At 62.6% G+C, this 114334-nt stretch carries 106 protein-coding genes and 4 tRNA genes (2 of these 110 only partly in view); 72 read left to right on the top strand and 38 right to left on the bottom strand.

Annotation, left to right across the window (positions count from 1 at the left end):
• Positions 1-384, top strand: the 3' end of a protein-coding gene (locus JOE60_RS11530) for a helix-turn-helix domain-containing protein (protein WP_167263032.1). 585 nt of this gene lie to the left of the window's left edge; the window shows 384 of its 969 coding nt (coding positions 586-969); the start codon falls outside the window, past its left edge; its stop codon occupies positions 382-384.
• 2 nt (positions 385-386) lie between these two features.
• On the opposite strand, the gene JOE60_RS11525 is transcribed toward JOE60_RS11530, so the two are convergent.
• From JOE60_RS11525 to JOE60_RS11490, 8 genes are all read right to left on the bottom strand, one after another.
• Positions 387-692 carry a protealysin inhibitor emfourin gene (locus tag JOE60_RS11525; protein WP_167263030.1) on the bottom strand — a complete coding sequence of 102 codons (306 nt, stop codon included), beginning with the start codon at positions 690-692 and terminating at the stop codon, positions 387-389.
• 77 nt (positions 693-769) lie between these two features.
• Positions 770-1786 (bottom strand): M4 family metallopeptidase, encoded by a 1017-nt coding sequence (locus JOE60_RS11520; protein WP_167264152.1) that lies wholly within the window; start codon positions 1784-1786, stop codon positions 770-772.
• Positions 1787-1969: 183 nt separating this feature from the next.
• Positions 1970-2042: transfer RNA gene (locus JOE60_RS11515), tRNA-Arg, on the bottom strand.
• A 120-nt stretch (positions 2043-2162) separates the two neighbouring features.
• On the bottom strand, positions 2163-3668 hold the full coding sequence (locus tag JOE60_RS11510; protein WP_167263028.1) for a ferredoxin--NADP reductase: 1506 nt from the start codon (positions 3666-3668) through the stop codon (positions 2163-2165).
• Positions 3665-4537 carry an FAD:protein FMN transferase gene (locus tag JOE60_RS11505; protein ID WP_167263026.1) on the bottom strand — a complete coding sequence of 291 codons (873 nt, stop codon included), beginning with the start codon at positions 4535-4537 and terminating at the stop codon, positions 3665-3667. The genes JOE60_RS11510 and JOE60_RS11505 overlap by 4 nt, the downstream gene beginning before the upstream one ends.
• 5 nt (positions 4538-4542) lie before the next feature.
• Entirely contained in the window at positions 4543-5016 is a 474-nt protein-coding gene (locus JOE60_RS11500) for an FMN-binding protein (protein WP_167263024.1), read from the bottom strand.
• A gap of 191 nt (positions 5017-5207) precedes the next feature.
• Positions 5208-5648 carry a DUF6188 family protein gene (locus JOE60_RS11495; protein ID WP_167263022.1) on the bottom strand — a complete coding sequence of 147 codons (441 nt, stop codon included), beginning with the start codon at positions 5646-5648 and terminating at the stop codon, positions 5208-5210.
• A 114-nt stretch (positions 5649-5762) separates the two neighbouring features.
• Positions 5763-6104 carry a DUF7674 family protein gene (locus JOE60_RS11490; RefSeq protein WP_167263020.1) on the bottom strand — a complete coding sequence of 114 codons (342 nt, stop codon included), beginning with the start codon at positions 6102-6104 and terminating at the stop codon, positions 5763-5765.
• 2988 nt (positions 6105-9092) lie between these two features.
• Between JOE60_RS11490 and argS the strand changes: the two genes are divergently transcribed.
• The 25 genes from argS to JOE60_RS11365 all read left to right on the top strand — a co-directional run bounded on the left by argS (position 9093) and on the right by JOE60_RS11365 (position 36526).
• A complete protein-coding gene (gene argS, locus JOE60_RS11485) occupies positions 9093-10742 on the top strand; it encodes an arginine--tRNA ligase (protein WP_167263018.1) in 1650 nt (549 codons plus the stop codon).
• 4 nt (positions 10743-10746) lie between these two features.
• Positions 10747-12219 carry a diaminopimelate decarboxylase gene (gene lysA / locus JOE60_RS11480; protein WP_167263016.1) on the top strand — a complete coding sequence of 491 codons (1473 nt, stop codon included), beginning with the start codon at positions 10747-10749 and terminating at the stop codon, positions 12217-12219.
• Positions 12212-13528 carry a homoserine dehydrogenase gene (locus JOE60_RS11475; RefSeq protein ID WP_167263014.1) on the top strand — a complete coding sequence of 439 codons (1317 nt, stop codon included), beginning with the start codon at positions 12212-12214 and terminating at the stop codon, positions 13526-13528. The genes lysA and JOE60_RS11475 overlap by 8 nt, the downstream gene beginning before the upstream one ends.
• Complete coding sequence (thrC, locus tag JOE60_RS11470) at positions 13529-14632, top strand: threonine synthase (protein WP_167263012.1); 1104 nt, start codon at positions 13529-13531, stop codon at positions 14630-14632.
• Between the two features lie 2 nt (positions 14633-14634).
• The gene (gene thrB, locus JOE60_RS11465) at positions 14635-15609 is read left to right on the top strand and encodes a homoserine kinase (RefSeq protein ID WP_167263010.1); all 975 of its coding nucleotides are present in this window, start codon (positions 14635-14637) and stop codon (positions 15607-15609) included.
• 301 nt (positions 15610-15910) lie between these two features.
• The gene (rho, locus tag JOE60_RS11460) at positions 15911-18097 is read left to right on the top strand and encodes a transcription termination factor Rho (protein ID WP_167263008.1); all 2187 of its coding nucleotides are present in this window, start codon (positions 15911-15913) and stop codon (positions 18095-18097) included.
• 174 nt (positions 18098-18271) lie between these two features.
• Positions 18272-19345 (top strand): peptide chain release factor 1, encoded by a 1074-nt coding sequence (gene prfA, locus JOE60_RS11455; protein WP_167263006.1) that lies wholly within the window; start codon positions 18272-18274, stop codon positions 19343-19345.
• A 31-nt stretch (positions 19346-19376) separates the two neighbouring features.
• Entirely contained in the window at positions 19377-20267 is an 891-nt protein-coding gene (gene prmC, locus JOE60_RS11450) for a peptide chain release factor N(5)-glutamine methyltransferase (RefSeq protein ID WP_167263004.1), read from the top strand.
• A 12-nt stretch (positions 20268-20279) separates the two neighbouring features.
• Entirely contained in the window at positions 20280-21077 is a 798-nt protein-coding gene (locus tag JOE60_RS11445; RefSeq protein ID WP_167263002.1) for an L-threonylcarbamoyladenylate synthase, read from the top strand.
• The gene (locus JOE60_RS11440; RefSeq protein ID WP_167263000.1) at positions 21074-21874 is read left to right on the top strand and encodes a WecB/TagA/CpsF family glycosyltransferase; all 801 of its coding nucleotides are present in this window, start codon (positions 21074-21076) and stop codon (positions 21872-21874) included. Before JOE60_RS11445 ends, JOE60_RS11440 begins: the two co-directional genes overlap by 4 nt.
• Positions 21874-22830, top strand: a complete 957-nt coding sequence (locus JOE60_RS11435; RefSeq protein WP_167262998.1) for a glycosyltransferase — start codon at positions 21874-21876, stop codon at positions 22828-22830. The genes JOE60_RS11440 and JOE60_RS11435 overlap by 1 nt, the downstream gene beginning before the upstream one ends.
• A 283-nt stretch (positions 22831-23113) precedes the next feature.
• Complete coding sequence (locus JOE60_RS11430; protein ID WP_167262996.1) at positions 23114-24229, top strand: MraY family glycosyltransferase; 1116 nt, start codon at positions 23114-23116, stop codon at positions 24227-24229.
• A 117-nt stretch (positions 24230-24346) separates the two neighbouring features.
• Positions 24347-24838 (top strand): Cg1360 family ATP-synthase-associated protein, encoded by a 492-nt coding sequence (locus tag JOE60_RS11425; RefSeq protein WP_167262994.1) that lies wholly within the window; start codon positions 24347-24349, stop codon positions 24836-24838.
• The gene (locus JOE60_RS11420) at positions 24825-25160 is read left to right on the top strand and encodes a hypothetical protein (protein ID WP_167262992.1); all 336 of its coding nucleotides are present in this window, start codon (positions 24825-24827) and stop codon (positions 25158-25160) included. The genes JOE60_RS11425 and JOE60_RS11420 overlap by 14 nt, the downstream gene beginning before the upstream one ends.
• 81 nt (positions 25161-25241) lie before the next feature.
• Complete coding sequence (atpB, locus tag JOE60_RS11415) at positions 25242-26042, top strand: F0F1 ATP synthase subunit A (RefSeq protein WP_167262990.1); 801 nt, start codon at positions 25242-25244, stop codon at positions 26040-26042.
• A 79-nt stretch (positions 26043-26121) separates the two neighbouring features.
• On the top strand, positions 26122-26340 hold the full coding sequence (atpE, locus tag JOE60_RS11410; protein WP_011775261.1) for an ATP synthase F0 subunit C: 219 nt from the start codon (positions 26122-26124) through the stop codon (positions 26338-26340).
• A 50-nt stretch (positions 26341-26390) separates the two neighbouring features.
• Complete coding sequence (locus JOE60_RS11405) at positions 26391-26948, top strand: F0F1 ATP synthase subunit B (protein ID WP_167262988.1); 558 nt, start codon at positions 26391-26393, stop codon at positions 26946-26948.
• Positions 26948-27775 (top strand): F0F1 ATP synthase subunit delta, encoded by an 828-nt coding sequence (locus JOE60_RS11400; protein ID WP_167262986.1) that lies wholly within the window; start codon positions 26948-26950, stop codon positions 27773-27775. The genes JOE60_RS11405 and JOE60_RS11400 overlap by 1 nt, the downstream gene beginning before the upstream one ends.
• An 85-nt stretch (positions 27776-27860) precedes the next feature.
• Positions 27861-29498 carry a F0F1 ATP synthase subunit alpha gene (gene atpA / locus JOE60_RS11395; protein WP_167264150.1) on the top strand — a complete coding sequence of 546 codons (1638 nt, stop codon included), beginning with the start codon at positions 27861-27863 and terminating at the stop codon, positions 29496-29498.
• 75 nt (positions 29499-29573) lie between these two features.
• Positions 29574-30464, top strand: a complete 891-nt coding sequence (locus JOE60_RS11390; RefSeq protein ID WP_167262984.1) for a F0F1 ATP synthase subunit gamma — start codon at positions 29574-29576, stop codon at positions 30462-30464.
• A gap of 83 nt (positions 30465-30547) precedes the next feature.
• The gene (gene atpD, locus JOE60_RS11385; protein ID WP_167262982.1) at positions 30548-31999 is read left to right on the top strand and encodes a F0F1 ATP synthase subunit beta; all 1452 of its coding nucleotides are present in this window, start codon (positions 30548-30550) and stop codon (positions 31997-31999) included.
• 1 nt (position 32000) lies between these two features.
• A complete protein-coding gene (locus JOE60_RS11380; RefSeq protein ID WP_167262980.1) occupies positions 32001-32285 on the top strand; it encodes a F0F1 ATP synthase subunit epsilon in 285 nt (94 codons plus the stop codon).
• A gap of 10 nt (positions 32286-32295) precedes the next feature.
• A complete protein-coding gene (locus tag JOE60_RS11375) occupies positions 32296-32727 on the top strand; it encodes a DUF2550 domain-containing protein (protein ID WP_167262978.1) in 432 nt (143 codons plus the stop codon).
• Between the two features lie 5 nt (positions 32728-32732).
• A complete protein-coding gene (locus tag JOE60_RS11370) occupies positions 32733-34031 on the top strand; it encodes an alpha/beta hydrolase (protein ID WP_167262976.1) in 1299 nt (432 codons plus the stop codon).
• Positions 34013-36526, top strand: coding sequence for a phosphatidylglycerol lysyltransferase domain-containing protein (locus tag JOE60_RS11365; protein WP_167262974.1), 2514 nt, complete (start codon positions 34013-34015; stop codon positions 36524-36526). Before JOE60_RS11370 ends, JOE60_RS11365 begins: the two co-directional genes overlap by 19 nt.
• 156 nt (positions 36527-36682) lie before the next feature.
• Here JOE60_RS11365 and JOE60_RS11360 read toward each other — a convergent pair whose 3' ends face one another.
• The 3 genes from JOE60_RS11360 to nucS form a co-directional block, all read right to left on the bottom strand.
• Positions 36683-36886: a cold-shock protein gene (locus JOE60_RS11360; protein ID WP_003804766.1), complete on the bottom strand. Its 204-nt coding sequence runs from the start codon at positions 36884-36886 to the stop codon at positions 36683-36685.
• A 273-nt stretch (positions 36887-37159) separates the two neighbouring features.
• Positions 37160-38410: an N-acetylglucosamine-6-phosphate deacetylase gene (locus JOE60_RS11355; protein ID WP_167262972.1), complete on the bottom strand. Its 1251-nt coding sequence runs from the start codon at positions 38408-38410 to the stop codon at positions 37160-37162.
• Positions 38411-38455: 45 nt separating this feature from the next.
• A complete protein-coding gene (gene nucS / locus JOE60_RS11350; RefSeq protein ID WP_167264148.1) occupies positions 38456-39151 on the bottom strand; it encodes an endonuclease NucS in 696 nt (231 codons plus the stop codon).
• 49 nt (positions 39152-39200) lie between these two features.
• Here nucS and JOE60_RS11345 point away from each other — a divergent pair, with 49 nt between their 5' ends.
• Positions 39201-39545 carry an ATP/GTP-binding protein gene (locus tag JOE60_RS11345; protein WP_167262970.1) on the top strand — a complete coding sequence of 115 codons (345 nt, stop codon included), beginning with the start codon at positions 39201-39203 and terminating at the stop codon, positions 39543-39545.
• Between the two features lie 18 nt (positions 39546-39563).
• Positions 39564-40358 carry an alpha/beta hydrolase gene (locus JOE60_RS11340; RefSeq protein WP_167262968.1) on the top strand — a complete coding sequence of 265 codons (795 nt, stop codon included), beginning with the start codon at positions 39564-39566 and terminating at the stop codon, positions 40356-40358.
• 61 nt (positions 40359-40419) lie between these two features.
• On the opposite strand, the gene JOE60_RS11335 is transcribed toward JOE60_RS11340, so the two are convergent.
• Positions 40420-41712, bottom strand: coding sequence for an AI-2E family transporter (locus JOE60_RS11335; protein ID WP_167262966.1), 1293 nt, complete (start codon positions 41710-41712; stop codon positions 40420-40422).
• Positions 41713-41914: 202 nt separating this feature from the next.
• Here JOE60_RS11335 and JOE60_RS11330 point away from each other — a divergent pair, with 202 nt between their 5' ends.
• The 8 genes from JOE60_RS11330 (at position 41915) to JOE60_RS11295 (ending at position 51333) form a co-directional block, all read left to right on the top strand.
• The gene (locus tag JOE60_RS11330) at positions 41915-43657 is read left to right on the top strand and encodes a DUF8094 domain-containing protein (RefSeq protein WP_167262964.1); all 1743 of its coding nucleotides are present in this window, start codon (positions 41915-41917) and stop codon (positions 43655-43657) included.
• A gap of 68 nt (positions 43658-43725) precedes the next feature.
• Entirely contained in the window at positions 43726-44718 is a 993-nt protein-coding gene (locus tag JOE60_RS11325) for a tetratricopeptide repeat protein (protein WP_167262961.1), read from the top strand.
• Positions 44718-45818, top strand: coding sequence for an oxidoreductase (locus JOE60_RS11320; RefSeq protein WP_167262959.1), 1101 nt, complete (start codon positions 44718-44720; stop codon positions 45816-45818). The genes JOE60_RS11325 and JOE60_RS11320 overlap by 1 nt, the downstream gene beginning before the upstream one ends.
• Before the next feature lie 41 nt (positions 45819-45859).
• Positions 45860-46684 (top strand): ABC transporter ATP-binding protein, encoded by an 825-nt coding sequence (locus tag JOE60_RS11315; protein WP_167262957.1) that lies wholly within the window; start codon positions 45860-45862, stop codon positions 46682-46684.
• Positions 46666-48237: a transporter gene (locus tag JOE60_RS11310; protein ID WP_167262955.1), complete on the top strand. Its 1572-nt coding sequence runs from the start codon at positions 46666-46668 to the stop codon at positions 48235-48237. Before JOE60_RS11315 ends, JOE60_RS11310 begins: the two co-directional genes overlap by 19 nt.
• Positions 48238-48318: 81 nt before the next feature.
• Positions 48319-49101, top strand: a complete 783-nt coding sequence (gene nagB / locus JOE60_RS11305) for a glucosamine-6-phosphate deaminase (protein WP_167262953.1) — start codon at positions 48319-48321, stop codon at positions 49099-49101.
• Positions 49102-49109: 8 nt separating this feature from the next.
• Positions 49110-49445: a DUF3039 domain-containing protein gene (locus JOE60_RS11300; protein ID WP_167262951.1), complete on the top strand. Its 336-nt coding sequence runs from the start codon at positions 49110-49112 to the stop codon at positions 49443-49445.
• 112 nt (positions 49446-49557) lie between these two features.
• Entirely contained in the window at positions 49558-51333 is a 1776-nt protein-coding gene (locus JOE60_RS11295) for a DEAD/DEAH box helicase (RefSeq protein WP_167262949.1), read from the top strand.
• An 87-nt stretch (positions 51334-51420) separates the two neighbouring features.
• Here JOE60_RS11295 and JOE60_RS11290 read toward each other — a convergent pair whose 3' ends face one another.
• Both JOE60_RS11290 and JOE60_RS11285 read right to left on the bottom strand, forming a co-directional pair.
• Positions 51421-52047, bottom strand: coding sequence for an isochorismatase family protein (locus JOE60_RS11290; protein ID WP_167262947.1), 627 nt, complete (start codon positions 52045-52047; stop codon positions 51421-51423).
• Complete coding sequence (locus tag JOE60_RS11285) at positions 52047-53384, bottom strand: nicotinate phosphoribosyltransferase (protein WP_390905065.1); 1338 nt, start codon at positions 53382-53384, stop codon at positions 52047-52049. Before JOE60_RS11285 ends, JOE60_RS11290 begins: the two co-directional genes overlap by 1 nt.
• A 29-nt stretch (positions 53385-53413) precedes the next feature.
• Here JOE60_RS11285 and clpS point away from each other — a divergent pair, with 29 nt between their 5' ends.
• From clpS to rdgB, 6 genes are all read left to right on the top strand, one after another.
• Positions 53414-53776: an ATP-dependent Clp protease adapter ClpS gene (gene clpS / locus JOE60_RS11280; RefSeq protein ID WP_167262943.1), complete on the top strand. Its 363-nt coding sequence runs from the start codon at positions 53414-53416 to the stop codon at positions 53774-53776.
• The gene (locus JOE60_RS11275; protein WP_167262941.1) at positions 53769-54335 is read left to right on the top strand and encodes a DUF2017 domain-containing protein; all 567 of its coding nucleotides are present in this window, start codon (positions 53769-53771) and stop codon (positions 54333-54335) included. The genes clpS and JOE60_RS11275 overlap by 8 nt, the downstream gene beginning before the upstream one ends.
• A 64-nt stretch (positions 54336-54399) precedes the next feature.
• On the top strand, positions 54400-55473 hold the full coding sequence (murI, locus tag JOE60_RS11270) for a glutamate racemase (protein WP_167264146.1): 1074 nt from the start codon (positions 54400-54402) through the stop codon (positions 55471-55473).
• Entirely contained in the window at positions 55470-56267 is a 798-nt protein-coding gene (locus JOE60_RS11265; protein ID WP_167262939.1) for an MBL fold metallo-hydrolase, read from the top strand. The genes murI and JOE60_RS11265 overlap by 4 nt, the downstream gene beginning before the upstream one ends.
• Before the next feature lie 30 nt (positions 56268-56297).
• Positions 56298-57056 carry a ribonuclease PH gene (gene rph, locus JOE60_RS11260; protein WP_167262937.1) on the top strand — a complete coding sequence of 253 codons (759 nt, stop codon included), beginning with the start codon at positions 56298-56300 and terminating at the stop codon, positions 57054-57056.
• Complete coding sequence (gene rdgB / locus JOE60_RS11255) at positions 57053-57715, top strand: RdgB/HAM1 family non-canonical purine NTP pyrophosphatase (RefSeq protein ID WP_167262935.1); 663 nt, start codon at positions 57053-57055, stop codon at positions 57713-57715. Before rph ends, rdgB begins: the two co-directional genes overlap by 4 nt.
• 110 nt (positions 57716-57825) lie before the next feature.
• Here the strand turns inward: rdgB and JOE60_RS11250 are convergent, their stop codons facing one another.
• Complete coding sequence (locus JOE60_RS11250) at positions 57826-58590, bottom strand: DedA family protein (RefSeq protein ID WP_167264144.1); 765 nt, start codon at positions 58588-58590, stop codon at positions 57826-57828.
• Between the two features lie 126 nt (positions 58591-58716).
• Here JOE60_RS11250 and JOE60_RS11245 point away from each other — a divergent pair, with 126 nt between their 5' ends.
• The 5 genes from JOE60_RS11245 to JOE60_RS11225 all read left to right on the top strand — a co-directional run bounded on the left by JOE60_RS11245 (position 58717) and on the right by JOE60_RS11225 (position 62522).
• Positions 58717-59118, top strand: coding sequence for a GntR family transcriptional regulator (locus JOE60_RS11245; protein WP_204815007.1), 402 nt, complete (start codon positions 58717-58719; stop codon positions 59116-59118).
• Positions 59115-60047, top strand: coding sequence for an ABC transporter ATP-binding protein (locus JOE60_RS11240; protein WP_167262931.1), 933 nt, complete (start codon positions 59115-59117; stop codon positions 60045-60047). Before JOE60_RS11245 ends, JOE60_RS11240 begins: the two co-directional genes overlap by 4 nt.
• The gene (locus JOE60_RS11235) at positions 60044-60730 is read left to right on the top strand and encodes a hypothetical protein (RefSeq protein ID WP_204814916.1); all 687 of its coding nucleotides are present in this window, start codon (positions 60044-60046) and stop codon (positions 60728-60730) included. The genes JOE60_RS11240 and JOE60_RS11235 overlap by 4 nt, the downstream gene beginning before the upstream one ends.
• A 126-nt stretch (positions 60731-60856) precedes the next feature.
• Positions 60857-61867 (top strand): 3'-5' exonuclease, encoded by a 1011-nt coding sequence (locus JOE60_RS11230; protein ID WP_167262929.1) that lies wholly within the window; start codon positions 60857-60859, stop codon positions 61865-61867.
• A 103-nt stretch (positions 61868-61970) separates the two neighbouring features.
• Positions 61971-62522, top strand: a complete 552-nt coding sequence (locus tag JOE60_RS11225) for a DUF4395 domain-containing protein (RefSeq protein ID WP_167262927.1) — start codon at positions 61971-61973, stop codon at positions 62520-62522.
• A gap of 4 nt (positions 62523-62526) precedes the next feature.
• Here JOE60_RS11225 and JOE60_RS11220 read toward each other — a convergent pair whose 3' ends face one another.
• Entirely contained in the window at positions 62527-63594 is a 1068-nt protein-coding gene (locus tag JOE60_RS11220) for an ADP-ribosylglycohydrolase family protein (protein ID WP_167262925.1), read from the bottom strand.
• An 82-nt stretch (positions 63595-63676) separates the two neighbouring features.
• On the opposite strand from JOE60_RS11220, the gene JOE60_RS11215 reads away from it, so the two are divergent.
• The 6 genes from JOE60_RS11215 to JOE60_RS11190 all read left to right on the top strand — a co-directional run bounded on the left by JOE60_RS11215 (position 63677) and on the right by JOE60_RS11190 (position 71158).
• The gene (locus JOE60_RS11215) at positions 63677-64033 is read left to right on the top strand and encodes a YidH family protein (RefSeq protein WP_167262923.1); all 357 of its coding nucleotides are present in this window, start codon (positions 63677-63679) and stop codon (positions 64031-64033) included.
• On the top strand, positions 64030-64395 hold the full coding sequence (locus tag JOE60_RS11210) for a DUF202 domain-containing protein (protein WP_314323541.1): 366 nt from the start codon (positions 64030-64032) through the stop codon (positions 64393-64395). Before JOE60_RS11215 ends, JOE60_RS11210 begins: the two co-directional genes overlap by 4 nt.
• A 100-nt stretch (positions 64396-64495) precedes the next feature.
• Positions 64496-65437, top strand: a complete 942-nt coding sequence (locus JOE60_RS11205) for an MIP/aquaporin family protein (protein ID WP_167262921.1) — start codon at positions 64496-64498, stop codon at positions 65435-65437.
• 71 nt (positions 65438-65508) lie between these two features.
• Positions 65509-66681 carry an exonuclease SbcCD subunit D gene (locus JOE60_RS11200; protein WP_167262919.1) on the top strand — a complete coding sequence of 391 codons (1173 nt, stop codon included), beginning with the start codon at positions 65509-65511 and terminating at the stop codon, positions 66679-66681.
• Positions 66678-69698, top strand: coding sequence for an AAA family ATPase (locus JOE60_RS11195; RefSeq protein ID WP_167262916.1), 3021 nt, complete (start codon positions 66678-66680; stop codon positions 69696-69698). The genes JOE60_RS11200 and JOE60_RS11195 overlap by 4 nt, the downstream gene beginning before the upstream one ends.
• Positions 69699-69784: 86 nt before the next feature.
• Complete coding sequence (locus tag JOE60_RS11190; RefSeq protein ID WP_167262914.1) at positions 69785-71158, top strand: MFS transporter; 1374 nt, start codon at positions 69785-69787, stop codon at positions 71156-71158.
• Between the two features lie 3 nt (positions 71159-71161).
• Here the strand turns inward: JOE60_RS11190 and JOE60_RS11185 are convergent, their stop codons facing one another.
• Entirely contained in the window at positions 71162-72121 is a 960-nt protein-coding gene (locus tag JOE60_RS11185; RefSeq protein ID WP_167262912.1) for an AraC-like ligand-binding domain-containing protein, read from the bottom strand.
• Between the two features lie 185 nt (positions 72122-72306).
• Here JOE60_RS11185 and JOE60_RS11180 point away from each other — a divergent pair, with 185 nt between their 5' ends.
• Positions 72307-73782: an APC family permease gene (locus JOE60_RS11180; protein ID WP_167262910.1), complete on the top strand. Its 1476-nt coding sequence runs from the start codon at positions 72307-72309 to the stop codon at positions 73780-73782.
• An 18-nt stretch (positions 73783-73800) separates the two neighbouring features.
• Here the strand turns inward: JOE60_RS11180 and JOE60_RS11175 are convergent, their stop codons facing one another.
• Positions 73801-74547, bottom strand: a complete 747-nt coding sequence (locus tag JOE60_RS11175; protein WP_390905066.1) for an IclR family transcriptional regulator — start codon at positions 74545-74547, stop codon at positions 73801-73803.
• A 145-nt stretch (positions 74548-74692) separates the two neighbouring features.
• Here JOE60_RS11175 and JOE60_RS11170 point away from each other — a divergent pair, with 145 nt between their 5' ends.
• Entirely contained in the window at positions 74693-76027 is a 1335-nt protein-coding gene (locus JOE60_RS11170) for an MFS transporter (RefSeq protein ID WP_167262906.1), read from the top strand.
• Positions 76028-76097: 70 nt separating this feature from the next.
• On the opposite strand, the gene JOE60_RS11165 is transcribed toward JOE60_RS11170, so the two are convergent.
• On the bottom strand, positions 76098-76760 hold the full coding sequence (locus JOE60_RS11165; protein ID WP_204815006.1) for a phosphoribosyltransferase: 663 nt from the start codon (positions 76758-76760) through the stop codon (positions 76098-76100).
• 86 nt (positions 76761-76846) lie between these two features.
• On the opposite strand from JOE60_RS11165, the gene JOE60_RS11160 reads away from it, so the two are divergent.
• A complete protein-coding gene (locus JOE60_RS11160) occupies positions 76847-77260 on the top strand; it encodes a MarR family transcriptional regulator (RefSeq protein ID WP_167262905.1) in 414 nt (137 codons plus the stop codon).
• 24 nt (positions 77261-77284) lie between these two features.
• Here the strand turns inward: JOE60_RS11160 and JOE60_RS11155 are convergent, their stop codons facing one another.
• From JOE60_RS11155 to JOE60_RS11135, 5 genes are all read right to left on the bottom strand, one after another.
• Positions 77285-78112 carry an alpha/beta fold hydrolase gene (locus tag JOE60_RS11155; protein ID WP_167262903.1) on the bottom strand — a complete coding sequence of 276 codons (828 nt, stop codon included), beginning with the start codon at positions 78110-78112 and terminating at the stop codon, positions 77285-77287.
• A 4-nt stretch (positions 78113-78116) separates the two neighbouring features.
• Complete coding sequence (locus JOE60_RS11150) at positions 78117-78446, bottom strand: biotin/lipoyl-containing protein (RefSeq protein WP_167262901.1); 330 nt, start codon at positions 78444-78446, stop codon at positions 78117-78119.
• A complete protein-coding gene (locus JOE60_RS11145; protein WP_167262899.1) occupies positions 78439-79533 on the bottom strand; it encodes an alpha-ketoacid dehydrogenase subunit beta in 1095 nt (364 codons plus the stop codon). The genes JOE60_RS11150 and JOE60_RS11145 overlap by 8 nt, the downstream gene beginning before the upstream one ends.
• Complete coding sequence (locus JOE60_RS11140; RefSeq protein WP_167262897.1) at positions 79526-80590, bottom strand: thiamine pyrophosphate-dependent enzyme; 1065 nt, start codon at positions 80588-80590, stop codon at positions 79526-79528. The genes JOE60_RS11145 and JOE60_RS11140 overlap by 8 nt, the downstream gene beginning before the upstream one ends.
• A gap of 170 nt (positions 80591-80760) precedes the next feature.
• Positions 80761-82134 (bottom strand): amino acid permease, encoded by a 1374-nt coding sequence (locus JOE60_RS11135; RefSeq protein WP_167262895.1) that lies wholly within the window; start codon positions 82132-82134, stop codon positions 80761-80763.
• A gap of 173 nt (positions 82135-82307) precedes the next feature.
• On the opposite strand from JOE60_RS11135, the gene JOE60_RS11130 reads away from it, so the two are divergent.
• The 6 genes from JOE60_RS11130 to JOE60_RS11105 all read left to right on the top strand — a co-directional run bounded on the left by JOE60_RS11130 (position 82308) and on the right by JOE60_RS11105 (position 88781).
• On the top strand, positions 82308-82781 hold the full coding sequence (locus JOE60_RS11130; protein ID WP_167262893.1) for an Lrp/AsnC family transcriptional regulator: 474 nt from the start codon (positions 82308-82310) through the stop codon (positions 82779-82781).
• Between the two features lie 112 nt (positions 82782-82893).
• Positions 82894-83613 (top strand): NUDIX hydrolase, encoded by a 720-nt coding sequence (locus JOE60_RS11125; RefSeq protein ID WP_167264136.1) that lies wholly within the window; start codon positions 82894-82896, stop codon positions 83611-83613.
• Complete coding sequence (gene nadA / locus JOE60_RS11120; RefSeq protein WP_167262891.1) at positions 83610-84917, top strand: quinolinate synthase NadA; 1308 nt, start codon at positions 83610-83612, stop codon at positions 84915-84917. Before JOE60_RS11125 ends, nadA begins: the two co-directional genes overlap by 4 nt.
• 31 nt (positions 84918-84948) lie before the next feature.
• Positions 84949-86679 carry an L-aspartate oxidase gene (gene nadB, locus JOE60_RS11115; protein WP_167262889.1) on the top strand — a complete coding sequence of 577 codons (1731 nt, stop codon included), beginning with the start codon at positions 84949-84951 and terminating at the stop codon, positions 86677-86679.
• Positions 86672-87547: a carboxylating nicotinate-nucleotide diphosphorylase gene (nadC, locus tag JOE60_RS11110; protein WP_167262888.1), complete on the top strand. Its 876-nt coding sequence runs from the start codon at positions 86672-86674 to the stop codon at positions 87545-87547. The genes nadB and nadC overlap by 8 nt, the downstream gene beginning before the upstream one ends.
• Before the next feature lie 16 nt (positions 87548-87563).
• On the top strand, positions 87564-88781 hold the full coding sequence (locus tag JOE60_RS11105) for a cysteine desulfurase family protein (protein WP_167262886.1): 1218 nt from the start codon (positions 87564-87566) through the stop codon (positions 88779-88781).
• Here the strand turns inward: JOE60_RS11105 and JOE60_RS11100 are convergent.
• Both JOE60_RS11100 and JOE60_RS11095 read right to left on the bottom strand, forming a co-directional pair.
• Positions 88778-89263 carry a GtrA family protein gene (locus JOE60_RS11100; protein WP_167262884.1) on the bottom strand — a complete coding sequence of 162 codons (486 nt, stop codon included), beginning with the start codon at positions 89261-89263 and terminating at the stop codon, positions 88778-88780. The two genes, JOE60_RS11105 and JOE60_RS11100, sit on opposite strands and share 4 nt — an antisense overlap.
• 18 nt (positions 89264-89281) lie before the next feature.
• Positions 89282-90130: a fumarylacetoacetate hydrolase family protein gene (locus tag JOE60_RS11095; RefSeq protein WP_167262882.1), complete on the bottom strand. Its 849-nt coding sequence runs from the start codon at positions 90128-90130 to the stop codon at positions 89282-89284.
• A 92-nt stretch (positions 90131-90222) separates the two neighbouring features.
• Here JOE60_RS11095 and JOE60_RS11090 point away from each other — a divergent pair, with 92 nt between their 5' ends.
• On the top strand, positions 90223-91425 hold the full coding sequence (locus JOE60_RS11090; protein ID WP_167262880.1) for an SLC13 family permease: 1203 nt from the start codon (positions 90223-90225) through the stop codon (positions 91423-91425).
• Here the strand turns inward: JOE60_RS11090 and JOE60_RS11085 are convergent.
• Positions 91422-92099, bottom strand: a complete 678-nt coding sequence (locus JOE60_RS11085; RefSeq protein ID WP_167262878.1) for a DUF1684 domain-containing protein — start codon at positions 92097-92099, stop codon at positions 91422-91424. The genes JOE60_RS11090 and JOE60_RS11085 overlap by 4 nt on opposite strands.
• Positions 92100-92239: 140 nt before the next feature.
• On the opposite strand from JOE60_RS11085, the gene JOE60_RS11080 reads away from it, so the two are divergent.
• Together JOE60_RS11080 and JOE60_RS11075 are read left to right on the top strand one after the other, a co-directional pair.
• The gene (locus tag JOE60_RS11080; RefSeq protein WP_167262876.1) at positions 92240-93079 is read left to right on the top strand and encodes a hypothetical protein; all 840 of its coding nucleotides are present in this window, start codon (positions 92240-92242) and stop codon (positions 93077-93079) included.
• A gap of 66 nt (positions 93080-93145) precedes the next feature.
• Positions 93146-93952 carry a transglutaminase-like domain-containing protein gene (locus JOE60_RS11075; protein ID WP_167262874.1) on the top strand — a complete coding sequence of 269 codons (807 nt, stop codon included), beginning with the start codon at positions 93146-93148 and terminating at the stop codon, positions 93950-93952.
• On the opposite strand, the gene JOE60_RS11070 is transcribed toward JOE60_RS11075, so the two are convergent.
• From JOE60_RS11070 to bcp, 7 genes are all read right to left on the bottom strand, one after another.
• Entirely contained in the window at positions 93949-94428 is a 480-nt protein-coding gene (locus JOE60_RS11070) for a MarR family winged helix-turn-helix transcriptional regulator (RefSeq protein ID WP_167262872.1), read from the bottom strand. The genes JOE60_RS11075 and JOE60_RS11070 overlap by 4 nt on opposite strands.
• Before the next feature lies 1 nt (position 94429).
• Complete coding sequence (locus JOE60_RS11065; protein WP_167262870.1) at positions 94430-95551, bottom strand: LLM class flavin-dependent oxidoreductase; 1122 nt, start codon at positions 95549-95551, stop codon at positions 94430-94432.
• Positions 95552-95689: 138 nt separating this feature from the next.
• On the bottom strand, positions 95690-98914 hold the full coding sequence (locus JOE60_RS11060; RefSeq protein ID WP_167262868.1) for an efflux RND transporter permease subunit: 3225 nt from the start codon (positions 98912-98914) through the stop codon (positions 95690-95692).
• 67 nt (positions 98915-98981) lie between these two features.
• Positions 98982-100487 (bottom strand): malate:quinone oxidoreductase, encoded by a 1506-nt coding sequence (locus JOE60_RS11055; protein ID WP_167262866.1) that lies wholly within the window; start codon positions 100485-100487, stop codon positions 98982-98984.
• 79 nt (positions 100488-100566) lie between these two features.
• Complete coding sequence (locus JOE60_RS11050) at positions 100567-102231, bottom strand: ABC transporter substrate-binding protein (RefSeq protein ID WP_336112586.1); 1665 nt, start codon at positions 102229-102231, stop codon at positions 100567-100569.
• Between the two features lie 128 nt (positions 102232-102359).
• Positions 102360-102444 (bottom strand) — tRNA-Leu (locus tag JOE60_RS11045).
• A gap of 106 nt (positions 102445-102550) precedes the next feature.
• A complete protein-coding gene (gene bcp, locus JOE60_RS11040; RefSeq protein ID WP_167262864.1) occupies positions 102551-103024 on the bottom strand; it encodes a thioredoxin-dependent thiol peroxidase in 474 nt (157 codons plus the stop codon).
• An 85-nt stretch (positions 103025-103109) separates the two neighbouring features.
• Here bcp and JOE60_RS11035 point away from each other — a divergent pair, with 85 nt between their 5' ends.
• The gene (locus tag JOE60_RS11035; protein WP_239528853.1) at positions 103110-103577 is read left to right on the top strand and encodes a MarR family winged helix-turn-helix transcriptional regulator; all 468 of its coding nucleotides are present in this window, start codon (positions 103110-103112) and stop codon (positions 103575-103577) included.
• Positions 103578-103684: 107 nt separating this feature from the next.
• Here JOE60_RS11035 and JOE60_RS11030 read toward each other — a convergent pair.
• The 4 genes from JOE60_RS11030 to JOE60_RS11015 form a co-directional block, all read right to left on the bottom strand.
• Positions 103685-103760, bottom strand: a tRNA-Lys gene (locus JOE60_RS11030).
• A 183-nt stretch (positions 103761-103943) separates the two neighbouring features.
• Positions 103944-104019, bottom strand: a tRNA-Lys gene (locus tag JOE60_RS11025).
• Between the two features lie 102 nt (positions 104020-104121).
• On the bottom strand, positions 104122-105297 hold the full coding sequence (locus JOE60_RS11020; RefSeq protein ID WP_167262862.1) for a PQQ-dependent sugar dehydrogenase: 1176 nt from the start codon (positions 105295-105297) through the stop codon (positions 104122-104124).
• A gap of 28 nt (positions 105298-105325) precedes the next feature.
• The gene (locus JOE60_RS11015; protein ID WP_239528852.1) at positions 105326-106255 is read right to left on the bottom strand and encodes a sunset domain-containing protein; all 930 of its coding nucleotides are present in this window, start codon (positions 106253-106255) and stop codon (positions 105326-105328) included.
• Between the two features lie 175 nt (positions 106256-106430).
• On the opposite strand from JOE60_RS11015, the gene JOE60_RS11010 reads away from it, so the two are divergent.
• The 6 genes from JOE60_RS11010 to serA all read left to right on the top strand — a co-directional run.
• The gene (locus JOE60_RS11010) at positions 106431-107363 is read left to right on the top strand and encodes a LysR family transcriptional regulator (RefSeq protein ID WP_167262860.1); all 933 of its coding nucleotides are present in this window, start codon (positions 106431-106433) and stop codon (positions 107361-107363) included.
• Positions 107364-107419: 56 nt separating this feature from the next.
• Positions 107420-109141: a dihydroxy-acid dehydratase gene (gene ilvD / locus JOE60_RS11005; RefSeq protein ID WP_167262858.1), complete on the top strand. Its 1722-nt coding sequence runs from the start codon at positions 107420-107422 to the stop codon at positions 109139-109141.
• Between the two features lie 288 nt (positions 109142-109429).
• On the top strand, positions 109430-111331 hold the full coding sequence (locus JOE60_RS11000; RefSeq protein ID WP_167262856.1) for an acetolactate synthase large subunit: 1902 nt from the start codon (positions 109430-109432) through the stop codon (positions 111329-111331).
• Positions 111332-111333: 2 nt separating this feature from the next.
• Positions 111334-111846, top strand: coding sequence for an acetolactate synthase small subunit (ilvN, locus tag JOE60_RS10995; protein ID WP_021470923.1), 513 nt, complete (start codon positions 111334-111336; stop codon positions 111844-111846).
• 80 nt (positions 111847-111926) lie between these two features.
• Positions 111927-112952 carry a ketol-acid reductoisomerase gene (ilvC, locus tag JOE60_RS10990; RefSeq protein ID WP_167262854.1) on the top strand — a complete coding sequence of 342 codons (1026 nt, stop codon included), beginning with the start codon at positions 111927-111929 and terminating at the stop codon, positions 112950-112952.
• 279 nt (positions 112953-113231) lie between these two features.
• On the top strand, positions 113232-114334 hold the 5' portion of the coding sequence (gene serA / locus JOE60_RS10985; RefSeq protein WP_167262852.1) for a phosphoglycerate dehydrogenase. Its footprint extends 493 nt past the window's final position; the window shows 1103 of its 1596 coding nt (coding positions 1-1103); the start codon lies at positions 113232-113234; its stop codon lies beyond the right edge, outside the window.

Here is a 114334-nt window from a genome sequence, read left to right as displayed (position 1 = left end):
GGCGGACAGGCCCAGTTCATTGACCGGCCCATGCCAACCTGTGGTTCCGCCCCGATGGAGGAATTGCTGAGGTGGATGGTAGAGAACCTGGAGCACGAACACAGCGTCAACGAATTGGCTGCCCGGCTTCACATGTCTGCCAGGACTTTCGCACGGCGTTTCCGGGCGGAAACGGGGGCAACACCGGCCGCCTGGCTGAACTCCCAGAGGGTCATCCGGGCACAGGAACTGCTGGAAACCACGGAACTGAATATTGACGAGGTTGCCCGCGAGGCTGGTTTCGGGCACTCGGTTCTCCTGCGCCACCACTTCAGCAAGGTGCTGGACACCAGTCCGCAAAGCTACAGGCGTTCCTTCCGCGGGCAGCTGGTGGACGCCGGGTAGGTCTACCGGCGCTGGCCGACTGCCCCGCCCCGGGATTCGGAGCCCTCTGCCTTGGCGCAGTCAACGAGTTCCTGCCATGGCCCCGTCACTGCACGCTCGGGCAATGTGGCCCGGCGTTGTCCGGCCCGGATGGAGTACATGAACCGGTCCGGCTCGGTCAGTGCCTTGGCCATGCTTTTGGCCTCGTCCCATGGACAGGCTTCCACTATGGGAACCCACCGCTCCTTCTCATCGGAGGAGACAGCATCAACGCTCCAAACGCGCGTCATGGCTGCAATTCCCCCACTGCGTTGGACGGTGATTTTCATGACCTGCTGCTTCTTGTTCGGACGTAACGGCAGCCACTGGCGGGATCCCGCGCAATTGAGGAACCCCGGTCCGTTGACTAAACCCTGACCTTCACAGTGTCCCACGCCTTCAGAACCGCGTCATGCTCTTTTGAGCCGGAGCCAAACTGCTCCACGGCGGTAGCGATGGTGGTGCGGGCGAACTTTCCGAAGGTGCAGGAAGCCGGAAGCAGGCCGCTGGTCAGGGTTCCGTACCAGATCTGTCCCGGTGCGTCCCAAGCGTTGCCTCCCAGTGCCTCGCACACCAGATAGAACGCCCTGTTGGGGATGCCGGAATTGATGTGGACACCGCCGTTGTCCGCGCTGGTCCTCACGTAGGTGTCCATGGAATCGGGCTGCGGATCCTTGCCCAGGACGTCGTCGTCGTACGCAGTGCCCGGTGCCTTCATGGACCGGAGGGCGGCGCCCTGGACCTGATCAGTAAACAGCCCCTCGCCGATCAACCAACTGGCCTGGGCAGCGGTCTGTTGTTTTGCGTACTGTTCCACCAGCACACCAAAGACGTCCGACATGGACTCGTTCAGGGCGCCTGCCTGGTTACGGTAGGCAAGGTTGGCGGTGTACTGGGTGACGCCGTGGGCGAGCTCATGGCCAATCACGCTGACGGAGGTGGTGAACCGCTGGAAGATTTCGCCGTCGCCGTCGCCGAAGACCATCTGGCTTCCGTCCCAGAAAGCGTTGTCGTAGAGCTTGCCGTAGTGAACGCTCGCATTGAGGTGCAGGCCGGCTCCATCGATCGAGTCACGGCCAAAGATGTCCGCATAGAGTTTGTGTGTATCTCCCAGGCCGTCGTACGCCTCATCCACTGCCGCGTCTCCAGCCGCAGGAGCCCCTTCCTTGCGGACCTCGCGCCCCGGAAGGGTCTCCGTGCCGCCCGCATCGAAAACAGTGCGGTGGGGCGGCCCGGGTTTGGCCTGGCGGGCACTGGGGGGCGCAGCGGGGATGGGTGCCGTGCGGACGGCCTGCAAATCCTTGATGTGCAGCAAGGATTCTTTGGCCGCCCGGGCAACAGCCAGCATCCTCGGTTCGTTCTGGGCGGCAAGCCTGCGCAGCATGTACGGAGGGACGATCGAGCAAATCACGGCAAACCCCTTTGGCTAGTGACTGGGACCAACTGGGTTCAGCCTAGGAGCAGGGGCGGACATTTTGGTGTTGGGAGTCCGGCAAGCCCTGAAGTGATAGTCCATGACCGACAAAGAAAAGTACCCCGCCAGAGTATCTGGCGGGGTACTTCAGTGTGCCCTCGATAGGATTCGAACCTACGGCCTTCTGCTCCGGAGGCAGACGCTCTATCCCCTGAGCTACGAGGGCATCCGGGGTTCCCTCCGTTGCCGGTGGGACGTCCTAGAGCTTAGCAGCCAGTGCGCCGCAATGGAAAACGGGTCCGGCTGCACCCGGCGCAGTCAGTGTGGGGCCTTGGGCAGCCGTGGCTCAGTACCCGGCGAAAGAGTCCACGTGGACGTGTTTGGCACCTGCTGCACGGGCAACAGCCCGCAACGATTCCACGGTGGCCGGGGAGCCGGACACCATCACTTTCCTGTCCCGGACGTCCGGAACCAGTTCCTGAAGCCGTGCGGCATCGATTCTGCGAGTTCCGGCGTCGATCATGAACTCCGGGGGAGTGGATCCGTCCGAAAGCCGGGCAATCACCGTGGCGCCGGAAGCTTCCAATTGCTCAATTCCGGCAAGTTCCTCCCGGCTTCTGGCCAGATACAGCACCACCGCGTCGCGCCCACTGCCCGGGTCCGCTGCCAGGTGGGACAAATAGGGCGTAATGCCGATTCCGGCCGCGATCAGCAACACGGGGTGTGCGGAATCGCGCGGCAGCAGGAAGTCGCCGCCAACCGCGGTGGCGGTGATGGTGTCTCCAGGATTCAGTGACAAAAGGGACTTCTTGGCTGCGGACAAGGGCTCCGTAGAGCCCACGCCAAAGGTCAATTCGGCAGCGCCAGGCGGGCTGGTGATGCTGAAGACCCGGCGCCTGCCCTTGCCGTCGGAGGACTTGTGGGGCAGGTTCAGTTCCATGTACTGGCCTGCAGCAAAACGGACCGGGCGCCGCGGTTCAAAGGTGAGTTCCGTGCTGCCGGGTGTCAGCGGCTTGGAGCGTTTGAATACCAGTTCCACCCCACCGCGCTGGCCGACGAAGAACGCCAGAAGGTTGCCCACAAGCAACGCCAACTCGGGAGAGTTGGCAACGAAGCCAAAGTTGTAGGGAACCGCAAAAACAACACCCACGACGCCGGCCAGCACCAGCTGCTGCCAACGCCGGGGCGGAAGGGTCAGAGGCTCCGACAGCATGAATCCGACAAAGAAGAGCACCGGACGTTGAGCCAGCGCCTGCCAGACGGCTTGGCCCGCCGTCATGCTCCTGCCCAGCAGATCGATGGTGATCACGGCGGTGGACACCACCACGAAGACCGAGCCCATCAGCATCTTGCGGATGCGGTAGAGGACCACCACCGCGCCGGGTACCAGCAACCAGAGCATGGCAGGGGTGGCAGCCCACCATGTGGCGATGTTCAGACCCGTCAGGCCGGTGACGAAAGCCCCCAAGGCTGCAGGATTGAAGATATGCCGCCCCCGCACGGCCAAAGCGTACTTTGAGGCACTCGCCAGGACGCAGGCCAAGGCGACACCTGCCATGTCCGTCGCACCAAAAGCGGGCCAGAACAGGAAATAGATCAGCAGTCCCGTGATCAACGAGGATTCGGAATGCGGGCTGACCCGGAAAACGGCAGCCAGCAGCCGGTTGGACAGATAAGTGGCGCCCAGGCACAGGACCAGATGCACCAGCATCTCAGGCAGCCCGAAGGTCAACCAGCCCAACAGGTTCAGCACCATGCTGTAGGCCACAAGGATGGCGAGGACCCACAGGACCAGGCGGTACATGGTGAAGCGGCCCAACCAGGCGTCCACCCGGGACTTAACGGCAATCATGAAAACAGTCTCCCCTCGAAACCGGCCGAAAACGTTGCAGAACCACCGGAGTCCACCGCGAGCCAGGAGAACTGGAACTCCCTCTGAAGTACTTCCGGCTCCATAAGAAACATTGCGGTTGCCAGGGCATCGGCTGTCATTGCGTTGGACGCCATGGTCCAGGAAGCCACCGTGGTGCGGACAGGACTGCCGGTAGTCCCATCCAGGACATGGTGCCAGCCGTCCCCCCATGCTCGCCGGTTGGCCGCTGAGGCGCACAAGGCGGCGTTGTCCAGCACCACCAGGCCTATGGCCTGCCGGGCGTTGTACGGATGCTCCAAGGCGACGGTTACCGGATGGCTTCCCGCGTGAACCATGTCACCGCTGGCATCCACAAGGTAGTCGCTGTAACCGGACCCGCGGAGAACGGAGGCCACAAGATCCACTAGTTGCCCCTTGCCAGCCGCGCCCACGTCCACAACAACCGGCTCGTGGGCGGTCAGTGCGGTGCCGTCCCAATCCAACACGTCCTCCCACCGCGGTGGTGCCTGCGGTGGCCCGGCAGGGACAAGGCTGTACCGGGCGTCATAGCCGAGGACTTCGAGGCTGCTGCCGATCAGTGGCGTCATCCCGCCACCGCTGAGGCGGTACAGGGCGGAGTAGAGCCTTTCCAACTCCCGTGCGTGCGGCGGGAGGGTGATGCTGCCCGGTTGCCCTGATAACGCGGACACCGCGGAGTCGCTCCTGAACCGGGACCACGTGGCGTCGTAGTCCCCAACGACATGGAGCACCTGGTCCCGGACGTCAGCGGACAGTGCCGCCGGCGTCGAAATATCCCACTGGGTTCCGATTCCCTCGAAGGCGAAGGCGCTCCAGCCTGGGTGGGGCACGGGTGCTACTTTGCCTGCGACTTGATTTGCTGGACAGCGTCGTTGAAACCGCCCGACGTCAGGGACGATCCGGCAACCTTGGAGACATTGAGCTCATCGATGTTTTTTCCCACAACCTGGGCGGAGATGCCGCTGGCGAACTCCCCTTGGAATTTCTTGGTATTGGGGTTGGAAGGATGGGTGGTGATGTTGACTGCCGAGACCTTGCCGGAAGCAAGGGTCAGCTCCACGCCAACCTTTTCCTGGCCATTGGGCGAGGTATAGCTGCCATCGGCGCTGTAGGTGCCGTCCTTGTACGTGGACGCGCCGCCCGCAGCGGACGAGGCCGAGGGGCTGCTGGTGGACACTTGGCCGCTGTTGTCCGTCTCGGGCACTTGGGTGGAGGGCGCAGCGGTAGTGGGAGCGCAAGCGGCCGCTGTGCCAATGATGGACAGGCCGGCAAATCCAACGTAAAGGGTCTTCCGGAGTGGCGTAGTCATGGTTTTGCTCGTTTCAACTGGGACGATCCGGGCAGGGCCCGTAGTCGTCAAGGGGCGATATCCGGCTAGGCACTTCGTGCGTGAAGACAACCCCTGCGGTTGCTCCACGTTCTTCCTAACGTCATAACGGCCCAAATGGTTCATGTCATTTTCCAAAGGATGGGTCGCATGTCCACTTCCAAGTGCCGCCTTTAGGGATCCGTCAACGTGCTGCCCCAAAGGGCTAGCTCGCCACCGGGCGTGGACACGATCAGTAGTCCGTCCGGCCCGGTGACGTTCCATGCTTCGTATGCCGACTTGGGTTCCGGCACTACACTCAGCCGGAAGCCGTCCTGAAGGACAATTTCAAGCCGTCCGTCGTCGAACGCTTTTGCCTCGGCAACCACCTTGGATCGTGATAGCGGCAGAACGGGACTGAGCTGATCGAAACCGCCGCCCGGATCGATGACGTGTGAAGTGCCATCGGGGTGTTCGAGAACGAAGCTCTCCTCGATGGTGATTCTGAGGTGTTCGAGAACCAAAGTTACCTGGAAATCCAGGACGAGTTGCAGGATGAGTTGCCCGCTCACCTCGAGAAGCCAGTAGCCCTCGAATCTCTGAGCCCCGCTCATGGACGCCGGAACATCTGCCACGTCGGCCCCCTTCCCATTACGCTCCACCCTAGCTCTGCCCATGGGCCGAATTCTCAAATGAAGACCGTCGCTCACGGCCGCGGGTTATCCAAAGGAGCGCCCCTTGCCGATCCTCTAACGTGGCTGCGAGAAAAACTGTTCGTACAACGCTTTCATTTTTGGTCCAAGAAGATGAACAACGCCAGCTCCTGGCTCCGAGGGCAAAGGGAGGTGTTCGATGAACGAGAACGCGATGACGTTGTCAACGGCATCCATCACATGTCCCACGCCCGCGAAGTGAACCTCCAACCATGACAAGAGTTGCAGAACCCGTAAGGGGTCGGAGTCCTGCTCCGCGACTACCCACCTGCAAATATCGGCGATCAGCAAGTGCGGCAGAAGCTCCCCGTCGTTGTTCTCTAGATGCTCCTCATAGCTCGGCCGCAGATGCGGATGATCGGCAATCAGCTCGCTCATGAATTGCCGCGAATCTCGAGTGCTCATAATGGTTCATCACATCCAGCGCTTCTCGCACATGCTTTCTGGTCTCTCGCGCTAATAATACGACGGCCATGACGGGGGCTTTTGGGTTAGACCGCGCCCGTTTACCGATCCTCTTGCGGGCCCCTCGAAAGCAGGGTGCCGAGTATGGCGAACGATTGGTGCGGACTCACAGTGGAGGCAAAACAACTCGCGTTTTTCCAAATTCGAGCGTGACCTCGGTGGAGACGTCTAAGTCAGCGGGAGTCTTGACTACGTATGTACGCGGGGCCATATCGGCTGAACAGTCTTGCCCGCCACGGGTTGCAAGGTTCAATTTAACGTGGTGGGGATTGAGGACCTCGATTGATGACGGGAAGGCAGGACAGCTTGAACTGCCGCTGAGGACGACAGCAAACTTTGCACCGGCATCCAGCCAGCCGGCCACGGGGACAGGAGAAGGGAACGATGGATCCTCGGCCCAGGAACCTGGATTAGCGGTAATCGCCTCGGACGGAAGTCCTCCGCTAAATTCAGATTCGGAAATTGTTGGCGGCGCAGCCGAACATCCGGTGAGTACTGCTGCCAAGCCGAATACCTTAAGCCGAAGTGAAGTCCCCATACAACCGAGGCTACGCTGTCGATCCTCTCAGGTGCCGGTCAAGCCCGTATCCTCCGCACGCCACCATGGTCCCTCTGGGGGATCCCTGACCGGGCGCTTGAAGTGCTCGGATTCATCCGAGACTCCTTCTATTGCCTAGTGCACGGAGCGCTCAGACTTTGCACTTTCTAGGCTCGTGATTCCAGGCGTTCCGGCGTAGTCTTTGCGTTCTTGACTATCTTCAGGAACTCATCCCGGGAAAGGTACGGTTCGCTAGGGTGCCGGATGACGCGCCCTGGGTAAGGGTCCCTCTGTTCCAATTTTTTGTTCCCGAATCTTTGCGTTGTATAGCCAGCTCGCTGTTCAGCTCGTTCCCGCTTTCCAACGCTACCGATGAGAACGACCGCCGGCAGCAATGTTAAACCGATTGCAACCATCAGAGATGTAGTAAACCAAGATTGCGGCACACCCGACGCGCTGCAGACAAAGGTTGTTGCGAGCACGACCAGGGCTGCCGTTGTGCACCGATACCGCCACACTAGAAGCTCATAGGCCGTCTTGCCAGGCAGCAGCTGACGCTCTGGAAAATCGCCCAACAGGTTAGTGCTCCGTATCTATTTGGTGCCGTGTCGGCACATTTCCAGTCTGCGTCTGGGGCTCGTGATGGCATTATGCCTTTGTGCTCACCGCCTTCGGCATTCTTCCCCGCTTAACGGGCGCACCGTGGGCTCATAGCGCAACCTCCGTACGTTGGAGAATCCACTACCGGTCGGTTAGGACCACGAAGATCGGTCAGGTCCGGGGAGTGCTTCCTCACTCGGTTTGCAAATACTTCCATCCAGGGAGACGTGCCTACAGCGAAGCACGAGGCCAGCGTCTTCCGACCAAAGCATGAACTCTATCCGCCAGCAACGCGTAGCCTCATCGAACGCTGCGGCGACTTCCGTGACCTCCGCGTAGCTCCAAGGCCCGGGAATGTCACTGAAGAAGCGCATCTCGGTCACCCCAGTACACCGCAGCGCATGGGCTGTAGTTCCGGAGTGATCGACAATTGATATTTCCAGGACGCACTCTTGGTCAACAGGATTGAAGGCAAAGCTATTTAGAATGCCACCCCACAGGGCGTTGGTGAAGCTCATGAGCAGATCCTGTCCTCAACATCAGCTAATCAATCGCGACCATTAGCTACCGATCGAACTTCTACCTGAGGTTTGATTCACGGGAACATGAGGGCGCAAAGGTCGTAACGGGATAATAGGCCTCATAGCGAAGATTCTTGGCTCTCAACACCGCCCGCAAGACGGTCGGCTAGCGAGGCGGTCCTAGCCACCAGCCCGCTTCTGCTTAGTAGATGTGTAGATGTGCGTGAAGTAGACGCCGTAGGCGCTGGCGTGCGAGAACTCCGACAGGTCTAAATCGCCGCTTCTCTCGAACTCTGACCATAGATTCGCCCCAACAGACTCCCAGGGCGTCGGACCGCAGCCGCAACACCAGGGGAACGACTTCGACATCCATCCCAGGACGAACCGAACGGTGGTGTCAAACTCGGAAGCCGATGTGAGGTAGGCCCGTAAGAAAATCAGGTTCGCTGCAGGACCACCACTCGATGAATGCGAGCCTGAGCGCCGTTTCCTCGTCCGGGGAAGGGAACGCCGACGGTCAAGCAACGCTTCGCGCGATGCGGACAATACTCCCGGGCGCTCCAACTCAATGGCTTCCCGCAATGACAAGGGCCGTTTCTCATTTACGTCGAGATCCTACGACACCTGTTTCGGCTGAATGGGCGCCCGGAAGCCGGTCCTCTACCGGCCGCCGTGCCGCCCCAAATGTCGCTCACCTAATTTGCGCCATTCCGCGGAATGAGAATCCCGTGAGACCCGCTCGAAACTGCCCGGTGAAGGTCCCCTCAACGCTTCAGCCGGAATCCTGGTTATCTGCCACGCCCGTGTCTCCACCAACTTTCAGGATCTGGCCGACCAGTGGGGGATACACGCCCGGCCGCCGGCTCCTACCCGGACGCTACCTCGTCGATCACGGATTCACCGGTACCCAACGCGAAACGGCCCGGCCTTGGCGAAGCCCTCGCTACCCGCTGGAAGGGGGACACCCTTGTTTGTGATCAAGCCCCACCGCCTCCCCGCTGACTGCCGGGCTCCAGTGACCATGCAGATGAAGTTGCCCGTTAGTCGCCGCCTTTTAACTTGGGTGAAAGCATCCGCGACTCCCGTGGCCTTCTGTCCAGCGGGCCAGCGTGTCCATTGCGGACTTACCTACAGGGATGTCAGTGCAGTCCTCTTTCTGAAAACGGAGTTACAGCTTATTGAGCTATCCACATCCGCAAGCCTCAATTCCGCGACTTTGCGGCCCCCCGGTAGGCTGGATGCGTGACTCCCGAAGAACTCTCTGCTGCCATATCCGCCTGCCTCAAAGACGCCGTCTCCGCCGGTGACATCGCGTTGACGGAAACGTCCGTGCCTGACGCGGTGCGGGTGGAGCGACCCAAGAACCGGGACCACGGAGATTGGGCCACCAACATCGCCCTCCAGCTGGCCAAGCAGGCAGGCATGAATCCGCGTGAATTCGCGGGCGTGCTGAGCCAGCGCCTCCAGTCCATCCCGGGTGTCACAAGGGTGGATATTGCCGGCCCGGGCTTCCTTAACATCACAGTGGACGCTGCTGCGGCGGGCACCCTGGCAAAAGCCATTGTTGAGGCCGGCACTGCCTACGGAACCAACACGGCGCTCGCAGGCCACGTGATCAACATGGAATTTGTTTCGGCGAATCCCACCGGCCCGCTCCACATCGGCCACACCCGCTGGGCCGCGTTGGGCGATGCCATCGCCCGTGTACTGCGTGCCTCCGGAGCGGATGTTACGGCCGAGTATTACATCAACGACGCCGGCTCGCAGATGAACGTTTTTGCCAACTCCGTCCTTTCACGGCTGCATGGCCGTGGCGTCCCTGAGGGCGGATACCCGGGCGAATATATCCGGGAGCTCGGCGATGAAGTGCTGAAGGCCCACCCGGGGATCCGGGAACTGACTGATGAAGCGGCGTTGCCCGTAATCCGTGCCGCCGCTTACGAAGCGCAGATGGCGGATATCAAAGCCACGCTGGCTGACTTCGGCGTTGAGTTCGACGTCTTCTTCTCCGAGAAGGAACTGCACGACGCCGGTGCGATCGAATCGGCCGTAGCCCGTCTACGCGAGCAGGGCCACGTTTTCGACGACGGCGGTGCGGTCTGGCTGCGGACCACCGACTTCAGCGATGACAAAGACCGCGTCATGATCCGCGCCAACGGCGAACCTACGTACTTTGCGGCCGATGCCGCGTACTACCTCTCCAAGAAGGACCGCGGGTTCACGGAGAAGATTTACCTGTTGGGCGCAGACCACCACGGATATATCAACCGACTGAAGGCCATCGCGGCGTGCGCCGGAGACGATCCCGAGGTCAACATCGAGGTGCTGATCGGCCAGCTTGTCTCGGTCAACGGTGCCAAGTTGTCCAAGCGCGCCGGAAACATCATCGAGCTCAAGGACCTGATCTCCTGGCTTGGCAAGGACGCTGTCCGGTACTCGCTGGCCCGCTTCCCGGCCGACTCCCCGTTGACGCTGGATCCTGAACTGCTGAAGAAGAACACCAACGAGAACCCGGTGTTCTATGTGCAGTACGCTCACGCCCGGTCCCGCAGCACCGCACTGGGCGCTGCTGCGGCCGGAGTGGACCGTTCCGTTTTCGATGCTTCCCTGCTGGATCACGAAACCGAAAATGAATTGCTTTCCGTCCTGGGCAGCTACCCGTCAATCGTTGCCAAAGCAGCGGAACTCCGGGAGCCGCACCGCGTGGCCCGCCACCTCGAAGTCATCGCCGGTGCTTACCACCGCTGGTACACCGTGTGCCGTGTGGCGCCGCTGGGTGGAGAACCCGTGGAGGACGTCAACCGCACGCGCCTGTGGCTGAACGACGCCACGAGCCAGGTACTTGCCAACGGACTCGGACTGCTGGGCGTTTCCGCGCCGGAACGGATGTAAGAAGATGAGCACAACCACTGAGCATGCTTCACCGCTCGCGCCGGAATGGTTGGATGTCCCGTCGGACATCAACGCCCTGCACCCGAAGCTCTGGGCTGAAGGTGTCGAAAAGAATGCCGACGGCGAACTGACCATTGACGGCATGACCGTCAGTGACCTCAAAGCCCGGTTTGGGACACCGCTTTTTGTGATGAGCGAATTCGACTTCCGCGCGCGCGCCAAAGCATTTAAAACAGCCTTCGACGACGCCTTTGCCGACCTTTGCGGGGGAGTGGACGTCTACTATGCCGGCAAGTCCTTCCTGTGCACGGCCGTGGCCAGCTGGGTAGCCGAAGAGGGCCTCCGCCTCGACACATGTTCCGGCGGCGAACTCGCTGTTGCTGCGCGCGCGGGCATCGACGGTGCCAACCTCGGATTGCACGGCAACAACAAGTCCGACGCCGAGATCAACCGGGCCCTGGACATGGGGCTTGGCAGGATTGTGGTGGACAGCCTGGATGAGCTTGAACGCGTCGCAGCCATTGCTTCCAACCGGGGCGAGGTAGCCAAGGTCATGCTGCGGCTGACACCCGGGGTGCACGCCCACACGCACGAGTTCATAGCTACGGCACATGAAGACCAGAAGTTCGGGCTCTCCATGGCAGGGGACTCCACCGACCAGGCAGGTTTGTCCGCCGCCGAGGAAGCAGTGGCAGCCGCGACTTCATACCCGGGCATTGAGCTTCTGGGGCTGCACTGCCACATTGGCTCGCAAATCTTCGAACCGGATGGCTTTGCTGTCGCAGCAGAGAAACTGCTGGGCTTCCTCGCTGCCATGCAGACCAAGTACTCCATCGTGATGCCGGAACTGGATCTCGGAGGCGGCTACGGTATTGCCTACACGCCGGTGGACACCCCCCGTCCCCCCGCCGAAATCGCGCAGGCGATGGCCGCCGTCGTGCGTTCCACCTGCGAAACCCTTGGTATCAAGTCTCCGCGGATTTCGATCGAACCTGGCCGCGCGATCGTAGGCAGCAGTACCTTCACGCTTTACGAGGTGGGCACCCGCAAAACCGTTCGCGTCGATGCCCCGGACCACGGAACGGAGGGGCAGAACGTTACGTATCCCCGCCGCTATGTGTCAGTGGACGGGGGGATGAGCGACAACGCCCGACCGGTGCTTTACGACGCGGATTATTCAGCAATTTTGGCCTCCCGCGATTCTAGCGATTCTCCGCAGCTGTCCCGAGTAGTGGGCAAACATTGCGAGAGCGGCGACATAGTTGTTAGAGATGTATATCTGCCCGCGGACGTGGCAGCCGGTGATTTGCTCGCAGTACCGGGTACCGGCGCCTACTGCTGGGCCCTCTCCAGCAATTACAACTACCTGGCCAGGCCTGGCGTTGTCGCTGTACGCGACGGAGCCGCCCGGCTCATTGTCCGCGGGGAAACCGAAGAAGATCTCTTGAACCGCGACATGGGAGTGGCGAATGTCTGAAGTGCGAACCTTGAAGGTGGCCCTGCTGGGTTGTGGCAACGTTGGGGCCCAGGTTGCGCGGATTCTGATTGACGACGCCGACGCCCTGGCAGCCCGCAGCGGAGCGCGGCTGGAACTCTCCGGGATTGCTGTGCGCAACGTCGACAGCCAGCGTGACGTGGAACTGCCCCGCGAGCTTTTCACCACCGACGCCGACACGCTGGTCAAGGACGCGGACCTGGTGATTGAGCTCATGGGCGGGATCGAACCCGCGCGGTCCCTGATCCTCACGGCCATCCAAAACGGAGCCTGCGTGGTGACCGGAAACAAGGCACTGCTGGCCCAGGACGGCCCCACTCTGTACGAAGAGGCCGACAAAGCCGGTGTGCAGCTTTCCTACGAGGCAGCGGTAGCAGGCGCGATCCCCATCCTCCGACCCATCCGTGACAGCCTCTCCGGTGACCGCATCACCCGCGTTCTGGGAATCGTCAACGGCACCACCAACTTCATCCTTGACCAGATGGACACCACCGGCGCCCAGTTTTCCGATGCCTTGGCTGAAGCACAGCGGCTCGGCTACGCCGAAGCGGACCCCACTGCCGATGTGGAAGGCCACGATGCCGCGGCGAAGGCCGCCATTTTGGCCTCATTGTCGTTCCACACGCGGTTCTCCTTGGATGACGTTTTCTGCGAAGGCATCACCAAGGTCAGCGCCGCCGATATCGCATCGGCCAAGGAAGCCGGCTTTGTCATCAAGCTTCTGGCCATTGCCGAGAAGATCGATTCCGAGGACAACGGCGGCGGTATCTCCGTGCGCGTCCACCCCACGCTTCTTCCGCGCGAACACCCCTTGGCCGCAGTCCGGGGCGCCTTCAATGCGGTCTTCATCGAGGCCGAAAACGCCGGCGAACTCATGTTCTATGGGCAGGGAGCGGGCGGAACCCCCACCGCCTCTGCAGTCCTTGGCGACCTCGTGTCTGCCGCCCGCCGGTTGGTGCTCGGGGGACCGGGCCGCACGGAAACCACCACCGGGCATGTTCCGGCACTCCCTGTCGCCGCTTCCACCACGAGTTACTACATTGGCCTCGATGTAGCTGACCAAGCCGGGGTACTGGCCCGGATTGCCCACATCTTCGCGGAGAACGGCGTATCGATCGAGATCATGCGCCAGACGATCCACCGCGATTCCGGGGCCCACGGCCAAACCGCGGAACTGAAAATCGTCACGCACCGTGCATCCGAAGCTGCACTCGCAGCAACCGTCGAGGCTGTGAAGGGCCTTGACGTCATCAATTCTGTGACATCCGTACTGCGGGTAGAAGGGGTCTAAGTGGCTCACCAATGGCGCGGAGTAATCCGCGAATACGCTGATCGTTTGCCGGTAACGGAGGCCACAAAGGTCATCACCCTCGGGGAGGGTGGAACACCCCTGGTACACGCGCAGAAGCTTTCAGAGCTCACCGGCTCCGAGGTTTACCTCAAGGTGGAGGGCATGAACCCCACAGGATCCTTCAAGGACCGTGGCATGACCATGGCCATGACCGCCGCCGTGGAAGCCGGTGCACAGGCAGTCGTGTGTGCCTCAACCGGCAACACCTCTGCATCTGCAGCCGCCTACGCCACCGCTGCCGGCCTGAAATGTGCCGTGCTGGTTCCGGAGGGCAAAATCTCCATGGGCAAGCTGAGCCAGGCAATCGCCCACGGCGCCACGCTGCTGCAGGTTGACGGGAACTTCGACAACTGCCTCGACATCGCCCGTAAGTTGGGCGAGTCCTACCCGGTGTTCCTGGTGAACTCCGTCAACCCCGCACGCATCCAGGGCCAGAAGACCGGTGCCTTCGAGGTTGTGGACTCCCTGGGGGATGCCCCGGACATCCATGTGCTGCCCGTCGGCAACGCCGGTAACATCACCGCCTACTGGAAGGGTTACAAGGAGTACTCCGCGCCCTTCGAATCCGCCAACGGCACTCTTCCCGCAGTGTCCACCAAGACGCCTGCCATGTGGGGCTTCCAGGCCGCCGGTGCAGCGCCTTTCGTGGCTGGACACCCGATCACCGAACCGGACACCATTGCCACCGCCATCCGCATCGGCAACCCCGCATCGTGGGAAACGGCTGTTGCAGCACGTGACGAGTCCGGAGGACTGATTGAAGCTGTCACCGACGACGAGATCCTCGCAGCCCACCGCTGGCTCTCTTCCAAGGAGGGAGTCTTCGTGGAACCCGGATCAGCTGCCGGCGTTGCAGGCCTGATCAAGAAGCATGCTGCAGGCGAAGTTCCGTCGGGCAAGACCATTGTCATCACCGTTACCGGACACGGCTTGAAGGACCCGCAGTGGGCTCTTCGTACGGAGGACGGCAGCGATGTCCAGCCCGTCAAGGTGTCCAACGATGTTGTTACCGTCGCGGCGGAACTGGGACTGGAAGAAAACTAAGAGTGGAATCATCGCAGCCCACCGCGACTGATCGTGCGCTTGTCGCGGCAGGCCAGCGGCTGACCGTCAATGTCCCCGGTACCAGTGCCAATCTGGGGCCCGGCTACGACAGCCTCGGCCTGGCACTGTCCATCTACGACACCTTGACGGTGGAAACCCTTGGCACCGGAGAGCTCGTGTTCGAGCTCTCCGGTGAGGGGGCGGAAACGCTCCCACGCGATGCCACCCACTTGGTGGTCCGTGCCATGGATTTGGCCTTTGAACGGCTCGGCTTCCAGCGTCCGGGCCTTAGGATCACCGCGGACAACGTCAATCCCCATGGTCGTGGCCTTGGATCGTCTGCCTCTGCAGTAGTGGCAGCCGTGACGGCTGCCAATGCGCTTGTACCTGAAAGTTCACAGCGTGGCCTTGACTGGATTCTTCAGCTGACCAGCGAAATCGAAGGCCATCCGGACAACGTCGCACCTGCGATTTTTGGCGGACTGGCGCTGTCATGGCAGGACAGCGAGCAGTACAGCAGTACGCGTGCCGAGGTCTCTGGTGCTGTGGTCCCCGTGGTGGCTGTTCCGGATTACGAACTGTCCACGGAAACTGCACGGGGATTGCTTCCGGCGTCGGTGGGACACCATGCGGCCGCCATGAATTCAGGACGCGCGGCCTTGCTCATCCACGCGCTGACCAGGCAGCCCGACCTCCTGCTACCGGGGACCGAGGACTACCTCCACCAGAGCTACCGTGCACAGGCCATGCGTCCCAGCGCCGATCTCATTGCTGCCCTGCGTTCGGCGGGCCATGCAGCAGTGGTTTCCGGCGCAGGACCAACGGTGATGGTGCTGTCCAACGGCGCCGACAAAGCAGCCGAGGCGAGTGAATTCATTCGCTCCTACACAGCGGCCAACACACCCGACGTTGCTTGGCGTGTGATGACGCTGGCTGTGGACGATCAAGGTGCTAGAGTGGAAGTGCACCGCCGGTAAAACCGCGGGCAGTTCCCTGATTTTGGATCTCGGTGTCTCACCGTTCCTTTCGTCAACTGTGCCAACGTTGGTGGTGTCGTCTCTTTCCGGCCTGTTTTAGGTGCCGCAGATCTCTCTGTTCCCTTCTTTTTCAGTCGGCTGTCCGGGTAACCGGATCAGGTGAGACGGTCAACATCGGCCCTGGTGGCCACAATCCATCAGGCCCGGCCAAAATCACCGGTTGCAGATCTGAACTGCAACCCTGAACACATCATCGCGTCCAGCTCTCGCTCTGGACGCCGTCGAGGGGGAAGGATCCTTCGTGACAGAAACCACTGAGCTGGCTTCAGCTGTGGACACAACATCTTCTGCTGCAGAGTCAACGGCAGCAACCACCAAGAGCAGCGGCCTTGCAGGCCTTAAGCTCGCCCAGCTTCAGGCTCTTGCCAGCCAGCTGGGCATTTCCGGGGGATCCCGCATGCGTAAGGGTGACTTGGTGACTGCCATTTCTGCCCATCGCGCAGGCAGCTCCACGTCCAAGGCACCTGCCAAGGCCACCGCCACCAAGAGCAGTGCCGCCGCAGCCAAGTCTGCTCCGGCAGCCGAGCCCAAGGCCGATGTTGCCCCCGTAGCCGGCGAGGTTGCCGACGCACCTGCGCAGGAAGCTCCCCGTGCCCGCGGTCGTGGCCGCAGCCGCCGTGCAACCAGCGACGGCGTCGTGGCAGCCCCCGAGGCCGCAAGCACCGCCGTCGAACCTTCAGTGGAACCTGCGGCAGAGACCCCCGTGGCTGCCGAAGCCGCGGAGGCTAATGGCGAGCGTCGCCAGCCCCGCACCCGGAACCGTCGTCGCGGAGAAGCTGCCGCAGCACCCGTTGAAGCTACTGAGGCTCCTGCTGCAGAGCAGCGGACCGAGCAGCGTTCAGACCGCAACGAGCAGCGCTCAGACCGGAACGAGCAGCGCTCAGACCGGAACGAGCAGCGTTCAGACCGCAACGAACAGCGCTCAGACCGCAACGAACAGCGCTCAGACCGGAACGAGCAGCGTTCAGACAGGAACGAGCAGCGTTCAGACAGGAACGAGCAGTCCGAGTCAGGCGAGCAGCGCGGGCGTGACAACTCCCGCGGACGCCGCGAGGACAACAGCAACGACGGCGATGATACGGGCAACCGCAGGAACCGCCGCAACCGCCGTGAACGCAATGATTCCAACGACCGCAATGATCGCCGCGGCGGCCAGGACAGCCGTGACGGCAACAGCCGCAGCGACCGTTTCCGTGACCGCAACGAACGTCGCCGTGGGCGTTCGCAGGGGCCGGACGTTGATGACGTCGAAGTAACCGAGGACGACGTCCTGCTGCCTGTGGCCGGCATCCTGGATGTGCTGGAGAACTACGCGTTCATCCGTACGTCCGGCTACCTCCCCGGTGCAAATGACGTCTACGTCTCCTTGGCCCAGGTCAAGAAGTACAACCTCCGCAAGGGCGACGCCGTTGTAGGCGCCATCCGTGCACCGCGCGAAGGCGAAGACCGCAGCCAGCAGTCCGCGCGTCAGAAGTTCAACGCGCTGGTCCGCGTCACTTCCGTCAACGGCAAGACTCCGGAAGAGCTCAAGGACCGCGTCGAGTTCGCAAAGCTCGTCCCGCTGTACCCGTCCGAGCGCCTTCGCCTGGAAACCGACCCCAAGAAGATCGGCCCGCGTGTCATTGACCTCGTGGCTCCGATCGGCAAGGGCCAGCGTGGCCTGATTGTCTCCCCGCCCAAGGCTGGTAAGACCCTCATCCTGCAGTCGATCGCCAACGCCATCACCACCAACAATCCTGAGGTCCACCTCATGATGGTGCTCGTTGACGAACGTCCCGAAGAAGTCACGGACATGCAGCGCACAGTCAAGGGTGAGGTCATTGCCTCCACCTTCGACCGTCCCGCGGATGACCACACCACGGTTGCCGAGCTCTCCATCGAACGCGCCAAGCGCCTCGTGGAAATGGGCATGGACGTAGTGGTTCTTCTGGACTCCATGACCCGTCTGGGCCGTGCCTACAACCTGGCAGCACCGGCCTCCGGCCGCATCCTGTCCGGTGGTGTTGACTCCGCAGCGCTGTACCCGCCCAAGCGGTTCTTCGGTGCTGCCCGCAACATCGAAAACGGCGGTTCGCTGACCATCCTGGCAACGGCTCTGGTGGAGACCGGCTCCAAGATGGACGAAGTGATCTTCGAGGAGTTCAAGGGCACCGGCAACATGGAGCTCCGCCTGTCCCGCCAGCTCGCGGACAAGCGCATCTTCCCGGCAGTGGACGTCAACGCATCCGGCACGCGCCGCGAAGAGAACCTGCTCTCGCCCGAAGAAGTCAAGATCATGTGGAAGCTGCGCCGTGTCCTATCCGGACTGGAGCAGCAGCAGAGCCTTGAGCTGCTGACCAACAAGATCCGGGAAACACAGAGCAACGTCGAGTTCCTCATGCAGGTTCAGAAGACGACGCTTGGAGCAAAGTCGGACAACGACAAATAGCTGTTTTACTGAGCCGCTGATTCTGCTGTCCCCACCTTGGGGCCGGCAGAATCAGCGGCTCGTTCCGTTTTCGGCCCGCCTTCGCGTGCCGGTTGTTAATACTCGACGGCGGTAGTGTCACCTTCCGCTGTTCGCGCCACTAAACTTGGGCGCAGCGTTGAAAGGTCGTTCCAAATGTTTGAGTCCGTACAGGGATTGCTTGATGAGCATGCTGCCATTCAGGCGCAGCTCAGTGATCCTGCTGTTTATGCCGATCAGTCTGCTGCCAGGAAGTTGGGGCGGCGGTCTGCTCAGCTTCAGGGCATTGTGGAGGCGTACAACAAGTGGCGCGGGCTCAACGATGATCTTGAGGCTGCCAGCGAGATGGCAGACGAGGATCCCGAGTTCGCCGCTGAAGTAGTGCAGTTGGAAGAACAGATTCCGGCTGCGGAAGAACGTCTGCGCCGGCTCCTGATTCCGCGGGACCCTGATGATGCCCGCAACGTGATCCTGGAAGTCAAGGGCGGCGAAGGTGGCGACGAGGCTGCCCTGTTTGCCGGCGATCTCCTCCGCATGTACATGCGTTATGCCGAATCCCGCGGCTGGAAGACCGAGATGATCTCGGCCACCGAATCCGACCTTGGTGGCTACAAGGATGTCTCCGTCGCGATCAAGGGCAGCTCCAATGATCCGGCCGAAGGTGTCTTCGCGAGGTTGAAGTTCGAAGGTGGCGTCCACCGTGTTCAGCGCGTTCCCGTGACGGAATCGCAGGGCCGCATCCACACCTCCGCTGCAGGCGTCCTGGTGCTCCCCGAAGTGGACGAGCCCGAAGAGCTCGAAATCAACCAGAACGACCTCAAGATCGATGTCTACCGTTCTTCGGGACCGGGTGGACAGTCCGTCAACACCACGGACTCGGCTGTCCGCATCACCCACTTGCCTACCGGCATTGTGGTGGCCATGCAGAACGAGAAATCGCAGCTGCAGAACCGTGAAGCCGGCATGCGCGTCCTCCGTGCACGGCTCCTGGCCCACCAACAGGAACAGATTGATGCGGCCAACTCGGAACAGCGCAAGTCGCAGATCCGAACCATGGACCGTTCGGAGCGCATCCGCACGTACAACTTCCCGGAAAACCGCATCGCGGATCACCGGACGGGTTACAAGGCCTACAACCTTGACGCTGTCATGAACGGTGACCTTGAACCTGTCATCCAGTCAGCGATCGAAGCAGATGAGCAGGCACGCCTGGACGCCATCGGCGAGTAGCCCAGCCCCTCACCACCCAGCGGGAATATCCATGACGTTTTATCCTAGGCAAAGCCTCGCGGACGCCCTCCGCGAGGCCACTGCCGTGTTGAAAGAGGCCGGCGTGCCCAGTCCGCGCGTCGACGCCGAACTGTTGGCGGACCACCTCCTGGGTGTTGGCCTGGGGCGTTTGCGGGCCTTGGTCCTCACTGACGCGCCGGCGCCCGCGGGTTATGCGGAGTTGGTGGCAGAGCGCGCTGCCCGGGTTCCGTTGCAGCACATCACTGGCGTGGCGTACTTCCGCCACCTGGAACTCCGGGTTGGGCCAGGGGTCTTCATCCCCAGGCCGGAGACGGAATCCGTGGTGCAGTTGGTGATCGACCATCTGTCCGGCCTGATTGACGCCAACGCCGTTGATCACCCCAAAGTTGTTGATCTGGGGACGGGGTCCGGCGCCATAGCCGGTTCGATCGCCCACGAGGTACCCGCGGCGGAGGTCCATGCCGTGGAATATAGTACTTTTGCGCACGCCTGGGCTGCCAGGAACCTGGAGCCGTTGGGCGTCAGCCTCCTTCACGGCGACTTGCGCGATGCGCTGCAGGAACACAACGGCACCTTCGACGTCGTGGTGTCCAACCCGCCCTATATTCCGGCCGAAGCAATCCCCACAGAACCCGAAGTAGCCCTGCACGATCCCCCCGAGGCCTTGTACGGTGGGGGAGCGGACGGCATGGAACTTCCGACGGCGGCCGCAGCCTCTGCTGCGCGCCTGCTGAAACCCGGCGGCTACTTTGTGATGGAACACGCTGAGGTACAGGCAGCCTGGATAGCCGGGATGCTGGAACGTACGGGATATTGGCGGGACGTCACCACGCACATGGACCTGAATGGCAAGGAACGGGCCACCAGCGCTACGCTGGCGGGCGCCCGCCCCGATGAGTGAAAGAATAGCGCTGTGACCACAACCTATAACTGCACTTCCGACGACCAGCGTGCTGAAGGACTTCGGCACGCCCAGCGCGCCATCAGCGAAAAGAAGTGCATTGTGCTGCCCACGGATACCGTTTACGGCATCGGTGCAGATGCCTTCTCGCCGCTGGCAGTGACAATGTTGCTGGCCTCCAAGGGCCGCAGCCGCCAGATGCCGCCCCCCGTGCTGATTCCACGGATCAACGCGCTGGACGGTCTGGCCACCGATATCCCCGCCGACGCCAGGGCCTTGGCCCAGGCCTTTTGGCCGGGCGGCCTGACCCTTATCCTTCACGCCCAACCGTCCCTTGACTGGGATCTCGGCGAGACCAAGGGCACTGTTGCCTTGCGGATGCCTGATGACGAGATCGCCCTGGAACTTCTCGGCCTCACAGGGCCGCTTGCCGTCTCCTCCGCGAACCGCACGGGCCAGGAAGCTGCGCAGACTGCCGCGGAAGCGCGTCTGCAGTTGGCCGAGTCCGTCGAGGTGTACCTTGAAGGTGGCTTCCGGCCAGTCAAGGGCACAGCGGCTGTGCCCTCCACCATTGTTGACGCCACGTCCACGCCTTTCCGTGTGGCACGGCAGGGTGCCATCGAGTTGGAACAACTCCGCGGCATTGTCCCCTCCATTCTCGGTTTCGGAGAAGAGATCCCAGTGAGTGCCGGGACTGACGATCCGGCGGCCGCTGACCCTGAAACGGGCTCTCCCACACCCGCCAAGGAACCGGGCTCTCCCACACCCGCCAACGAACCGGGCTCTCCCACACCCGCCAAGCCGGAATGATTCCGCCCCGCCAACGCGTCCCCGTCCTTGACGTGGACGCAACTCCCATGCTCGTTGACGAACTCCTTGATGCCTTGGGGGTTTTGATAGCTTCCGGTAATACCGCCACGGTGCTGGGCCACAATCTCCACAGCGTCACTTTGCATCACTCGCGTGCAGACGTCCGGGAGCTCTATGGGAACAGCTCCATCATTTTGCTGGACGGTGCTCCCGTGGCCATGCTGTGGGGACGGGCACACCGCCAGGAGCTGGAGCAGGCATCGCAGGGCGTCATGGCGTATCGGCTGGGCTCCATGGATTGGATCCCGGAGCTGGGGAGGGTGGCCGGATTGGACCGCGTGGCCGTCGTTGGCGCCGGACGCGATGCCAACAACCGCGCAATAGCGCGCCTGCGGTCCATCCTGCCCGACGCTACCGTGGACGGAATGCCAGGGGAGGGGTGGGACAACAGGCTGGAGCAGGCCGCTGTTGACTGGCTCAGCACCTTCCGCCCGCAGCTGGTGCTGCTGGGTCTTGGAATGCCCCTGCAGGAAAGCGTCCTGCATCGCCAATTGGGGGGTCTCCCTCCGGCTGTGTATTGTGCTGTTGGCGGTGCCATTGAACAGGTAGCCGGTATCCAAAAGCTGGCTCCGCGCTGGTTGGGACGCCTTGGTCTTGAGTGGGCGTGGCGCCTGATTCTGCACCCGGGCCGCGTGGCCTACAGGGTGTTTGTGGAACCCTGGAAACTTGCCGCCCTCCTGATCCGTCGCCGACTGCGGCCCCACCAAACACCAAGTTCCAGACCGAAGGCTGATTAATGACGTCCCAAGCTGTTGTGGTTGCCGTTGTGGTGACTTATAACCGACGCGAACTTCTCGAGACCACGTTGGCCGGCATCACGGCGGGAACCCGGGTCCCGGATGCCATAGTGATCGTCAATAACGCGTCGACTGACCACACTGCCGCGTTCCTGGAGGGTTATCGCGGTCCCGTAGCCACCGACATCATCACCCTGAACAGCAACGTCGGCGGCGCCGGCGGGTTCGTCGTCGGTATGGAACGCGCGGTTCTGGACCACGGAGCTGACCACGTCTGGATCATGGATGACGACACGGAGCCCCAGGCCGGCGCGCTGCAGGAGGCTCTGGACGTCTCCACTGCCTACCAGCGGGAAACAGGTCAAGAACCGGGCTTCATCGCCAGCCGTGTTGTGTGGACCGACGGGCGGGATCACCCTATGAACCGCATGCGCCCCAGAATGCGGGCAGGCGAAGAACTGCGGAGCGCTGCAACCAAAGCAGGAGCCACCCAGATCCGTAGTGCGTCCTTTGTGTCGGTGCTGATCAGTGCCGATCACATCAGGCGGTACGGACTCCCGATCGCCGACTACTTCATTTGGAATGATGACCTCGAATACACTGCGCGGATTTCCCGGCAGGGTGTCGGCTTGACCACCAGCGCTTCGGTGGCCAACCATCACACCAAGGTTTTTGGTGACGCGGGCGCCGATCCCGGAGCGCGCTTCTACTACGAGGTCCGTAACAAGGTGTGGGTCTACACCCGGTCGCGAGCCTTGGCGCCGTGGGAAAAGGTTCTCTTTACCGGGGCGTCGTTGCGGAACTGGACCCGCACCATCGTGGCTTCACCCAACCGGAAACTCCTGTTGTCGGGGCTGTTGAAAGGCCTGAAGGACAGCCTGCGGGCGCCGCGTTCCAACGAAGAAGTACTGGACGGCATCTACGCTCTCCGTCCCGTCCAGAAGCAGGCCGGATAACATCGGTGAGGCGCAACCAGGTCATGCGAGGACGGTGTGACGCGGCTGCGTCGCCGGGGAAGTCACGGCCCATGGCATTAGTATCGTGATGAGAGTCCAACAGAAACCCGCAACATTCGGCACAGCCGGTGCAGGCATGGCGACGGAGTAGTTCCATTTACCAACAGACAGAATTCCACACCTTGAGGTGCCCGGAAATTCCGGGCAGCAAGGCGCGGAACCGGATGCCTTCGCTGGCCGGCTTCTCCGGTTCGCTGTGTGTGCTGCCCCCGGGAGCGGCCGCATGATCATGTACCTGTTGATGGCACTGACTGCTGCCTTGGTTTCCTACGGCGCCACCTGGGGCGCCAGGGTGGCGGGAAAAAAACTCCGTCTCTACCGACCTATCCGCAGCCGGGACATGCATTCGGTCCTGATTTCCAAGCTCGGTGGCCTGGGCATATTCGCCGGTGTTTTTGTGGCCCTGGTTGTTGCGGCCAATTCCTTCTTCGTCAAGGACATCTTCAGGCATAACGACGCACCATGGGGGATCCTCGCAGGTGCGGTGGTGATCGTTGCCGTCGGCGTCGCGGACGACATCCTGGACATCCGCTGGTGGATCAAGCTGCTGGGCCAAGGTGCGGCCGCCCTGATTGTCGCCATCTGGGGCGTGCGGATGTCCGTGGTTCCCTTCATCCCCGAGCCGATCTTCCTCCAGTCCGAGGCAGTCCAGATCATCCTCACGGCAGGGCTCATCGTCACCACCATGAACGCCGTCAATTTCATCGACGGCCTGGACGGTCTTGCTGCGGGTGTGGCCACCATTGGCGGCGGAGCCTTCTTCCTGACGGCTTATTGGGTGCACCGCAACAATCCCTCCACCGACAACTCGGACCTGGCGACACTTTTGATGGCCATCCTGGTGGGCAGTTGCATCGGATTCCTTCCCCACAACTGGTTTCCGGCCAAGATCTTCATGGGTGACTCCGGCGCCATGCTGATCGGCCTTCTGATGGCCTCCGCCGGTGTGGTGGCCACTGGACAAATCGGTTCCGGTCTTTATGACCGGGCCAACGGCATCCCCACAGTGGTGCCTATCCTGCTTCCGTTTGCGGTTCTGTCACTTCCCCTGCTGGACCTTGGAATGGCGGTCATCAGGAGGACAGCGAGGGGGCAATCTCCATGGTCGGCTGATCGTGGGCACCTCCACCACAAGTTGGTGGACCTGGGGTACTCGCACCGCTCCGCCGTCGTAATGCTGTACGTGTGGACCTGCATCCTTGCCTTCGGCGGCGTGGCTTTCGCCGTCTTCCCGTGGCAGATCGTGCTCATTGTGGTGATTGTGGCTGCCCTGGTCATGGCAGCTGTGACGGCGTGGCCTTACTTCACGCGGAACTCGGGCAAGCCAGGGGAACGTTAGCCCGCGACGGGTTATCGCCCCAGTTCTATCTCATGTAGAATTCTTACTGCGGACAGTCACTCGCCCGTAACCCCACTTTGAGAATTTGGCACCTGTGCCACGAGGATTGGTATCCCCATGACATCCAACGCCGATTCCGGACATCCGTCCGGTCGACGAGGCTTTGGCATGTCCGGTGGTCAATCGTCCTTGTGGCTTCGCCTCTTGGCGCTCAGCGCGGTTTCCGCGGTGGCAGCTACTGCGGTCACCTGCGTTATCGCAGCTTTGATGAACGGTGGCCAGGGAGCGCTTTCAGCAGCTTTCGGCGCCTCCCTTGTGATGCTCTTCTTCGCCATCAGTCTTCTGATCGGCCACTTTGTAGGCCGCAACAACCCCTCCGGCGCGGTCGGACTCTTTGTTGCGACATATTTCATCAAGGTAGTCGGATTCGCGGTGGTGCTGTTTGTTCTCGGTGCCCCGGACTGGCTCCACGCCCGGTGGTTCCTCATCGGTGCGGTGGTGGCCGTGGTGTTCTGGCAGGCAGCCGAGATTTATGGTTTCAGCAAGGCGCGCCTGCAGATCTACAACGACCCCGCGCCAAAGGAGGGTGGTCCCGATGTCTCCGCGTAAGCGTTACTCGAAGCCCGCGCTCCCTTCCCGGCAACCTGCCGCACGTGATGTATCAGCGGAAGCAGCAAGCGACGGCGGCTACAACGCCGGCATCGCGGTCTTCAGCTACATCATTGGCGGGATCATTGTCTGGAGTTTGATAGGCTGGGGTCTGGATAATCTGTGGGGGACCCGCTGGATTGTGCTCCTTGGCGCTCTGCTGGGAGCCGCAGGAGGGTTCTATCTTTCCCATATGCACGGCCTCACCAGGCAAAGCACTTCCCCTGGCGAGAGCAACGCAGACAGCGGTCCGTCCACGGACGGGGACAGTAATGCCAAATAATTTCACATGGATTGTGGATGCGTTCAACGCCTCCGGACTCCAACCAATGCCCAATGATGGACACAGCAGAGAGGAAACGCGTTGATCGCGCTTGCGCTCCCCGCCCAGGATTCGGGGTCTTTCACCCCACCCGGAATCGACGAAATGCACCTGCCGGCAATCCTGCCTTGGGGTGCGGCCGATGGCTTCTCCAAGCAGATGCTGCTGGTGATCCTTTCCGTCGTCATTATCGCTACATTCTTCATCCTCGCTGCACGTAAGCAGCAGCTGGTTCCCGGCAAGCTGCAGTTCGCAGGCGAGATGGCCTATGGCTTCGTCCGCAACAGCATCGCCAAGGACATCATCGGCGGCAAGGACTTCATCAAGTACGTCCCGCTGCTGTTCAGCCTCTTCTTCTTCATCCTCGTGAACAACATCTACGGTGCCATCCCGGTTATCCAGCTGCCGAGCTTCTCGCACGTCGGCGGCGCTTATGTCATGGCCGGCATCGTGTACTTCACCTGGATTGCCATCGGTATCAAGAAGAACGGCCTGAAGTACTTCAAGCTGGCCACCGTTCCGTCGGGCGTGCCGTGGTACATCCTGCCGATCGTTGTTCCGATCGAAATCATCTCGAACTTCCTGGTCCGTCCGGTCACGCACAGCCTCCGTCTGTTCGCGACCATGCTGGCCGGTCACTTGATCGTCATGCTTGCCGGCTCCGGCATCGAGTTCCTGGTCATGCAGGAGAACGTCCTGCTCAAGGGCGCATCCGTCCTGGTGCTGGTCGGTGCAGTTGCCATGTACATGCTCGAGGCACTGATCATGGCCCTGCAGGCCTACGTGTTCACACTGTTGACCGCGATCTACATCGAAGGCGCCCTGCACGCCGACAGCCACTAGGCTCCCAACACTTCCCCTCGCGGGGATGAAGCAACCCAAACAACCTGCCGCACGGGCGGCATCTTGAAAGGAAGAAAAAATGGAAGGCACCATCAACGGCTCCCTCAACCTCATCGGCTACGGTCTTTCGGCCATCGGCGGTGGTATCGGTGTGGGTCTCGTGTTCGCCGCTTACATCAACGGTGTTGCACGTCAGCCGGAAGCTCAGCGCGTGCTGCAGCCGATCGCATTCCTCGGCCTTGCACTGACTGAAGCTCTTGCCATCCTCGGCCTCGTCTTCGCTTTCGTTCTTTCCTAGTCCTAAGAACCAAGCGAATTCAAAGCACGAGTAGATAGGACGGGTGAAATATGAATCAGCTGATCATCTCAGCCGCCACTGAAGGCGGCGAGAAATCGAACCCGCTTGTTCCCAATGTTTGGGAAATGGGCGTAGTCCTCGTCGGCTTTGCAGTCCTCATGTACATCGTGGTCAAGTTTGTTGTCCCGATGTTCGAGAAGACCTTTGCAGAGCGCGCCGAAGCAATCGAAGGTGGCATTGCAAAGGCCGAGGCGGCCCAGGCAGAAGCTTCTGCAGCTCTTGAAGAGTACAAGCAGCAGCTCACCGACGCCCGCACCGAAGCCAACCGCATCCGCGAAGAAGCACGCGCCGAAGGCGCCCAGATCCTCGCGGACCTGAAGGCCAAGGCTGCTGCAGAGTCGGCCCGCATCACTGAGCAGGCACACGCTGCCATCGAATCGGAGCGCCAGGCAGCTGTTGTCTCGCTCCGCTCCGAGGTCGGCACCCTGGCAACAACGCTTGCCGGCCGCATCGTTGGTGAAGCACTCACCGACGACCAGCGCGCTGCACGCGTTGTAGACCGCTTCCTGGCAGATCTGGAGACCCAGAGCGCAGGTGCAGCTAAGTAATGGCAGGTATATCGAGCGAATCGCTGACCACAGCGCTGGCGCAGCTGGAAGCCAAGCTTCCCTTCGCCTCGCTGCAGTTGGCTAAGGACCTCTTCGGAATCCTGGGAACGGTGGACAGCTCGGCTGGCTTGCGCCGCGCCCTGACTGACCCGTCCCGTTCCGGAGACGAGAAGTCGGCGCTGGTCAAGCAGCTGGTTGGCGGGAAAGTCTCCGCTGATGCTGCTGAGATTGCAGGCGGATTGGCCGGTTCACGCTGGGCATCGGCACGCGATATCGGCGATGCACTCGAGACCCTTGCCGCCACGGTGGTCATTGCCGTAGCTGAAAACAAGTCGGCCGTTTCTGCCTCCGGTATCACGGGGCTGGAAGAGCTGGAAAACGATCTGTTTGCCTTCAACCAGATCGTCGCCTCCAGCCACGAAGTACAACGTGCTCTGTCTGAGCCGCAGGCATCACCTGCAGCGAAGATTGCACTGGCTGAGAAGCTTGTTCCTGGCAGCAGCGAGGAAGCCAAGGTTCTCATCAACCAGGCAGTAACGCAGCCGCGGGGCGTCAAGCCCAGCAAGCTCGTTGAGTCGTTTGCCGGGCTTGCAGCCAAGCGTCAGCAGCGCTGGATTGCAACTGTCAGCGTTACCCGTCCGTTGACGGAAACGCAGGCCAGCCGTCTGCAGACCGGGCTGAATGCCCTGTACGGCCGCGAACTGAAGGTCAACATCAATGTTGACCCTGCACTGATCGGTGGAATCCGTGTTCAGGTTGGTGACGAAGTGCTTGACGCTTCAGTGATCTCCCGCCTGACCGAACTCCGTCGCCAGCTCGCTGGCTAGCGAAGACTTAGCACAACTTAACTGATATAAAACCCGGTCATCGTGAGCAACGATGATCACGAAAACAGGAGAGCAGGGACTGCAGATGGCCGATTTGACCATCAACGCCGACGACGTCCGTAATGCGTTGAACGAGTTCGCGGCGTCCTACGAACCCGGAAACGCAGAGCGCGTAGAGGTTGGTCGTGTGACCACCGCAAGTGACGGCATCGCCCGTGTTGAGGGTCTTCCCTCGGTCATGGCGAACGAGCTGCTTCGCTTCGAAGATGGCACGCTGGGCCTGGCCCAGAACCTTGACGTCCGCGAGATCGGTGTCATTATCCTCGGTGACTTCACCGGTATTGAAGAGGGCCAGGAAGTTCACCGTACCGGTGAGATCCTGTCCGTCCCGGTGGGCGATGCCTTCCTGGGACGCGTAGTCGACCCCTTGGGCCAGCCCATCGACGACCTCGGCGAGATCAAGGCCGAGGCTACCCGCGCTCTGGAACTCCAGGCTCCTGGCGTTACCGAGCGCAAGTCCGTTCACGAACCGATGCAGACCGGCCTCAAGGCAATTGACGCCATGATCCCGATCGGCCGTGGCCAGCGTCAGCTGATCATTGGTGACCGTCAGACCGGCAAGACGGCAATCGCCGTCGACACCATCATCAACCAGAAGGCCAACTGGGCTTCCGGAGATGTCTCCAAGCAGGTTCGCTGCGTCTACGTTGGTGTCGGCCAGAAGGCTTCCACCATCGCAGCAGTCCGCCAGACCCTGGAAGACCACGGCGCGCTGGAGTACACCACCATCGTGGCGTCCCCGGCTTCCGACCCGGCCGGCTTCAAGTACTTGGCACCCTATGCTGGTTCGGCAATCGGCCAGCACTGGATGTACGGCGGCAAGCACGTTCTGGTGATCTTCGATGACCTGTCCAAGCAGGCTGAAGCTTACCGCGCCGTCTCACTCCTGCTCCGTCGTCCGCCGGGACGCGAAGCCTACCCGGGCGACGTCTTCTACTTGCACTCCCGTCTGCTGGAGCGTTGTGCAAAGCTCTCCGACGAGCTCGGTGCAGGCTCGATGACCGGTCTTCCGATCGTTGAGACCAAGGCGAACGACGTTTCTGCCTACATCCCCACCAACGTGATCTCCATTACCGATGGCCAGATCTTCCTTCAGTCGGATCTCTTCAACGCCAACCAGCGTCCCGCTGTTGACGTGGGCGTGTCCGTCTCCCGCGTGGGTGGTGCAGCACAGGTCAAGTCCATGAAGAAGGTCTCCGGTACCTTGAAGCTGGACCTGGCTCAGTACCGCGACATGCAGGCATTCGCCATGTTTGCCTCGGACCTCGATGCCGCTTCCCGTCAGCAGCTGACCCGTGGTGCGCGTTTGATGGAACTGCTCAAGCAGGGCCAGTACTCACCGTTCCCGGTTGAAGACCAGGTTGTCTCCATCTGGGCCGGCACCAACGGCTACTTGGACGATGTTCCGGTTGAAGACATCGGTCGCTTCGAGTCTGAGTTCCTGGAGCACCTCAAGCACCAGTCCTCCATCCTGACCACGCTGGCACAGACCAACGTCCTGGATGACGACACCGCTGCTGCGCTGAAGGAAGCTGTTGTTTCCTTCAAGAAGGGCTTCTTCGGCCAGGGCGACAACCACTTGGTTGGCGCCGGACACGAAGAGCACTCAGCGATTGCAGGCGGCGACGTCGACCAGGAAAAGATCGTCAAGCAGAAGCGCTAGTTCCGAAGTCTTGCCCTGCAGGGGTCCTAAGGGCCCCTGCAGGGCAGCACATCGGGAACATAGGAAAGGATAAGTATGGGAGCCCAGATTCGGGTCTACCGTCAGAAGATCACTTCGACGACGTCGATGCGCAAGATCTTCAAGGCGATGGAACTGATCGCTACCTCGCGCATCGGTAAGGCCCGCGCACGCGTAGCAGCTTCACTGCCTTACGCGAATGCGATTACCCGCGCCGTTTCTGCTGTCGCAACTCAGAGCGAAATCGACCACCCGCTGACCACCGAACCGGAGCAGATCCGTCGGGCCGCTGTGCTGATCATTACGTCAGACCGCGGCCTCGCAGGATCCTACTCGGCGAGTGTGCTCAAGCAGGCTGAGGGTCTTTTCGAGCTCCTTCAGTCAGAAGGCAAGGAAGTCAAGGCGTACTTGGTTGGCCGCAAGGCGCAGGCGTACTTCGATTTCCGCAACCGGCCCTACACGCGAGTGTGGACCGGTGGCACGGATGCACCGGAGTTCGGTACGGCCAAAGAGGTCGGAGCTGCACTTCTTGAAGACTTCTCCACGGACTACGAAGACGACGGCGTGGACGAAATCCACGTTGTCTACACACGCTTCAAGTCGATGGTGACGCAGGAGCCGACGGTTATCCGTCTGCTTCCGCTGGAGGTCGTTGAAGAAGAAGCAGCAACCGACACCGAGCTGTTGCCGTTGTACGAATTCGAACCGGAAACGGAGCGGGTGCTTGATGCACTGCTTCCGCGTTACATCGAATCCAGGATCTTCGCAGCCATGCTGCAGGCAGCAGCTTCCGAGCTCGCAGCCCGCCAGCGGGCCATGAAGTCCGCGGGCGACAACGCTACGGATCTGATCAAGAAGTACACGCGCCTTCGCAACACGGCCCGCCAGGCCGAAATTACGCAGGAGCTTTCCGAGATTGTGGCCGGTGCAGACGCTCTCGCGTCCTGACCATCACTGCTTCGGTTGTAAAGCTGTACCTGCAATAACAGATAAACTTAGATCCACGCCATCTACTGAGTGAAGTGAGAGAGATGACTGCCACTGCTACCGAACACGTAGCAACGGCCGGTGCCACCGGCCGCATTGCCCGTGTTATTGGTCCGGTTGTCGACGTCGAATTCCCGGCTGACGCAATCCCCTCGATTTACAACGCTCTGTCCACTGAGATCACCCTCAATGGCCAGACCAAGACCATCACGTTCGAGACCTCCCAGCACCTGGGCGACAACCTCGTTCGCGCTATCTCCCTGCAGGCCACCGACGGCCTGGTCCGCGGCACCACCGTGCAGGACTCCGGCGCTCCGATCTCCGTGCCTGTTGGCGACGGCGTCAAGGGCCACATCTTCAACGTTTTGGGCAAGCCCCTTGATGTTGAAGAGTCCGAGATCAAGGCTGACGCCTACTGGCCGATCCACCGCAAGGCTCCGAGCTTCGCTTCGCTTGAAGGTTCCACGGAGATGCTGGAAACCGGCATCAAGGTCATCGACCTTCTCACCCCGTACATCAAGGGTGGAAAGATTGGCCTCTTCGGTGGCGCCGGCGTCGGCAAGACCGTTCTGATCCAGGAAATGATCACCCGTGTTGCCCGCAACTTCGGTGGTACTTCTGTATTCGCCGGTGTTGGCGAGCGTACCCGTGAAGGTAATGACCTCTGGGTTGAAATGGAAGAAGCTGGTGTTCTCAAGGACACCGCGCTTGTCTTCGGCCAGATGGATGAGCCGCCGGGAACGCGCCTGCGCGTCGCCCTGTCTGCACTGACCATGGCTGAGTACTTCCGTGATGTTCAGAACCAGGACGTGTTGCTCTTCATCGACAACATCTTCCGCTTCACGCAGGCAGGTTCCGAGGTTTCCACACTGCTCGGACGTATGCCGTCCGCAGTGGGTTACCAGCCGAACCTTGCCGACGAGATGGGTCTCCTCCAGGAGCGCATCACATCCACCAAGGGTCACTCCATCACGTCGATGCAGGCCATCTACGTCCCGGCTGATGACTACACCGACCCGGCTCCGGCAACGACCTTCGCACACCTCGACGCGACCACGGAACTTTCCCGTGAAATCGCCTCCCGTGGTCTGTACCCGGCCGTTGACCCGCTGACGTCGACCTCCCGTATCCTGGATCCCCAGTACATCGGCAAGGACCACTACAACACGGCTGTCCGTGTTAAGCAGATCCTGCAGAAGAACAAGGAACTCCAGGACATCATCGCCATCCTCGGTGTTGACGAACTCTCCGAAGAGGACAAGATCGTCGTGTCGCGTGCACGTCGTATCCAGCAGTTCCTCTCGCAGAACACCTACACCGCCAAGCAGTTCACCGGCGTCGAAGGTTCCACCGTCTCCATCAAGGACACCGTAGAGGGCTTCACGGCCATCTGCGACGGCGAGCTGGACCACATTGCAGAGCAGGCGTTCTTCAACGTCGGCGGCCTGGATGACGTTGAGCGTAACTGGGCCAAGATCCAGGAACAGACCAAGTAATATGGCTGAGCTCGAGGTTGAGATTGTCGCGGCGGACCACTTCGTGTGGTCCGGTGCGGCCACCATGGTGAAGGCCCGCACCAGCGATGGTGAAATCGGAATCCTGCCGGGCCACTCGCCCCTTTTGGCCATTCTGGCTGAGGGCGAGCTGGCAATCCAGCCGGTTTCCGGGGACCGTATTGCGGTAGTGGTCGACGGAGGATTCTTCTCCGTGGACAACGATCGTGTGGTCATTGTTGCTGACAACGCCAAATTGGGCGAAGCGGCTACAGCGGGGATCCGATAGCTAGACCTTGATGGACGATTCCCTTATTCCGTTCATCGCCTTGGCAACAGCGTTTACGTTGCTCATCATTACACTGTGCCTTTTCGGGGTGCGCCGCTTCAATCTGCGGCGTGCCCTGGGCACAATTGACGCCTCCATTTGCATGGCTGGAAACAGCTGGCAAATGGGGGTTTGTCGTTATCAGGACAACGAGCTTGAGTGGTTCCGTTTGATGTCACTCAGCGTTGTGCCGAAACATAAATTCACCCGCAGCTCCTTGGAGCTTCTGGGACGCAGGCATCCCACGGAAGATGAACTCGTGAGGGTGCAGCCCGGAGTGGTGATTGTGGAGCTGCAATACGAGGGGTCCACCTTCATGCTGGCCATGAACTTCGATTCCTACGCCGGGCTTTCGTCATGGCTTGAAGCCGGCCCGGTCATCGGCGTAGGAACCTGGCGTTAGGCGCCATGGATTTTCTGTCGGACGTCAGCCTGGTGGACGGCCCGGTCATGTGGGCCAGTATTGCCCTGGGATCGGCGGGTGCCGCGTACCTTTTGTGGAAGCGTCGCCGTACCTGGGCTGTAGTCGTAGTTGCCTGCCTTGTGGCGTCCGCCGGTCTGGTGGCTTTGGTCCACTGGATCCTCATTGACCTTGCAGCCACTTTCTCGGAGAACCTGCCGTTCGAAACACTGATGTGGTCCGGCGTTGCCGTGGCGTCGCTCCTGATCTGCATCATGCGGATGAGGCGGAGTTCATGGGCCGGCCGGATACTCAGCGTCTTGTCCATGCTCTTGGTGGTGGTCCTGTGCCTGGTGCAGGTGAACCTGTACTTTGGCCTGAACAAGTCCGTGGCTGACCTTCTTGGCACGTCCGTAGCCCGCATCCCAGTGCTTGAGCCGGCTTTGACCCGTGCCCAAAGTCCCCAGTCATCGCCCTCCCTCTCCGGCTGGAAGGCCCCTGATTCCATGCCCGGGGGCGGTATCCTCCGGAAATCAAACATCCCGGGCACGGCCTCGGGGTTTGCGGCCCGTGACGCCTATATCTACTTACCCCCGGCGTACCAAACCACTCCGAGGCCGGAGTTGCCCGTGCTGGTTCTCTTCGCAGGGCAGCCCGGTGGTCCCACTGATTGGCTCTCCGGTGGTCAGCTCCGGTCGGTCATGGACCGGTTCGCTTCGGAGCACCAAGGGTTGGCCCCTGTCACCGTGATCGTGGACCCCAACGGCTCGGCGAATGCCAACACCATGTGCATGGACAGCCGGATAGCCCAAGTGGACACCTATCTGTCGCAGGACGTCCCGGCATGGATTTCGCAGACGTTGTCAGTCAACCGGGATCATAAGCAGTGGGCTGTGGGCGGGTTCTCCTTCGGCGGTACATGTGCCCTGCAGATGGGTACCCTGCATCCGGATCTTTTCCCGTCCATCCTGCCCTTCGCCGCGGAACGCGAGCCGGCATTGGCCAAGGACCGGAACAAGACCATAGCCGACTCGTTCGACGGCGACGTGGAGGCCTTTGAGTCAAAAACTCCGTTGGTGTTGATGCAGCAGCGGAACTATTCCGGCAGCGGTGTCTATTTGGTATCCGGCGAGGCTGACCATGAGTTCACCGGCTACATGAATGAGCTGGCGGCAGCGGCCAAAGCGGCTGGCTTCGAAACCCAGGAGCATCCCATCCCGGGGGCCGGCCATTCCTGGGAGGCCGTGATCCAGGGCATGCCCGGAGGCCTCGGATTCCTTGCCCAGCGGTGGGGATTGCCGTCGTGAGCCTGGCCATCCGTGGCGTCGTGGTGCCTGCGCTGAAGCAGGCCGGTCGTCATCTGCGTTCAACGCCCTTCACCTTGTCAGTTCTTGTGCTGTTCCTGGCATTGTCATTGTTCTCAGGCAGCTTCCTGGGCGGGCCCCCTGTTCACTGGCTGCCGGTAGCGGGCGTTTCCCTCCAGGGCGTGAAGTCGGGGGAGTGGTGGTCCATTTGGACTTCCCTGTTCTTCACCACCAATCCGCTTGCCTATGTCACTGCGCTTCTGATGATGTTGTTTCTGCTGGGACTTGCCGAACGGCACCTGGGTTCCTCCAGGACGGCCCTCGTGCTCCTGGGGACGCAATTTGGATGTGTGTCCGCTTTCTTTTTGGTCACCCAGGTTGCCCGCCACGTGGATGACGGGTGGCTCTCGCGCATGGCGGACCTCCGGCTGATCGGCCCTTACGGGGCAATCCTGGCTACGGCCCTGGCAGCCAGCGCTTCGTTGCCAACCCTGTGGCAGAGGCGTTTGCGGACCGTCACCCTGTCCATCTCGCTGCTGCTGGTTCTCTACGTGGGGCACGCGGAAACGGTGGTGGGACTGCTCGGTGCGCTCTTGGGTCTGGCGGTGGGGTGGTGGCTTCAAAGCAGCCAGGGGCATTTGCATCTGCACCGCTCCACAGGCCGCGAAGTGCGCAATCTTCTGTCCCTGACCATGGCGATCTTTGCTGCCGGTCCCATTGTCACCGCTGTGGCCAAGGGCCCGTCAGGTCCCTTGGCGTTGCTGCGCGACGTCATCCTCAATCCGCTGCCAACTTTGGGGCAGTTGGAGAACAACTGCGGAGGCACCATCGATGTTGCCTGCTTGGAAGTGGGCCGTCAGGCTTACACCGGGCCCTTCGGGTTGGCCTTGGCTGTGGTTCCCGTGGTCCTTTTGCTGATTTGCGCCGATGGCATGCGCCGTGGACGAAGGCTGGCTTTGTGGATCGCCGTTGCCGTCCAGCTGGTAGTGGTGACGTTGTCCACGATCTACCTTGCACTTTTTGCCGGTATGCCCAGGCCGCAGGGCAGGCCCCATGTGGGGATGTTGAACTCCGCAGTCATCCATCTTCTGCCTTTGGTGCTGGTGCCTTTGGTGCTGGCAATTTTGCTGCTCCTTTACCGGGGCCACTTCAGGGTTGAGTCTTCGGACCGGCTCCGACGCCGGGTCTTCTGGCTGGTTGGCGCTACCGGAGGCACGCTCGTGGTGTTGTACACCGTGGTGTGGGCGGCGTCGGGCGGCATGGATCGCGACGGCGGCCTGCTTGGCTTGGCGGCGGAACTCGCCCGCCAGTATTTGCCGGTTCCGTTGCCCGGCGTCTACCGAAAAGTCTTTGCCGATCGCGACGTTGTGGAGGTTTTCCTCTTTTCCTACTCGGGAACGGTTTTCTGGCTGGTTGCACTGGTGGGCGTCTGGATTCTGTTGATCCGCGGCCACCACGCAGGGGGCCTGGATCAGCAATCCCGCCAAAAAGCGCGGGAACTGGTCAAACGCGGGGGAGACTCCTTGTCCTGGATGGCGCTGTGGGAGCCAAATAAATACTGGTTCAACCACACAGCCAGCGGGGGAGTGGCTTACCAGCAGCACGGAAACGTGGCACTGACGCTTGCAGGCCCACTGGGGCCCAGGGAGCATCACATAGGGACGGCGGAGGCCTTCCTGGAGTTTTGTTCCCGCCAGGCGATGGTGCCCTGCCTCTACTCCTGCACCGATGAGTTATGGCCCATGCTGCAGACCAAAGGCTTCCGCAGGGTGGCTGTAGCCCAGGAAACACGGTTGAGGGTCCGTGATCTGGAGTTCCGCGGCAAGGAGTGGCAGAACGTCCGGACCGCGTTGAACAGGGCGGCGAAAAAGGGCATCACGGCACGATGGAGCACATATTCCGCGCTGCCGCAAGGAATCCGTGCGCAGGTCAGCGAAGTCTCGGAGGAGTGGGCGGCACAAAAAAAGATTCCGGAAATGGGCTTCACCCTGGGTGGTTTGGACGAACTCAATGATGACAATGTCCTGTGCTGCGTTGCCGTGGACGAGGACGGTTTTGTGTACGGAGTCACCAGTTGGCTTCCGGTCCATGAGGATGGCGCTGTTGTCAGCTGGACTTTGGACTTCATGCGACGCCGCGGTGACGAATTTCCCGGTGTCATGGAATTCCTCATTGCCTCCGCTGTCCTCCACCTCAGGGAAACGGTGGAAGTGATCTCTTTGTCGGGATCCCCGCTTGCCCGCGAAAAGGAGGAAATCGTTCAGGCAAAGGGCTTGGCTGGAATTCTGGATGTTGTTGGCCAAGCATTGGAACCGGTTTACGGATTCAGGTCGTTGGCTTCTTTCAAGTCCCGATTCCAGCCCGAGTACCGGACTTTGTACATGTATTACCAGGACCCGCTGCACCTTCCGGCAATGGGGCGCGCATTGAGTCGCGCCTATCTTCCGGGATTATCCGTCCGACAAACAGCACGGCTTCTCCGGACACTTGTTGGTTGAATTTTCAACTCCCTGACAAAGGTGGGCTGGCGGCATTCCTGCCGTGTTGCCGGCGGGGCATTTCCCGCCCGCTTCCTTAACAGCAGAAACCCCGGCCCAAAGGACCGGGGTTTCCGCTGCGCCCCATCAGGGATCGGGCGAAGGCAGGTGCTGAGGCTAGACGACGGTGACGCCGGTTGCCTGGGGACCCTTGGCGCCCTGACCGATTTCGAACTGAACGCGCTGGTTCTCGTCGAGGGTCTTGAAGCCGCCGGTCTGGATTTCGGAGTAGTGAACGAAGACGTCGCCATCCGAGTCATCCGGGGTAATGAAGCCGAAGCCCTTTTCAGCGTTGAACCACTTGACGGTTCCCTGTGCCATGTATTTCTCCTCATAATGGAAAAGCAATCCGATACACCTCGTATCGGCTTTGTTACTCCGCGAGAAGACCTTGGATTCCATTCTGGCCGGGGCCGCTTGGTTTCGCAGGAGCTTCACGCTCGCAACACGTCTTGCGAGCATGAAAACCACCTACACAAAGACTGCTACAACACTTTCATGAGCCCCGCCGCTGGTCAACGGTCTCTTGGGTAATCGAAGAAAATTTTCGGTAAAAAGAAGGTAACGCCATCCCGGATGAATTCCCGGGGGACTTTACCCGTGAAGCCATTGGCCATTGCGGAGTACGCCGGTGAGCTCGAGGTCCTGATCGGTGACGATGACATCTGCCCTCAGCCCGCGCCGCAATCCACCGATTTCGTCGGACAGTCCCAGGACGGCCGCGGGAACTGCTGTTGCGGAATGGACGGCATCGGTCAGGGATACGCCGGCGTCGACGGTTTTGCGAACCACGTCAAGCAAGGTGGCGGTACCACCCGCAATGGAGCCGGTGGCATCCAGTGTGGCCACCCCGTCCCGGACAGTGACAGGAGAAGGCCCGAGCATGTAGCTGCCATCGGACAAGCCGGCGGCGGCCATGGAGTCCGTGACCAGAAGGATGTTGGCAGCACCTACCAGCTGGAAAACGGTGGCTACGGTGCTGGGATCCAGGTGGGTTCCGTCTGCGATGAGTTCCACCACGGCTTTTCCTTCCTGGGCCATTCGCAGGCAGGCCGCCACGGGTCCTGGAGCACGGTGATGGAGCGGCGGCATCCCATTGAAAAGGTGCGTCACGGTGGGAAGCGAGCTGACGCCGTCGAACCCTGCAAGCTCCAGACCGTCGCGGGCTGCCGCGAGCGACATTGCCGCCGTCGCGTCGTCGCAGTCTGTATGTCCCAGCGAAGGCGTCACTCCGTGCGATGTCATCAGGTCAACCAGCGCACCGGCACCCGGCAGCTCAGGAGCGTAGGTCATGGTGGTCAACTTGCCGTCGGCGGCCCCGACCAGCTCCGCCATGAGGTCCAGGTCCGGCTCCAACAGATACGCGGGATTCTGCGCACCGCACCTCGCATGGGAGAGGAAGGGGCCCTCAAGGTGGATTCCGGCCACCAGGCCTTCATCGACAAGCTTCACGAACGTTTTGATGCCGCGGAGAAGATCTTCCCGGGGCGCGGTGACCATGCTGGCCAAGAATGTCGTGGTGCCGGAGCGGTGCAGGAAATCGGCCGCCTTGCGCGCCGAATCTTCGTCTCCTCCGGGGAAGTCCCCGCCATTGCCGCCGTGGCAGTGGACGTCAACGAGTCCCGGCAGAAGGAAACTGCCGCTCGGGACCCCCAAGCGCACGGCGCCACCGAATCCTTCATGGGCATCGGTATCAAAACCCTGTGCCGGACCTGCATAAGCGATCCGGTCGCCTTCCAGGGCCAGCAGGCCATCTTCCACCACCTGGCCATCGCTGACCAGCGTTCCCTTGATGATTTGGTGGCTTGGCGCTGAGGGTCCTGAATAACGATCTGCGGCAGTCATAAACACGAGTCTAGTGTCCGGCAGCACAGGGATCGCAGGTTGCGCTCAGAAGAGGCGGGACTCGCTGTCATCCACGCCGCGCATGGCGTCATAGTCCAGGGTCACGCAGTCGATGCCGCGATCGTTGGCCAGGACCTTGGCCTGCGGCTTGATTTGCTGGGCTGCGAAGATACCGCGCACGGGGGCCAGCAGGGGGTCCCGGTTGAGGAGTTCCAAGTACCGGGTCAGCTGCTCGACGCCGTCGATGTCGCCGCGGCGTTTCAGTTCGATCGCCACCGTGGCTCCCTTGGCATCCCGCGCAAGGATGTCCACGGGGCCGATGGCCGTGAAGTATTCCCGGCGGATCAGCGAATACCCGGCGCCGAGGGTCTCGATCTGCTCAGCGAGGAGCCGCTGCAGATCCGCTTCGACGCCGTCCTTGATGAGTCCCGGATCCGTGCCCAGCTCATGCGAGGTGTCGTGCAGGTGCTCGTAGATGTTGATGATGAGCCGGTCGTCGGTTTTGGCGGACTGCACAGTCCACTGCTCGATCACGCCCTCTTCCACGTCGGTCTCCTCGGGTGAGGTGACGCGCAGCGTGGCTGGTGGGCTCATCCAGTTCAGCGGTTTATAGGAACCGCCATCGGAATGCACCAGGACCGAGCCATCGGCTTTGACCAGCAGGAGGCGGGTAGCCAGGGGGAGGTGGGCCTTGAGGCGGCCAACGTAATCAACAGAACAACGGGCTATGACGAGTCGCACCCGCTCCACAATACCGTCTGCCATGCCGCGGCTGGGGCAGAATGGAACCATGCCCCGTTCCAACCGTCCCCGCCGCAACGCGTCCTCTGCCCGCCCGGGGCAGGGAGGCGGCAAGTGGGCAGAACCGGTGCCGGAGTTGGACTTGGAACGTGCCCGCAGTGGAATCGCGCGGCGCGAGAGTGCACCGGACGGTGACTGGATGGTGCGGACCATGACGGCCAGGAAAGCTGAAAAGCAGTACATCTGCCCGGGTTGTTCCACTGCGATTGTCCCTGGAATCGCGCATCTGGTGGTGTGGTCGGACAGCCACTTGTTCGGGCAGGCTGCTGGTTTGGCTGAGCGCCGGCACTGGCACACCAACTGCTGGACCGGCCGGACGTACCGTTACCGCTGATTCGCTAGTCTTGGAAGCATGACTTTCGACCCCGCCTCGTTCGTGTTCGCCCCCCAGGATGCGCCGTCGGAGATCAGGGCCTCAACGGTCCTGCCCGCGCGGCGGGAGAACGTGGAAATCACCACGGAAGACGGCAAGGTGCTGGTGGGGGAGTTGGCCCTCCCGGAGTCCGGAGCGATCACAGCAACCCTGATTACCCTCCATCCACTGCCCACGCATGGCGGCTTCATGGATTCCCATGTTTACCGCAAGGCCTCGTACAGGCTTCCGGCGCTGGCCGGCGTCGCGGTGCTCCGCTTCAATACACGAGGCACGTCGTCCCCACGCGGTACCAGCGACGGTCAGTTCGAGGAGGGCATTGGCGAACGTTTCGACGTCGAGGCTGCCGTTCGGTTCGCCGTCGAACGAGGGCTTCCCAACCGCTGGCTGGTGGGATGGTCCTTCGGCACCGAGCTCGCGCTGATGTACGGAGCTGTGGAGCCCGTGGCAGGAGCGATTGAGGGGGCGGTCCTGCTTTCGCCGCCGCTGCACCGGGCAACGGACGTTCACCTCAAGGAGTGGGCGGCATCAGGGAAACCGCTGGCGGTGCTGGTTCCGGAGCACGACGACTACCTGCAACCCGCCGCAGCCGCGGAACGGTTCAGTATTGTTCCGCAGGCCAGGCTGGTGGGCGTGGACGGCGCAAAGCACCTGTGGGTCGGCGAAAAGTACGCCGCGCGTGTCCTGGATGAAATCGTCGACGACGTCACTCCGGCAGGTGCCGGACACGCCGGCCTGCCACGCGAGTGGGCAGGTCCGGTAGCCAACGCCTGAAGGGCACTGGCTGCCGGTCCCGCGAAAGTGCCGGTGCAGGTCTTGGTGCCGCTGCCGGCCCTTAGTGGCGGTCCTGGCGAACGATGAACACTTCCTTGATCAGCAACATGATGGCCGCTGCGGTGGGAATGGCGATCAGTGCTCCCAGGACACCCAGCAGGCTGCCGCCGGCGATCACTGAAATCACAGCGACGGCACCGGGAACGGCAACGGCCCTTTGCATAATGCGCGGGGAGATGAAGTAGGCCTCGAACTGCAGGTAGGCGAAGTAGGCGATGGCGTAGACAACAGCGGTCTGCCATCCCGCCGTCAGCGATACCAGAATGACCACCACAGCCGCGATCACGCCACCCACCAAGGGGATGAACGCAAGAAGCAGAACGACGAAGGCCAAAAGAACGCTGAATGGCACGCCAAGAATGGTCATCACAATAAAAGCGAAGATGGCATTCAACAGGGCAACGCAGGCCTGCCCGATCACGTAATTGCCCACCGAGTCAGTAATGGCCTCGGACAGAGCCTCCACGCGGGGCCGGCGCGAGCGCGGTGCAAGCCGGTAGGCCCACTTTTTCATGGACGGAAGGGCTGCCAGGAAGTACAGGCTCAGTACCAGGACAATCAGGGAGCCAAAGAGGCCGTTGGCCACGGTTGAACCGAAGCCAACCACGCCTCCGAAGATGCCTCCCATGGCCTCGGGATCCTTGACGAACTTGTCCAGTTCCGTGGTGATACGGTCGCGGATGCCGAATTGGCTGTCAACGTTGCGGAAAAAGTCGGAGTTGAGGAATTCGCGGATCCAGTCCGGCGCCTGCCGCACGATTTCCGTCACCTGCTCCACAATCGTGGGGATCAGGGTGGCAAAAAAGCCGGCCACAGCGAGTACCAGGACGGAGACGGACAGCAGGATTCCCGCAGGCCGTGGAACCTTGCGCGATTCCAGCCAACGAACCACCGGATCCAAACCCAGTGCGATGAAAAGGGCTGCCACAATCCACAGGATGAGCTGCGTGGTGTTGCTGGCTATATAGAACACAGCCAAGGCCACGCCGACTCCGGCCGTACCCATGAAACCCACATACAAGGGGTGCTGGGAGGACATGCGGGGACCGGGAGCACCAAATCCGTGGTCGTCCTCGTGGCGGAGGTCTTCGGAGTCGTTGGAGGACTGATCCTCCGGCGGCATCTCAAACCGGACCCTGTCACGTGCCCCGGGGATGGGTTGGCGCAATCGTCTCCCGAGGGAGGCCAACCATCCTGTGCGGACCGGAACCGCGGCCGTTGTGCCATCCGAAGATCTGTCTGCCGCACGTGACCCGGGCTCGTTGGAGTGGCTGGGGTCCAAGGGTTCTTTCACGCGGTTTAACTGCCTTCTTATTGGTGGTTCAGGGCCGATCGGGGTTCCGGGCACCCCGGGGACCATGATCATCGCCACACTATCAGGAGCGCGGAATGACGCTGATCCGGCACCACCGCGCGCTTTTTGGGACATTGCGCACACCCGGCGGATCTGACTCTCTGATAACAAAACGGTTACCCTTGAAGTTCAACGACCGCTGATGATAGGTGATCCTGTGCGTTTGAAGACTGCAGCCTTGCTGGTGCTGCTGGGCCTGCTGACCATGCTGGCCGGCATTGGCCAGCTGACTTTTTGGGCTCCCTCCGAGACCGTAACGGCTTCGGTGCCCGGTGATACCAAAGCTGCCCCCCTGACTGTGATTGATCAAAAGCTGATTGCCGTCCATGACGGGCCGGTGAAGATCAAAATCCAGGGCGAGGGCAATTACACCGTCTCCACCGGACGTCCTGACGACGTCGAAGCCTGGGTCGGCAAGACCGCCCACAACACCCTGACCGGCGTTACGGCTGATCAGAAGTCCCTGGAAGTGTCCTCGGCCGACGGCGAAGCAACTGCACCTTCCCCTGCTGGATCGGATCTCTGGGTCAGCACCGAGGAAGCCAACGGCGAACTGGACTACACCTGGAACCCGCCGGCGGATGGCGAATGGTCCTTGCTGGTAGCCGCGGACGGCACCAAGCCTGCACCGTCGGCCATCTCCATGACCTTCCCCAACAATGCCACCACCCCGTGGGCTGTTCCGTTGATCGTTCTGGGCATCATCATCATTCTGGTGGGCGCTGTCTTGCCGTTCATCGCCAAGGCGCTGGGCAACCGTCGTCATGACGGCGATGATTCCTCGAAGGGTGAAGCGACCAGCGCGCTCCCCGTGCAGGAACCCACAGAAGGCGAGCCCCGCCGTCGTCCGTCCGGTTCCGACGGACCGGCGCTGCGCGTAACCGCCGTTGCTGCGGCTGTGGCCGCCGTCATGGTGGGCGGGACTGCTGTTGCCGCCCAGGCCACCACTACACCGCAGCCCAGCGCCAGTTCCTCTGCGGCCGCGGAAGACGGCGGCACCCCGGTCATGTTGGAATCGCAACTGCAGCGCATCCTGGAACAGGTCGCCACCACGGTTGATGCGGCCGATGCCGCCAAGGACGCTGCAAAGCTCACGCCCCGCGTGGACAAGATGGAACTCCAGGTCCGCACGGCCAACTACAAGATCCGTACCGCTGTTTCGGCCTACGAGGCACGGATGCCGGTACGGGCCACCAAACTGCAAAGCAGCGTCATCAGCACCAAGCGGGACTGGCCCAGGACTGTCTATGCGCTCACCCAGGGCGACGGAAACGTGGTTCCCCAGATCCTGACGTTGGTTCAGTTGTCGCCGCGTGAGAACTACAAGCTGTGGGCCAGCGCGCCTCTGCAGCCGGGAACCAACTTCCCGTCCTTCCCCGTTCCCCGCAAGGGAACTGAGCCGGTGCCTGCTGGCGACAAGACCGGCCTTGCCTACAGCGGCAACGAGGCACTGGGAATCCTCGCGGAGATGTTGACCACCCCGGATTCACCCAATCGGAGCAAATTGGCCGATGGCCAGTCTTCTCCGTACATTGCCGGAGCGCTTGCCTATCAGGCAGACACCGTGAAAAACGGGACCAGCGCCAACTTCAAGTTCACCCACACACCGGTCACCAACCAGACCGTGGTGCTGAGGACCGCTGATGGCGGGGCCTTGGTGGTGGGACGCCTGGACTTCGCTTTTGACGGCACTCCCAAGGCTGCCGGTGACAAGCTCATCCTCGAAGACGATTCAGCTGTGTTTGCCGGAGGCAAGGAAACCACCACCGGCATGGTGCTGAACTTCGCTGAATCCGTGGCTGTCTACATTCCGCCGGCAGGTTCGTCGGATCCCATGAAGCTCGTAGGGGCCACCCGTGGCCTGGTAGGCGCCAGCTTCAAGTAGGAACACATCCTGCTGGAGCACCTCCAGCAGGAACATCGGGTTGTGCGGCAGCGGTTAGAGTGGACGGTATGAGTTCGCCCGGATACCGACCATCTCCAGCCGCTGCCAGCCAGCTCAACTTGCGTGGTGCTGTTGACCTCTCGTCACTGCGCCGGCCTGCCGCACCGCCGGCACCCCCAGCCGGTTCGTCCGGTAGTCCGGATGCCGCTCCCGCTGCCGGTGGCGATACCACCGGCAAGGCGCCCCTAAGGGTCGAAGCCACCGAGGGGAACTTCCAGGATCTGGTGCAGTTGTCCGCCCAGATCCCGGTGCTCTTCCTCCTCTGGTCCCGCTACGCTGCGGAGTCCCCGGAGGTTCTTGCCGCAGCGGAGCGCGTTGTTGAGGAGTACGGTGGCAGGCTGGTGTTGGCCGCGGCCGACGTCGACTCTTTTCCCCAGCTGGCACAGGCTTTCCAGGTGCAGGCTGTCCCCACGGCAGTTGCGGTCATCAAGGGCCAGCCCGTCCCGTTGTTCCAGGGTCCTGCAGATGACGGACAGATCCGGGACCTGGTGGAAGAACTCCTCAAGGTTGCCGCCGCGAACGGAGTCACCGGAAGCATCGGCGACCAGGCACCTGGCGATCCGCAGGAGCCTGAACCCCTGCCACCGCTCCACCAGGCAGCCCTCGAAGCCATTGAGGCCGGGGACTACACCGCCGCCGCCGACGCCTACAAACAGGCTTTGCTGGACCAGCCCGCTGATGCTGACGCCAAGGCCGGCCTTGCGCAGGTGGCGCTGATGGCCCGGCTGGCGAGGCTCTCTGCTCCGGATGCCGAGGCACTCCGCGACCTTGCAGCGAACCAGCCGGACAACATCGACGCCCAGTTGGGAGTTGCCGATCTGGACGTCTCAGGTGGCCACATTGACGACGCGTTCCATCGGATCATCGCGTTCATCGGCCGGAACTTCGGCCCTGAGCGCGAGACCGCCCGTGTAAGGCTCCTGGAGCTGTTCGAGGTAGTGGGAACCCACGACGAAAGGGTCGCGAAAGCCCGTCAGGGACTGGCGAAGGTTCTCTTCTAGTGCCATCCGCCCTCTTCACCCCGCTGCAGCTGCGCTCCCTTACCGTTCCCCACCGCGGGTGGGTTTCGCCCATGTGCCAGTACAGCTGCACTGAGGATACGGGGGAGGGTGTCCCTAACGACTGGCACCTGATGCATTTGGGATCCTTCGCAGCCGGAGGTGCGGCGTTGATCCTCACCGAGGCGGCAGCTGTCAATGCTGTGGGCAGGATCAGTCTCCTGGACGCGGGCCTGTATTCCGACCAGCAGGCGGCCGGCTGGGAACGGATCGTGGATTTCGTCCACCGCCACGGCGCGGTGGACTGCAAAATCGGCGCCCAGCTGGCGCACGCAGGGCGTAAAGCGTCCACTTATTGGCCCTTCGCCTCTAGCTCGGGTTCGGTTCCTGCGTCCGACGGCGGATGGGTCACCGCAGGTCCCTCCGAGTCGGCCTTCGATGGCTATGCCGCCCCCACCGCCATGACGGAGCAGGACATCGAGGCTGTCATCGAGGACTTCGCTGCAGCGGCAGCCAGGGCTGTTGACGTCGGTTTTGACACCGTGGAAATCCACGGCGCCCACGGCTACCTGCTGCATCAATTCCAGAGCCCCCTCATCAATACCCGGACTGATTCCTGGGGAGATGACGAGGACGGGCGCAACAGGCTGATGCTCGCCGTAGTCGACGCCGTCCGCGCCGTCATCCCGGACTCCATGCCGTTGTTGCTGCGGATATCAGCCACCGATTGGGCTGACGGGGGAGTGGACGTGGAGGCTTCCGTTCGCCTGGCCCGGGCCGCAGCACTTCGCGGAGTGGATCTGGTGGATGTGTCCAGCGGCGGGGCCGTGGCGCACCAGGAGATCGTTGCTGCTCCGGGTTACCAGACAGGTTTCGCCGAACAGGTCAAGCGCGACGCCGGGGTCCCCACTGGCGCCGTTGGACTGCTCACCCATGCTGCGCAGGCCGAAGACGTGGTGGCGAATGGGCGTGCTGACGCGGTGTTCCTGGCACGCGCGGCGTTGCGTGATCCGCACTGGTGGCTAAGGGCAGCGCACGAGCTCGGCTATCCGCTTCCGTGGGTTCCGCAGTACCAGCGGGCCGTTCCCCGCCACGGCTTTTAGGCCTACCGCGGGGTTCACGCCCACAAGGTTAGGCTGGTCACATGACGGAACCACGCCATGAACCCATGCCCATGTCCGAGCCGCCACTGAATCCTTCCCCTGGAAGCCAGGCTCCATCTGCCCTTTCCATCCAGGGCCTTGCCAAGCGCTTTGGTCAAAAGATCGCTGTCGATGGAGTCAGCCTTGAGGTACCCGCAGGATCCTTTTACGGGATGGTAGGGCCCAACGGCGCCGGCAAGACCACCACCCTGTCCATGGCTACGGGTCTCCTCCGCCCGGACTTCGGTACCGCCTTGGTGCACGGCGTGGATGTATGGTCCCGTCCGTTGGAAGCCAAGAAGCTTATGGGCGTGCTCCCGGATGGTGTGCGGCTGTTTGATCGCCTGACCGGTGAACAACTGGTGACCTACTCCGGCCTGCTCCGTGGCATGGACCGCGACGTCGTCGGATCGCGGGTGGCCGAGCTGCTGGCTGCCTTGGACCTCCAGGGCGACGCCGGAACCTTGGTTGTGGACTACTCAGCCGGCATGACCAAGAAGATTGCCCTTGCCTCCGCGTTGATCCATGCTCCGCGCCTGTTGGTCCTTGACGAGCCTTTCGAATCAGTGGATCCCGTATCGGCGGCGAACATCAGGGGCATCCTGGAGAGCTACGTAGCCTCGGGCGGCACTGTCATTGTGTCCAGCCACGTGATGGATCTGGTGCAGCGCATGTGCAGCCACGTAGCCGTGGTGGCCGGTGGCCGTGTTCTGGCCGCCGGATCCGTGGACGAAGTCCGGAACGGCGCCAGCCTGGAAGAGCGCTTTGTGCAATTGGTTGGCGGCGGGCACCGGACGGAGGGACTGGAATGGTTGCGCACCTTCTAAGCCTGAAGTGGCGCCTGCTCCTTAACGGCTTCAAGCGCAGCCCATGGCAGTTGGTGGGCATGATTTTGGGCCTGCTGTACGCCCTGGGTGTTCTGACCCTCCTGGTTGGCGGCCTGATTGCCCTTCGATGGGCTGATCCAGAAATTGCCCACACGGTGGTGGTCCTGGGCGGTGCTGTGGCAATCCTTGGATGGGCCATTATCCCGCTGGTAGCTTCCGCAGCCGACATGACCCTGGACCCCTCGCGTTTTACGACCTTCGCCATTCCGCCACGGCAACTCCTGACCGGCCTGGCGTTGGCCGGTTTCATCGGAATCCCCGGCATGGCCACGTTGATCGCGGCCTTGGGAACGGTGGGGACCTGGTGGCGCAGCGCCCCGTCTGTGGTGGGTGCGCTGCTGGGAGCCGTCCTCGGCGTCATCACCTGCATAGTACTTTCGAAGGTGGTGACGACGGCGACTGCCGGGCTGGCGTCGTCGCGTCGTTTCAAGGACGTCAGCAGCATTGTCCTGTTCATCCCGCTGGTGCTTTTGGGCCCCATCATGGGAGGTGTGGTCAGCGGCGTGCGTGGCAGTGCAGATTACCTTCCGGTGCTGGCCCGGACCATCGCCTGGACGCCGATCGGAGCTGCCTGGTCCTTGGGTGGTGATCTGGCGGCGGGGGAGGTCCTCGCGGCCGGGCTGAAGTTGCTGATCTCCCTGGCAACCATTGCGGCACTTCTGTGGTGCTGGCACATCCTGCTGCAGCGGGCACTGGTGACTCCGCCATATTCGGGCAGTACGTCGCGCAAGGGTGGCAAGCTCGGCTTGTTCGGCCTCCTTCCCGGTAATCCTGCGGGTGCCGTGGCGGCGCGCGCGTTGGTCTACTGGCTCAAGGATCCGCGGTACGCGGCATCCTTGGTCATTGTGCCGCTGTTCCCCGTGTTGTTCTTCTTCAGTGGCTCGCAGAGCGGGAACTATGGGCTCCTCATGATCCTTGGCCCGCTGACGGCCTTCGTCATGGCCTGGTCCATTTCGGCGGATGTCTCCTACGACAACACGGCATTTGCCCTTCACCTGGCTGCCGGCGTCAGGGGTATTGATGACCGGCTGGGCCGCGCGATTGCCTGCCTGGCCATTTCCCTGCCCGTGGTGCTGGTGTTTACCGTTGGCCCACTCTTCATCACCGGTGACTGGCAGTGGTTGCCCAACCTGCTGGGACTGTCCCTGGGCACACTCTTTACCGGGCTCGGGTTGTCCTCAGTGGTTTCGGCCCGCTACAACATTGCCGTACCCCTGCCGGGTGACAGCCCTTTCAAGAAGCCACCAGGAAATGTGGCACAGACGCTGGCCGTACAGTTTGTGGGAATGGGGCTGCTGGCCCTGTTGCTGGTGCCCGAGCTCGCCTTGGTTGGCGTGCAGATTTTCAGCGGCGGGCAGGAGTCCGGATGGATCAACCTTGTGGTGGGTCCCGTCCTTGGCATTATCCTCTTCATTGTCGGTGTCCGTTTGGGCGGGAAGTGGTTGGATGCCCGGGGTCCGGAGATGTTCACGCAACTCAGTGTCAACCGATGACCGCCGGATATGCCTGTCGATGTGGGACATGGGATATCCTCTAACTGTTCACCCTGCGAACCTCATTGAAAGGCCGTGACGATGGAAGTTGTCATTCTCCCTGGCACCAAGCAGATCGGCGAGCTCGCTGCCGACGCCATCGAGGCGCTGGTGCGCCGCAAGCCGAACGCAGTGCTGGGGCTTGCCACCGGATCTTCTCCCTTGCCCATCTACGATGAGCTCGCCAGCCGGTATGACGCCGGTGGCCTGGACTTCAGCGAAGCCCATGGATTTGCGCTGGATGAGTATGTGGGGCTTGCTGCCGGACATCCGGAGTCATACCGCGAAGTCATCCGCCGTGAGTTCACCAACCGCATCAACATCAAGCCGGAAAACGTCCACGGCCCGGATGGCGCCGCCGCAGACCTCGAGGCCGCCTGCCAGGCATATGAGGACGCCATTAAGGCTGCCGGGGGAGTGGACCTGCAGATCCTGGGAGTCGGAACCGACGGGCATATCGGCTTCAACGAGCCCGGGTCCTCGCTGGCCTCAAGGACGCGCATCAAGACCCTGATTGAGCAGACCCGCAAGGACAACGCCCGGTTCTTCGACAGCATTGATGATGTTCCCCACCATGTGGTGACGCAGGGCCTGGGAACCATCATGGATGCCCGCCATGTGGTGCTGGTGGCTACCGGGGCCCAGAAGGCCCAGGCCGTCCGGGACTTTGTGGAGGGTCCGGTGGCCGCGATCTGTGCAGCATCCATCCTGCAAATGCACCCGCACGCAACAATTTTGGTTGACGAGGCTGCGGCGTCGTCGCTGAAGTTGGCTGACTACTACCGGCACACCTACGACAACAAGCCGGAGTGGCAGGGGCTGTAACCGGTAGAATGTTTGGCATGACTACGCTTCCTCCGGATCCATTCGAAAACGACCCCATGCGCGAGCTTTCCGGAGCCGGAACGTCCACCGCCACCATTGAGCGTGAGGAAACGCGCCAGGACGTGGAACCCGGCGACCGTGAGCGGTTTTCGCACTATGTCCGCAAGGAAAAGATCATGGAATCGGCCCTGACCGGTGAACCCGTGATTGCCCTGTGCGGAAAGGTGTGGACTCCGGGCCGCGATCCCCAGAAGTTCCCGGTGTGCCCGGAATGCAAGGAAATTTACGAAGGCCTCCGCCCCGGCAATGACGGCGGAAGCAACGGGCCGGGCAACTCCAAGTAGTGGTTGGCAACAACACACAGGTCCCTTTCCACCACCGTACTGTGCCGGCCCGCTCCAGCGCGCCGGCACAGTGGTGCGTCCGCGCCGCAGCTTTTACCCTGGGGGAGCAAGCATGACAGAAACACTTTTCGGTGGACCCTCCCTGCCTCCGGCGTATCCGGAACGTGCGGCCTGGGGCACCGCGCCAAAGCTCCGTGCCTGGCAGCAGGAGGCACTGGATCTCTACATGTCCCGCCAGCCCAAGGACTTCCTTGCGGTGGCGACGCCCGGAGCCGGTAAGACCACCTTCGCGCTCCGCATTGCCACCACCTTGCTGGACAGTGGGGTCGTCAACAGGGTCACCATTGTGGCGCCCACTGACCACCTGAAGCGCCAGTGGGCTGATGCCGCGGCCAAGGTCGGGGTTGCAATCGACCCCAACTTCAAGAATTCCGACGGTCAGCATGGCCGGGGTTTTGTGGGCGTAGCGGTCACCTACGCGCAGGTGGCCAGCAAGCCTATGCTGCACCGGGCCAAGACCGAAGCTGCACGTACATTGGTCATTCTGGATGAGATCCACCACGGCGGCGAAGCATTGTCCTGGGGTGACGGGCTCCGCGAAGCCTTCGATCCCGCCACGCGACGCTTGTCGCTGACAGGGACGCCGTTCCGTTCGGATACCTCCCCGATTCCGTTCGTGGAGTACGCCGAAGACCGGGATGGCATCCGCCGTTCCAAGGCCGATTACACCTACGGCTACGGCAATGCCCTGCGGGACCACGTGGTGCGCCCCGTCCTGTTCATGGCCTATTCGGGCCAGATGCGGTGGCGGACCAGTGCGGGCGATGAAATGGCGGCCTCGCTCGGTGAAGCAGCTGTGACCAAGGACATCACTTCGCAGGCATGGCGTACGGCCTTGAACCCCACGGGTGAGTGGATACCGTCCGTGCTGGCAGCCGCGGACAAGCGGCTGGGCGAGGTCCGGAGAACGGTTCCCGACGCCGGTGGTTTGGTCATTGCAACGGACCACGACGACGCCCGCGCATATGCCGGCCAGCTCAAGAAGATCACAGGGCAGTCACCCACCGTGATTCTCTCGGATGATTCCAAGGCTTCCAGCAAGATCGAGGAGTTTTCCGAGGGGGACAAGCGGTGGATGGTGGCTGTCCGCATGGTGTCCGAAGGCGTTGACGTTCCGCGCCTTTCTGTCGGCGTCTATGCCACCTCCACCTCCACCCCGCTGTTTTTTGCCCAGGCGGTGGGCCGTTTCGTGCGTGCCCGCAAGCGGGGGGAGACAGCGTCGGTGTTCCTCCCCTCGGTTCCCCCTTTGATGATTCTGGCCAACACCATGGAGGCCGAAAGGGACCACGCCCTGGACCGTCCCGAGAAGGACGACGACGGACTCTTCAGTCCCGAAGAGAACCTCATGGCAGAGGCCAACCGCGAGGACAAAGCATCGGACGAGCTCACCAAGGGCAAGTTTGAAGCACTGGACTCGCAGGCATCCTTCGACCGCGTCCTCTTTGACGGCGGTGAGTTCGGCACCGGTGCGGATATTGGGTCCGACGACGAGCTGGACTTCCTGGGGATCCCCGGACTCCTGGATGCCGAGCAAGTAGGGACGCTGCTGCGTCAGCGCCAGCACGACCAGCAATCGCGGAAGAAGCGCCAATCGCCGTTGGCCGCCTCAACATCCCCGGCCGTACCGGATCACCGGATGCTGATGGACCTGCGCAATGAACTGGCCAAGAACGTCGCCGCCTGGGCAGCGCGCACGGGTACTCCGCACGGCGTTGTCCACACCAAGTTGCGCGAAGTCTGTGGGGGGCCCGCTGTGGCCCAAGCCAACGAGGAACAACTCCAAGCCAGGCTCAGGAAACTGCAGGATTGGTTCATCGGCCGCAAGTAACGGCCGGCACAAACTCCTGGGAGTACGGATACCCCAAAGGGCGCCGCAGTGTGCGGCGCCCTTTGGCGTGCAGGCAGTGTTGCCTATTCAGCCCTCGTCGACTTCGACGCCCGCCTCATCAAGCTCCTCGAAGACATCGGTCAGGTCGTCGGCGATCCCGGCAGTGAGCCCGGCGATCACAGTTGTCGTGTACCCGGCCTGGACGGCATCCAGCGCAGTGGCTTTAACGCAGTAATCCGTGGCGATGCCCACTACCACCACTTCCTCCACGTCATGGCTCTGCAGCCAGTCATCGAGTCCTATGGCGTCAGCATCGAACACGTCGGTGACGGCAGCCCCGGCCTTGAGTTCGCCCGTGGGGACGTCGTCTTCCGGGGCCAGGATGCCTTCAAACCCGGAGTAGGCGGCCGTGAATTGTCCCTTCCGGAAATACGCTTCGATGAATTCCGGCTCCAGGTCATCGTGGAGCTCAGCGCCCCGGGTACGGGCGCGGCAATGGGGCGGCCAGGAATCCACCATGTCCGGGTTCTCGGAGAAATGGTCGCCGGGCTCGATGTGCCAATCCTGGGTGGCAACGATGTGGTCGAAATTCTGCTGGTGTGCGTCGACGTAATCGGAGATGGCACCCGCGACGGCGGCACCTCCGGCTACCGCCAGCGTGCCGCCTTCGCAGAAGTCGTTCTGGACATCAACGATGATCAGTGCCCTGGACATCAGTCCTCCTCGTAGATGGTGGGGATTGCGGGCTCGCCGCGCTGAAGACGTTTCACGACGGCGGGCAGCTCGGCCATGGTGGCGGTGTGGCGTTCCTTGGCCCGTTGGACACCTTCGGGCCCCGTCCATCCGGGGAGCACCTCACCGTTCTTGACAAACTGCTGAAGCAACTGCCGGTCATTGCCGTCGTCCTGGGGGCGGTGGCCGATGCCTACCAGTTCGTGGGTTGCCGTCCCACGTTCGTTGAGTTTGCGCAGGGCAAACTTCCGGCCTCCCACGCTGACCTTGTTCTTCGCGGCCTTGGCCACTGAAACGAACTCGCCGTCATCATTGGTGCGGCTGACCAGCTTGTACACCATGCTGGCTGTTGGTGCTCCGGAACCGGTCACCAACGACGTACCCACGCCGTAGGAATCCACCGGCGCCGACTGCAGGGCTGCGATCGCGAATTCGTCGAGGTCGGAGGTGACCACAATGCGGGTGTCGACGTTGCCGAGGTCATCGAGCAACTGGCGCACCCACTGCGCCTGGGCAATGAGGTCGCCGGAGTCCAGGCGCACGGCGCCCAGCTTGTCGCCTGCCAGTTCCACGGCTGTCCGGACCGCTTTCTCCACGTCATAGGTGTCAACAAGCAGCGAGGTTCCGGGGCCGAATGTCGCGATCTGGGCTTCGAAGGCTTCGCGTTCAGTGTCGTGCAGCAGAGTGAACGAGTGTGCTGCGGTACCCACGGTCCTGATTCCGTAGCGCCTTCCGGCTTCCAGGTTGGAGGTGCTGGCAAAGCCGGCAATCACAGCGGCCCTGGCTGCCGCCGTCGCGGATTCCTCCTGGGTGCGGCGGGAGCCCATCTCGATGCACGGGCGGGTGCCGGCGGCCGACGTCATGCGGGACGCCGCGGACGCGATGGCGCTGTCATGGTTGAGGACGGACAGGATGAAGGTTTCCAGGATGCACGCTTCAGCGAAGGTGGACTCGACAATCAGGATGGGGGAGTTGGGGAAGTAGGCGTCGCCCTCGGCGTACCCCCAAATGTCGCCGCTGAACTTGTAGTTGGCAAGGAAATCGAGCGTTTCCCTGTTGACCACGTTGTTCTCTTCAAGGAAGGCAAGCTCGGAGTCTCCGAACCTGAAGTTGGCTATCCCCTCCAGGAGGCGCCCGGTGCCACCCACAACGCCGTAGCGCCGGCCGTCCGGCAGCCGCCTGGCAAACGCCTCGAAAACCGAGCGCCTGTGGGCGGCCCCGGAGTGCAGGGCGGCTTGAAGCATGGTCAGCTCGTAGTGGTCTGTGTACAAGGAAGTGGCGGGGTGGTCCCACGACGTGGCTCTACTCACGAAATTCACTCTAGTGCTCGCCGCCCTAGAATGGACAGATGAGCTCTAGCGTTGCGTTTGGCACAGACATTGATGAGCGGACGGACACCGCGGTGCAGTCATCCACCGATGTCCTGACTGCCCCTGACATTCCATGGAACCTTGTGATCTGGAACGATCCCATCAACCTCATGAGCTACGTCAGCTACGTGTTCCAGAGCTACTTTGGCTACTCCGAGTCCAAAGCGCACAAACTCATGATGGAAGTTCACAAGAAAGGCCGTTCCATAGTTGCCCACGGCAGCAAGGAACAAGTGGAACAGCATGCTGTTGCCATGCACGGTTTTGGCCTCTGGGCCACCGTGGAAAAAGCAGCCAACGGACACGAGACACCCGGGAAGGGCGGCCGCCAGCGTGGCTAAGGCATTCAAGTATGGATTGAAAGGCATCACCGGATACTTGGAGCCTGCCGAGCGGGATCTGCTGCGCGGGTTGGTGGATGACGTGGTGTCCATGCTGGAGCCAGGCGTCCGGGAGAACGAGGATCCGCTGGCGGCGTTGATCGGCTTGGACATGGACGTCCAGCAGCCCACCGACCGCGCCCTGCTGAGACTGCTGCCGAATGTGATGAAGGACGACGACGACGGCTCGCTGGAGTTCCGCCAGCTCACCGAGCGCTCCGTCCGGGAACGCAAAATCGGAGCGCTGAAGGCCACTGCCCTGGGATTGGACAGCAATGACCTGGTGCTGTCGCTGGAAGAAGCCACCCGTTGGTCCACCGCGCTGAACGACATCAGGCTTGTTTTGTCGGAGCGTCTGGACATCCGCGATGAGGCCGACGCCGAGCACGTCCACAGCATGCAGGACTGGAGCAGGGCAGAGGACGTGGAGAGCTACCTCGCGCTGGTGTACAACTTCACCACGTGGCTGCAGGAGTCCCTGGTCCAAGCCATGATGGCCGCCCGGCAGGCAAAACCCTGAACGCCGGCGACGCGCCGGTCACCGGCCTTGTGACACATCCGACATGAGGCGGGCACCACAGGTAATGGCCGGACATCAAGGGAAGCCTTATTCTCGAATGATTATGACTTCAACAACGGGCAGTTCATCCGGCAGTGCCTTGGGCAGCGTTGCTCCTTCCGCTTCCGGGGACCCTGCGGGGTCGCGGCCACTGGGCATTTTCGACTCCGGGGTGGGTGGGCTGACGGTGGCCCGCTCGATCATTGACCAGCTGCCCAACGAATCCATTCTGTACGTGGGAGACACCGCCAACGGACCTTATGGACCGCTTCCCATTGCCGAAGTCCGGGCCAATGCCCTGGGCGTCATGGACGAGCTCGTTGACTCAGGGGTCAAGCTGCTCACCATCGCGTGCAACTCCGCTTCGGCAGCAGTCCTCCGTGACGCGCGGGAGCGTTACACCGCCCGCTATGGAATCCCGGTCATTGAGGTCATCCAACCAGCAGTCCGCAGGGCCGTTTCTGCCACGCGTTCCGGACGGATCGGCGTCATAGGAACCTCCGCTACCGTGGGCTCCCGGGCCTACGAGGATACGTTTGCCGCAGCTCCGGACCTGACCATCACCTCTGTGGCCTGCCCGGCCTTCGTCGAATTCGTGGAAGCCGGCGTCACCACCGGGCCCGACCTCCTGGCCGCGGCCAACGAATACCTGGAGCCATTGAAGACCGCCGGGGTGGATACCGTAGTGCTCGGTTGTACCCACTACCCGCTGCTGACCGGCGTCATCTCTTTCGTCATGGGCGAGGACGTCACACTGGTGTCCAGTGCGGAGGAGACCGCTAAGGACGTCTACCGGGCCCTGGCAAACCACGGCATCCAACGGACGGACCCCTCAGCCCCCACCCATGAGTTCATCGCCACCGGGGACGCTGTCCAGTTCGAGACCCTGGCCCGTCGCTTCCTGGGGCCGGAAGTCCTCTCCGTGAAGCATGTTGATCATGTGGCTGCCCAGTACCCCACGGGCAGCCTTGCGCGCATCACCCCGGAAATGCTGGAAGCCGCGCGTTCCGGCTCGGGCTTGTCGCGGCGCTCCTATTTTGTCCAACCTGATGGGGATCTCCGGTCCGGCTCCGGGGCCACGATGGGACGGGCATTGTGAAGCTGACAATCGTGGGTTGCACCGGGTCCTTCCCCGGCCCGGGTTCCCCCGCATCCTGCTACCTGGTCACCGCCCACGACGGCCACCGTGAATGGAAGATCGTCATGGACCTGGGCAGCGGAGCCTTGGGTACCATCCAGCGGTACACCGACCTGGAGGACATCGACGCCATCTTCCTGACCCACCTGCATCCTGACCACTGCATGGACCTTTGCGGTCTTCACGTGGCAGTCCGGTGGAAGCCGGGCGGCTGGGGCCGTGACAGGCTTCCCGTGTGGGGACCGGCCGCCACGGCGGACCGGATGGCCACTGCCTATGGCCTGGACCTGGATCCCGGGATGCATGAGGAATTCGACTTCACCAACTGGGCCGAGCAAAAACCCGTCACGGTGGGGCCGTTCACTGTGACCCCCTATGCCGTCAACCACCCGGTGGAAGAGGCCTATGCCTTACGGGTCACTGCCACTGAGCCGGGCAAAGACGGGGTGCCGGTCACCAAGGTCCTGACCTATTCCGGCGACACGGACTCCTGCGCGGGCTTGGAAGAAGCCGCCCGGGGCTCCGATCTCTTCCTCTGCGAAGCAGCCTTTGAAGAGGGCCGGGACGATGACATCAAGGACGTCCACCTCACCGGAAAGCGTGCCGGGGAAGCTGCAGCGAACGCCGGTGCCAAACGGTTGCTGCTGACCCATATCCCCGTGTGGACCTCCCAGACCAAAGTGCTGTCTGAAGCCAAGCCTGTTTTCGCTGGTGACGTCGCGGTTGCGGTGGCAGGAGTGCACTACTCGATTTAGGCCACGCCCCAACCTCGATAAGCTGGGTGCATGACTTCTGAAGCTACTGCAACACCCGTGGTCCGTGCCGACGGCAGGACCCCAGACCAACTGCGCCCCATCAGCATCACCCGCGGCTGGTCCAAGCAAGCTGAGGGCTCTGCCCTGATTGAGTTCGGGAACACGCGGGTCCTGTGCACCGCTTCGCTGACGGAAGGCGTTCCGCGCTGGCTCAAGGGCGAAGGCCGGGGCTGGGTGACAGCCGAGTACGCCATGCTTCCGCGCGCCACCAACACGCGCTCCGACCGCGAGTCCGTCAAGGGCAAGATCGGTGGGCGCACCCACGAAATTTCACGGCTGATTGGACGCTCCCTGCGTTCCATCATTGACACCAAGGCCCTGGGTGAGAACACGATCGTCCTGGACTGCGATGTTTTGCAGGCCGACGGCGGAACCCGGACTGCCGCGATCACGGGGGCTTATGTTGCGCTCGCCGAGGCAATCCGCTTTGCCCGCGAGCACAAGTTGATTTCGCGAAACGCAGAGCCCTTGGTGGACACCATCGCTGCGGTGTCTGTGGGCATCATTGACGGAGTGCCCATGCTGGATCTTCCCTACGTGGAGGACGTCCGCGCTGAGACGGACATGAACGTGGTGGTCACCGGATCCGGGAAGTTCGTGGAAGTCCAGGGGACAGCCGAGGGTGCTCCCTTCGACCGGGATGAACTCAATGCCCTCCTGGACCTGGCGTTGCTGGGTACCACGCAGCTCTCAGCCATCCAGCGGGAAACCCTGGCGGAGGCTCCGTGAGTGCCGGCCAGGCAACCGGCGCCCCGCGCCTCGTGCTGGCAACGCACAACAAAGGCAAGTTGAAGGAACTCCGCGAACTGCTCCGCGGTCAGGTTCCGGGACTGGACGTTGACACCCAGGTAGTGGATGCTGCTGCGGTCGGCGCGCCTGATGTCGCAGAAACAGGCGTCACCTTTGCTGAGAACTCGCTGCTGAAGGCGCGGGCCGTTGCGGAGGCTACCGGACTGGTGGCCATTGCGGACGATTCGGGCCTGGCCGTGGATGTACTGGGCGGTGCTCCGGGAATCTTTTCCGCCCGGTGGTCCGGCCGGCATGGTGACGACTCCGCCAATCTTGACCTTTTGCTCGCCCAGATCGCCGATGTCCCGGATTCGTTCCGGGGTGCAGCCTTTGTCTGTGCTGCTGCGTTGGCAGTCCCCGGCAAGGACGGAATCCGCCAGGAAACGGTGGAGTACGGGCAACTGGAAGGGACGCTGTTGCGGGAGCCCAGGGGAGCCGGAGGATTTGGCTACGATCCCATCCTGCAGCCGGCGGGCATGGACCGCAGTTGCGCCGAGCTGAGCTCCGAGGAAAAGAACGCGATCAGCCATCGCGGGCAGGCATTCCGTGCGCTGCTGCCTGCGATCGTTGCAGGGCTGGAGGCCCCGGACGCCAACTAGTCGCCTCGCACATAAGAAAGGCACCCCGCCTGCGGGGTGCCTTTCTTATTGCCTGCTGACCATCGCGGCGGGGTTTGGCCGGTGTTTGCCGGGGTCAGCGCTTGGTGGGGTCAGTGCTCGCCGTGCTTTCCGGCGTCGTGTTCTTCGATGAATTCCTCCACAGGATCGGTGCCTTGGGCGGCAGCTTTGCGCTTGGCCATGAACCCGCGGGCAACCTCGATGAAGACCGGGATCACGGAAACCAGCACGATGATGATGAAGATGATGTCCAGGTTGTTGCTGACCCACGGGATGCGATCACCAAGGATGAATCCCAGGAGGGTCACGCCGCCGCCCCACAGGACTGCGCCGATGACGTTGAAGATGAAGAACTTGCGCTTATCCATCTGCGCAACGCCAACAATCACGGGCACGAACGTACGGATGATCGGCACAAAACGGGCCAGGATCAACGCCTTGCCACCGTGCTTTTCGAAGAATGCGTGGGCGCTCTCTACGTTTTCCTTCTTGAAGAGTTTTGAGTCGGGCCGGTTGAAAATGGCGGGCCCGGCTTTGGAACCGATCAGGTATCCGGTCTGGTTGCCGAGGATCGCGGCCACGATGATGAGTCCGGTCAAGGCCCAGATATTGAACTTGATGGTGTCGGTGGCCACCAGAAGGCCGGCGGTGAAGAGCATGGAGTCGCCGGGCAGGAAGAATCCCACCAGCAGGCCCGTCTCCGCGAAGACGATGCCGCACACCAACAGCACCACCCACGGGGCCAAAGCAGGATCGGCAAGGAAGATCTGGGGGTTCAACCAGTCAGGCAGAAACGAAGCCATGGACGGCTGTACCGGTCCTGCGCCCCCGAAAGCGGATACGGCAAGGTCGTTCATCGCAGAAAAGATCACCTGTTAAGGGTACTTGAAGCCCGTCGTCGGGAATTCCGACGCTCTTGACGCTGGCGGCTGAGGTTGTATGGTTAGTTACATGAGTAATGAACCAATGAGGCGGTGGTGCTCATGATCGACGACGGCAAGCCGATATTCCAGCAAATAGCCGAGCTGATCGAGAACGGGATCGTGGACGGCAGCATGGCGGAGGAATCCCAGGTCCCGTCCACCAATGAATTTGCCGCGTTCCACCGCATCAATCCGGCCACGGCGGCCAAGGGCGTCAACCTCTTGGTGGACGCCGGAATTCTCTACAAACGCAGGGGGATCGGGATGTTTGTGGCCACAGGTGCGCGCGCCCAGGTGATTGCGCGCCGAACCGAGGAATTCTTCGAACAATACGTAAAACCCCTCGCCGTGGAGGCCCGCAAGCTGGGTATCTCCGCCGAGCAACTCACCACCATGATCACCCGCAGTGCCGTGCTTGAACCGAAGCCCGGGACGGATAAGGAAAGGAGCGCGGCCCTGTGACTGACACCATCGTGGAGGCCCGCAACCTCAGCAAGCATTACAAGGACCACAACGCCCTGGACCAGGTGAACCTGAGGTTGTCGGCCAACCGGATCTACGGACTGCTGGGCCGCAACGGTGCAGGCAAAACCACCCTCATGTCCATCCTGACCGCGCAGGCCTTTGCCACCGCCGGCGAGGCCCTGGTATTCGGGTCCCCGGCCTACGAAAACGAGGCCGTCCTCTCCAGGATCTGCTTCATCCGCGAATCGCAGAAGTACCCGGACGACTTCCAGCCCAGGCATGCTTTCCGGTCGGCGGCGTTGTTCTACAAGGACTGGGATCAGCAGTTCGCCGAGCAACTGGCGGAGGAGTTTCAACTTCCCACCAAACGCCGCATCAAGAAGCTCTCGCGGGGGCAACTGTCAGCCGTAGGGGTCATCATCGGCTTGGCATCACGTGCCGAGCTGACGTTCTTCGACGAACCATACCTGGGGCTGGACGCCGTTGCGCGGCAATTGTTCTACGACCACCTGGTGAAGGACTTCGCAGAGCATCCGCGAACCATCATTCTTTCCTCCCACCTGATAGATGAGGTGGCCAACCTTCTGGAACACGTGGTGGTCATCGACAAGGGCCGGATCATCATGGATGCCGACGCTGATGCTCTCCGTGGTTCTGCCGTGACAGTCTCCGGCTCCGCTGACACCGTGGATTCCTTCCTCGCAGGGCGGACAATCCTGCATCGTGAAGTCCTGGGTTCGCTTGCCTCTGTGACACTGGATGGGGCCCTGGACGGCCGCGAGCGCGCAGAGGCGCTGGAACTGGGGTTGGACCTTTCGCCGGTTTCGCTCCAGCAGCTGGTGGTGCGGAAAACCATGGCCGCGGGCAGCCCTCTTCTTATGGGAAACACTCTTGATGCCGATGCTGCAGTGGAGGTACGGCGATGAGCAGGGTTATGGCAGTTGCCCGGATGCAGCTGATCAACAAGTGGACCTATATTGGATGGCCATTGACCATCCTGGGGGCGGCATTCCTGATGTCGTTGGCCATCTTTGCCCTCATTCCCGTCAATGAAGGAAAGTACGGCGGTGGCAGCCAGGCGCCTATGTGGTATTTCATGGTCCTGGGTATCCAGAGCCTCACGCTGGTCTTCCCCTTCTCCCAAGGGTTGAGCATCAGCCGCAGGGCTTTTTACCTGGGAACACTGGGACTGTTCTCCGTGATCGCCTTGGGCATGACGGGCCTCTACCTGGTGGGCGGCGTAATAGAGAGGGCAACCAACGGCTGGGGTGTTTCGGGATACTTCTTCACCATTCCCTGGGCCACCGACGGGCCGTGGTATTCCGCGGCGGCATTCCTCTTCGTGGTGATGATGTTCATGTTCATTGTGGGGTTCTGGTTCGCCACCATCTACAAACGTTGGGGCACCAGCGGCATGCTGGTTTCCACCCTGGGCACAGGCGTGGCATTGATTGGCCTGGGCGCACTGGCAACTCTCTTGGAGTGGTGGGGGGCCATCGGAAACTGGTTTGCCCAACAGACGCCCTTGACCATCAGCGGCTGGACCGCCCTGGTGTCTGCGGTCCTTGCCGCGGGGTCTTTCGCGACGCTGCGCAAGGCCACGCCCTGAACCGGCGGCACCAGCACGTGGTGTTGGCCACATCCCGGCCGTAAAGTTCTTGTGAAGTTCCGGCTGCAAGGCCGCCCCGCCGGGTAAGTCGGCTGGGGCGGCCTTTTCCAGCGGTAACCTTGAGCAGTGGCTTTGGACTTTACTGCGATCGACTTTGAAACCGCCAACGGCTTCAGGGGCTCGCCCTGTTCGGTGGGGCTGAGCAAAGTCCGCGGGGGAGTAGTGGTGGAAGAAGCCTCGTGGCTGATGCGGCCTCCAGAACACCACGACCACTTTGAATTCCACAACACACGCATCCACGGGATACGTGCAGAAGACGTGGCGGGCCATCCCCGCTTCGGAGACCTTTTCCCGGAAATTGGCGCCTTCATAGGAAATGACATCCTGGCGGCCCATAACGCGGCCTTCGATCTGGGCGTCATCCGCTCAGGGCTTGAGGTATCCGGTCTTTCCGGGCCTGCCTACGACTACGTATGCACCGTGATGCTGTCCCGCCGCTGTTATTCGCTGGTATCCAATTCCCTGCCGTATGCCGCAGAGGAAGCCGGGGTGCCGCTGGTCAATCACCACGATGCCGCCGAGGACGCACGGGCCTGCGCAGGGATTCTGGTGGACATCGCCCGGCGGAACGGCGCCAACAGCATTGCCGAGCTTTACCTGTCCCTGGGCCTGACGCTTCCCACCCAGGCCGCCTTCGATCCGGCCCTTGGCCTGTCCAAGGCAACTGTCTCAGCCCTGGCGTCCCGGGCGGGCAGCAGTCCGGGGGAAAGCATGGTGAGGCCTCCCTCCCAGCCGGCCGGCTGGTCCGCGTGGCCGGAAGAAGGACCCAACCCCCTGCCCAACCCCGCCGCCGAACCCGGCCATCCCTTGTTTGGGCAAACCGTCGTGTTCACCGGCGACCTCGCCATCACCCGGCCGGAAGCGAAGTCCCGGGCAGCTGACATGGGGGCCAGGCCGGAAAGCAGGGTTACTTCGCGCACCACTGTCCTGATTGTGGGAGACGGCTTTGTTGCAGGGGATCTGCGCGCCGGCCGGCTGACCGGAAAGGCCAAGCGCGTCATGGAGCTGCATGCGAAGGGCCAGCAAATCGAAGTTGTCTCCGAGGGCGAGTTCCTCCAGATGGTGGGCGGGGCGTAACCCGCGCGGAACGGGCGCGGCATCGGCCCAGCAGCCTCAGGGCGGCAGTCATACTGCGCAACAATGCTTCCGGCGTGACCGGCTGCCCTTCTAGCTTTAACGAATGACCAAGCCAGCCCTTCAATCCGCGCCCGTGCAACAGACCACCGACGTGCGCGGCGGCAAGGGCGTGAGGTGGAGCAGCGTTTTCGCCTTTCCCAATCCCGTCAACGAGTACGCTGCCCGGATCACGGCCGGCCTGGTGGTGGCAGTGGCCACCGCAACGCTGCTCACCGGGTGGGGCTGGGGCCTGGCCGTCCTGGCCGTGGGGTTTTGGCTCCGGGTACTTTTCGGCCCGCGCATTTCTCCCCTCGCGCTGCTCTCCGTCAAGGTGATTGCTCCCCTGATCGGCCACGCGAAGCTGGTGCCGGGGCCGCCCAAGCGCTTCGCGCAAGGTATCGGGGCCGCTTTGACGAGTACCGCCGTCGTGCTCTTTGTCCTGGGTAACCTTCCGGCGGCGTGGTTCCTTCTGGTCCTGTTGATCGTGGCAGCGTCGCTGGAAGCATTTCTTGGCTTCTGCCTGGGATGCGCGATTTTCGGTTTCCTGCAGCGGCGCGGCCTTATTCCGGCTGAGGTGTGCGAGGCCTGCAACAACATCACCCTTCGCCGCAGCTGAGCAGTCAGCCTTCGGTGACCGCCAGCAACCGCTGGGCCATGCCGCGGATGACGTCCGGTGCCTCCAGGGCAGTCAGCCACTCGCTGGGCAAGCACGCTTCGCCGTACAGGGCACCCAGTATGTTGCCGGCAATCGAGCCGGTGGAGTCGCTGTCGCCGCCGTGGTTGATGGCAACCGCCACGGCGTTCCGGAAGTGATCGGCGGGATCGCTGCCTTCCGTTGCGAGAACCGCATAAAGTCCGACGGCGAGCGCTTCCTCGGCGATCCATCCCTCCCCGAGTACCGAGTTCAGTTCCCCGGGGCCGGCAACAGAGGCGCTTCGGGACAAATCCAAGGCCGCTTCAAGGCGTGCCGGGAGCTCCCGGGCTTTGGTGGGAACGCCGTTGATGAAGGCAAGGGCGTCGACGGCGGCAGTCCGGACATCGCCGCCCGCCACAATGTTGTGGATGAGCAGGCTGAAGGCCGCGGCGCTGAGGCGGGCGGAGGGGTGGCCATGCGTCAGGGCTGCTGCATCGGCACTGAGCTTGTAAACGGCTTCGCGTGAAATGTGCGGAATAAGTCCAAAGGGCGCTGACCTCATGACGGTGCCGCAGCCTTTGGATTCCGGATTAACGGGGCGGGCAACGGTTCCCATGGCACCGCTGGCCAATCCGCTGAGACAGGCATTTCCCGGCGCCCGGCGGTGTTTCAGGACTTCCTGGCCATCGATCCAGCGGGGCTGGGGGACCGGCGCGGATGATGCGGCCTCCACGTCCTGGGTTGCCAGCCACCTGAGGTAGGCGAGCCACAGGCAGGCAATTTCGTCCGCTGCCACACCATCGTTGGCCCACTCAAGTGCTTCCACCAGTCCGTCAACCGTGTAAAGAGTCATCTGGGTGTCATCGGAGAAATGGCTGGGTTCCTCCAGCTGTTCAAAGGAGACCAGGCCTGAGGGACCGTACCGTGCGCGGATTGCGGCGAGCGAGTCGAACTCCACGGCGTAGCCCAGGGAGTCACCCAGGGCGCCGCCCAGGAGGGATCCGTGGACGCGGGATGCGAAGGAGGGTGCGGTGGGGGAAGCGTCAACACTCATGCCAGTAACTTACCGTGCCGGCCAACCGCCGCTGGTATGGTGGGGAAGCTTCCCGGCCCTGACTGAAACTTGGAGTGAGCACGTGCGCGAACCTGCTTGGCGACGGACAGGAAAGACGCCTGACTACCGCTTCTCCTTGGCCAATGAGCGCACGTTCCTTGCGTGGATCCGTACGTCGTTGGCGTTGCTGGCCGGCGCAGTGGCTATTGATCAGCTGGCTCCCAATATTGCTCCCCAGCCGGTGCGCCTGGTTCTCTGCGTTCTTTTGGCGCTGGTGGGCGCGGGCCTGGCCGCCTTGTCCTACAGGCGGTGGGGCCTCATGGAAGCGGCCATGCGCAACGATCAGGAATTGCCCTTTTCGCGGGTGATGTTCTTCATGACGGTTGTGGTGGCACTGGCTGCGTTGGCTTTTGCCGTGCTTATTCTGGTGGCACGGTGACCCCAGGTCCCGTGGGCGGCGAAGCCAGGGATCCGGGCCTTCAGCCTGAACGAACCACCCTTTCATGGCGTCGGACGCTGATCTCCTTGGTGGTGGTGGATCTGTTCATGTGGCGCAGTTGGCTGACCTCCGAGCCCGTGGCGGAGCCGGTTTTTCCCGCTCTTCCGGGCCTTGACTACCAAGGCATCTGCGCCCTGATGGCCGCTGCAGCCACAGTGGTTCTGTCTGCCGCAGCCTGGATCCGTTTGCGGCAGCTCCGCTCCGGCACCAGTGCAGCCCCCGCCGCGGTGCCGCTCCTGTGTACTGTGGCTGTGGTGGCCCTTGGAATCACGGCCATGGCCGCCATCGTCCTGGGTCGCTGAACCGGCCACAGGCTCCGTGCTGGTGTCCAGCAATCGCCCAGACTGTGCTGGCAAAATACACAGGAGCCCCGACGCCCCCGATTCTAAGGACGCACCAGCCATGACTACTCCAGCGCAGGCCACCCCAGATACCCGGCCAGGATTGCTGGCCCGGTTGTCGTCAGAAGCTTTGGGATCCCTGCTCATCGTCTTCGTTGCGGCCGGCGTCTCGATTTTCTCAAGCCCGTCCGGAGCTCCGGTGCCTGCCGCATTGGCCACCGGTTTGGCCGTGGCTGCAGCCATGGTGGCTTTCGGCCATGTTTCCGGGGGTCATTTCAATCCCGCCATCACTGTGGGTAACTTCATTGCCGGGCGCATCCGGGCTGTGGCGGCGCTGGGCTATGTTGTGGCCCAGGTGGTAGGCAGCATCGTTGGCGCAGCCTTGGTGTACGTCATTGTGCTGACAGTGCCCGTGTTGACGGATGCCCGTTCGGCTTTCGGCTCGGTGGCCGCGGGATTCGGTGAGCATGCGCCCGCCCAAACACAGCTGGCGGGCGTGCTGCTGGTGGAAGTAATCGGCTCCGCCCTGCTGGTGGCTGTTTTCCTGGGCTCCGTAGCCGGCCGGCGCGCTGTTCCTGCCTTGGCTCCCTTTGCTGTGGGCCTCACCCTCGCCGTGCTTCTGCAGTTCGGGCAGGTGCTGGGCAATACTCCCTTCAACCCCGCGCGCGCCACCGCCCAAGCGTTCTTCAGTCCGTCGTGGGCACTTGATGGTCTGTGGCTGTTTTGGGTTGCCCCTCTGTTGGGTGCAGCGCTGGCGGGCTTGGCCTTCCGCGGGCTCAAAGGTTTGTCGCACGTTGCAACCGGGTCTGATGAGCCAATCGCAGCTGATGGCGTCAATGGTGGTGGAGTCAATGATGCCTTCGACGCCGACGAGGACCCCACCCACGCAGCGGTCCGCCAGGAAGCGACGTCAGCTTCCGGGACTGCCAAAGAGCCCGTTCCCCCGGTGGCTGCACCACAGTCCGACGACGCCCGCGACTTCTTTGACGGCAAGAAAGGTTAAGCTGCGTCAGGGTTCGACGGCGGGCGGCCCGCCTTCGCTTTTTTGTCGGACACCCCCGCTAGCTTGGAAACATGCGGTTACTCCATACTTCTGACTGGCACTTGGGCCGATCGTTCCACGGCGTTGGGATGCTTGATGCCCAACGCAGTTTCGTGGATCAACTGGTGGACTTCGTGGACACCAACTCCGTGGACGTTGTCCTCATAGCCGGCGACGTTTACGATCGCGCCTTGCCGGGCCTGGACGTCGTCAAGCTGCTTGATGACGCTTTGGTGCGCATCACCGGGACGGGTGCCGCTGTGGTGCTGACCAGCGGCAACCATGATTCCGCCATCCGGCTTGGCTTTGCGTCCCGCCTCCTTGCGCGCGGGGGAGTCCACCTGCGGACCCGGGTGGAGGATCTCGACGTCCCGGTGTTGCTCCCCATTGGCAAGGAACAGGATCGAGGGCACGTGGCGCTGTATGGGGTGCCCTATCTGGAACCCAGGCTTGTAGCCGGGCGCCTGGGAGTGGAGACCGCCACTCACTTTTCCGTGACGGCTGAAGCCGTAGCCCGGATCACGCGGGATGTGGAACACCGGCGCTTGGAAGGCCCGGTTCTTCCCGTTGTTCTGGCGCACACCTTTGCCAGCGGTGGCATCACGTCGGAAAGCGAGCGCGACCTGAGTATCGGTGGGCTCGGAGCGGTGCCACTGGATCTCTTTGACGGATTCTCCTACACCGCCTTGGGTCACCTCCATGGCCGGCAGGTCCTGGCCGCGAATGTACGGTATTCCGGTTCTCCCTTGGCGTATTCCTTCTCCGAAGCAAAACATCAAAAGGGCGCATGGTTGGTGGACATCGCCGGCGATGGAAGCGTGGAAGTCCAGGAGGTTGCCTGGGACGCGCCCCGGAAGTTGGCGATACTACGCGGCACCATGGATGCCCTGCTGGAATCACCGGATCATGCGTGGGCAGAAGAAGCCTACTGCCACATCACGGTCACCGACCCCCAACGTCCAGCCCAGGCCATGGAGAGATTGAGGACCCGTTTCCCGGACACCCTGGTCCTGGCTTTTGACCCCGAGGGAGCCGAGGCCAAGGTCAAAACGAGCTACAGCACCCGCCTTGCGGAGGCCCGGGATGACCTGGAAGTGTGCTGCGGGTTCCTTGACCATGTACGGGACAGAACAGCAACACCGGCAGAAAAATCCGCCTTCCTGGAGGCCTTGGAGGCAGTCCGTTTGGAGGAAGCCGAGCTATGAGAATCCACCGCCTGGAGATTGAAGCCTTCGGTCCCTTCGCCGATGCCCAGCATATTGATTTCGATCAGCTCAGCGCCCAAGGGCTGTTTCTCCTGAACGGTGCCACCGGCGCCGGCAAGACCAGTATTTTGGATGCCATTTGCTTCGCCCTGTACGGATCCGTTCCTGGTGCCAGGCAGGACGGTAAACGGCTCCGCAGCGATCATGCCTCTCCCGGGGCAGAGCCAAGTGTGGTGTGTGAGTTCTCCGCCAGGGGACGGCGCTTTGAAGTTTCCCGTTCTCCCGCCTGGTTCAGGCCGAGCTCGAGGGGCCGCAACGGATTCACCGAACAGAAAGCCAAGACCCTTCTGCGGGAATGGGTGGACGGCGCCTGGGAGGAGAAGACTTCCCGGAATGACGAAGCCGGGGCGGAACTCGCCGGGATCCTGGGAATGGACCGGGATCAGTTCACCCGGGTCGTCATGCTGCCGCAGGGCGATTTTGCGGCCTTCCTGAGATCCAAAGCAGGTGACCGTCTGGAGCTTTTGAAGAAGCTCTTTGGCACCCAGCGGTTCGAAGCCGTTGAGGGCCAGCTGGCACGTCAGGCTGCGGCGGCAGCACTCGCTGTGAAGGAAAATGCTTCGGAGCTGCAGATGCTGCTGGAGAGGGTCGGCGCTGAGCGTGCACACCTTGGCCTGGGCGGCCCCGGACCGGGGGACTCCCCGGAACCGGCCACCAGCGGGCTGGAGCCTGGCGTCTGGCTGGCAGCCGTGGAGCAGGAATTGACGGAGGAACGGAACCGCCGCCAAAAGCAGTCGGCACAGGCAGAGGTGCGCTCCTCGGCCTTGGCCGGCCATTACCAGGCGGAGCAGGAAAAATCGCTGCGGCACTCACGGCTGGCCGCGGCCATGCAACGGCGGGTCTTGCTTGAGCTTGCCGCTCCGCAAGCCCAGGAAAACAAGGAAAGGCTTGCGCGGCACCGCCGTGCTGCCGTCCTTGGTGGTCACCTTGACGCCGCGGCCGTGTCAGCAGGTAAATACCGGTCCGCAGTGGACGCTTACGCTGCTGCCACAAGGAAGTTGGAGGAGGCAGGCGGGGTATCCGACGATCCTGCCGGAGCCCTGGAGTCCATCGAGGCAACAACGGCTGTGCTCCATGCCCGCCTTCCCGATGAACAGCGCATGGAGCAGATTGCGGCCAGAATACGGGCCCAACGCAAGCAGCAGGAGAACAGCCAAAAAGCCGCGGAATCAGCCGAGGCCACGCTGGGGGAATTGGCTGCTGAAGCCACCGCAATAGATCTCCAGGTGCAGCCACTGGAGACGGTCGCTGGACAGTTGGCGGACCGGGAGCGCGAGGCTCGTGCTGCCAGCGAGCTCGTGGACATCGTTGCCCGCTGTGCTGAAACCGCCCAAGAGGTAGACCGCTTGGGCGCGCAGCACGTGGAGGCTCGTGGGACGTCGCAGGATCTGCGGCAAAAATGGCTGGACATTCGCGAGAGCCGGCTCGCAAACGCTGCCGGTGAACTGGCTGCGGCACTGCAGGACGGCCAACCCTGCGCCGTCTGCGGAAGCGATTACCATCCCCGCCCGGCCGCCGCTGCCGTGTCAGCACTCGCGCTGGCCCAGGAAGAAGACGCGGCCCGTAGCAAATTTGACAGCAGCGATGAAGCCGTTGCCCTGATTGCCAACCACCTTTCCACTGCCACAGCACGCCTGGCGGGGCTCAAGGCCCAGAGCGGCTCCGTGGATGCGGCCGAGGCAGACTCCCGGTTGGCCGAAGCGCGCGCTGCAGCCAGCGCAGCGAAGGAAGCTTCACGCTCATTGGCAGGTCTGCTGGAACAACGCGACACCCTTGCCCGGAGTATCCTCGCGGCCCAGGACCAGTACACAGCCTCCACCGCCGAAGCCTCCCGGGCAGGTGCTGCACTGGTGGTTCTCGAGGAACAACACAACGGGCTCGCTGACGACCTCAAGGGCTTGAGGGGAATCTTCCCGGACCTGCGCTCAAGAATTGATGCCCTGGGAGCAGAGAGGGCGCTGCTCAAGGCTGTGGTGGATGCAGGCAGGGCCCAGGAGAGTGCCAAAGTGGCTTTGGACGAGGCCAACCTGTCCCTGGCTGAAGCACTTCCGGATTCCGGCTTCGCTTCCGCCGAAGAGGCCCGCAATGAACTGCTGTCCACGGCCGATGAAGTGGTATTGGAGCGGGATGTGGCGGAATTCGATGCCGAGGCGGCCCGCCTGGACGAATTGTTCGCCAACGAGGACCTTGTCCTGGCCGGCAAGGAAGCGGGCCTCGGTGAACTCCCGCTGACCGAAGACCAGCTGGCCGCCGCCAAGGACGAATCTGCGGCTGCCGCCAGGGACTACCAAGCCGCAGCCTTGGCCGAAGGCCTGGCTGCCAAGTCGACCACGTCAGTGATGCAGCTCCGGCGTCAATACCAGGACCTCGCTGCCGCCGGTGAGGAGCCGCAACGGCGGGCCCGCTTGCTGCAGGAACTCGCCGATACTGCCCGCGGAAGCGGTGACAACAGCTACCGCATGAGTCTGAACTCCTATGTCCTGGCAGCCAGGCTGGAGCAGGTTGCCGAAGCAGCCTCCGAACGGCTGACCGCCATGAGCGATGGCCGCTACACCCTGCAGCACACCGATGCCAAGGCAGCACGCGGGGCCAAATCGGGACTCGGCCTGGAAGTGGTTGATGAGTGGACCGGTCAGCAAAGGGACACCTCCACCTTGTCCGGTGGTGAATCGTTCATGGCCTCGCTCTCCTTGGCCCTGGGCCTGGCGGACGTGGTCCAGCAGGAGGCCGGCGGCGTGGACATCGAAACCCTGTTTGTCGACGAAGGATTCGGAAGCCTGGATGAGCAGGCCCTGGAGCAGGTCATGGATGCTTTGGAAGGGCTTCGGGATGGCGGCCGTGTAGTAGGCCTGGTAAGCCACGTCGCCGAAATGAAGCAACGCATCGGCACGCAACTCCAGGTAGTGAAAGGACGGAACGGGTCCAGCGTACGGATCGCTGAATCTGTCCCCGGTTGAAAGCCATCAGCTAGACTTGACGTGTTACACCGGGTTGCGCGCATCGGGAGGAGGGACGATGCGCACTCTTTAGCGAACCCGGATTAATGGAAAAATCTTCATTGGCCCAGAAGGCCGTATCTCCTGCATCTCCCCGACCCTCCCGACTCCCCGGACGGTTTGCCCGCCTGCCGGAACTGGCAGGTCCGGGCTTCCTCCCCTTGGGACTCTTCGCCCGGCTTCCCCTGGCCATGCTGACAGTGGGAACGCTGACGCTGGTCACCGCGGTCAGCCAGTCCTACGCGATCGGCGGGATGGCAGCCGGTGCAGTCGGCATAGGCTCTGCCATGGGCGCGCCCGTACTGGGTTCCTTGGCCGACAAAGCTGGTCAACGGCGGGTTCTTTTGGCAGCCGCGGTCATCAATACCGTTGCCGTGGTGGCTTTGCTTGCTGCTGCCTATCTGACCACCGGTTATGGTTCGGCACTCGACTCCATCGGCGTCCTCATCACCGCATTCCTGGCCGGAGCCAGTTGCCCGCAGGTTGGGCCCATGGCCCGCGTGCGATGGATGGCCCTGACCACGCGCAATCTCTCATCTTCTGCCAAAGGCGGGAGCAGTGTGGCCTCCAACAGGGCCGATCTGGACACTGCTTTGTCCTACGAAGGCACTGCGGATGAAATGACCTTTGTACTGGGACCGGCCCTGGTTGGCATCCTCGCCAGTGTTGTGGCGCCGTGGTTGCCGTTGGCCCTGGCAGCCCTCATGACCATCACCCTGGTTCCTGCTTTCGCAGTCCATCCCAGCCAGTTGGCCGTGGCGCCCGCTCCCAAGGGTTCGCAGGCTGTCCATGAGGATCCAGCGGGCACCAGCGGGGAAGCAAGAAGCGCCCGGCAGCGAAACCGGTGGGCCGCTGCCGTAGTAGCTGTCCCGGTGTTGGCAATGGTCTGCATGGGGACCTTCTTCGGAGCAACCCAAAACGCGCTGAGTGCTTTCTCCGCGCAGTACGCCACAGCCGAGATCGCAGGTCTGCTGTATGCCGTGATGGGCTTGAGCTCCGCCGTGGCGGCCCTGTCCGTGGCCTTCTGGCCACAGCGATTCAGCCTCGCCGCCCGCTGGGTAGCGGCCGCCCTGGCCATGACCGTCCTGTCACTGTTGTTGCTGCTGCCTGCCGGAATCTGGCCCATGGTGGCGGTCCTGTTGATTCTGGGTATCCCCGTTGGTCCCGTCATGGTGACGGTGTTCAGCATCGGTGGAGTGGTTGCCCCGGCCGGACGGATGGCCACTGTCATGACAGCGCTGGCCAGCGGAATCGTGGCGGGTACGGCCCTGGGATCCTACGTGGCCGGTCAACTGGCCGAAACCCAAGGGCCAGGAGCCGCGTTCCTGGTATCGATGGCCGCAGCTGCGGGGCTCCTGGTGCTGGGCCTGGTGACCTTCCTGGTGATGAAGCGCCAACCCCGGCCGCAACCCATGCCCTGATGCTCAGGCTGTATTGCGGTAACCGGTTGGCGAATTGCCGAAGGCAGCCCGGAAAATGCGGCTGAAATGCGCGGCATCGGTAAAGCCCCAACGCGCCGCGATGGCCGTGACAGGCCTGTCCAGGAGCACCGGGTCCTTGAGGTCCCGCCGGCACCGTTCCAACCGGCGCTGCCTGATGGAAGAGGCCACTGTGGTGTCGATCTCCTGGAACAGATCATGCAGGTGCCGCGTGGAAATGTAGTGTGCCGCTGCGATGGATCCGGGGGAGAGGTCGGGATCGCCGAGGTTTGCCTCGATGTAATCGTGGATGCGCGCCAGGAGAAGCAGATGCGGGTCCCGGCCGGTCTCGACGACGTGATCGAGTTCCCCATTGAAAAGTGTCGTGACCAGGTCCAGGGCATTGTGGACCAAGCGCAGGCCGTTGGCACCGGAAAGAGCTTCCAGGTTGTCCGCCAGGCGCACCAGGAAGGGGCTGATGAGTTGTCCCAGCCCTTCGTCGCCGGGAATCCGCAGCGCTGTCACGTGACCCATGGCCCCGGCTGGCAAGTCCAGCAGCACATGCGGAAACATCAGCACCAAAGTGCGGAAGTCGTCGTCGAACGTCAGCTGGTAAGGCCGGGATGTGTCGTAGATGGAGAGGTCGCCGGGGCGAAGCAGGGCCTCACGATCGTCCTGCACCAAACGGCCCGAGCCTGCCAGCTGGATGCTGAGTTTGAAAAAGCGTCCCGTTGACTTCGCAATCAGCTCCGGTGTCCTGAGGACCGTGTGGGGGCCAGCTGCCACTTCCACCACAGAGATCTGCCCCAGCACGCGGGACCTCATGGTGCCATGGAATGATGCGTGGGCCGGTCCCTTGGCGACCAACGGAACGAACGATGTGGAGATCGCCCGGCTCCATTCCGCGAAAGAATCAGCCCGCACAGCAACAACTGTTGAGGGAGGCGTGTCGGCCGCAACGGACATGGGACTCCCTTCATGAGTGTGGCCATGATTCTACACCTGGGTCCTGGGGCGACGTGGGCCGTGCGTGTTCCGACAACCACCCTGCCGTGTGAGACAAGTCACGTGTGGTTCCTGCGATGGAAGATTGCGGAATGAACCACACCGTGCCGCCCGGATCTCCCGCGGCACCGAGGCAGGAGCACATAATGAGCGTTGACAATACCGTCAAAGGCAGGACCGTCGGGCCGCCAAAAACCAAGAAACTCCTAGGCGTACCGGCCGTCACTTTCATGATTATCGCCGCCTCGGCGCCGCTGACAGTTCTGGCCGGCGGTGTCACCACCACCTTTGGAGTGACGGGCGTGCTGGGAGTGCCACTCTCCTTCCTGGTGCTGGGCGGAATATTGGCGCTGTTTGCCGTGGGGTATGCGGCAATGAGCCGCTACGTCACCAATGCCGGAGCTTTCTACGCCTATATTGCCCAGGGCATCTCGCGCCCGGCGGGGGTGGGAGCTTCGCTGATTGCCCTGATGGCCTACAACCTCATGCAAGTGGGAATTTATGGGCTTTTCGGATTCACCGTCTCTTCGCTGCTCTCCGCCCGGTTGAACATCAGCGTCCCGTGGTGGATCCCGGTACTGGTGTGCATTGCGGTGGTGGGTTGGTTGGGAGTGAACAGGGTGGACCTGTCGGCCAAGGTCCTTGGCATCCTGGTTGCCTTGGAATTCCTGGTGGTCATTGTCTACGACGTCCTGAGCCTGGCAGTGGCACCGGAGGGCGTCAGCGCCGACGCCTTCAGCCCGGCCGCACTCTTCGTCCCGGGCGTGGGAGCGGTGCTGTCCTTTGGCATCGCGGCTTTCATGGGCTTCGAATCGGCAGCCATCTACGGCGAAGAATCCAAAGACCCCCAGCGCACCGTGGCGCGGGCAACCTTCGCTGCGGTGGGAATCATTGCCGTGTTCTACGCGATCTCTGCATGGGCCATGACCGTGGGAGCCGGTCCTTCCGCCGTCTTCGAAACAGCGGCCACCAGCGGGCCGGACATGATCTTTTCCTTCCTCGGAGCCCATGGCGGGGTACTCCTGAGCGATATTGCCCAAATCCTTTTTGTCACCAGTCTCTTTGCGGCCTTGGTCAGCTTCCACAATGCCGTCGCCCGCTACTTCTTCTCCCTGGGCCGCGAGCGTGTCCTGCCATCAGCGCTGGCCAAAGTACGCGCCCAAAGTGGTGCGCCGTTCGCCGGCTCGTTGGCACAAACAACCATCGCGGTAGTGGTCACCTTGGGATTTGCAGTGGCCGGCTCCACCTCGGAGCTCGGTGAGCTCTATCCGGTGCTGACCATGTTCACGTGGCTGACCAACAGCGGGGCAATCGGCCTGGTGCTGCTCATGGCGGTGGTGTCGGTGGCAGTCATCGGGTTTTTCCGCCGCAACGGGCACGGAGCCGGGCTGTGGGTACGGGTAGTGGCGCCGAGCTTGGGCCTGGTGCTGCTGGCCCTGGTGTTGGTGCTGATTCTCGCCAACTTCAACGTTCTGCTGGGGCAGACGGAATCCTCCGCGGCCACGTTTGTCCTGCCGATGCTGGTGATGCTGCCCGGCATCGCGGGAGTGCTGTGGGGCCTGCGCCTTCGACGCACACAACCGGAGCTGTATTCCAGGATCGGCCACGGGGCCGAAAGCTAGGCAGCGCCGGGGCCCGCATCAGAGCAATTGGCCTTCGATGCGGGCTGCGCTCGCAGCAAGGGCCTGGCCCACTGCGTCGGCGTCCTGTTCCAGCCGGATATAGACGACGGCGATCGCTGCCGGACGTCCCCCAGGGACGGTGATGGGGGCTGCTACGGAGGAGAGGCCGGCAATGACTTCATCGTGGCTGGTGGCGTAGCCGAGCTGGTGGGCACGGCGGGCTTCCGGCCTGTAGGGGATGCCGGCAGCCACCTGCTGCCACCGTTCCTCGGTCATGGTGGACTGGATGGCAATGCCGGGCGCGCCTGTGCTGACGGGGTGGCGGGTGCCGGGGTGCTGGGCCAGTGCTGAACCGGTATGCCGTGGCTCGACGGTCACCAGCGTGACGCATTCCTGGTGATCCCAGACCGCCACGAATGCTGTCATGTGCAGTGAGTTCGCCAGCTGGGTCAATTCGGGCAACGCCGCTGTTTGCAGGCTGCGCGAAACGCCGCTGGCCAGGACGGCCAGTCCGGGGCCCGGCTGGACCCTCCCGGCATCGTCGCGGACAAGGAGTGAGTGGTCCTCCAAAGTCCGCAGGATCCGGTAGGCCACGGAACGGTGGACGCCCAGTGCCTGGGTCAGCTCGGCGATGGTGAGGGGCCGGTCGGCTGCGGCGAGGATCTCCAGGGCCCGGATTCCCCTGGAGAGCGTTTGCGACGGCGGGGGCTGGGTTGCCGTGGCAGCGTGGCCCGGGTTTTCGCTGGGGGACTCCATGCGAACCATCCTATGCGTGCGGCACCCCCGGGACGGGCCCCAACAGTCACGGCCTGTGCTTTGAGTCACAGACTGTAGTATCCTTTCCTAACTGACCGTTCTGTCGGTTAATGCATTCACTCGCCGACCAGTCACTCTCACCCATGGAGTTCCAATGACCGCAACTTCCACTGTCGACTCACCGTCGGGACCCAGCACCAAGCGCGAAGAGCGCAGGGTCCTGGCCGGGACACTGGTGGGCACCACCATCGAGTGGTACGACTTCTTCATCTTTGCCCAGCTGACAGCGACGCTGTTGGCTCCCTTGTTCCTTTCACCCCTGGAAAAGTCCAACCCCGGGGTAGCGCAACTTCTGTCCTTCGCCACCATCGGCATCAGCTTCCTTTTCCGGCCGCTGGGTGCTTTTGTTGCCGGCCACCTGGGTGACCGCATGGGACGCAAGGCCGTCCTGGTCATGACCCTGGTCATGATGGGTGCTGCCACAGCCCTTATCGGTGTCCTTCCGACGTACCAGTCCATCGGGCTGTGGGCTCCGGTTCTGTTGATCCTGCTGCGCATTCTCCAGGGATTCTCCGCCGGTGGTGAGTGGGGCGGCGCTGCACTGATGGCTGTGGAACACGCACCCATCAAGAAGCGCGGCCTCTTCGGCGCCTACCCGCAGATCGGTGTGCCCATCGGCATGATCCTGGCCACCGGACTTCTCTACTTCCTGCAGTCCGGCATGTCCAAAGAGGACTTTGCTTCCTGGGGCTGGCGGGTTCCCTTCCTGCTGTCCGTCGTCCTGATCGTGGTGGGCTACCTGATCCGGCGTGCCGTGGGTGAAAGCCCGGTCTTCAAGGAGCTTGCCCTGCGCAAGGCCGAAAGCAAGGCACCCCTGGGTGAGCTTTTCCGCAAGAACAAAAAAGAAGTGGTCCTCGCTGCCCTGATCTTCATCGCCAACAACGCGGCCGGCTACCTGCTGATCGCCTTCTTCATCTCCTACGCCACCAAGGCCCTGAAGATGCCGGCTCCACAGGTCCTCCTGGCAACCACCGTCGCATCATTCGGCTGGTTGATCTTCACCATGGTGGGCGGCTGGCTCTCCGACAAGATCGGCCGGGTCAAGACCTTCCTCATTGGCTACGGCATGGTCTTTGCGTGGATGATTCCGATGTTCGCTTTGATCGACTCCAGGGACATTTTCCTGTACGGCACTGCGTTGTTCGTGCTCACCATTGGCCTGGGACTTTCCTACGGCCCAATGTCCGCCATGTACGCAGAGATGTTCCCCGCCCAGGTCCGCTACTCCGGAATCTCCATCGGCTACGCCTTGGGAGCCATCCTCGGCGGCGCATTTGCCCCCTTGATCGCCCAGGCCCTCCTTGACGCCACCAAATGGTCCGGTTCTGTTGGCCTCTACATCATGGGGCTGTGCATCATCTCAGCCGTAGGTGTCATTCTGGCCAAGGAAACCCGTGGCCGCCCGCTCGGTTACAGCGTCCACCACTAACCAGCGTCGCAGAGGCATCATCGACGGGTGCGGACCATGGGGTTCGCACCCGTTGGTGTCTGCGCGGGAGTCAGCGGTGGTTTCCGGCTGATTCCAGCAGTGCGACGGCGTCGTGGTCGGACAGCTGGTCAAATTGCCTGTAGAAGGCTCCCACCGCGTGGAACTTGCCCGGCGTATGCAGCGCAAAAACCGCATCGCAGACGTGCTTCAGTGAGGTTGAGGCATCCAAGGAGGCCACCGGAACGGCTGCAATGACGGTGCGGGCGCCGGCTGCCCTGACGGCTTCGACGGCGGCCCGCATGGTAGCGCCGGTCGCAAGCCCATCGTCCACCAACACCACCGTCTTGCCATGCACCTCGTGGCGGGCACCCGGGTAGGTTCCGGCCCGACGCAGCAGTTCAGAGCGCTCGTTCTTCTCCACTGCTTCCAGCGCGGCCGGAGACATTCCCCGGCTGAGGAGCAGTTCCTTCAGTGGTTTGTTGATGATCCGCAAGACGTCGCCTCCGGACCACGCCAACGCTCCGAAAGCGGTCTCATCGCGCCCCGGAATGCCCAGTTTCCGCACCAGCACAGTACCCAGGGGCACATACAGGCCGGCTGCTGCAGCGGCTGCCACCGGTACTCCGCCGCGGGCAAGTCCCAGGACCAGGGTGTCCGGGCGCTCCCTCAGCTGGGGGAGTGCTTCGGCCAGGCGTCGACCGGCTTCCGCGCGGTCCTCAAAACGCATGCCCATGTGCTCCACTTCCACGTCAATCAGTGCTCTGCCCAGCCTACCTTCCACGTCTTGCCCACCAGCGCCTGCGCTGAAAGCATGGGCGTGTGAAGAAGCCAATCGCTTATTGGGTCAAGAGGCTGGACACCGCGTTGGATGTGCAGTTGGACTCCACCCTTGCCAAGCTCAGGCTCAGCCGCCGCCAGTGGCAGGCCCTGGACCTGCTGTCCCAGGGGGCTGTGCTCCCGCAGGACCTGGATCAATCGTTGCAGCCTGTGTGGGGTGCGGACATCCGGCTCCGGGAACGCGAACTTGCGGCATTGGTGGGACGCGGACTCATTACCATGATCGATGACCGGCTGACTCTCAGCGACAGGGGCCGGGACGTCTTCCACGAGTCGCTGCGACTCATGGAAGACGCCAGGCGGGATGTGTCCATGGGCATCGGGATCGACGAATACGCCATGGCCCTGAGCGTCCTGGAACGAATGAGCCACAACGCCGAGCGGCTGGCCCGCTGACGCGGCTGCACGCCAACCTTCCGGCTAGACTCCCAGGAAACTGACGGCGGCTTCCTTGAAAGCCCTGGACGTCACCACATTGGTGTGTGTCCGGCCGGGGATGACCAGGGATTCCACCGTGCCGCCACGTGCATCCACGATGCCGGCAAGGTCCGGCATGGTGGCCGCACGTTCATCCTTCCCGCCTGCCACCAGCAGGAGCGGCATATGCGGTGCGGCTTCTGCAGGGTCGAACGGCTCGCTCTTGATGGCCTGGATCAAGGACAGCAAAGCGAACAGGTTGTTGCTGGGCAGCATTTGCGCCATTTTCAGCAGGCCTGCTGTTGAAGCGTCGTCGATCGGGGTGCCGTCGGCCAGGTACCGTTGCGCTGCAGCCAGATCGAAGGAAGCAAGGGGATCGGCGGCGCTGGGACCCCCAAGGACCATCCGGTGAACCAGATCGGGCTGGGTGGCTCCGAACTCCCAGGCAAGCCGGGACCCCAATGAGTAGCCAATGACGTCGAGTCCGGTTGTTGGATCACCGTCTCGCAGGGGCCGGGCGCCGGCATCGGTGACGATCTGCAGCAGGTCCGCCCGGATCCGGCTGGGCGCATAGGAGTCAATGTCCTCGGGGGCATGGCTGCGCCCGTGTCCCGGAAGATCAACCGTAATGACGGCGCGGCCGGCCTCCTGGAGCGTGGTGATCCACCCGCTGTCCTTCCAGTTCAACGCGGTGGAGGAAGAGAACCCATGGATCAGCAGGATGGGACGGAGGCCGGCGTCCTGGGCGGGCTCATGAACCTCAACGAACAGGCCCGGATCGGTGCCCTCCACTGTGTGCGAGTGGTGTTCCATGGTGTGCCTGCCGGTCATGGCCTCAGTCCTCATCAAGTACGGCGCTCAGGCGGACCCGGCGCTTGGGTGCTTCGTCCTTTGGAACAGTGCCCACGATTCCGGCGGTATCGTCCGGGACCTCGAACACGATCAACGGTTCGCCAACGTTGATGGTGTCACCGGGCGCCCCGTGGATACGGACCACTTTACCCGCCTGCGGGCTGGGCAATTCGATGGCCGATTTGGTGGTTTCCAGCTCCACGATCGCTTGGTTTCGTTCCACCTGTTCCCCGGGCTCAACCAGCCAATCCAACACGGTTGCCTCGATGAGTCCCTCGCCCAGGTCAGGAAGCGGGAAGGATATTTCAGCCACGGCGATACTCCAGTACTCGTTGGATTCCGAAAAGGATGCGGTCGATGTTGGGAATGTACTCGTCCTCCAGGTCGCCGGAGGGATAGGGCACGTCGAAGCCGGTCACGCGCTCCACGGGTGCCTTCAACGAGTCGAAGCACCCCTGTGTGATGAGTTGGGCGACTTCGGCGCCGAGGCCGGAGGTCAGCGGCGCTTCATGGACGACGACGGCGCGCCGCGTCTTCCTGACCGATGTCACCAAAGCGTCGGCATCAATGGGTTTCAGCCACCGAAGGTCCAGGACTTCGACGTCGATGCCGTCTTCGGCTGCAAGCTCTGCGACCTGCAGGCAGCGGGTCACCATGGCGCCCCACGCCACCAGTGTCAGGTGCCGCCCCTCCCTGGCCACGCGGGCGCCGGTGGGATCAGCGCTGGCGGGGCTGCCGCCGCCGTCAGTGCCGTCGTCGTGCGCTGCTGCGTCAGGGACCGCAGAGGCGAGGTTCACGGGGCCCTTTTGCCAGTAGCGGGACTTCGGCTCCATGAAGATCACCGGATCCGGCCTGCCGGCGGCGTACTTGAGCAGGTGGTAGGCCTCGTGCGGGGTGGATGGGGACACCACCTTCAGGCCAGGTACGTGCGCGAACAGCGCCTCCAGGCTCTCGCCGTGGTGTTCGGGGGCGCGGATGCCGCCGAAGCTCGGAACACGCAAGGTGATGGGCATGGGGAGCGTTCCCCGGCTGCGGTAGTTCATCCGCGCTATCTGGCAAACAATCTGGTTGATGGCGGGATAAGCGAACCCGTCGAACTGGACTTCGGGGATGGGGTGGAATCCGGCCATGGCAAGGCCCACGGACATTCCGAGTATGCCGGACTCGGCCAGCGGAGTGTCGAAGACACGGTCCTCGCCGTGCTTTGCCTGGAGGCCGTCGGTGATCCGAAAGACGCCGCCCAGCCTGCCGCAGTCCTCACCAAAAACCAGGGCTTTGGGATTGCCGGCCAGCACCTCATCCAGGGCCCGGTTGAGAGCCTGCTGCATGGACAGCTGGACTGTATCCGCCGAATCGCTTGTACTGCCGGGGATGTGGCTCAATGTGGTGGTCTCAGGCATGTTCGGACTCCTCGCGCCACGAGGTGGCCTGGGTGTGAAGGGTGGGGGTTGCTTCCTGGAAGACCAGGCTGAACATCTCGGAGCCGGGGCGTGGTCCCAGGTCCTGCAGCCCCGCCCGGATGGCTTCTTCCTCTTGTTCGGCCGTCCTTTGCGCGTCCGCAAAGAACGCCTCGTCTGCGAGGGATTCGTCCAGCAGCCGCTGCTTGAGCCGCGCCAACGGATCCTCGCCGGCAGCTGCGCGTTCTTCGTCCAGGGTGCGGTAGCGGCCGGGGTCATCTGCCGTGGAGTGCGGGCCACGCCGGTATGTCATGGCTTCGATCACCACGGGCCCCTTGCCGGCGCGGCAGTGGGCCAGGGCAGCGGAAGTGGCCTGGTGGACGGCAACTACGTCGTTGCCGTCAATCTGCAAGGAGGCGATGCCGTATCCCGCTGCGCGGGCGGCAACCGAACCACCGGCGACCTGGCGTTCTGTGGGAACGGAGATGGCCCAGCCATTGTTCTGAATGAAGAACACCACGGGGGCTTTCATGACCGCAGCGAAGTTCATGGCCTCGTGGACGTCTCCCTGCGAGGATGCACCGTCTCCAAAGTAGGTCACAGCGACGCCCAGTCCGCCGTCGCCGTCTGCGTCTGCGGCTGCGGCGAGGGTCTGTCCGTGCGCCCAGCCAACCGCGTGCAATACCGAGCCCGCCACGACGGCCTGGATGGGGGCGAAGCGGGACTCCAACGGGTTGTACATGCCGCCGTGCCACGTGGCCTTGTGCGTGGACATGTATCCCACCATGTCAACGCCCATGGCCCGTGCGACGCCCATTTCGCGGTAGGTGGGAAAGACAAAGTCGCGGCTGCGGTCCACCGCGTACCCGCTGCCAACCTGTGCTGCCTCCTGGCCAACCTCGGGCGCATAGCCCGGAATGATTCCCTGGCGTTGCCAGGCCACCGCAGCGGTGTCGAGGTGGCGGACGGCCACCATGAGGGTATAGAGCTCGCGGAGTTGGTGCGGCGAGAGCGGGGCGGCGTCATCCTCGACGGCAACCAGCGGGAGTTCGGTAGTCATGGCTGTGACCCTAGTCACCTGAGGTCGGCATGTGCAAACAGTCCAGTAATCAGCGAACACTTTGTACAGTTTGGGCACAAAGAGACGCCCTGCGCAGTACAAACTGCGCAGGACGTCTCGGATGTGTTTTGAGGGTTGCCTTGAGTCCGGGGGCCAGTCGGCTGAGCGGGCTAGCGGGCTTTGCCTGCCTTTGCGCGGGCGTTGATGTAGCAGCCGGCTGCTATGACCAGGATCAGGATGGTGGTGCCGATCAATTGCCCCGCGCTTTCAGGATTGGCGAAGCCCACGGCGAGGATAATGCCCAGAAGGACCAGGCCAACGATTGTCAGGTAGGGGAAGCCCTTCATCCGGAGGGGCAAGTGCAGGCCCTCCCGGTCCGCCCGCCGCCGAAGGATGAGCTGGGACACCAATGCTGTGCCCCAGACCACCAGGCAGGTGGAGCCCACCAGGTTCAGCAGTGCCGGCAGGATCTTCTCGGGGAAGATCAGTTCCAGGACCGCTGCTGCGAAGCCGAAGGCCACGGAGATGACGACGGCGGCCACGGGAACCTTGGAGCCGTTGAGTTTGGACAGGACGCGGGGCGCCTCGCCGCGCTCGGACAACGAGAAGATCATGCGGGATGCGCCGTAAAGGTTGGCGTTCAATGCCGACAGCAGCGCAACCACGGCCACCAGGGTGATCGCAGCGCCTGCCCCGGGAATGCCGGCCAGGTCCAGGACCCCGGCGAACGGTGACTTCAAGCCGTCCGAGCCCACGGGAAGGACGGCTGCAATAACAAAGACGGAGCCGATGTAGAAGACAAGGATGCGCCACACCACTGTGCGGATGGCTTTGCCGACGCTCTGGGCCGGGTTCTCGGTCTCGGCGGCGGCGACGCTGACGATTTCCGTTCCACCAAAGGCGAAGATCACCACGAAGAGGGCGGCGGCGACTCCGCCAATTCCATGGGGTGCGAAGTCACCAAAGGCAGAAAGGCCGGGGGAGGCCACGTTGGGAAGCAGGCCCAGGAGCAACGCTGCCCCGATGAGCAGGAAGATGACGATCGCGGCAACCTTCAGGATGGCGAACCAGAACTCGAATTCACCGAAGTTGCGGACGCCGACGAGGTTGATGCCGGTAAAGACCACCATGAAGACCAGTGCCAGGACCCATACGGGGAGCACGGGCCACACGGAGGCGAGCAGGCCGGCAGCGCCGATTGCCTCTGCGGCGATGACCACCACCAGTTGGAGCCACCAGAGCCAGCCGACGGTTCCGCCTGCGGTCTTGCCCAACGCCTTTTCGGCGTACACGGAGAAGGCGCCGCTGTTGGGGTTGGCTGCCGCCATCTCACCCAGGGCCCACATCACCAGGATGATGAGGGTGCCGGCCACCAGGTAGGAAATCAGGACCGCTGGACCGGCTGCCTGCACTCCGGCACCCGAGCCGAGGAAGAGGCCGGCGCCGATGGCGCTGCCCAGTCCCATCATGGTCAGCTGGCGGGGTTTCAGCGAGTGGCCGAGGCCCGATGGTGGAGCAGGAGCCGCGATGGACTTCGTTGTCATACGTGTCTACCTTCTATGGATTTCATGGTGGTGTGGCGCGCCGGCCTCGTGGGCTGTGCGCGCGGCGTCGACGACGCAGCAAGAGCCGTGGAATAATTCTCGCAGTTTGTAAGATACATCACTTTTTGAAGTAGCGATGTGGTGGCAATGAATCCCCGGGGACAGGAACTTTGATGCTGGTCGATGCACTTGATGCAAAAATTGTACGTTTCTTTACGGATTCGCCGCGATCTTCCGTGCTGGAGGCCTCCCGCGTCCTGAGGGTGGCCCGGGCCACGGTGCAGTCCAGAATTGACCGGATGATCGAGAATGGCGTCATTGGTTCCTGGGTTCCCCAGCCGGATCCCGCCAACTTCGGCTTCCCGGTGGTGGCGTTCTGCTCGGTCACCATCTCCCAGGAAATCGGCCATGACGTCATCATTGAAAACCTGGGAGCCATCCCGGAAATCATCGAAGTCCACACCGTGACCGGCAACTCGGATCTGATGGTCAGGATCGCGGCCCGGTCCAACCCGGACATGCAGAGGGTCCTGGACGCCATGATCGCCACGAAATCCGTGGTGCGGTGCTCGTCGGTGATCGTCCTCAACAGCCATATCCAGGGCCGCACCCTACCCCTGATGGAAGCCGCCGCGAAAGAGGTGTGACGTAAAGCATTTTGCAGTGGCCTCTGCGAGTCGTACCATTAGTTCTAGTCATCATGACTTTAACTAAGAAATGATCCCGGTGATGAGGCCGGATCCAGCGGCGATGAACGAGGTGAATGCCGTGAATGCTCTCTCAGCCAACGTCGCCGAAAGGCGACTGGCGCCGCCGTCGCTGGCCATCTCCACGGTGATCTTTGCGCTCCGTCCCAGCCAGACCTCCGGCCGTCCCACGCTCTGGCTGCCGCTGGTCCGTCGTATCCGGGAGCCTTACCGGGATATGTGGGCCCTGCCCGGCGGTCCCCTGGTCCATGACGAGTCCCTCCAGGACGCGGCAGCGCGGAACCTGGAAGACACCACTGGACTCAAGCCGCAGTACCTTGAACAGCTTTATGCATTCGGCGGCCTGCACCGTTCTCCCAGCCAGAGGGTGGTGTCGATCGTCTACTGGGCCCTGGTGCAGCCTACGGAAGCTGCCTTGGCCGGCGAATCGGAGAACGTCCGTTGGTTCCGTGCGGACAAGCTGGGCGACTTGGCCTTCGACCACAACGCGATTGTTGACTACGCCCTGTGGCGGCTGCGCAACAAGATGGCTTACGGTTCCATCGCCTACCACCTGTTGGGGGAGTTCTTCACGCTGGCCCAGGTCCGTGAAGTCTATGAAGCCGTGCTGGACCGCCAGCTCGACCCCGCCAATTTCCGCCGGCACATCAAAGCCGCCCCGGAAATTGTGGAAACAGACCAATACCTCCAGGGCGGAAAACACCGCCCGCCACGCCTCTATCGCTTTACCGGCACGCCCGGCCTTGGGCCAGAAAACAGGAGCACACCATGAGCAGCGTCAATACTGCCGTCCAGCTGATCACGCGCGAGGAAGCCTTGAAGGGTGGATCGCGGGCGGGTGCCACGTGCAGCCCGGCCCTGGCCAAGGGCCCATGGGAGTACGATCTTGCCGAAGCGCTGGCCGGCGCGCCCGCCTACGGGCCTGGAGCATCCAGCAGCGACATTGCTCCTGCCGATACGCCGCGTCAGGGACAGCTGCCGGAGGAGTACAAGAAGGCCAGCGACGTGGAACTCGATGTCCGCATCCGGGCAGCGAAAGCCACCCTTGGTGACCGCGCAGTCATCCTGGGCCATTTTTACCAGCGTGACGAGGTCATCCAGTATGCGGACTTCGTTGGCGATTCCTTCCAATTGGCCAACGCCGCGTTGACCAAGCCGGAAGCAGAAGCCATCATCTTCTGTGGTGTCCATTTCATGGCCGAAACCGCCGACATCCTGTCCACTCCTGATCAGGCCGTGATCCTGCCCAACCTCGCCGCAGGGTGCTCCATGGCCGACATGGCGGACGAGGACTCGGTGGAGGAGTGCTGGGAACAGTTGGAGGAGATTTTCGGGTCCGCTCCCGATGAGCAGGGCCGCGTCCCCGTTATCCCGGTGACCTACATGAATTCCAGCGCAGCATTGAAGGCCTTTTGCGGCCGCCACGGGGGGATCGTTTGTACCTCGTCCAATGCCTCCGTGGTGCTGCAGTGGGCCTTCGAACGTGGGCAAAGGGTCCTGTTCTTCCCCGACCAGCACCTGGGCCGCAACACTGCCAAAGCGCTGGGGGTCCCGCTGGAGCAGATGCCCATGTGGAACCCGCGCAAGGAGCTCGGTGGTAACGATGAGCAGACGCTGCTGGACTCCCGGGTGATCCTCTGGCACGGCTTCTGCTCCGTGCACAAGCGCTTCAACGTGGGCCAGATCCAGAAGGCCCGCCAGGACTTTCCCGGCGTGAACGTGATCGTCCACCCTGAGTGCCCCATGGAAGTGGTGGACGCAGCCGATTCAGCCGGGTCCACCGACTTCATCAAGAAGGCCATCGAGGCCGCCACCGAACCCACCACCTTTGCCATCGGCACGGAAATCAACATGGTGAACCGCCTGGCCGCCCAGTATCCGCAGCACACCATTTTCTGCCTTGACCCCGTGATCTGCCCTTGCTCCACCATGTACCGCATCCACCCCGGCTACCTCGCCTGGGTTCTTGAAGAGTTGGTGGCGGGCCGCACTGTCAACAGGATCACCGTCGCCAACGCAGTGCAGGAGAACGCCAGGACTGCACTGGAGCGAATGCTCGCATCAAAGCCCGCCTGACCGGCACCACACCAGCCGAATTGAGCCTCAAATGACTACACAGAGCGTTGATGCAGGGCACCGCGCCCCGCATTTGATTGTTGTTGGAAGCGGCATAGCAGGGCTGTATTCGGCCCTGCTGGCCGCTGAAGCGGGGGCCAGCGTGGTGCTGCTGAGCAAGGGAGCGCTCCCGGACAGCAATACCTATTACGCCCAGGGTGGCATCTCAGCCGTCCTCGGCGAGCCCGCCCCGGGTGACACTGTGGCTGCCCACATTGCCGACACGCTCAAAGCCGGCGCCGGACATTGCAAGGTGGAAGCGGTGGAAGTGATGTGCCGGGAGGCCAGGACGGACATTGCCGGCTTGGGACGGTTCGGCGTGCACTTCGACATGGACGACGACGGCGATCCCGCCTTGGGCCTCGAAGCGGCTCACTCCGCACCCAGGATCCTGCACGCCGGCGGGGACGCCACCGGTGCGCGGGTGGCGGATGCGCTGATCCGTACGGTCCGGGAATTCCAAGGGGCGGGCAAGCTGCAGGTCAGGGAGCATGCCCACGTTACTGACCTTGATATGGGCCGGGCGACCGCCTCCGGGGACAACGGAGCCGGCACCGGTCGCCGTGCCACGGCCACTTATCTTCAGGACGGGAGCCTGCATTCCGTAGGGGGGGACGCGATCCTTCTGGCTACCGGCGGGGCAGGGCAACTCTTCTCCCAGACGACCAATCCCTCCGTAGCCACCGCGGATGGGCTGGCGTTGGCATGGCGTGCCGGGGCCCAGGTCTCGGACCTGGAGTTCTTCCAGTTCCATCCCACCTGCATGGTGGGAGCCGACACGGGTCCCGGCGGAGAGAACGCCCAAAACCCCTTGCTGATCTCTGAAGCCGTTCGCGGCGAAGGTGCCATCCTTGTTGATGCGGCCGGCCAGCGGTTCATGCCGCGCTATCACCCGGATGCCGAGCTGGCGCCCCGGGACGTGGTGTCCCGCAGCATTGCCCTTCACCTGGCCCGGCAGGACGATCCCAACGGCCACGTTTTCCTTGATGCCACCGGTGTCGAGAATCTGCGCGGTGCGGGATTCCTGAAGAAACGCTTCCCCACCCTGAGTCAGCGCACCATGGAGGCCGGCATTGATTGGACCCTCTGCCCGGTCCCGGTGGCCCCTGCCGCCCATTACTGGATGGGTGGGGTGGTCACCGATCTTCAGGGCCGGACATCGGTTCCCGGGCTGCTCGCTGCCGGGGAAGTTGCCTGTACTGGAGTCCAGGGTGCCAACCGGCTGGCAAGCAATTCCCTGTTGGAGGGGCTGGTGTTCGGGCGGCGGGCCGTGGAAGCATTCCTCGCCGGCAACCCAGCGCCGGCAACAACAGAAGCGCCGGCCGCACCTGCAACACCAGTGGCGCCGGCTTCCAGTCCGGACGCTTTCCTGCCCGTCCAGCCGGCGCCTGCCGTGGGGTTTTCCCGCAAGGCCCTCCGCAGGCTGATGACTGCCAGGGCCGGTGTACTCCGTAGCGGAGTCCTTTTGGCAGAAGCCGAAGCCGCGCTGGATGCCTGGGCCGATGCCGCCAAGCCCCAGGAAGTGTCCCAATCCCTGGAACCGCGCGTCCACGAGGACCTGAACCTGCTGCTGGCTGCACAGCTGTTGGTGAGGGCCGCGCGGGAGCGCCGTGAGTCCTTGGGCGCCCACTACCGCCGCGACGCCCTGACGGAACCAGCCGCCGTCGACCCCTTTGACCAGCGTTCCACCGAGAGCCCGAAAGCGAGCCTCCTGCATGACTAGCCTGACCCTTCCCACTGCACCTGTCCGGGACATCCTGGAGCGTGCCTTCGCCGAGGATGCGCCGGGTGGCGACATCACCTCGCAACTGCTGATTCCCGGAGACGCGCGCGCCACCGCAGTGCTGAACGCACGGGTCCCCGGCGTCTTCAGCGGTGGGACAGTCTTCCGTGACGCCATGACGTTGGTGGACGCCGACACCGTGGTGGAGTTGCTCGTGGCAGACGGTGAAGCGTTCGACGCCGGTACCCACCTTGCCCGGGTCAGCGGAAGCGCCCGCTCCATCCTGCTGGCTGAGCGGGTGGCATTGAACCTGGTGCAGCGCATGAGCGCCATCGCCACCACAACAGGTGAATTTGCCCGGCTGGTGGAAGGGACACAGGCCCGCATCACCGATACCCGCAAAACGACTCCAGGGCTGCGCATCCTGGAGCGCTACGCCGTACGCTGCGGCGGGGGAGCGAACCACCGGTACAGCCTCTCCGACGCCGTCCTCGCCAAAGACAACCACCTGGCCGTCATGACCGGCGGGGACAATGCCAAGCTCACCGAACTGCTGTCCACCGCCAAAGCCCAATTGGGCCACACCACCCACTTCGAAGTGGAAGTGGACAGGGCAGACCAGATTGAACCTGTGCTGGCCGCCGGGGTGGACACCATCATGCTGGACAACTTCAGCCTCGAAGAGCTCCGGGCCGGAGTAAAACAAGTATCCGGACGGGCGAAGGTGGAGGCCAGCGGCAACGTCACCATCCACACCGTGAAGGACATCGCCGCTACCGGCGTGGATGTCATCTCCATCGGCGCCCTGACCCACACAGTGGCGGCCCTGGACCTGGGCCTCGACGTCGTGCTCACCACGGATAACTGAAAGCCGCGCCGGCCCCATGATCTTCCTTGACGCCGCAGCCACCACTCCCGTCCGCCGGGAGGTGCTCGAAGCGATGTGGCCCTACCTCAGCGGTGAGTTCGGCAACCCGTCCAGCCACCACAGCATGGGCGAAGCAGCCGCCCAGGCGCTCGCAGGGGCACGCAGTGCCGTGGCCGGAGTCCTGAACTGCCGGCCCGGCGAGGTGACCTTCACCTCCGGCGGGACCGAGGCGGACAACATGGCCCTCAAAGGAATGGCGCTGGCCAGGAGAGCCGCCGAACCCGCCATGAACCGTGTGGTGATCAGCGCCATTGAACACCCCGCCATTGAAGAGTCGGCCCGCTTCCTGGAACGGGTACATGGGTTCGCTGTTGACGTGGTGCCGGTGGATCACTCCGGATCGGTGACCGCTGCCGCCCTGGAAAAGGTGCTGGGCCCGGAGACGGCCGTTGCCAGCATCATGTACGCCAACAACGAAATCGGGACAGTACAACCCATAGCGGAACTCGCCGCCGTTTCCCGGCTTCACGGAGTCCCTTTCCACACCGATGCCGTACAGGCAGCCGGTTGGCTGTCCGTGGACGTCAAGGAACTGGGCGTGGACGCGCTCAGCATCTCGGGCCACAAGCTGGGGGCACCCAAGGGATCTGGTGTGCTCTACACCAGGGGACGCCAACGCCTCGAACCGCTTCTCCATGGTGGTGGGCAGGAACGCGGGAAACGATCGGGGACGGAGAACGTGGCCGGCGCTGTGGCGCTGGCAACCGCCTTGCAGCTGAGCCATCAGGAACAGCCACACCAGGCCAGCCGTGTCCGGGACTTGCGGGACTCTTTTATTAAGAGGGTGTTGGAAACCGTGCCGGGAGCCCTGCTCACAGGGCATCGCACCCAGCGGCTGCCGTCCGTGGCATCCTTCTGTTTTCCAGGGACCAGCGGGGAGTCCGTCCTGCTGGAACTCGAGAGGCTGGGGGTGCTTTGCTCCAGTGGTTCAGCGTGTGCTGCGGGCTCGGATGCCCCGTCGCCGGTCTTGCTCGCCGTGGGACTTCCACCGGAGGCGGCGCAGACGGCCGTCCGTTTCAGTTTCACGTCCGCGGTGACCGAAGCCGATCTGGACCAAGCCGCCGCCGCGGTGGCAACCGCCGTCGGACGTGTACAGCGCCTGTCCGTTCCGCGGGCAGGCACGCTGCCAGCAGCGCCCGCAGCGTCGGGTGACCCGGTGGGGGAATCCAGCTAGACGTGCCGCGCGCGGCGGAAAATCCAGTGTCGCAGCAGAGCGAACCGGACCGCGGTGGCAACAAATCCCGACAGGGTGGTGGTCCACAGTTCCTCGGAAACGGTGGCTTCCGGCCGGATCAGGTGGAGTATGCCCAGGCTTCCTCCGGTGATGAGCAAAGCTATGCCGATCACCAGCACACCGCTGAGGTGGTCCTTGGCCCGCTTGGTCCTGCCCGTAATCTTGAACGTCAGGCGCCGGTTCAAGGCGGTGTTCATCAGCGATGTGAGAATCAGCGCCACAGCGTTTGCCAGTTGGGGATCTATCCACGGACGCAGCAGGGCATAGATTCCCAGCGAGCTGGCGGTACAGACAATTCCGACGCCGGTGAAGCGAACCAACTGCCGGACCACCGGATACCTCAGGACTCCGCGGTGCCGTTTCCGGTGCGGTACGGAAACGGTGGGCGGGCGAAGGCCTGTGTCGTCCGCCGCTGTTTCCATGTCCCTAAGCCTGACACATTAAGCAGTCTGCGTTTCCCAGGCAGCTCCCGTTACGGGATTGTGGAGCTCGCCGATTCCTTCCACGTGGCACACCACGGTGTCCCCGGGTTGGATCCGGGCGCACTCGGCCGGAAACCCGGTCAGGACCAGGTCACCTGGCTGAAGGGTCATGAATGAGGTGATGTAGACCAGGATCTCCTCGACCTTCCAGCCGAGGTCGGCTGTGCTGGCGGATTGGAGGGGAGTGCCGTTGTGCGTGATCCGGATGGCGAGATCGTCCACCGCCAAATCCGTCACTATCCATGGTCCGGCCGGGGTGAAAGTGTCCTGGCTCTTCGCGCTGATCCACAGCTCGTCGCTTTTCTGCAGGTCCCGCGCGGAAACATCGTTGCCTATGGTGTAACCCAGAATTGCGGACCGGGCCGTCTCCCTGGTGAGCCCCCGGGCCGGGCGGCCCACCACAATGGTCAGTTCAGCCTCGGGGTCCACATAGCCAACAGTTGAGCTGAGTTGGATCGCCTGGTGCGGGCCGATCACGCTGGAGGCGGCTTTGTGGAAAGCCTGCGGCGGAAGGTCCCTGCCCGGTTGTCCCGTGTTGTGTGCCATTCCCAGTACATTGACGGGCACTGAGGGTGCAAGGAAGGCGAAGTCCTCTTGTGCGACCCGGCTGCCTGGCGCCCAGCCGTCACGTTCCGGGCTGGCGGCGTTGGCCCTGGACCCCGGGAAGGGCGAGTCCATCACTGTCCACTGCCGGCCTGCGGGTGAGTCAAAATCGTTGGCGTCATTGCCAACGAAGAATTGCTCTCCGGGGGTGGAGGCATCCGCGGGTTCAACGCGGGCGATACGGCGGGGCAGCGAAGAAGTCATGATGACATCCTACGTCCTGCCGGGCCGACGCAATGCAGTCCGCCACGTCACCATGCAGGCTGAACCCAGCAGGCTCGCCTACAATCCGTTTCATGCGTCTGGCGATTATCGGCTTGGTCCTCCTCGTGGCGGGTGGGATCACCGTAGCCACCGGCATCCTGCCATGGCAGGAAGTCACTGTCCTGGTGGACAGGGTTGCGCCCATTCTGGCCTTTGTGGTGGCAATGACCGTCGTGACGGAACTGGTCAGCGAAGCCGGCGTCTTCACCTGGGTCTCGCATCAGCTGCGAAGGTGGGGCCGGGGCCGCAGTGTGGTGCTGTGGCTGTTTGTGGCCCTCCTGGCGGCCGTATCCACCATTTTCCTCTCACTGGATACGACGGCGGTGCTGCTCACCCCGGTGGTTGTCACGGTGGCCCGCCAGGCCGGCCTGCCCGTGCTGCCCTTCGCGCTCACCACGGTGTGGCTTGCCAACACGGCCAGTCTTTTGCTCCCCATATCCAACCTGACGAACCTCCTCGCCCAGCACAACATGGGCGGTATCACTCCCGGCCAGTACGCCCAACTGATGTGGGCGCCGTCCCTTGCCGCGATCCTGGTGCCCTTGGCCTTCATTGCTCTGGTATTCCGGGCGGATCTACGTAAAACCTACGCGTTGTCAGCCACCCGTCCAGCCGTCCCGGCAACCGGCGGAGGCGCCAAAGGAACTGACAAGGTACTGCTGCTGACCAGCGCAGTGGTCCTGTTGGCGCTCTTGCCTGCACTGGTATCCGGTATCCCCATCTGGATTCCCTCCCTGGCCGCTGCCGCACTTCTTGTCCTGGTGTTCGCCTTCAGGCGGCGCAAGGTACTGAAAGTGACCCTGATTCCGTGGTCGCTGCTGCTCTTCACCTGTGGCCTGTTCCTGGTAGTGGAGGCAACCCAGTACCTTGGGGCATCGGTGCTGCTGGGGCAGGTAGCCGGGGACGGCAACGGGTTCCTGGAGCTCCTGAGGTTGTCCATGACCGGAGCACTGGGATCCAACGTGGTCAACAACCTGCCCGCCTACCTGCTCGCGGAGCCGTTGGCGGCCACGCCCGAACGCATGGCCGCCCTGTTGATAGGGGTCAACGCGGGACCCTTGATAGCGCCATGGGCATCGCTGGCCACCTTGCTGTGGCATGACCGGCTGGTGCGGATGAATGTGCTCATCACGTGGAAGGGCTACGCGGTGTTCGGGCTGATCGTGGCGCCCCTGACAATCGTCGCAGCGATCGCCGCCTTGGTGGCCGCCAGTGCGGCCGGGTTGACCGGCTAGGCCGGTTCAACGGCCTGGTAGAGCTCACCCACGGGAACAGGCACGCCCAGGCGGTTATCGGGTCCCGCCAGCGGACAGGCCCAAGCCTCGTTGTAAGCGCAGGAGGGGTTGTAGGCAAAATTGAAGTCAAGGATAAACTCCTTGCCTTCCGCTGACTCCCGGGTGCCATGGAAGGAGCCCTTGATGGTGTCCAGCAAATACCTGCCTGCCCCGTAGCTGCCGCCATTCTTCCCGGCGGTTGTGTCCCGGAAGGGGACGAAGATGCCTCCGCCGTAGCTGCGAAGCTTCCACACCGCCAGGGAGCCCAGGTTTTTAAGATCAAAAGTACCTATCCGAACAAACGGCACCACGCCGTCCGTGCCCGTCTGGACGTTCATCTCCTGGCCGGCGCCCTCCGGTGAAAGCACGGCATGGAAGCGGAAAGCGGGGTCGTAGTCGGGAGTGGACAGCCCTGAAAAGGAGGCTTTCAGCTCTGGGGTCAGCGCAGACGCCGGGTGGGTTGCGAACATCAGGTCCCGCTCCTGGCGCCAGTAGATGTGTGCATCGAAGGGGCTTGTGGCGGCCAGCTGCCGGACCTTGTCGTAGAGGGCGAAGGTCTTAAGCCGCCAATCGGCGATATCCACGGCAGACATGGCGGAACCGGCTGATGCTTCGTTGTGGTCTTGGGGATCCATGGGTTCAGCCTAGTCCTGTGAGGGCGGGCCCGTTCTTGTGCGTGTCGGCCCCCTGTGCATGTTGATGAAGGGTTGGCCAACTACGCTATGGGAATGCGGGCAGGGGTAACGGACAAGCCCGTGAAAAGAATGAAGGGCACATGGTAAGAACCAACGCTTTTGCCAAGCCGGCGGCCATGGTGCTGATGGGCGCCCTGCTGTTCTCAGGGGCTGCCTGCTCAGCGGAGAACAAGGGACCGCAGGTGAGTCCCACCATCATTGCCAAGCCCAACAGTTCAGAGTCCGGGACCGGAACGGGGGAGGCGACCCCGCCGGAAAATACCGCACCAGGCACGGCTGCGCCGACCTCCACCGGGACGGCCGGAGAACCGCCGTCCAGCACGCCCTTTCCATCATCGACGTCACTGGCCTGGAAGACGTACACGGACCCAGCCAAAACCGTCAGCTTTGAGCTGCCCGGCGACTGGATAGCGCAGTCGGTCACCCCGGAGGCCGGCTCCATGCCGGGAGCCGTGAAAGTTGAAGTCAAGGACGCCACAGGCCGATACGAGGCAACGCTGCAGACGGGCTTGGCACCAGCCGCGCCCGCCACCTGCCCGGACGGCGGGTCAACGCCCTACGTGGTCATCGACAGTGCACCGGTGGACCTGCCCCACGCGGAGGGACCAGGCAGCATTGCACCCCGTGTGGTCTTCAGGGTCCTTCAGGGCTACAGGTTCTTTGGCTCCTATGGCATCACCAACGTGGTGGCCGGCGTGGATGGGCGTGCGTGCGAACTCAACAACCGGGTGGTGGGACCGGAGGGAAAAGGTGATTACTCCTTCGGCGACGTGCTGTCCCTGCGTGCCTTCACCACGGATGAGAAGGTTGCTCCCGCGAAGGCATTCGACACCCTGGACCTGGCGGCAAAATACGCTGCGCACGGATCGGAATTCGCGGACGTGAAACGGATGCTACTGTCTCTGAAGGTCAACCCTTAGCCAGAGGTTGATCCCATCCTGAACGGGGGCATCAATGCCCACCCGCCGCAACCACTCCGGAGATTAATGGAACGCAATGTTGCTGCCACGCTCGTTTTCACAACTGCAGCTGACACAAAGGTGGCCATGGCCATAGCTGTGGCCAACAACCCGGGCTATGATGCTCTGTCCGAAACGCTGAGCATCACTGCAGGCGGGAAGGACATCCCTTATGCGGAACTCAACGACCACCACGGGGGCCGGTTCCATTACATGGAATTCACGGACCCCACGGAGGTCTTGGTGGAGTACGAGGCATCGGTCCATGGATGGGGCCAGCCTGACACCCCAACCCCCATGGAGCTGATCCGGTACGTCCGGCCCAGCCGTTACGCCGAGTCGGACAGGTTGTTGCCAACGTCCTACGCTGAATTCGGCAGCCTCCACGGTCCGGAACTGCTGCAGGCTGTCCGGGACTGGGTCAACGCCGAACTCCGCTACGTGAGCGGCTCGTCACGGGGGACCGACGGCGCCGTGGAAACCCTGCTGCACCGAAAAGGCGTGTGCCGCGACTTCGCCCACCTTGCGATCGCCCTGCTCCGATCCAAGGATGTACCTGCGCGCCTGGCCGCTGTCTACGCTCCCGGCCTTCTCCCCATGGACTTCCACGCCGTGGCGGAGGCATACCTTGATGGCGCCTGGCACGTGATAGACCCCACCGGCCTGGCGCCCCGAGCCTCCCTGGTAAGGATCACCGCCGGCCGCGACTCGTCGGACACAGCATTCCTGTCCACTGTCGGGGGAAGCCTTGTCCTGAAGACACTCACAGTGAGCGCCTCGGTGAACGGCGAGCTCCCGGTGGAGGATCCCCGGGAGCCCATCAGCCTTCGCTAGGGTTTCCCGCCCGCGGCGGGACCGGATACTGACGCCCGGAGCTTCTCCGTGAGGCGAAGAAGTTCACGTTGCTCTTCGGTGGTCAGCGCCGGTCCCACCAGCTGCGCGATGTCGCGCACGTGGTCCCTGCCGATCGCTTTCTGCAAATCCCGCCCTGCCCCGGTGAGGGAGAGCAGCACTCCACGGCCGTCGTCGGGCGCTATTGTCCGCTCCACCAGCCCCCGCTTCTCCAGGCGGTCCACCAAGCGGCTCAAGCTGGACTGGCTCAGCAGGACCTTGTCATTGATCTCGTTCAGGCGCAGCTGGCCCGAAGGGCAGCGGGAAAGCGTGAACAGGACGTCGTATTCCTTGACCGGAAGTGCTTTGAAAGCCGGTCCTGATTGAAGCTTCCGCATCACCGCCACCTGGGAGCGGAACAAGGACTCCCAGGTCTCAGCGGCAAGGCGGACGGCAGACGATGCCGAGGGGCTGGACATATCAGGCGCCCTGGCCGGCCGTTGCGGACGCAGATTCAGCTACCTTGGCTTCCAAGGCTGCTGCAACCCGTGAAGCATGGGTCGGTGCGTCAGGTACATTGGCAGGCTTCATGGCGGCATATTCCTTCCGCAGGACGGGCAGGACTTCCTCGCCGAAGAGATCAAGCTGCTCCAATACGGTCTTCAAGGGAAGCCCGGCGTGGTCAATCAGGAACAGCTGGCGCTGGTAGTCGCCGAATGCCTCGCGGAAGGTCAGTGTTTTCTCAATGACTTCCTGAGGGCTGCCCACAGTCAGCGGAGTCTGGGAAGTGAAGTCTTCCAGGGACGGTCCGTGACCGTAGACCGGCGCGTTGTCGAAGTACGGCCGGAATTCCTTGACCGCGTCCTGTGAGTTCTTCCTCATGAAGAACTGTCCGCCCAAACCAACGATTGCCTGCTCGGGAGTTCCGTGGCCGTAGTGTGCGTAGCGCTCGCGGTACAAGCCGATCAGCTGCTGGTAGTGCTCCTTGGGCCAGAAGATGTTGTTGGCGAAGAACCCGTCACCGTAGTAGGCGGCCACTTCGGCGATCTGGGGAGTCCTGATGGAGCCGTGCCAGACGAAGGGGGCAACGTCATCCAGGGGCCTTGGGGTGGAGGTGAAATTCTGCAGCGGGGTGCGGAACTTGCCGGACCAGTTCACTGTGTCCTCGTCCCACAGCTTGCGGAGCAGGCTGTAGTTCTCGATCGCCAGCTCGATCCCGTCCTGGATGTTCTTGCCGAACCACGGGTAGACGGGGGCGGTGTTGCCGCGGCCCAGCACCAGGTCAACGCGTCCGTCGGAAAGGTGCTGAAGCATTGCGAAGTCTTCGGCGATCTTGACGGGATCGTTGGTGGTGATCAGGGTGGTGGCGGTGGAGAGGGTGATGCGCTCCGTTTGGGCGGCGATGTAGGCCAGGGTGGTGGTGGGGGAGGAGGAGAAGAAGGGGCGGTTGTGGTGCTCGCCCAAGGCGTAGACGTCCATGCCGATTTCTTCGACCTTCTTGGCGATGGCAACGGAGGCTTTGATGCGCTCGTTTTCCGTGGGCGTGCGGCCCGTGGTGGGGTCAGTCGTGATGTCGCTGACGCTGAATACACCGATCTGCATGATGTGCCTTTCTCCTTGCCCGTGGTCCCGGGCGTTGTCAACAGTGTACCTCAAACTAGATGCATTTGCATGTATCGGTATCTGTAACAGGACAGGCCCGGGATATGTTCCCGGGCCCGTCCTGAAGAGAGAAAGTGCTTATTCTGCGGGGTTGTGTGCTGCCCTGCGGCCTTTGACCCGCGGGATCATGCCCGTGGTCCAGTCCTGGAACTCCTCGGCCGCCCCGCCCGGACCGCCGGCGTTCCCGCTGTCGGTGGGAGGTGAAGGCTTCCGCTGCAGGGCTTTCTGAAGCTCCTTCTTCTCCCGGCGCCCCTCCACCAGCTTGTAGAGCACCGGTACCAGAATCAGCGTCAGCGCCGTGGAGGACACCAGGCCACCGATCACCACGATGGCCAGTGGCTGGGAGATGAAGCCTCCACCACCGGTGAGTCCCAGGGCCATGGGCGTGAGGGCGAAGACTGTGGCCAGTGCAGTCATCAGGATGGGACGTAAACGCTGGCGGGCGCCGTGGGTGATGGCGTCGGCAACGCTCATTCCGGGTTTGCCGTCGCGCGGAGTGCGGTATTGGTTGATCAGGTCAATGAGCACAATGGCGTTGGTGACCACAATTCCCACCAACATCAGCATGCCGATCAGCGAAGGCAGGCCCAGGGGAACCCCGGTCAAGAGCAGGAGCCCGATCGCGCCGGTGGCTGCGAAGGGGACAGAGACCAGCAGAATCAGCGGCTGGATCAGGGATTTGAAAGCGGCCACCATGATGACGTACACGATTGCGATCGCGGCCAGCAGGGCCAGCCCCAGCTGCCGGAACGACTCGGCCTGCTGCGTGGTGGCGCCACCGATGCTGGCGGTGACGCCTGACGGCAGGTCCACGGTGGCCAGCCGTTCCTGTACTGCTGTGCTGACGCTGCCCAGGTTGGAGCCCGACGGCGTCACGGTCACCTTGGCGGTCCGCTGTCCGTTGCTGCTGGTGATGGAGACGGGAGTGTCCACTTGCTCCACGGTGGCGATGCTTTCCAGCGCTACGGGACCACGCGCCGTCGGAAGCTGGAGTGCCCGTACGGCAGCGATGCTGGTGAACCGCGTGCCTTCGCCGATCTGAACCGGGTAGTCGTTGGTGTCGATGCGGACGGTGCCAGCGGGGACGGGACTGACCGTTGAGGCCAGGAAGCCTCCCACCTGCTCTTCGGTCAACCCGGTGGCCACGGCCTTGGCGCGGTCAACACGCACCTGCACCACAGACTGGGTAGCCGAAAGGTTGGTGGACACGTCTGTACTGCCCGGGACACCGGTCATGGCATCAACCATGGCATCACTGGCCGTGCGCAGGTCCGCCGAATTCGCGGCCCGGATGGTGATGTCAACGGTGGACGAGGTACCAAAGCCACCCTGCTGCGAGCCAACGGTGACCTTCCCCGCAGCGCCCTCCAGCTTGGCGCGCACGGTGTCCTGGAGTTTGGCCTGGTTGACTTTCTCGTCAGTGACGATGGTGAAGGTGGAGTTGGAGGAGCCCGTGGAGGTCAGGGCCGCAAAGCCTGTCTGGGCATTGCCGGAGGTCACCTGAACATCCTTGATACCTTCCACGCCCTTGAGCGCGTCCTCGATTTTGGCCGCTTCATCGCTGGTGGCCTGAAGGCTGGTACCTGCCGGCAGGACCTGCCGGACGGTCATGCTGTTCTCGCCGGAACGGCCCAACAAATCAGTGGACAGCAGGGGTGAAACAGCAAGGGTTCCCACAAGGATCAGGGCTGCAGCGGCCAGGGTGATGGCCGGGTGCTTTTGCGTCTTCTCCAGGATGGGAAGGTATCCGCGCTGGAGGCGGCTCCGTTGCTCTGCTTCCCGTGCTTTCTCTGCTGCTTCCCTGGTCGCCCCGGAGTCCCCGGTGGCGTTGGCCGGAGAGGACAGGAACCAGTAGGCCAGTACGGGAACGATCGTCAGGGAAACCAGCAAGGAGGACAGCAGCGCAATGGTCACCGTCAGGGCGAAGGGCCTGAACAACTCCCCGGCCAGATCCCCCACAAAAGCGATGGGCAGGAAGACCGCAACAGTGGTGAGCGTCGAGGCGGTGATCGCCCCAGCCACCTCACGGATGGACGTCAGGATGGCGGTCAGTTTGTCTTCGCCGTAGCTGAGGTGCCGCTTGATGTTCTCGATCACCACGATCGAGTCGTCAACCACACGCCCGATCGCGATGGTCAGGGCGCCAAGGGTCAGGATGTTCAACGAGTACCCGGTGGCGGAGATTCCGATGAACGTGATCAGCAGGGACAACGGAATGGAGACAGCCGTCACCAGTGTGGAGCGCACCGACATCAGGAACACCAGGATCACGGCTACCGCGAAACCGAGTCCCAAAAGGCCTTCGGTGGTCAGGTCCTTGATGGACTTCTCGATGAAGGGGGCTTGGTCGAAGACAGGAGTGAAGGTGGCGTTGTTGCCCAGTTCATCCTGCATGGGGGCGATGGCATCCCGCACGGCGTGTGAGATCGCCACGGTGTCGCCTTCGGGCTTTTTTGTCACGGACAAAGCCAGGGTCGGTTTTCCATTGGTGCGGGTAATGGACGTGGCAGCATCGTCCTGGATGCTGACCTCTGCCACGGCTCCGATGGTCGCCGCGTTCTTGGCGCCCGCCAGGGGCAGGCCCTTGATCACATCCAAGGAGTCAACAGGGCTGCCCAGCTGCAAAGACAACGTTTTGCCCTGGTCCTCGATGGTGCCTACGGGAACCAGTGTGCCGTTGTTCTTCAGCGCGTTGCTGATGGACTGGACCGACGTCCCCGTGGAGGCCAGGTCTGCCGGGCGGGGCTGGATGAGGATGTGTTGGCTGGCGCCACCGGTCACCTCTGCGCCCCTGACCCCGTCTATTTTCTGCAGGCGGGGGACGCTGAGCCTCAAGAGATCTGCGTTCAATTCGCTCAAAGGCATGTCTGAGGAGACTGCCAGGAAGACGATCGGGAAGTCGCTGATGTTTCCCGCAATGGACTGCGGCTCCACGTTGGCGGGCAGAACACGCTTGGCGTTGGAGATGGCGCGGTCAATTTGGTTCCGCGCCCGATCCAGGTTGGAGCCGTAGGTGAAGACCATGGTGATCTGGGAGACGCCGTTGCGCGAGGTGGACGTCGTTGACTCCAAGCCCTCCACACTGTTCAGCGCTGTTTCCAAGGGCTGGCTGAGCTGCTTGTCCACCACTTCCGGCGAGGCGCCGGGCATGGAAGTCACCACGGTGATCTGGGGGAACTCGATCGACGGGATGAGCTCCTGCTTCAGTGATCCCATGGTGATCACGCCGAACACCGCCGCAAAGACGGTGATCAACGCGATCAGTGCCCGGTTTCCCAGGGATAGCTTGGCCAGGCGGAACATTGCATTGACTCCTGAGGTCTACGGAACGATTCGTCTGACGGGAACCGGCCGCAGCCCCGGGATAGAGCTAGCTATGGAGCGCGCTGGCTGCTTCCAACTGCAGTGAACGTGCCGTGCTGTCCTGCAGCTCGGCGGCAAGCTCGGGGTTCTCGTTGAGCTTCACGCCGTAGCCCGGCATCATGTCCTTCAACGCGGGCTGCCAGCTCTTGAAGTTCTTGGGGAAGGATTTCTGCAGCAGCTCGATCATGATGGGAACTGCCGTGGAAGCGCCGGGCGAAGCGCCAAGCAGTGCTCCCACCGAGCCATCGCGGGAAGCAATGACCTCAGTGCCGAACTGGAGCACCCCGCCCTTTTGCGGGTGCTTCTTGATGATCTGCACGCGCTGTCCCGCAGTGATGAGTTCCCAGTTATCGCCGGCGGCCTCAGGGTAGTACTCCCGGAGGGCCTCAACCTTGGAATCGTGCCTCTTGGCGACTTCCTTGATGAGGTAGGCGGTGAGGTCCATGTTGTCTTTTGCCACGGCCAGCATGGGAATGATGTTTCCGGGGCGGATGGACAACGGAAGGTCCAGGTAGCTGGAGGTCTTCAAGAAGTTGGTGGAGAAACCGGCATAAGGGCCGAACAGCAGCGATCGCTTGCCGTCCACAAAGCGGGTATCCAGGTGTGGGACAGACATGGGAGGAGCTCCCACGGAGGCCTGGCCGTACACCTTGGCGCTGTGCTGGGAGGTGATGGCGTCGTCCGTGCAACGGAAGAACTGTCCGGAAACCGGGAAACCGCCGTAGCCCTTGCTTTCCGGGATTCCGGAAGCCTGGAGCAGGTGCAAGGCTCCGCCGCCGGCACCAACAAAGACGAACTTGGCATGGATCCGGCCACGTTCACCGGAAGCAGGGTGCTTGAGGGACAGGTCCCAACCGCCGCCGGAAGCGCGGCTGATGTTGGTGACGTCGTGTCCGTAGTTGACCTCGGCGCCGCTGTTCTGCAGGTAGCCGGTGAGTTCACGGGTCAGGGCGCCGAAGTCGACGTCGGTTCCCTCGGCTGCGCGGGTGGCAGCAACACGTTGCTTGGGATCGCGGCCGTTGATGATCAGGGGAGCCCATTTGGCGATCTGCGCCTGGTCCTCGGAGTACTCCATGCTGCGGAACAATGTGTTGGGCTTCAGCGCCTCGTAGCGCGTCTTCAGGAAGTTCGCGTGATCGTCACCGATCACGAAGCTCATGTGGGGAACAGTGTTGATGAAGCCCTTGGGGGAGCCGATGACCTTGGTGTCAACAAGGTGGGACCAGAACTGCCGCGACAGTTGGAACTGCTCGTTGATGTGGAGGGCCTTGGACGGATCCACGGAGCCATCCTTGGCTGCGGGGGAGTAGTTAAGCTCACACAGGGCAGCATGTCCGGTGCCCGCGTTGTTCCACGGGTCCGAGCTCTCAAGCCCCGCCTCGTCGAGGCGTTCGAACATGGAGATGGTCCAGGAGGGTTCGAGTTGCTTGATGAACGCACCCAGGGTGGCACTCATGATTCCGCCGCCAATAAGGACGACGTCGGCATGTTGAGTCTTGGAAATGAAGGTCACAATCAATCTCCGTAAGCGGCGGCACTGGCTGCTACAGAATATCCCCGTGGGCCCTAAATACTGAAATTACGGGCGATCGTCAAGGCTTTAGGCGGACGTTCGTGAAAACTTCGTTCAGCACCGGCGAGGCCGGGTATTTTTCCACCTTGTCGGACAGTGCCAGCGCGGAGATCGGGAACGCGATGGGGACGGCCGGGACGGTGGCCGCGATGTCTGCATTGATGGACTGGTAGAGAGCGTTGCGGTCATCGCCGTCAGGCATGGCCCGCGCCCGCTCGATCTTGTGGAAGACGTCCGAGTCCGAATACCCGAACTCCGCGCGGGCCTCGCCGAACAGTGGGCCCAGGAAGTTGTCGGCATCGGCATAGGAGCCGTTCCACCCCAGCAGGTGCAGCCCCCGGTCACCCGGGGACTGGACTTTCTGAAGGTACCCCTGCTCCCAATCAATCGGGACAGGTTTGATGTTGAACCCCACCGCCACCAGTTGGCGACTGATTTCTGCGTAGATCTTCTCCGGGGTAGGCATATAAGCACGCGTCGCGTTCAGCGGGTAGTAGAACTTGATTTCCTCGCCCTTGTAGCCTGCCTTCGCCAGGAGTTCCTTGGCTTTTTCGGGGTTGAAACCCAGGGACGGTGCGTTGTTGTTGAATCCACTGAGCTTGGGCGGCACGAACTGCGAGGCCTGGGCGGTGTTGTCGATGAAGAACTTGCGGATGAGGGATTCTTTGTCCACCGCCATTTCGATCGCCTGCCGAACCTCGGGTTTGTCCAAGGGTGCGACCGCCTGGTTGATCCCCAGGTACATCACGGAGAACGGATCGCGCTGAATGATCTGTACACCCTTCTTAACCAGTTGGTCGAAGGTTCCCGAGGTCACGAGGTCGTAAGCGTCAATTTTTCCGTCAAGCAACGCCTGCTGGCGGGTTTCGGCCCGGTCGTAGGGGATGAAGTTGACCACCGCGATCTGTCCGCGGCTGCCCCAGTAGTTTTTGTAGCTTGTCAGGCTTACCTTCTTGTCATCCCAGGTACCGAACTCATACGGACCCGTTCCCACGGGATGGCCCGAGTAGGCGGAAACAGCATCGCCGTTTCGGGTCTGGTCCAGGATGTTCGCCTTGCCGGCTTCCAGCGCCGCCGGCGAGGAGATGGCGAAGGAGGGAAGGGTCAACGCTTTGAGGAATCCCGTGAAGGGCCGGGTCAGGTTGATCTGGACATCGCTGTCTGAAACTACCTTGCAGTCCTTGAAGATCGAGAACACGGGCGAATCGGAGTAGGCCTTGAACACGCTCTCGAAAGAGATTCCGGGTGCTTTCTTGCGCAGCTCGGCGGGAAAGGTAAACCAGCGATCAAAATTTGCGCAGACGGCGGCGGCGTTCAGCGCGGTTCCGTCATGGAAAGTGACCTGTGACCGGAGCGTGAAGTCGTAGGTGAGTCCGTTGTTGCTGTCTTTCCACTCGGTGGCCAGCAGGGGAGTGGTCTGCCCTGTTTCGCCATCCACGCCTACCAGGCCCTCAAGCACCTGACGGGTGATCCGGTAGGACTCCGAGTCCGAGGTCAGTGCAGGGTCCAGGCCAGGCGGCATGGTTGAGGTGCCGAAGTTGAACGTGGCTGTGGGTTCAACCGGCGTTTCGTTGCCCGAGGAGGACGGTGCGGGTCCCGGTGAACCAGTGCAGGCCGCCAAGCTCAAAGCCACCATCAGGGCTCCCGCCCGGGTGCTTACGCGCCGCCACTTGCTGCTTGCCACTCTTGTCCCCTCAAACCGGTTGGAAGTACCGCGGCCGGCATCCGCCGGGCCGCAACCCAGTCTAAATGAAACGCCCCCGGAAGATTCCGGGGGCGTGGATGCGAGCAGCAGCAACGCTGTTCATCCATTGGTGCGCAAGGGGGGACTTGAACCCCCACGCCCGAAGGCACAGGAACCTAAATCCTGCGTGTCTGCCAATTTCACCACTCGCGCGCTCGGTAGTTGCCTGCCTCGCGGTGGCAACTACCGGCATTCAGTGTACCCGCTGCTCAGTTCTCCATCAGACGTGCCCGGTAAATCTCCAGGGGGGTGCTTGCGGCTATTGGTCCAGCTTGAGGTCGCGCCGAAGCTTGGCAACGTGGCCTGTTGCGCGGACGTTGTATTGGGCCAACTCCACTTTGCCGTCCTTGTCCACCACAACTGTGGAACGGATGAGGCCCATGTAGGTACGGCCGTAGTTCTTCTTCTCACCCCACGCTGCGTAGGCATCGGCGACGGCGTGGTCTGCATCGGAGAGCAGGGGGAAGTTCAACTGCTCCTTCTCCGCGAAGGTGGCCAGGTCCTCCACCGTGTCAGGGGAGATTCCCAGGATCCCGTAGCCCGCCGCCTGCAGGGAGGCCAACGAGTCCCTGAAATCACAGGCTTCCTTGGTGCACCCGGGAGTGGACGCAGCCGGGTAGAAATACACAATCGTTTTGGTGCCCTTGAAATCGGACAACCCAATCTTTTTTCCCGTTGAGTCCTGGAGCGTAAAGTCCGGCGCGACATCGCCGGGAGTAAGTCGTTCGGCCACAATAGCCTCCTTGCTGGGGGTCAGGATTGTCCACTTTAGTGGGGATAAGACGCGGCCGGGGGCCCGGCACGCATATACTATCGGCATGCCGGATATGGAGACATGGCCCACGACCCGACTTCTGTCGACCGCTGCGCGCCTGGTGGAAATCTCGTGGAACGAGAAATTGAAGTCTATTGGCCTTACCCACGCGGGCGTCATTGCCATGCAGGTGCTCGAGGCCAAAGGCGCGATCACCCAGGCCGCGCTAGCCGAGGTTGCGCGGGTCAAAGCCCAGACCATGGGAACCACCCTGGCGAGGCTTGAACTGCATGGACACGTCACCCGGCATCGCAGCGACTCGGACCGCAGGAGTCATGTAGTGACCCTGACCGAGGCCGGCACCGCCGCCCTGGCAGAGGCGGTCAAGCTGGAGCAGGATGTGCTCTCGCCCGTGGAAGTGGACACCGTGAGGTTGCGGGACGAGTTGACCACCGTGGTCCGTGGTTTGGCCGGCATCCCTGCGCCCGGACCCTCAGCCCAGGCTACCGAAGCGGACGCGCCACAGAGTTGATGTCCTCCCGCGGACGGTGATCACGTTCAGTGATGACCGCCCGGGGGGTCTGTTCGTAGAAACATAAAAAGGCTCCGGATCGTATTAACGATCCGGAGCCTATTTATTGGTGCACCCCCCGGGACTTGAACCCGGAACCCATTGATTAAGAGTCAATTGCTCTGCCAATTGAGCTAGAGGTGCAGCTGTTGTTGGTGACCTTCATGGAAAGCTATTTCCTTGGCGATCTCCGCAACGACAAATAACTATACACTACTTTTTCCGTGGTGAAGACCTGATATGCGCAGTGACGCAATGCCGGTAATAGCTCCATGCGTATTAAACGAAAAGCTCCAAAGCAAATACATGCTTTGGAGCTTTTCATTGTGGTGCACCCCCCGGGACTTGAACCCGGAACCCATTGATTAAGAGTCAATTGCTCTGCCAATTGAGCTAGAGGTGCATCTGTTGTTGATGATCCCGGTGGAAGTTATTTCCCCCGCGATCTCCGCAACGACAAGTAACTCTACACGACTTTATGCCAGACGTGAAATCGGCCCGTTGTTCATCCGGCGCCCCTGCTTGGAGCCCGCAGAATCAGCACAAAGTCAGGGTTTTTGTTGTTGGTCAGGACCCAGAGACTCCCATCCGGGGCCCGTGCCACATCCCTGAGGCGCCCAAACTGTCCTGTGAGATAGGCAACAGGTGTTCCCGCTGGATCTTTGGCGTCACGATCACCCAAGGGGGTGGCCCATAGCCGTTGTCCCCTGAGGGCGCCGGTGTAGGCCACGCCGTCAATTATCTCCAGGCCGCTGGGGGAAGCCTCCGCGGTGGCAGGCCACACCACCTCTGCGTCCGTGAAGCCTTCCTTTCCCGGGGCGCCGGTGACCAGCGGCCAGCCGTAATTGCCTCCAGCTGTTATCAGGTTCAGCTCGTCGTCCACATCAGGACCGAACTCGCTGGCCCACAAGCGTCCGCCCTCATCCCACGCCAGGCCCTGGACATTCCGGTGACCGTAGCTGAAAACGGGGTTGGCGGTGCCGAAGGGGTTCCCTGGGGCTGGCTTACCGTCCGGGGTGATCCTGAGTATCTTGCCTCCCAGGGCATTCTTGTCCTGGGGCTGTTCCCTCTTCTGGGCATCACCGGTGCCCACATACAGGAAGCCGTCCGGTCCGAACCGGATCCGGCCTCCGTTATGGGTTGACGCCTTGGGTATTCCGCTGAAAACGACCTCCGGGCTGCCCAGGGTAAGTTCCCCACCCTGTTCTTCAACCACCTTCATCCGGGCGATGCGGTTGTCGTCCCGGGTGGTGAAGTAAGCGTAAAGCCATGGGTCGGAGGCGACGTCCGGAGACAATGCCAGGCCCAGCAGCCCGCCTTCACCGTTGGGCTCGACGCCGGCCACCCTGCCAAGGCTGGTGGAACGACCATCCCTAATGAGCTTGACCTCGCCTGAATTGCGTTCCGAAACCAGGGCTGAGCCATCGGGCCTAAACACCAGCGACCACGGAATGGTCAGTCCGACGTCGAGCCTTCCGATGACCTCCACAGTTGCTGCGACCGCAACGCCGGCGGAGGGCGACTGGCCGGGGTTGGTTGTCCCGGCCGGGTTGCCGATTCCTCCACTGCCCCCAGTGCAGGCAGTAAGCACCAAGGCCCAGGCGGCGGACTGGCCGAGGACGAGGGAACGCAGCCAGCAGCCCGGGCGTTTGCGCGGCCCTCGGTGGTCCGATTCCTTCATCAGCAGCCCCGTCCCTCTAATAGCCCCGTCAGTGGCGGCTGCGCCGTGGTGGTCGGAACCCAGCAGCCTCGGCATGGGCAGCCGACTCAAACCATACGTCGGCCTCGGCGTCGTCGTACCCGGCAGTGCCTTCATCGTGGAAGGTCATTGTGGAGGATGTGGCCTTCACCGGATAGTCGCCGTGGGCTGCGCTGGAGGAACCTGTCCCATAAGGGTGATCGGCTGCAAGATGCCCGGAAGGCGATGCCGGGCTTTCTTCCTCGGCTGCTGCGCTCTCAGCGCCGGGCAGGGTGGGGGAGTGCGGTGCCGTGTACTCGGAATGGTGGACGGGCGCTCCGGACGCGTCGGTCCAGGAAGCCTCCCAGGCGGCCTTGTCAGCTGCGGCAGCTGCATCACCGTGGGTTGCGTCCTCTACGGCCGGCTCGTGTTCCTCTGCGCTATCCTGTGCGCTGAGCACTGCGGCGTCCTCGTGCAGGGCGGGCTGGGCTACCACCGGTTCCTCGCCCAGCGGCTGGTCCGCAATGGAGGTATCGACGGTGGGCTCTGCAAGGACAGGCTCTTCAATGGCGGGCTCAACGACGACGGGCTCAACGACTGCGGGTTCAACGACTGCGGGTTCGGTGGCGGCAAGTTCAACAACCTCAGGCTCAACGACGGCGGGTTCGGCGGCAGCAGGCTCGACAACCTCAGGCTCAACAACCTCAGGCTCGGAAGCTTTGGGTTCCTCCCGTACCGGCCCGCTGCCCTCGGCTGCGGTGGTGCCGAGGTTGGTCACACCGGCGATCCCGGCCACGCCGGCGGCCGCGGCAGCGGTATCCGGGATGGCGCCACGTTCTGCGGGTGCGGTAGCAGCCGGCGGGGCTGCCAGCGTGCTGTCCTTGCTTTTATTGCGGTTCATCAGCCACCAAATAATTGCGACGACCACAACAATGACAATGACCCAAATGATCCAGTCCATGGGAATGCCCTTCTGTTTACGGGGTCCAGCTCGTACTGTTCCCGACGTTACGTGCCCACATATGGGCTGTCCAGCGTTTCACCTGCTGGTCCTGCATATTAGTCAGCGGGCTTAGTAAAAGGCGGCAATGGGGAACTGCCAAGGGATATTACTGTCCGTCCCCTAGTCTGGCTCCATGGACTTCAAAAGGCTGCAGATTCTCCGCGAGCTTGCTGACCGGCAAAGCGTCGGAGCAACCGCTGAGGCCATGAATGTCACTCCGTCTGCCGTGTCCCAGCAACTGAAGACGTTGCAGGAAGAAATTGGCGTGGTCTTGATGGAGAAGGTGGGACGGGGCGTCCAACTGACCGAAGCCGGCCAGGCCATGGCAGCAGCTGCCGCGGATATTGCTGCTGCCATGGCGCGTGCGGAATCCACGATGGAAACCTACCGGAGTGGGTGGCAGGCCAAGGTCAGCGTGGCGTTCTTCCCCAGCGCTGCCGAAATGCTGTTGCCAGGGCTGCTCCACCGGGTCTTGTCCCAGGAAGGCCTCACCCTGGATGCCCACTTTGAAGATCCGGGCACGGCCCACTTTGCTCCGTTGGTGGCTGACTACGATCTTGTCCTGGCGCACAGTGTTGATGGGCCTGAGGTGTTTGCCAGGCCTGGGCTGACGGTGGTGCCACTGCTCGAGGAAGCCCTGGATGTTGCCATGCCCGCCGGTCACCCGTTGGCTGCGATGACCAGCCTGCGTCCCGGTGACGTGATCGACTATCCATGGATTGGAGTGCCGGAGGGTTTTCCTTTCGACACCGTGCTGCGGCAGGTTGAGCTCCGGGCGGGGCGCAAGGCCCGCAGGGGACAGCGTTACCCGGATCTGAGAGTGCTGGAGGCCTTGGTGGGGGCCGGTCATGGAATCTGCTTGCTTCCCCGCTACACGGCGCGGGCCAGTGCCCGGCGGGGACTGGTTCTCCGGCCCCTGACCGGCGTCAAGGCCAGCCGGAGCATTGTGGCCCTGGCCAGGCAGGACGTTGCTGCCCGGGCAACCATCAGCGGGGTTCTGGCAATGCTCAGGGATGAAGCTGCCGCTATTGCCTTGGAGCTTGATGGTTCAGGACCGGAAGGCTGAATCGAGGCAGGCTCCGCTGCTGTGCTGTCGCGCCTGGTACACATAGACTGTGCCTCATGAGTGACACCACCCACACAGCCCCAGACGCCAAGCCGGACATCAAGCCACGCAGCCGGGCTGTGACTGACGGTATCCACGCGGCACCTGCCAGGGGCATGTTCCGCGCCGTGGGCATGGGTGACGATGACTTCGCGAAGCCGCAAATCGGCGTCGCCAGTTCCTGGAACGAAATAACTCCCTGCAACCTTTCCTTGAACCGCTTGGCCCAGGGGGCCAAAGAGGGCGTTCACGCGGGCGGCGGCTTCCCCATGCAGTTCGGGACCATTTCCGTGTCGGACGGTATCTCCATGGGGCATGAGGGCATGCACTTTTCCCTGGTGTCGCGTGAGGTCATCGCAGACTCGGTGGAGACCGTCATGCAGGCTGAACGAATCGATGGCTCTGTGCTGCTTGCCGGTTGTGACAAGTCGCTTCCGGGCATGCTGATGGCGGCAGCCCGCCTGGATCTTGCGTCCGTGTTCCTCTACGCCGGCTCCATCATGCCGGGGTGGGTGAAACTGGAGGATGGCTCCGAAAAGGAAGTCACCCTCATTGATGCGTTCGAAGCCGTAGGCGCCTGCGCCGCCGGCAAAATGAGCATGGAAGACCTTACCCGGATCGAGAAAGCCATCTGCCCGGGCGAAGGTGCCTGCGGCGGCATGTACACGGCCAACACCATGGCCTGCATCGGTGAGGCGCTGGGAATGTCGCTTCCCGGCTCGGCGGCGCCGCCGTCGGCAGACCGCCGTCGTGATGATTTCGCACGGAAGTCCGGCGAGGCAGTGGTCAACCTTTTGCGGCTCGGCATCACCGCCCGCGACATTATGACCAAAGAGGCGTTCGAAAACGCCATTGCCGTCACCATGGCCTTTGGTGGTTCCACCAACGCCGTCCTGCACTTGCTGGCCATCGCCAGGGAGGCAGAGGTGGAATTGACTCTGGCTGACTTCAACCGTGTGGGCGACAAGATCCCGCACCTGGGGGACCTGAAGCCTTTTGGCCGTTATGTCATGACGGATGTGGACAAGATCGGCGGCGTGCCGGTGATCATGAAGGCACTGCTCGACGCCGGACTCCTGCACGGTGACTGCCTCACGGTTACGGGCAAGACACTGGCCGAAAACCTGGCCTCCATCAACCCGCCGGACCTGGACGGCAAGATCCTGCGGGCTTTGGACAACCCCATCCACAAGACCGGCGGCATCACCATCCTGCACGGGTCCATGGCTCCGGAGGGCGCCGTGGTGAAGAGCGCCGGCTTTGATGCGGACGTTTTTGAGGGCACTGCCCGCGTCTTCGAACGTGAGCAGGGCGCCTTGAACGCACTGGACAAGGGCGAAATCCACAAGGGCGACGTTGTGGTCATCAGGTACGAAGGGCCCAAGGGCGGCCCGGGCATGCGCGAGATGCTGGCCATTACCGGAGCCATCAAGGGAGCCGGTTTGGGCAAGGATGTCCTGCTGCTCACCGATGGCCGTTTCTCCGGCGGGACCACCGGACTGTGCATCGGGCACGTTGCGCCCGAAGCGGTCGACGGCGGTCCCATCGCCTTTGTCAGGGACGGCGACCGCATCCGTGTCGACATCGCGGCCCGATCTTTCGACCTCCTGGTGGATGAGGCGGAGTTGGAGTCCCGCAAGGAGGGTTGGCAGCCCCTGCCGGCCAAGTTCACCAAGGGCGTCCTTGCCAAGTACGCCAAGCTGGTCCACAGCGCCTCAACCGGGGCTTATTGCGGATAGCCGGGGTGCTGGACCCTGCCGGGTGAACGCCCCGGCAGAGTCCGGCCCGTGGACACCGCTGTCCAAATAGTGAGATACGATAGTGGTCAATTGACACGTATCTCCCTGAGAGGGAACACTGAACGCATGATCACATTCGTTACCGTCGGCGTCGTCGTCCTTACCAAGCGCGTGGCTTAGCCCGACTGGTAACGAACCGTCACGCGCAAACCCCTCCAAGAGCCGCAAGGCTGAGGGGTTTTTTTATTCCCAAGACCCACCAATGAAGATCCACTAAGGAAGAGTCCGATGAGCAAAGGATCGCCGATCAGCCCCTCGCTGATGGCTGCAAAGTCCGCTGGAGCCTACAAAGCTCCGGAAAAGGTCGAACGTACGGCTGAGTCCGTCGTCGACGCTGCTGCACCTCTCTCTCCTGTCCTTGGGCCGAACAACGTTGTACCCCCAACGGTGATGACCGGCTCGCAAGCAATTGTCCGATCGCTCGAAGAACTCGGCGTGGATGATATTTTTGGTTTGCCCGGTGGCGCGATCCTGCCCACCTACGACCCCTTGATGGCCTCCAGTATGAACCACATCCTGGTCCGTCACGAACAGGGAGCCGGCCACGCCGCGCAAGGCTACGCCATGGTTACCGGGCGGGTTGGCGTTTGCATCGCCACCTCGGGCCCCGGCGCCACCAACCTCGTTACCGCCATCATGGATGCCCATATGGACTCCGTCCCCATGGTGGCCATCACCGGTCAGGTCTCCAGCGGGGTGATCGGAACCGACGCCTTCCAGGAAGCGGACATTGTGGGCATCACCATGCCCATCACCAAGCACTCGTTCCTGGTGACCGACCCCAACGACATTCCCCATGTCATGGCGGAAGCGTTCCACCTCGCGTCCACCGGCCGTCCCGGTCCCGTCCTGGTCGATATTGCCAAGGACGCCCAAGTGGGACAAATGACGTTCTCCTGGCCGCCGAAAGTCGACCTGCCGGGCTACCGTCCCGTTCTCCGAGGCCATAACAAGCAGGTCCGCGAAGCCGCCAAGCTGATTGCGGCGTCCCGCAAGCCGGTCCTGTATGTGGGTGGTGGCGTGGTCAAAGCACACGCGTCCGCCGAACTCATGGAACTGGCGCTGGCAACCGGCGCTCCGGTGGTCACCACCCTGATGGCCCGCGGTGCCTTCCCGGACTCTCACCCCCAGCACGTGGGCATGCCCGGAATGCACGGTTCCGTTTCTGCGGTGACGGCGCTTCAGCAGGCTGATCTGCTGATTACGCTCGGAGCCCGTTTTGACGACCGCGTGACGGGTGTCCTCAAGACATTCGCACCGTTTGCCAAGGTCATTCACGCTGACATCGACCCCGCTGAAATCTCCAAGAACCGCACGGCCGATGTCCCGATTGTGGGCTCGGTCAAGGAGATCATTCCTGAACTGACGGAAGCCGTCAGGACCCAGTTCGAACAGACCGGCACGCCGGACCTGGATTCCTGGTGGGCCTTCCTGGGCAACCTCCGGGATACCTACCCGCTGGGCTGGACCGAGCCCGAAGACGGACTGACGGCGCCGCAGCGCGTCATCAAGCGGATCGGTGAACTGACAGGTCCGGAAGGTGTGTTCGTAGCCGGTGTTGGACAGCACCAGATGTGGGCTGCCCAGTTCATCAAATATGAGCGCCCGCACGCTTGGCTGAACTCCGGCGGTGCCGGAACCATGGGATACTCGGTTCCTGCCGCCATGGGCGCCAAGGTGGGGGAGCCGGACCGTGTGGTCTGGGCGATCGACGGCGACGGCTGCTTCCAGATGACCAACCAGGAACTGGCTACCTGCGCCATCAACAACATCCCCATCAAGGTGGCCATCATCAACAACTCCTCGCTGGGCATGGTCCGCCAATGGCAGACCCTGTTCTACGACGGCCGCTATTCGAACACCGATCTGAACACGGGCCACGACACCGTCCGCATCCCGGACTTCGTGAAACTCGCTGATGCTTACGGGTGTGCTGCGCTGCGGTGTGAGCGTGATGAGGACATCGATGCCACCATCCAGAAAGCCCTGGAGATCAATGACCGCCCCGTGGTCATCGACTTCGTGGTCAGCCCCAACTCCATGGTGTGGCCGATGGTCCCCGCAGGAGTCAGCAATGACCAGATCCAGGTTGCCCGCAACATGACCCCGGAATGGGAAGAGGAGGACTAGACATGACCCGCCACACACTGTCCGTTCTGGTCGAAGACAAGCCCGGCGTGCTGACCCGGGTGGCCAGCCTTTTTGCCCGCCGTGCCTTCAACATCAATTCACTGGCCGTTGGACCCACCGAGGTTCCCGGCATGTCCCGCATGACGGTTGTCGTCGATGCCGACGGCGACCTGATCGAGCAGGTTACCAAGCAGCTCAACAAATTGGTCAACGTGATCAAAATTGTCGAACTGACCTCCGAATCTTCCGTACAGCGTGACCACATCCTGGTCAAAGTACGTGCGGATGCCGCGACACGTCTGCAGGTTACCCAGGCTGCAGACCTGTTCCGAGCCGCTGTTGTTGACGTGTCCACAGACTCGTTGGTGATTGAGGCAACCGGTACTCCGGAAAAGCTCGCAGCACTCTTGTCAGTGCTGGAGCCGTTCGGCATCCGTGAAATAGTGCAGTCCGGCACCTTGGCCGTTGGACGGGGATCCCGCTCCATGAGTGACAGGGCGCTCCGCTCCGCGTGAGCCTTGCCTGCGTGAGCAGTGCCCACTACCGCAGCACCATCATCAATATCTAAGAAATCCACTCAAGAGGAGTTACGCAAGTGACTGAAATGTTCTACGACGACGACGCAGACCTGTCGATCATCCAGGGCCGCAAAGTAGCCATTGTTGGTTACGGCTCACAGGGCCACGCCCACGCACTGAACCTGCGCGATTCCGGCGTCGAGGTAGTCATTGCGCTTAAGGACGGCTCCAAGTCTGCCGCCAAGGCCCAGGACGCGGGCTTCACGGTCAAGAACGTTGCCGACGCTGCTGAATGGGCAGACGTCATCATGATCCTGGCTCCGGACCAGCACCAGCGCTCGATCTTCAACGACTCCATCAAGGACAAGCTGACCGAGGGTAAGGCACTTGCCTTCGCGCACGGCTTCAACATCCGCTTTGGCTACATTGAAGCTCCCGCCGGCGTTGACGTCATCCTGATCGCTCCGAAGGCTCCGGGCCACACTGTGCGCCGCGAGTTCGAAGCCGGCCGTGGCATCCCGGACATCATTGCTGTTGAGCAGGACGCTTCCGGTGCCGCTTGGGACCTCGCAAAGTCCTACGCCAAGGCAATCGGCGGAACCCGCGCCGGCGTCATCAAGACCACCTTCACCGAAGAGACCGAAACCGACCTCTTCGGCGAGCAGTCCGTTCTTTGTGGTGGCGTTTCACAGCTCGTCCAGTACGGCTTTGAAACCCTGACCGAAGCCGGCTACCAGCCCCAGATCGCCTACTTCGAGGTCCTCCACGAGCTCAAGCTCATTGTGGACCTCATGTGGGAAGGTGGCATCGCCAAGCAGCGCTGGAGCGTCTCTGATACCGCTGAATACGGCGACTACGTTTCCGGCCCCCGCGTCATCACCCCCGAGGTGAAGGAAAACATGAAGGCCGTCCTGGCGGACATCCAGAGTGGTGCCTTCGCCAAGCGCTTCATCGATGACCAGGACAACGGCGGCGCAGAATTCAAGGAACTCCGTGCCAAGGCCGAGCAGCACCCCATCGAGGAAGTCGGACGCGAACTGCGTTCACTCTTCTCCTGGCAGCAGCAGGACGCCGACTACGTCGAAGGTTCCGCAGCCCGCTGATAGCCCCCGTGGCTTGAGAACTGCAGCAGACGCCCGTCCGGCCTACACAGCCGGGCGGGCGTCCGGCGTTGTACCCCTGTTTCTCCAGCAAATGTGCAGGACCCACGCTGGTGTGAACTTCTTCACATCGATTCCACAGCGGCCGTAACATCGACCTTCGGCTCAGGTATTGGGGCCCGGATTCGATATTCTGGGCTGGTCCCGACGCCGCGTCCGGGTCCCCGCATCCGCTCCTTGTCCAGTTATGTCCCAAAGTTGTCCAACGTAAGGTGCCTCCCCGTGTCAGCCAGCAAACCCGTTGTCCTCCTCGCTGAGGAACTTTCGCCCGCCACCGTAGAGGCGCTCGGCCCGGACTTCGAAATCCGCCAGACCGACGGCGCCGACCGCGCGCAGTTGCTGTCCGCAATCGCTGACGTGGACGCCATCCTGGTCCGTTCGGCAACCCAGGTGGACGCAGAAGCGATCGCTGCCGCGAAGAACCTGAAGATCATTGCGCGCGCAGGCGTTGGACTGGACAACGTGGACATCAAGTCCGCGACCCAGGCCGGCGTCATGGTGGTGAACGCACCTACCTCCAACATCGTCTCCGCTGCCGAGCTGACGGTGGGCCACATCCTGAGCCTGGCCCGTCACATTCCCCAGGCCAGTTCTGCCCTCAAAAACGGTGAGTGGAAGCGTTCGAAGTACACAGGCATTGAGCTTTTCGAGAAGAAGATCGGCATCATCGGCCTCGGCCGTATCGGCGCCCTCGTGGCGGCACGCCTGCAGGGCTTCGAAACCGAGATCCTTGCCTACGACCCCTACATCACCTCGGCCCGGGCTGCCCAGTTGGGCGTCAAGCTGGTAACGCTCGATGAGCTTTTGGAGAATGCGGACTTCATCACCATCCACATGCCCAAGACGCCGGAGACGGTTGGCATGCTGGGCGCTGACGCCTTCCGCAAGATGAAGGAGTCCGCTTACGTCATCAACGTGGCCCGCGGCGGCCTGGTGGACGAGGAAGCGCTATACACCGCTCTGAAGGAGGGCCAGATTGCCGGTGCAGGCGTTGACGTGTTCGTCAAGGAGCCCAGCACCGACCTTCCCTTCTTTGCCCTCGACAACGTAGTGGTGACCCCGCACCTTGGAGCCTCAACCGATGAAGCCCAGGAGAAGGCCGGTGTTTCGGTAGCCAAGTCTGTCCGCCTGGCCCTTGCCGGGGAACTGGTTCCTGACGCCGTCAACGTGGCCGGTGGCGTCATTGCCCAGGATGTCCGGCCCGGAATCCCGCTGATCGAGAAACTGGGCCGGATTTTCACCGCTCTGACCCACGCTTCCCTGACCCAGATCGATGTTGAAGTGGCCGGCGAAATTGCGGCACTGGATGTCAAGGTCCTGGAGCT

Origin of the sequence: Paenarthrobacter ilicis, assembly GCF_016907545.1 — a bacterium.
Taxonomy (GTDB): domain Bacteria; phylum Actinomycetota; class Actinomycetes; order Actinomycetales; family Micrococcaceae; genus Arthrobacter; species Arthrobacter ilicis.
This window is presented reverse-complemented; position numbering and strand designations above follow the sequence as displayed.

What these genes read in the sequence shown, in the direction of transcription:
- JOE60_RS11345 (WP_167262970.1), top strand. Translation starts at nt 39,201, where the DNA reads ATGCCCCGTTCCAACCGTCCCCGCCGCAACGCGTCCTCTGCCCGCCCG.
- JOE60_RS11145 (WP_167262899.1), bottom strand. Translation starts at nt 79,533, where the DNA reads ATGCCTGAGACCACCACATTGAGCCACATCCCCGGCAGTACAAGCGAT.
- JOE60_RS11060 (WP_167262868.1), bottom strand. Translation starts at nt 98,914, where the DNA reads ATGTTCCGCCTGGCCAAGCTATCCCTGGGAAACCGGGCACTGATCGCG.
- clpS (WP_167262943.1), top strand. Translation starts at nt 53,414, where the DNA reads ATGAGCTCTAGCGTTGCGTTTGGCACAGACATTGATGAGCGGACGGAC.
- JOE60_RS11195 (WP_167262916.1), top strand. Translation starts at nt 66,678, where the DNA reads ATGAGAATCCACCGCCTGGAGATTGAAGCCTTCGGTCCCTTCGCCGAT.
- JOE60_RS11440 (WP_167263000.1), top strand. Translation starts at nt 21,074, where the DNA reads ATGATTCCGCCCCGCCAACGCGTCCCCGTCCTTGACGTGGACGCAACT.
- JOE60_RS11380 (WP_167262980.1), top strand. Translation starts at nt 32,001, where the DNA reads ATGGCTGAGCTCGAGGTTGAGATTGTCGCGGCGGACCACTTCGTGTGG.
- JOE60_RS11245 (WP_204815007.1), top strand. Translation starts at nt 58,717, where the DNA reads ATGATCGACGACGGCAAGCCGATATTCCAGCAAATAGCCGAGCTGATC.
- atpA (WP_167264150.1), top strand. Translation starts at nt 27,861, where the DNA reads ATGGCCGATTTGACCATCAACGCCGACGACGTCCGTAATGCGTTGAAC.
- JOE60_RS11390 (WP_167262984.1), top strand. Translation starts at nt 29,574, where the DNA reads ATGGGAGCCCAGATTCGGGTCTACCGTCAGAAGATCACTTCGACGACG.
- JOE60_RS11295 (WP_167262949.1), top strand. Translation starts at nt 49,558, where the DNA reads ATGACAGAAACACTTTTCGGTGGACCCTCCCTGCCTCCGGCGTATCCG.
- JOE60_RS11420 (WP_167262992.1), top strand. Translation starts at nt 24,825, where the DNA reads ATGTCTCCGCGTAAGCGTTACTCGAAGCCCGCGCTCCCTTCCCGGCAA.
- JOE60_RS11315 (WP_167262957.1), top strand. Translation starts at nt 45,860, where the DNA reads ATGACGGAACCACGCCATGAACCCATGCCCATGTCCGAGCCGCCACTG.
- ilvD (WP_167262858.1), top strand. Translation starts at nt 107,420, where the DNA reads ATGAGTGACACCACCCACACAGCCCCAGACGCCAAGCCGGACATCAAG.
- JOE60_RS11500 (WP_167263024.1), bottom strand. Translation starts at nt 5,016, where the DNA reads ATGACTACGCCACTCCGGAAGACCCTTTACGTTGGATTTGCCGGCCTG.
- JOE60_RS11070 (WP_167262872.1), bottom strand. Translation starts at nt 94,428, where the DNA reads ATGTCCAGCCCCTCGGCATCGTCTGCCGTCCGCCTTGCCGCTGAGACC.
- JOE60_RS11520 (WP_167264152.1), bottom strand. Translation starts at nt 1,786, where the DNA reads ATGCTGCGCAGGCTTGCCGCCCAGAACGAACCGAGGATGCTGGCTGTT.
- ilvN (WP_021470923.1), top strand. Translation starts at nt 111,334, where the DNA reads ATGACCCGCCACACACTGTCCGTTCTGGTCGAAGACAAGCCCGGCGTG.
- JOE60_RS11010 (WP_167262860.1), top strand. Translation starts at nt 106,431, where the DNA reads ATGGACTTCAAAAGGCTGCAGATTCTCCGCGAGCTTGCTGACCGGCAA.
- JOE60_RS11250 (WP_167264144.1), bottom strand. Translation starts at nt 58,590, where the DNA reads ATGAACGACCTTGCCGTATCCGCTTTCGGGGGCGCAGGACCGGTACAG.
- JOE60_RS11205 (WP_167262921.1), top strand. Translation starts at nt 64,496, where the DNA reads ATGACTACTCCAGCGCAGGCCACCCCAGATACCCGGCCAGGATTGCTG.
- JOE60_RS11140 (WP_167262897.1), bottom strand. Translation starts at nt 80,590, where the DNA reads ATGACTACCGAACTCCCGCTGGTTGCCGTCGAGGATGACGCCGCCCCG.
- JOE60_RS11080 (WP_167262876.1), top strand. Translation starts at nt 92,240, where the DNA reads ATGGTAAGAACCAACGCTTTTGCCAAGCCGGCGGCCATGGTGCTGATG.
- JOE60_RS11165 (WP_204815006.1), bottom strand. Translation starts at nt 76,760, where the DNA reads ATGGGCATGCGTTTTGAGGACCGCGCGGAAGCCGGTCGACGCCTGGCC.
- JOE60_RS11190 (WP_167262914.1), top strand. Translation starts at nt 69,785, where the DNA reads ATGGAAAAATCTTCATTGGCCCAGAAGGCCGTATCTCCTGCATCTCCC.
- JOE60_RS11300 (WP_167262951.1), top strand. Translation starts at nt 49,110, where the DNA reads ATGTTTGGCATGACTACGCTTCCTCCGGATCCATTCGAAAACGACCCC.
- JOE60_RS11325 (WP_167262961.1), top strand. Translation starts at nt 43,726, where the DNA reads ATGAGTTCGCCCGGATACCGACCATCTCCAGCCGCTGCCAGCCAGCTC.
- JOE60_RS11225 (WP_167262927.1), top strand. Translation starts at nt 61,971, where the DNA reads ATGACCAAGCCAGCCCTTCAATCCGCGCCCGTGCAACAGACCACCGAC.
- JOE60_RS11175 (WP_390905066.1), bottom strand. Translation starts at nt 74,547, where the DNA reads ATGGTTCGCATGGAGTCCCCCAGCGAAAACCCGGGCCACGCTGCCACG.
- JOE60_RS11425 (WP_167262994.1), top strand. Translation starts at nt 24,347, where the DNA reads ATGACATCCAACGCCGATTCCGGACATCCGTCCGGTCGACGAGGCTTT.
- nagB (WP_167262953.1), top strand. Translation starts at nt 48,319, where the DNA reads ATGGAAGTTGTCATTCTCCCTGGCACCAAGCAGATCGGCGAGCTCGCT.
- nadA (WP_167262891.1), top strand. Translation starts at nt 83,610, where the DNA reads ATGAGCAGCGTCAATACTGCCGTCCAGCTGATCACGCGCGAGGAAGCC.
- JOE60_RS11475 (WP_167263014.1), top strand. Translation starts at nt 12,212, where the DNA reads ATGTCTGAAGTGCGAACCTTGAAGGTGGCCCTGCTGGGTTGTGGCAAC.
- JOE60_RS11330 (WP_167262964.1), top strand. Translation starts at nt 41,915, where the DNA reads ATGATAGGTGATCCTGTGCGTTTGAAGACTGCAGCCTTGCTGGTGCTG.
- JOE60_RS11065 (WP_167262870.1), bottom strand. Translation starts at nt 95,551, where the DNA reads ATGCAGATCGGTGTATTCAGCGTCAGCGACATCACGACTGACCCCACC.
- JOE60_RS11510 (WP_167263028.1), bottom strand. Translation starts at nt 3,668, where the DNA reads ATGATTGCCGTTAAGTCCCGGGTGGACGCCTGGTTGGGCCGCTTCACC.
- JOE60_RS11035 (WP_239528853.1), top strand. Translation starts at nt 103,110, where the DNA reads ATGCCGGATATGGAGACATGGCCCACGACCCGACTTCTGTCGACCGCT.
- JOE60_RS11340 (WP_167262968.1), top strand. Translation starts at nt 39,564, where the DNA reads ATGACTTTCGACCCCGCCTCGTTCGTGTTCGCCCCCCAGGATGCGCCG.
- JOE60_RS11090 (WP_167262880.1), top strand. Translation starts at nt 90,223, where the DNA reads ATGCGTCTGGCGATTATCGGCTTGGTCCTCCTCGTGGCGGGTGGGATC.
- JOE60_RS11085 (WP_167262878.1), bottom strand. Translation starts at nt 92,099, where the DNA reads ATGGATCCCCAAGACCACAACGAAGCATCAGCCGGTTCCGCCATGTCT.
- JOE60_RS11310 (WP_167262955.1), top strand. Translation starts at nt 46,666, where the DNA reads ATGGTTGCGCACCTTCTAAGCCTGAAGTGGCGCCTGCTCCTTAACGGC.
- JOE60_RS11490 (WP_167263020.1), bottom strand. Translation starts at nt 6,104, where the DNA reads ATGAGCGAGCTGATTGCCGATCATCCGCATCTGCGGCCGAGCTATGAG.
- JOE60_RS11200 (WP_167262919.1), top strand. Translation starts at nt 65,509, where the DNA reads ATGCGGTTACTCCATACTTCTGACTGGCACTTGGGCCGATCGTTCCAC.
- JOE60_RS11375 (WP_167262978.1), top strand. Translation starts at nt 32,296, where the DNA reads ATGGACGATTCCCTTATTCCGTTCATCGCCTTGGCAACAGCGTTTACG.
- JOE60_RS11020 (WP_167262862.1), bottom strand. Translation starts at nt 105,297, where the DNA reads ATGAAGGAATCGGACCACCGAGGGCCGCGCAAACGCCCGGGCTGCTGG.
- JOE60_RS11105 (WP_167262886.1), top strand. Translation starts at nt 87,564, where the DNA reads ATGATCTTCCTTGACGCCGCAGCCACCACTCCCGTCCGCCGGGAGGTG.
- JOE60_RS11290 (WP_167262947.1), bottom strand. Translation starts at nt 52,047, where the DNA reads ATGTCCAGGGCACTGATCATCGTTGATGTCCAGAACGACTTCTGCGAA.
- JOE60_RS11220 (WP_167262925.1), bottom strand. Translation starts at nt 63,594, where the DNA reads ATGAGTGTTGACGCTTCCCCCACCGCACCCTCCTTCGCATCCCGCGTC.
- JOE60_RS11400 (WP_167262986.1), top strand. Translation starts at nt 26,948, where the DNA reads ATGGCAGGTATATCGAGCGAATCGCTGACCACAGCGCTGGCGCAGCTG.
- JOE60_RS11155 (WP_167262903.1), bottom strand. Translation starts at nt 78,112, where the DNA reads ATGACCGGCAGGCACACCATGGAACACCACTCGCACACAGTGGAGGGC.
- JOE60_RS11100 (WP_167262884.1), bottom strand. Translation starts at nt 89,263, where the DNA reads ATGGAAACAGCGGCGGACGACACAGGCCTTCGCCCGCCCACCGTTTCC.
- JOE60_RS11135 (WP_167262895.1), bottom strand. Translation starts at nt 82,134, where the DNA reads ATGACAACGAAGTCCATCGCGGCTCCTGCTCCACCATCGGGCCTCGGC.
- JOE60_RS11015 (WP_239528852.1), bottom strand. Translation starts at nt 106,255, where the DNA reads ATGGACTGGATCATTTGGGTCATTGTCATTGTTGTGGTCGTCGCAATT.
- JOE60_RS11435 (WP_167262998.1), top strand. Translation starts at nt 21,874, where the DNA reads ATGACGTCCCAAGCTGTTGTGGTTGCCGTTGTGGTGACTTATAACCGA.
- JOE60_RS11430 (WP_167262996.1), top strand. Translation starts at nt 23,114, where the DNA reads ATGATCATGTACCTGTTGATGGCACTGACTGCTGCCTTGGTTTCCTAC.
- JOE60_RS11405 (WP_167262988.1), top strand. Translation starts at nt 26,391, where the DNA reads ATGAATCAGCTGATCATCTCAGCCGCCACTGAAGGCGGCGAGAAATCG.
- JOE60_RS11170 (WP_167262906.1), top strand. Translation starts at nt 74,693, where the DNA reads ATGACCGCAACTTCCACTGTCGACTCACCGTCGGGACCCAGCACCAAG.
- rph (WP_167262937.1), top strand. Translation starts at nt 56,298, where the DNA reads ATGACTTCTGAAGCTACTGCAACACCCGTGGTCCGTGCCGACGGCAGG.
- nadB (WP_167262889.1), top strand. Translation starts at nt 84,949, where the DNA reads ATGACTACACAGAGCGTTGATGCAGGGCACCGCGCCCCGCATTTGATT.
- JOE60_RS11180 (WP_167262910.1), top strand. Translation starts at nt 72,307, where the DNA reads ATGAGCGTTGACAATACCGTCAAAGGCAGGACCGTCGGGCCGCCAAAA.
- JOE60_RS11000 (WP_167262856.1), top strand. Translation starts at nt 109,430, where the DNA reads ATGAGCAAAGGATCGCCGATCAGCCCCTCGCTGATGGCTGCAAAGTCC.
- murI (WP_167264146.1), top strand. Translation starts at nt 54,400, where the DNA reads ATGGCCGGACATCAAGGGAAGCCTTATTCTCGAATGATTATGACTTCA.
- JOE60_RS11130 (WP_167262893.1), top strand. Translation starts at nt 82,308, where the DNA reads ATGCTGGTCGATGCACTTGATGCAAAAATTGTACGTTTCTTTACGGAT.
- JOE60_RS11370 (WP_167262976.1), top strand. Translation starts at nt 32,733, where the DNA reads ATGGATTTTCTGTCGGACGTCAGCCTGGTGGACGGCCCGGTCATGTGG.
- JOE60_RS11075 (WP_167262874.1), top strand. Translation starts at nt 93,146, where the DNA reads ATGGAACGCAATGTTGCTGCCACGCTCGTTTTCACAACTGCAGCTGAC.
- JOE60_RS11355 (WP_167262972.1), bottom strand. Translation starts at nt 38,410, where the DNA reads ATGACTGCCGCAGATCGTTATTCAGGACCCTCAGCGCCAAGCCACCAA.
- atpD (WP_167262982.1), top strand. Translation starts at nt 30,548, where the DNA reads ATGACTGCCACTGCTACCGAACACGTAGCAACGGCCGGTGCCACCGGC.
- prfA (WP_167263006.1), top strand. Translation starts at nt 18,272, where the DNA reads ATGTTTGAGTCCGTACAGGGATTGCTTGATGAGCATGCTGCCATTCAG.
- atpE (WP_011775261.1), top strand. Translation starts at nt 26,122, where the DNA reads ATGGAAGGCACCATCAACGGCTCCCTCAACCTCATCGGCTACGGTCTT.
- lysA (WP_167263016.1), top strand. Translation starts at nt 10,747, where the DNA reads ATGAGCACAACCACTGAGCATGCTTCACCGCTCGCGCCGGAATGGTTG.
- nadC (WP_167262888.1), top strand. Translation starts at nt 86,672, where the DNA reads ATGACTAGCCTGACCCTTCCCACTGCACCTGTCCGGGACATCCTGGAG.
- JOE60_RS11360 (WP_003804766.1), bottom strand. Translation starts at nt 36,886, where the DNA reads ATGGCACAGGGAACCGTCAAGTGGTTCAACGCTGAAAAGGGCTTCGGC.
- JOE60_RS11185 (WP_167262912.1), bottom strand. Translation starts at nt 72,121, where the DNA reads ATGTCCGTTGCGGCCGACACGCCTCCCTCAACAGTTGTTGCTGTGCGG.
- prmC (WP_167263004.1), top strand. Translation starts at nt 19,377, where the DNA reads ATGACGTTTTATCCTAGGCAAAGCCTCGCGGACGCCCTCCGCGAGGCC.
- JOE60_RS11095 (WP_167262882.1), bottom strand. Translation starts at nt 90,130, where the DNA reads ATGACTTCTTCGCTGCCCCGCCGTATCGCCCGCGTTGAACCCGCGGAT.
- JOE60_RS11235 (WP_204814916.1), top strand. Translation starts at nt 60,044, where the DNA reads ATGAGCAGGGTTATGGCAGTTGCCCGGATGCAGCTGATCAACAAGTGG.
- JOE60_RS11525 (WP_167263030.1), bottom strand. Translation starts at nt 692, where the DNA reads ATGAAAATCACCGTCCAACGCAGTGGGGGAATTGCAGCCATGACGCGC.